Source organism: Actinoplanes sp. NPDC048796 (assembly GCF_040650035.1).
Classification (GTDB): Bacteria; Actinomycetota; Actinomycetes; order Mycobacteriales; family Micromonosporaceae; genus Actinoplanes.
On sequence record NZ_JBEZGO010000002.1, the window covers coordinates 285,195 to 397,856 of the forward strand.

Consider the following 112,662-nt stretch of genomic DNA (forward strand, 5'->3'; position numbering starts at 1 on the left):
CCGGCCAGGACGGCGACCGGCCAGGTCTGCTTCACTCCCCGCCTGCCGTCGATCACGGCCACCAGGACCAGGGGCACGACCACGGCGAGTACGGGCGTCTGGCGGCCCACCATCGCACCGAGCGTGTCGGTGTTGAGTCGCGGATCGTCGGCGGCGCCGGACGTCACCGTACCCAGCGTGGTGATCGGCGTGGCCAGGGCGCCGAAGGCGACCGGCGCCGTGTTGGCGATCAGCGCCACCGCCGCCGCCTTGATCGGCTTGAAGCCGAGCGCCATCAGCATCACCACGGTCACCGCGACCGGCGTGCCGAATCCGGCCAGCGCCTCGAGCAGCGCCCCGAAGCAGAACGCCACGATCACGGCCTGGATCCGCATGTCGGGGCTGACCCGTTCCATCGAGCGGCGCAGCACGTCGAAGTGGCCACTGGCCACGGTCAGGTTGTAGACCCAGATGGCGTTGATGACGATCCACAGGATGGGGAAGAAGCCGAACGCCGCGCCCTCGCCGGCCGACAGCAGCGCCTGGCCGACCGGCATCGCGTAGATCGCGACGGCGACCACGAGCGCCACCACCAGCGAGATCAGCCCGGCCAGCCAGGCTCTCATGCGCAGCGCGCCGAGCAGGACGAACAGGGTCAACAGGGGCAGGGCCGCGAAGATCGCGGAGATCGCGACGGAATCGGACACGGGGTCGGTGACGATCCGGAACGTCTCATCCATGGCTCACCATCCAGAGTTATCGATATTCCCTGGTTGAACCGCCATGGTCGCCGAATCGACGCCGAAGCGCACCTCGGGATTAAGGAAATGCGGTATCACGTCGAAAAGAAGGAACATGATCGACGCTTGGCTGGACGATGAGGTGCCCCGCCTCAACCGCGCCATCCTCGACGGCGACGCCCCGCCCGGGCTGCTCGCGGAGCAGACCCGCGAGGTCCTGCTCCCGCATCTGCCGGCCGTCTGCCGGCTGGACCAGCTCGAGGCGCAACGGCTCGTCGTCCGGCTCGGCTTCGTCGGCGCCTCGCTGTCGCGGCACTACCAGGAGTGGACGCCGCACGGGCGGCACCATCCGGAACGGGCCTTCGACGGGCTGCTGGCCGGCACCGACGAGATGCCGTTCCGGGACTACTTCGCGGCCCTGGCCACCCACACCGGGCACGGGCACTACGGCCGGGACAGCTACGCCTCCCTCGTCCGCTGGAACGTGGGCACCCTCCAGGTGCATCGCGGCGACGAGTGCCTGGCCGAACTGCCGGGGGTCTTCGACGACGGGCGGATCCGCAGCTACACCGGGACGGCCAGCGAGCAGCGGTTCTTCCTGCTGGTCAAGCAGGGCGAGGTGCTGGAACTCGCGGTCAACGACGTCCTCGATCCGCTGACCCGCGACGGGGCCGGGCTCACCTGCGAGGACGCCGTCGGCCGGGTACGGCTGGCGACCGAACTGCTGACCGCCCTGCGCCAGTTGTTCCTCGACTTCGCGGCCCTGCCGCCGGAGAGGAGCATGCCGCCGGAGTTCTTCATGGACGTGTTCCGGCAGTTCGCGGTGCACTGGACCGAGGACGACATCCCGCCCAGCGGCGCCCTCGACCCGGAGGCACTCAAGCGCGACTTCCTGCTCGGCATCGCGATCCCCGACTACGACCGGCACGTACGCCGGATCTACCCGGCACTGCTCGACGGCGAACGGGCCGCGCTCGACGGCCTGATGACCCAGCCGACCCTGCCCGAGCGGCTGCTCGACGCGATCGACGTGGCGGTGGACGACCTGGCCGTGGCCGAGCCGGCCGACCTCGACCGGCTGCTCGGCCGGCATCCGGCCCTGATCGACTGGTACCGGCTGCTGACCGAGCACGCCCGGGCCGCCGGCGCCCACCTGATGTTGAGCAAGAAGTTCCTGTTCAAGCCGCAGCGGCAGCGCGACGCGAACGGGCTCGGCGACCGGCCGCTGGTCTCCAACCGCAGCGGGACGACCGGGATGAACGAGTCGTTCCTGGAACGGCTCACCCGGGCCCGGCAGGACCACCTGCTGGCCGGCCTGCAAAAAGCCATAAAAGGCCCCCGGGTCCCGTCGTCGCGGGTAGCGTCGGTTTCCGTCGCGCAGGTGGGATGAAAGAGGGCGGGATGAGCACTCGGCCCGTGGTCGAGGTGGGCCCCGAACAGCTCATGGCCCTGATCGACCACACCTCGGCCGTGATCTACATGCGCGACGCCGAGGGACGCTACCTCCTGGTCAACCGGGAGTACGAGCGGCTGTTCCGGTTGCGCCGCGAGGACATCGTGGGCCTCACCGACCACGACCTCTTCCCGCCGCCGCTGGCCGACGAGTTCCGCCGCAACGACCTCGAGGCGTTCGCCCGCGGCGAGCCCGTGCAGGTGGAGGAGCAGGCGCCCGGCGACGACGGCCTGCATACGTACGTCACGGTGAAGTTTCCCCTGGCCGACGGCGACGGCAAGGCGTACGCGGTCTGCGGCATCTCGACCGACATCACCGACCGCAAGCGGGCCGAGGAGGAGGTGCGCCTGCTCAACGAGGAGCTCGAGCAGCGGGTCGAGCAGCGCACCGCCCAGCTCGAGGCGTCGACCCGGGAGCTGGACGCGTTCGCGTACTCGGTCTCGCACGATCTGCGCGCGCCGCTGCGCTCCCTGGAGGGCTTCAGTCAGGTGCTGCTGGAGGACTACGCCGGTGTGCTCGACGCCGAGGGCCAGCGCTACCTGTCGCGCATCCAGGCCAACGCCGAGCGCATGGCCCAGATGATCGACGACCTGCTGCACCTGTCCCGCGCCACCCGCAGCGAACTGCGCCGCGAGCGTACGGACCTGAGCGCGCTGGCCCGCGAGATCGCCGAGGAGCTGCACGCCTCCGACCCGCTGCGCACTGTCACCTTCGACATCCCCGACGGGCTCGAGGCGCTCGGCGATCCGCACCTGATCCGGCTCGTGCTGCAGAACCTGCTCGGCAACGCCTACAAATTCACGTCGTACGAGCCGGAGCCGCGCATCACGCTGTCGTGCACCCTGAAGGACGACGTCGCCGTCTTCACCATCCGCGACAACGGTGCCGGCTTCGAGATGCGGCACGCACACAAGATGTTCGACCCGTTCCAGCGGCTGCACGCGCAGAGCGAGTTCGAGGGCACCGGCATCGGCCTGGCCATCGTGCACCGCATCGTCACCCGCCACGGCGGCCAGATCTGCGCCTCGGGCGAGCCGGGCGAGGGCGCGGCCTTCTCGTTCAGCCTCTCCCCCGCGCCGGACGGATGGACGATCCGATGATCCACGTGCTGGTCGTCGACGACAGCGAGGACGACGCCATGCTCGTCGCCCGCGGCCTGCGCAAGGCCGGGCTGACCGTCACCACCACCCGCGCCGAGACCGCGGAAGGTGTCGCGGAGGCGCTGGCCGGGCAGACCCCGGACGTCGTCATCTGCGACTACAACATGCCCGGGGTACGCGCCGAGGACGTGCTCGATCAGGTCCGCGAGCACGACCCGGATGTCCCGTTCCTGCTGGTGTCGGGGCAGATCGGCGAGGAGACGGCGGCCTCGCTGATGCGGGCCGGCGCCCGCGACTTCGTTCTCAAGGACCGGCTGGCCCGGCTCGCGCCGGCGGTGCAGCGGGAGCTGACCGAGGCCGCCGAGCGCCGCCAGCACCGCCACGCCGAGGCCGCCCTGCGCGAGAGCGAGGAACGGTTCCGGCTGCTGGCCGAGCACGCGCACGACATCATCTTCCGGTTCCGCCTGCACCCGGCGCCGGCCATGGAATACCTCAGCCCGGCCATCGAGCCGATCACCGGCCACCCACCGGAGGACTTCTACGCCGACCCGGCGCTCATCTTCCGGCTGGTCGACCCCGAGGACCGGCCCGCGCTGGAACAGTCGTGGCGCTCGGCCCAGCCCGGCACGCTGACCATGCGCTGGCACTGCCGCGACGGCCGGGTGGCCTGGGTCGAACAGCGGGCCAGCGCGGTCACCGACGCCGACGGGCAGCCCCTCGCGGTCGAGGGCATCATGCGTGACATCAGCAAGCGGGTGCGGGCCGAGCAGGAACGCGCCGAGATGGAACAGCAGCTGCGCCAGGCCGAACGGCTCGACTCGCTCGGCCAGCTCGCCGGCGGCATCGCACACGACTTCAACAACATCCTGGCCGTGATCTCCGGGTACGCCGCGATCCTCTCCGAGGAACTGGGCCCCGACCATCCGCTGCACGCCGACTCGCAGGCGATCGAGCAGGCGGCGGCGCGCGGCAGCGGCCTGACCCGGCAACTGCTGATCTTCAGCCGCCTCGAGCCGTCGCGCCTGGAGACGCTCGACCTCAACGCGGTCGCCACCGACATGCAGCGCCTGCTCGGCCGCACGCTGGGCGAGGACATCGAGCTGCGGACGACGCTCTCGCTCGACCTGCCGCCGATCACCATGGACCGCAGCAAGCTGGAACAGGTCATGATGAACGCGGTGATGAACTCGCGCGCGGCCATGCCGTCGGGTGGCCGGCTCACCATCGCGACCGGCCTCGACCGCGACACCGGCCACGTCTGCCTCACCATCACCGACACCGGCAGCGGCATGCCGCCCGAGGTGGCGGCCCGGGCGTTCGAGCCGTTCTTCACCACGAAGGGCCGGGGCAAAGGCACCGGCTTGGGTCTGGCGACGGCGTACGGCGTGGTGGCGGACGCCGGGGGCACGATCGGCCTGGAGTCGGCGCCGGGCGAGGGCACGACGGTACGGGTCTGCCTGCCACCGGCCGAGGTGACGGCGCCGGCGGCCACGCTGATCTCCCGCCCGGCCGCGGCCTCCGGCCAGGGCCGCAGCATCCTGGTGGTCGAGGACGAGGACGGCGTACGGGACATCGTCTGCCGCATCCTGCGCAAGGCCGGGTACGAGGTGCACGCGGCGGGCGATCCGCTGGAGGCGCTCCGCATGTGCCGCGAGGACGACCTGAGCTTCGACGCCCTGCTCAGCGACGTCATCATGCCCGGGATGTCGGGCACCCAGCTGGCCGCGGAACTGCGCCGCACCCGGCCCGACCTGCCGGTGCTGTTCATGTCGGGCTACACCAGCGGCCCGGCCCCGGGTGGCCAGGAGTTGCCGGCCGACGCGCCACTGCTGCACAAGCCGTTCCAGACCGAACATCTCATCGGCGCCCTGCACCAGCTTCTGCCACGCTGAGTCCACCCGCCCGACACCTGCGCCGCCTAGCGTCGCCGGTGATGAGCCGACTCGCCGAATACCTGCTGCTGTTCTACGGCGTCGCCGGCCTGTACATCGCGCTGGACGTCCCCGGCGGCCCGATTCCGGTGCTGCTACTGGCGGCCGCACTAGTGATCATCTACATGCGACGGTCCTCCTTACCGCTGCTGCGAGCGTCCGCTCTACGCGGGGCCTTGCCCGGCATCGTCGGTTTGTGGAGCGCGGTATCGATATTCGCGCTCATCGCGGTTGCCCTGTTCGACCCAGGCAATCTACTCATTCTGCCGCGCGAAGACCCTTGGCTCTGGCTCGCGATCTGCGTCGGCTATCCGCTGCTCTCGGTCTATCCGCAGGAGCTGCTTTACCGCGGTTTCCTCATGCACAGGTATCCCTATGGCGCCGCCGCCAGCGCTGTCGCTTTCGGCTTCGTCCATCTGCTGTTCGGCAACGTGCTCGCGGTCGTCGCCACCCTCGCCGGCGGATGGCTGTTCGCCCGGCGTTACCAGCGGACCGGGTCGCTGCTGGTGGTCTCGGTCGAGCACGCGCTGTACGGCATCACCATCTTCACGATCGGCCTGGGGCGGTTCTTTTATCACGGCGCCTGAGATCGGTGACCGGCCAGGGCTTTGCTATGACCGCCAAAGTAATCGGCCCCGCACGCCTGCTGACTGTCCGCCCGGTCGATCCGACCGCCCGCGCCGGCCGTTCGACTGATGGCGGCCGGGTCAGCCGCCCATCGACGCCCCGATGCCGTTGCCGGTGGCCAGGAAAATGGTTGCGGGAAGCCTGCCCGACGGTGGGCGCGGGTTCTCGGCCGTGGTGGGGTCGGTGGAGCGGAAGCGGGCCGGGGTCCAGTTGTCCTCCTGCCAGCTGTTGCGAGTCTCGGTCGAGCCCGGGGCCAGGCCGGCGGGCTCGATTCGGTTGTCCACAGCCGCGTTTGTCCGTAGCACCGCGGGACCTCCGGGGAGGGCGAAGCCGGAACCGCCGTTGTCGTAGGCGGTGTTGTTGGTCAAGGTCAGGCCGCTGACCGGGCCGGCGTCGTCGGTGAAGCCGTGGTTGGCGTTGGTCCAGGCCGCGTTGTGGCGCAGCCGGTGTGGGGCTCCGCCGGTGAGGACGAAGCCGTTGCCGCCGTTGTCGTAGGACCAGTTGTATTCGACGGTCACCGGGCCGGCGAAATTCAGGTCCAGGCCGGACCGGGCGTTGCCGGCGAAGCGGTTGCCGCGGACGCGGTTGTCGTCGCCGTCGCCGGCCATGAAGCCCAGGCCGATGCCCCCGCCGCCGGTGAAGTCGCTGTCCAAAACCTGGTTGCCGGTGGTGCCGGGGTCGCGCAGGAGCAGGCCCGATCGGGCGTTGTTCCGCATGATCAGGTGCCGGAAGACGGTCGAGCGGCACGACGAGCACACGTACGCGTGACCGGCTGAGTTGATCACCGAGAGGCCCTGCACGGTCCAGTTCGCCGTTCGTTGCGTGACGGCCCATTCGGAGGCGGGGAGTGACGAGGCGTCGATCACGGGCTGTTCGTCGCGGTAGTTGCTCACCGTGACGCCGGTGGCGGTCGACGAGATCGTGACGCCGGAGGAGAGGCGATAGGTTCCCCCGCGCAGGGCGATCGTCTGCCAGGTCCGCACGGCCGAGACGGCTTTGTGAATTGAGGCGTACGGATGGGCGAATGACCCGTCGCCGGAGTCCGATCCGTTCGGCGCCACGAAGACGTCGGCCCGCTGCACGCCGAGGCCCGCGATCGGCAGCGCGGAGGCCACGGCGGCGGGAGAGGCGGTTGGCGTACGGCCGCGGACCGCCGCGCCCGGCGCGGAAGGGCGCACCGCCACGGGAGGCGGGGCGACAGCCGCCGGCGGCGGAGCCGGCAAGGGAGTCTCGTACACCGCGTAGGCGAACCCGCCCCCGGCCACCGCCGCCGCGGCCGCCGCGGCAGCCGCGAATTTAGGAAGTGCGGAAGCCTTGGCGGTTCCCGAAAGCGCTGCAGGGGTCAGCAGCGCGGAGGCCACCCCCGCCGGGACCGGGAGGGCGGCGATGCCCAACAGCAGCTCCTCCGGGGCGAGCAGCCCGTGCCGGCTCAGGGTGCAGCGAGGGCAGTCCCGCACGTGGCGCATGAGCCGCTTGCGCCACAACGGGTCGGCGATGCCGTTCCACCGGCGGACCTGGTCCTGCAATGTGGGGCAGCGTGGCCGTGACCGCAGTGCCCGCACCACTGAGCGGGCCGCGTCGAGTTGGGCCTTCATCCGCTGGACGCGGACGGCCGCGTGTTTGGGCCGCACCTGAAGGGCCGCCGCCAGCTCCGATCGGGTCAGCTCGCCGGCCGCCTCCTGCCACCACAGGCTCAGCAGGCGCCGGTCGCCCTCGTCGAGCCAGCGGGCCGCCTCGATCAGTTCGCGGCGCTGCTCGGCCACGACGAGCTCGGCCGTTGTGCGTTCGGCGAAGTCGGCCGCCGGGTCGGGCACGTCGAACGTGAGGGGGAGGCGTGGCGCCGACTTCTTGGCGCGCAGGTGCATCTGGATCTGCCGGTACGCGATCGCGATCAGCCACGACCGGAACCGGGCCGGCTCGCGCAGCGACGGCAGCCCGCGGATGGCGCGCAACATCGTGTCCTGCACCAGGTCGTCGACGTCGGGGTGACCGTCCAGTGCCCGCCCGATGATGTTGTAGATCAGCGGCAGGTGCTCGGCGATCAGTGCGTCGCGGGCCGCTGTGGATCCGGCCTGGGCGTCACGGACCAGCGAGAGCGCGATCCGACTTCGAGTCATCACGCCTCCCGTCCCAGACATCGAAGATCGTCAAAGCAAAGACTGGCACGCCGGATGACGAGCGGCCAACAAAGAACGCCGCCGGATTTTTGTTGTCGTACAGCCGCAGCCACATCTACCAGGGTGCAACCGAATGGGAGCGCTCCCGGAAAGTGAGAGGACCATCGTGAGACGTCTCGTCGTGGCCGCCCTGGCCGTCGCCGTCCCCACCGCCGCGATCCTCTGCGGCGCCCTGCCCGCGGCGGCCGCCCCGCCTGCCACGGGCGGCATCTATCAGCTCAAGGTCACCAAGAGCGCCCAGTGCGTCGACGTTCCGGGCGCGTCCACCGCGAACGGCGCCCTGCTCCAGCAGTGGGGCTGCACGACCGGCGCCGCCTGGCAACAGTTCAAGCTCGTCGCGGCGGGCAGCAACTATCTGCTCCAGAACGTCAGCAGCGGCAAATGCGTCGACGTCCCCGGCGCGGCCACGACGAGCGTGCAACTCCAGCAGTGGGGCTGCGCCGGCGGACAGGCCAACCAGCAGTGGCGCCTGAACCCCAGCGGCACTGACACGTTCCAGATCATCAACGTGGGCAGCGGCCTCTGCATGAGCGACAAGGATGCTTCCACGGCCAGTGGCGCGGCGATCATCCAGGAGACGTGCACCGCGAACAGCAACAAGCAGTGGAGCTTCATCCAAGATCAAGCGGCCACGGTGGCGAAGGACGGCACGGGTCAGTACACGACTGTGCAGGCCGCGATCGACGCCGTTCCGGCCGGCAACACGACCCGCCGCGTGATCACCATCAAGGCCGGCACGTATCGCGAGATCGTCACCGTCCCCTCCAACAAGCCCTACGTCACGCTGCAAGGGCTGGGTGGCAGCGCCGGCCAGACGGTGATCGTCAACAACCACAGCAATGCCGGCGGATACGGCACCTCGGGCAGCGCGACCGCCTTTCTCGACGGCCACGATTTCGCCGCCGGCAATCTGACCTTCGCCAACGATTACGGCGAGGGCAGCCAAGCGGTGGCGGTCAATCTCAACGCCGACCGGTCCGTCTTCACCAACGTGCGCTTCCTCGGCAACCAGGACACGTTCCTGGTCAACAACAACCGGTCGTACGTCAAGAATTCGTACGTCGAGGGCACCGTCGACTTCATTTTCGGCGGCGCCACGACGGTGTTCCACGGCAGCACGATTCACGAGAAGCGCACCAGCGGCGGCCCGATCACCGCGGCCAGCACCGATGCCGCCAAGACGTACGGCCTCCTGTTCCATCAGTGCACGATCACCGGCGCGGCCAGCAATGTGACCCAGCTCGGCCGCCCGTGGCGCCCGAACGCACAGGTGCTGTACCGCGAGTCGAACCTCAGCACCACCATCAAGAACGCGCAGCCCTGGACCGACATGTCCGGCAACGTCTGGCAGAACGCGCGCTTCCTCGAATACAAGAATACCGGCTCCGGCGCGACCGTCAACAGCAACCGGCCGCAGCTCAGTGACGCGCAGGCCGCGAATTACACCCCGCAGAAATACCTGGCCGGCTCCGACGGCTGGAACCCGGTCGGTTGAGAAGGAGCAGAATGATGAAAAAGCCGATTTGGTACGCTGCGGCGCTCGCCCCCGCGTTGATCATCGTCGCCACGAGCGCGCTCCCGTCGGAAGCCGCCGCCCTCCCCGCGACCGGTGGCACCTATCAGCTGAAGGTCGCCAAGAGCGGCAAGTGCGTCGACGTGCCCGGTGCGTCCAGCGCGAACGGCGCCCTGCTCCAGCAGTGGGGCTGCACGACCGGCGCCGCCTGGCAGCAATTCAAGCTCGTCGCGGCGGGCAGCAATTATTTGCTCCAGAACGTCAGCAGCGGCAAATGTATCGACGTTCCCGGGGCGAGCGCGACAAGCGGCGTACAACTGCAGCAATGGGGTTGTGCCTCGGGCCAGTGCACCGCCAACAGCAACAGACAATGGGCCTTCGAGCCGATCGGCGGCGGCCGGACGTGGCCGTCCACACCGGACGGCTTCGCCTCCACCGGCGGCGGCACCACGGGCGGCGCGGCAGGACCGACAGTCACCGTCAGCACCATGGCCGACCTGCAGAAGTACGTCACGGCCGGCACCCCGTACGTCATCCGGGTCAATGGGACCATCACGATCACGCCGAAGGGCACCGAACTCAAGGTGCAGTCGAACAAGACGATCGTGGGCGTCGGCACGAGCGGTCACATCGTCGGCGGCGGCTTCTTCCTCGGTACGGGCGTACGCAACGTCATCATCCGCAACCTCACGATCCGTGACACCGCGATGCCCGACGACGACCCCGATGACAAGGTGTACGACTACGACGGCATCCAGATGGACACGGCCGACCACGTCTGGATCGACCACAACACCATCACGCGGATGAACGACGGCTCCATCGACAGCCGCAAGGACACCAGTTACCTGACCGTGTCGTGGAACGTGCTGTCCAGCAACAACAAGGCGTTCGGCATCGGCTGGACCGACAACGTGACCGCGCGGATGACGATCCACCACAACTGGATCCACGACACCAATCAGCGCAATCCCAGCGTCGACAACGTCGCCCTGGCCCACCTCTACAACAACTACCTGCAGAACATCACGTCGTACGGAAACCTCTCCCGCGGCGCCACCAAGCTCGTGCTGGAGAACAGCTACTTCGACAATGTGAAGAACCCGTACTACAACGACACATCCGCCGCCCAGCTCAAGCAGAGTGGCAGCATCGTCGTGAACAGTTCCGGCAAGCAGCAGACGAACGGCTCCGCCTTCACGCCCAGCGCCTACTACCCGTACTCACCCGACCCGGCAGCCGACGTCCCGAGCCTCCTCAAGACCTACGCCGGCCCTCAGGCCACCATCGGCCAGTGACCCTCACCGGTCCAGTGACCCTCACCGGTCCAGTGCCTCGAAACCCCGGGGCTTCGATCCGGTGACCAGATGAAGGCCTCCAACGGTGTAGTGGAGCTGCCAAGACGCCACACACAGGCTTGGAGGCCTTCATGCCCCGGCGGCTTGACGCTCACCGGGCACGAGCGGCGCTCTCCCCGGCACCGGCGGCCCCGGTGCTTGACGCACCCTCGGCCGTACCGCCTGGGGCGTACGTCCGCTCTCGCTGGGAGCACGGCTTCCGGCCCGCTCGCAGAATCGGACACCTGACGGCAAGAGGGCTAGCCCGTGACTCGGACTAACCCTCTGACCTGGACTTACTATGGGGTGATCGACGGGACTTGAACCCGCGACCCCCGGGACCACAACCCGGTGCTCTACCAGCTGAGCTACGACCACCATCGCGCACGGGAGCGTTCCCCGTGGTGCCGAGCAATCATAGCCGAATCCCCACGGGGCTCGTCGAGCGGGTTACCGGGCACGCCCGGGTGACACCTCTTACAGCTCGGCGGCGATCGACTTCGCGGTCTCCACGTCCGGGCCGGGCAGCGGGACGAAGATCGTACGGCGGTAGTACTCGAGCTCTCGAATGCTCTCGCGGATGTCGGCGAGCGCCCGGTGGGCGAGGCCCTTGGCCGGCTGGCCGAAGTACACCCGCGGGTACCAGCGGCGGCACAGCTCCTTGATCGAGGAGACGTCGATCATGCGGTAGTGCAGGAAGTCGTCGAGCGCCGGCATGTCGCGGGCCAGGAAGCCGCGGTCGGTCGCGATCGAATTGCCGCAGAGGGGCGCTGTGCGGGGATTCGGAACGAATTGGCGTACGTACGCGAGTACGGCCTCCTCGGCCTCCGCCATCGTGATCGCCGACGCCCGTACCTCTTCGGTCAGCCCCGACTTGGCATGCATGTCCCGGACCACCGGCGGCATCGCGTCGAGCGCCGCGTCGTCGGCGTGAATGACCAGGTCGACGCCGTCGCCGAGCACGTTGAGGTCGGGATCGGTGACCAGGGCCGCCACCTCGATGAGCTTGTCCTTGCCCAGATCGAGGCCGGTCATCTCACAATCGATCCACACCAGAAGATCCGCCACCCGCACAGCGTACGCCGCAACCCCCCGAACCGCTGCGGCGCGTTTCCCAGCCACCCGTCCGGGCACGACCGGCACGAATGTCCGCTTTCAGGCGATGACTTCCCACATATCACTAGTTGGGGCTAAACTGGTCTTAACGGACGAAGCCCCCCTTCGGTTACTCCGTTCCCCCGGTAAAGGGCCTTCCGCGTCGGCAGCGCGGAGGGCCCTTTCGGGTGTACGACGAAGGCCGCCCCGTCATCGGAGCGGCCTTCGTCGTACGGGACAAGCAGGTCAGTCCTCGCCGGAAGAGCGCCGGCGGCGAGTCGACTCCGTACCCTCGACGGTCTGCTCGGCCGGGGTGGCGGTGGTGCGACGGCGGCGACGCTGCCCCGAGGCGGCAAGCAGCTCGGCGGCCTCCTTCTGGTAGGCGGCCAGCCATCCGGTCGGGGTGCCGCTCCCGGCGGGAATGGCGCCGGTGCTGGTCCGCACCGGAACATCAGGCTGCCGAACCGGCTTGACCTGCGCCTGCCTAGGTTTTGCGGGCTTGGCCGGCGCCTGCTTGGGCTTGGCGGTTTTCGCCGGCTTGGCCTCCCCCGCCGCGCTCTTCGCCGGAGTGGCCGCCTTGGCCGCGGTCCTGGCCGTCTTGGCGGCCCGCGCCGTCTTGCCGCTCGTGGCCGGCGTGGCATCCTCGACGTCCGCAGCCATCGACGGTTCGGGTTCCGGCACGCTCGCCCGTACGGCCCGGCTCCGAGAGGCCCGCGCGGAAGCAGGCCGGCTCGCCGCACCGCGCCGCTCGGCACCCGACCCGGCCGCCCGGCCGCCGACCTCGCCGTTCCCGCCCTCCTCAGCGGCTGCCGCCGCACTCGCGGCCACGCTGCCCGCCGCGCGCGCAGCCACACCCTTCGCAGCCACGCCCTCCACGGCCTGCGCAGCCACGCCCTCCGCAGCTCGCGCAGCCACACCCTCCGAAGCCCGCGCAGCCACACCCTCCGAAGCCCGCGCAGCCACGCTCTCCGCAGCCCGCGCGGCCACACCCTCCGAAGCCCGCGCAGCCACGCTCTCCGCAGCCCGCGCAGCCACGCTCTCCGCAGCCCGCCGCCAGGCAACCGGCGCGGGCCGACCGGACCCGTTCCCCGGCAGGCGCCCGGCGAACGTCGAGGTCAGCCCGCCTTCGATCCGCCCCTGCGCCTGCGCCAGCAGCCCACCCTCAGCCGGCCGCCGGCCCGAGGACCGCGGCTTCGCTTCCTCAGCGTCACCCGACAGCTCACCTTCAGCCGACCCCGCGACAGGCTCAGCACCCGACTCAGGGATCGAAGCCACACCCGGCTCAGCGGCCGAGCCGGACGCCGACTCCGCCACCTGCGCGTTGACCGGCTCTTTGACCGGCCCGTCGGCCAGCCCGTTGACCGGCTCTTTGACCAGCTCTCTGACCGGCCCGTTGGCCGGCTCGGCACCCGGCATCCCGGCCGGCCCAGCCAACCCAGAGATCGGCACTCCCGCCGACTCGGAGTCCCGCGCCCCCGCCGAGCCGGAGATCGGCGCCGCGACCGGCCGGCTGGCCGGCTCGGCGATCGGCCTCACAACCGGCTCAGCCGACTCGGAGATCGGCGCCTTGGCCGGCTCGGCGATCGGCGTCCCGGACGGCTCGGAGCTCGGTGCGGCGGTCGGATCGGTCACCGGCTCAGCGATCGGGGTCGCTGCGACCGGCTTGATCTGCTCGGCGAGCCGTTCCTCAACCGGCCCGGCGGGCAGCACACCCTCATCAGAAGGAGAGGGAGAGGGACGCGTGGGTGAAGGAACGATCGGCCGCGACGGTACGGGCGGCCGGGGCACCGAGGGCCGCGGTGGAGCCGGAGCTGTGGTCCCGGTCGGCCGCACACCGCTGAAGACATTCGACTGAGACGCCGCAGAGAGATCGCCGTTGGCCCCGCTTTCAGCACCCGCCGCGTCAGCCTCTACGCGCTCACCATTCGCCGGCGGCTCGGCGGAGACAGGAACCGAACCCGCGATGTCGCTCTTCGCGAGCGGCGGGAAAACCGGCACCGGGCCCTGGCTCTCGCCGACGGCCTCGGTGCCGGCCTCCACGGTCGGCCGGCCCCCACTGGCGGATGGGGTGGCCGACTCCGAGTAACGCTTGGTGGACCGTTCCCGCGTCGTCGCGGCGGCCGGCTCGATGTCGCGAGCCGTCCCGCCGGCGCCGCCGGACCCAGTCGTTCCGGGCTCCCCGCCGAAGCTCTCCGCTTCCGCGCCATCACCCGAAGTCGTCACCTTCCCCAGCGCAGCCGGGTCAACCGCAACGACCGGTTCAAGATGTACGGCCGAATCGCCCCGAACGCCAGAATCGACGCCCTCTCGGCGATCAACATCACTGCCGTGGTGAGCCCCGCCACCGGCCGGCAAGCCGCCAGCGGACGCGGAGTTCGCCGGCGCTTCGCGCTTGAGCGAGCGAGCCCCACCAGCGGAAGAAGCCACACTCTGCTTCACAGCCGACATGGCCTCATCATCCGATCCCGCCGCCACAAACCCGACCGGCGAAGGCACCGGCGAGGGCCGCCCTTGGACGGAGGCGCTGCCGATCGCGGAGGGACTGCCACTCGCGGAGGGACTGCCACTCGCGGAGACACCGCCGGCCACGGAGACACTGCCGCCCAGGGAAGGACCACCGCTCGCGGAAGCGCTACCGCTCAAGGAAGGACGGCCGCTCGCGGAAGGACGGCTGCTCACGGAAGGACGGCTGCTCGCGGAAGGACGGTTGCTCGCGGCAGGATCGCCGTTCAGGGAGGGATCGCCGTTCAGGGAGGGATCGCCGTTCGGGGAGGGATCGCCGTTCGGGGAGGGATCGCCGTTCGGGGAGGGATGGCTCTTCGGCGGGGATTGGCGGCCGACGCGCGGTGGCTGGGATCGGCGAGGGCCAGTTGCGGTCCAGTCGGTGGCCTTCGGGCCGGTGACTACTGAGACTCGCTGGCCCGCCATGCGCGGGTCACGCTGCGCGTCGGGGCGGGCGGAACTAGTGGCGAGGTCACGGTCGGCGACGGCCGCCGCGTTCGCCGGCGATGCCCCAGTGACTTCCGGATCAGGCGCATCGGCGCGGAAGGCACGCGCGTCCGCGGCGCCGGCGGCATAGGCGGCCGCCACGGCGTCGACGGAGATCGGTGCATCCGACGTCGATTCGACCGAACCCGCACCCGTGGGCGCGACGGCTGACGCCGACGGCGCGGGGCTGGTCGAGGTGGCCGGGCTGCCGGTACCGGCTTCGGCCAGGTTCCGGGTGGGGCGCGGGGAAGGCTTGGTGCCGGCGGCGCGACGAGGCGGCGCAGCCGAACGCGGGCCAGAATCCGACGTCGACCGTGAGGTGGACAGTTCCGGCCCGGCGCCCTCACCCGGCTCGGCGCCCACCAGTTCGGCCCCTGCGGCCAGCTCGGCGTCGGCAGCCGGTCCGGCGTCAGCAGTCGACCCGGCGTCGGTGATCCGCCCGGCGTCGGCAGTCGACCCGGCGTCGGTGATCCGCCCGGCGTCAGCAGCCGGCCCGGCGTCGGTGATCCGCCCGGCGTCAGCAGCCGGCCCGGCGGTGGTAGCCCGCTCGGCGTCAGCAGCCGGCCCGGCGGTGGTAGCCCGCTCGGCGTCGGTGCTCGGCTCGGCGCTAAGGGTGCCGGGCGAGGTGTGGGTCGCTGGAGACGCAGTGGAAAGGTCGGCGCTGGTCATCAAACGGGAACCGGCTGGTTCCGGATTGGTGAGGGCTGCGGTTTCCGGGGCCGAGGCCGGGTCGGAAGGGGCGCTCTGCGCGGCGGCGGCTCGGCGGCGGGCCGCTTCGGCTACCCGGGCTGCCGCCTGGGCTTCGGCTTCGCGGGCTCGGGCGGGGGCCGTTTCGGCTACCCAGGCTCCGACGGCGGACGCCCGGAACATCGGGATGTCGGTGGGGGTGGTCGTGTGGCGGCGGGGTCCCCGTTCGGGGCGGCCGCCGAACAGCGGGTCGGGTGTCGCCGGCGGGTCGCCCAGGGGGAGCGAGATCGGGCCGGCGGCGGAGTGTGCGCCGATGAAGCTCAGCGGCTCGCCCGGGGCGGGGGTCCGCTGGCTGTTCGGGCGTGGGGCCCGCGCGGGGATCGCCGTGGCGGCCGCGTACTCCGCGGCGGAGGGCGGTTCGGCCGGCTGCCGGCCCTGCGGCGCCGACCCAGGCCCCGCCGGCGCCCAAGCGGAGACCGCCGAAGCCGAGGCGGAAACCGCCGAACCCGGGACCGCGGAAGCCGAGGCGGAAACCGCCGAAGCTGAAGCCGGGACCGTGGAAGCTGAAGCCGGAACCGCGGAAGCTGAAGCCGGAACCGCGGAAGCTGAAGCCGGAACCGCGGAAGCTGAAGCCGGAACCGCCGAAGCTGAAGCCGGAACCGCCGAAGCTGAAGCCGGAACCGCCGAAGCTGAAGCGGGGACCATCGAAGCCGAAGCAACGCCCGCCGGGGCCGAAGCAGGAGCCGCCGAAGCTGAAGCGGGGACCGAGCCCGTGGCGGAAGGCGGCGCCTGGCCTGGAGTGCGAGCATCGGTGGCTACGGCCCCAGCCGGACCACCGCCGATCGCGGCGCCTCCGGAGGGGTCAGTACCGCTGTTCGAGGGGGCGGCGACCTCACGCCCCCGCGTCTCCGCACCGGGGATCGCAGCGACCACCGCCGGGGAAACCGGCGAAGGGGAAACAGCGGACGGGAGGGCCGAAAGCGCCATGACCGGCTCACCCGACGGCGGCCAGTCGGGCGCCGGGGGCAGAGCCGCGGGACGCCGCTTCTGTGCGTCCGCCAGCGTTCGCGGGCGGTGGGCGCCGGGACGGGGGGCGGCCAGCGCCGCCGTGGGCATCGGTGCGCCGATCGCGGCCATCAGGGCCGGGACCTGGCTGGGCTCCACCACGTAGACGATCTCGCGGCGGCGGGTGGGCCAGGCCAGGGTGATCAGGCCGGTCATCAGCAGGAGGGTGCCCATGGTGAGCAGGCCCCACGTGCTCGAGTTAAGCCAGCCGGGGCGGAGTTCGGCCGTCGCCGTCAACTGGAGGCCGGGGCGGGCCGCCGGTGACATCACGACCAGGCTGTACGGGCCTCCTGTCACCTCCCCGGGAGTCCAGGACACCTGGCCCAGGCCGCTTCTGGTCCAGAAGTCGTTGCGGTTCGGGGGCGTGGCCGGCGCCGTACGGCCGCGGTTGAAGTTCGTCGCCACCGGCAGGGCTCCCGTGCCGATGTCGACCGTGCGGATCACCGAGAACGGCACGCCGCTCAGGTAGCGCTGGACCTCGGCCGTGGGGGCCAGTCCGATGAAGGCCGGGCCGCCCTGGGTGTCGGCTCGCAGGCGCAGCTGGGTGTCGCCGACCCGGGTGAAGGAGGCGTCGGCGCGCAGCAGGCGGTCGACGTCCGGGACCACGAAGGCGTAGCCGGGTGTGGACAGCCGTTGCAGTTCGCCGCTGAAGGCGCCGCCGGGGTCGCGGTGTTGCATGGCGGCCCAGAGGCCGGCGCCGGCGAGCAGCGACGGCAGGCCGATGGCCAGCAGCAGCATCCCGAGGATGGTGCGGAACACCCGCATCAGCTTCTCCCCCTGTATCAGCACTAACTGCGCCGACCATACAGAGCCAAATACCCCTAAAGTGGTCAAACAGCCGCGAATCACTAGCACGAAAAAGCCCGGCCCCCGGCAAAAGCGGGAACCGGGCCGGAAAAAATCAGTTGATGGTGGCCGTGGTGGTCAGCGTCGACTGGTCGATGTCGCTGGTGCGGGCCGTGATCTTGAAAGTCCACTCGCCGGGCTGGGGCAGGGCGATGTCGCCGACCGCGTGGAAGTCGGTGATCCGCAGCAGCGGGATCTCGATGCCCTCGATGCCCTTCGACGGGAGCGCCGCCGTCGCCTTCCACTCGACAACCGTCAGCGGCTTGTTGTCGGGCGTGAAGGCGTACAGGTGAATCGAATTGTTGCCGACCTGGGCCGGGAAGATGTCGATCTGGACGGCCATCTTCGGGTCGGTCAGGGTCTTCGTCACCGTCGTGTTCGTGTCGGCCGACGAGGCCGCCTCGGCCGTGCGCGGCGGCGAGATCTGCACCAGGGCCGACGTGACGCCGAGGATCACCGCGGTGATGGCGAGCTCGGCGATGACGATCTTCCGCAGGCCGCGCGGTTCAGCCTCGGCCGATTTCGACCGTACGAGGCGACGGGACCACCACGCCACACCGAGCACCACTGCCGCGAGCGCCACCTTGACCAGGATCAATTGGCCGTACGTGCTGTCGACCAGCCCCTTGAGCGACGCCACCTCGATCAGCGCCTGCACGACGCCCGCGATGATCAGCGCGCTCACCGCTGTCGCCGCCCAGCGGGACCAGATCGGCAGGATCGCCCCGAGCTCCCGCTCGTCCGCCCGCGGCAGCAGGAACGCGACGAGCATGACCAGCCCGCCGAGCCAGACCGCCATGGCGGCCAGGTGGATGGCGTCGACCACCACCGACACGCCGGCCACCGGGGAGGCGGTCGGGTGGCCGGTCAGCGGCCAGGTCGCCAGCGCGGCCACGCCCAGCACGCCGAGCAGGGCGAGGTCGGCCTTGGACTCGTTGCCCCGGCCGCGCAGCAGTGGCCGGAGCAGCAGGGCGGCCGCGCAGATGACGCCGAGGCGGACCAGCATGACCGCGCCGAAGGTGCTGCCGAGCACGTCGCGCAGGTCGCCGACGCGCACGTCGAAGAGCGTGGAGCCGGTCGAGTACGGCGCCTGGAGCCAGAGCGCCATCAATGTGCTCGCGGTGATCAGCCCGACGCCGGTCCAGATGAGCCGGGCCGGCCCGCGGCGGCTGAGCCGGTGCGGCCAGAGCAGCGCCAGCACCAGCACCGGGCCGACGAGGAGCACCAATCCCGCGTACCCGAGGTATTTGCCGACCGGGATGAGAGCCCGTACGACCGAATTGACCTTGGTTTCGTCGACAGTGGCCGAGGGCGGCGTCGAGGCGGCGCCGACGGAGAAGGTGATGCTGCCGCCGACCGGGTGGCTGTCGGCCGAGATGACGCGGTAACTGACGAGGTACGTGCCCCGGCCGCCGCCCGAGCGCAGCGGGATCGTCACCGTGCCGCCGTCGACGGTCGGCTCGCCCTGGTCGGCCCGGCTGCTGTCCGGCGCCAGCACCTGGATCTTGCCGGAGAGCAGCTGGACGGACTCGCTGAAGGTGAGCGTCACCTTGTTCGGCGCGTCGGGCACGATCGTGCCGTTTGCGGGATCGCTGTTGACCAGGGCCGCGTGCGCGCTCGCGGGCGCGGCCGGCCCCAGCAGGACCGCGAAGAACCCGACCAGCAGACCGGCTAGAGCCCCGTACACGCGCATGCGCCGCCGATTAGTCACCCCGACATGCTGCCCGATCTCAACCTGAACGCCCACTGGCGGGTGGGAGGAGACATCGAAAGACTCCTTTCCGCGTACGATGACCGCCATGGACGGCCTGGAGGAGACGACCGAGCTTGCCCGCGCCGGCGATCCCGCCGCCCAGGCGGCGTTCGTCCGGGCCACCCAGGCCGAGGTGTGGCGGTTCTGCGCGGCCCTGGTCGACCCGGGCGCCGCCGACGACCTCACCCAGGAGACGTTCCTGCGGGCGTTCAAGGCCCTCAAGGCGTTCGAGGGCCGCTCCAGCGTCCGCACCTGGCTGCTCGGCATCGCCCGCCGCACCTGCGCCGACCACCTGCGCGCGGTCGTGCGCCGGCGCCGGCTCGACGTGCGGCTGGCCGCGCAGGCGTGGACCGATCAGCCGTCGCCCGATCCGGCCCACCGGCTGACCACCGCCGACCTTCTGGGCCGGCTCAGTGACGAGCGCCGCACCGCGTTCGTGCTCACACAGGTCCTTGGACTCTCCTACGCCGAAGCCGCGCAGGTGGAGGATGTTCCGGTGGGCACGATCCGCTCCCGGGTGGCCCGGGCGCGGGACGAGCTCGTGACCGCTGTGGCCGAGGCTCGCGCCGTCTAGTCAGCTTTTTCCCAGCGGAACCCCAGCAAAATGGGGGGAACCGGCGGGACAGTGGCATCGACTAAGTGGGGTGACCATGGACTTGAAGCAGCGGCCGTCCCGGCTGACGGCAGCCTGGCCCTGGATCTCCACCCTCGCGCGGCTCGGCCTGGCGGCGGTCTTCCTGATCTCCGGTGGACTCAAGGTGACCGACCTGGCCGCCTCGGGGCGCGCCGTGAACGCGTACGACCTGATGTCGTGGGAGACCGCCAAGGTGGTCGGCGCCGTGCAGCCGTTCCTGGAGATCGCGCTGGGCCTGCTGTTGTTGATCGGCATCGCCACCCGGCTGAGCGCGGCCATCGCGGCCGTCCTGCTGGTGATCTTCATCGGGGGCATCGTCTCGGCCTGGGCGCGAGGGCTGCAGATCGACTGTGGTTGCTTCAGCAAGGGCGGGGAGCTGACCGGCGGGCGGACCGCGGAATACGGACTGGACATCCTGCGTGACGTGGGCTTCCTCGTCCTGGCCGGAATCCTGCTGTGGAAACCGCGGACGAAGTTTTCGCTCGACGGCCTGTTGTTGGGGGAGAGATGAGCAAGGGCGACAGAGACCGGAAGAGCGCGCAGGCGCGCAAGATCGTCGAGGCGCAGAAGGCGGCCGAGAGACGCCGCAAGGTCACCATCTGGACGACCGTGGCGGTCGTGGCGGTGCTGGTGATCGCCGGCGGCATCGGCTGGGGCGTACTGGCCAACCAGAACAAGAAGACCGATGCCTCCCAGGTGACCACGCCGAGCGTGGCGGTCGACGACGGCACGGCCTTCGCGGTCGGGACGGGCCCGGTCACCGTCGACCTGTACGAGGACTTCATGTGCCCGATCTGCAACTCGTTCGAGCAGCAGACCGGCCCCACGATCAAGCAGATGGTCACCGACAAGCGGGTGACCGTTCGCTACCACCCGGTGGCGATCCTCGACGACGCGTCGAACGGCACCAAGTACTCGACCCGGTCCGGCGGGGCGGCGGCCGCCGCCGCCGTGGACGGCAAGTTCACCGAGTACCACGACGTGCTCTACGCCAACCAGCCCGAGGAGGGCAGCTCCGGCCTCACCGACGCCAAGCTGATCGAGCTGGGCAAGTCGGTCGGTCTCGGGTCGAGCTTCGAGACCGCGGTGAACGACAAGACGTACGACAACTGGATGACCAAGGTGACCGACACGTTCGCCTCGCGCGGCTACAACGGCACGCCGACGATCGTGGTGAACGGCAAGCAGGTCGAGGGGCCGAACAAGACGCTGCCCACGACGGCCGTGTTCGAGCAGGCTGTGCAGGCCGCCGAGGGGTGATCCGCCAAGCGATGATCATGGCCGGCGTCCTGATGTTCGTGGCGCCGGCCACGCCCGCGTTCGCGCACGCCGGCGACACGCCCGACGCGACGGCGTACCGGACCGCGATCACCGGGATCAGCACGCCGGAGAAGGGCTTGACGGTCCGTACGGTCGAGGCCGGCGCCCGGCTCGAGCTGAGCAACGAGACCGGTCACTCGGTCGAGGTGCTGGGCTATTCCGGCGAGCCCTACCTCGACGTCCGGCCCGACGGCACGTACCAGAACACGAGCTCCCCGGCCGCGTACCTCAACGAGACCGTCACCGGCGACACGCCCGTACCCGCGTACGCCGACCCGACCTCGGCCCCCACCTGGCGCAAGATCTCCTCCTCGACCACCGTGCGCTGGCACGATCAGCGCACCCACTGGCTCAGCCCCGGTCTGCCGCCGCAGGCGCGGGCCGATCCCTCGCGCGCCCATCGCCTGCGCGACTGGGTGGTGCCGCTGCGCGAGCAGGTCCGCCCGTTCGAGCTGCGCGGCACCCTCGACTGGGAGCCGCCGCCACGCGCCTGGCTGTGGTGGCTCGGCGCCGGCCTCGCCGGCCTGGTCACGGTGGCCCTGGCTCGCCGCTGGTCCGGCTCGGTGCGGCCGCTCGCGCTGGTCGCGGGTTTGAGCCCTCTGCTGTACGCCGTGACGACCGCCCTCGACGGCGGAAGCCCGTCGCCCGTCCTGGTGCTGGCCGGGCTCATCGGGGTGGCCGCCGCCTACCGGCATCCGCCCTTCTTCCTGGCGCTGGCCGGGGCGGTGGTGGCGCTGTTCGGCGGCTTCAATTCGGTGGGCGTGTTCGACGCGGCGGTGCTGCCGGCGGCCGGTCCCGCCGTCGTCACCCGCGCGGCCGTCGCCCTGGCCATCGGGGTGGGCGCCGGGCTGGCCCTGACCGGCGTGCTGCGGCTGCGCGCCGCCCTGCCGGCCGCGCAACCCGGCCGGACTATCGTCGCAGCATGACTGACCGACTCTCCGCCGGCGACGCCGCCCCCGAGTTCTCGCTGCCCACCGACAACGGCGACCGGCTGACCCTGTCCGACCTGCGCGGGCGCAAGGTCATCCTGTACGTCTACCCGGCCGCCATGACGCCGGGCTGCACGACCCAGGCGTGCGACTTCCGCGACTCGCTGGGCTCGCTGCAGGCCGCCGGTTACGAGGTCGTCGGCATCTCGCCCGACGCTCCGGCCAAGCTGGCCAAGTTCCGCGAGCGCGACGCCATCACTTTCCCGCTGGTCAGCGACGAGGACAAGAGCGTTCTGACCGCGTACGGCGCGTTCGGCGAGAAGATGAACTACGGCAAGAAGGTCATGGGCGTGATCCGCTCCACGTTCGTGATCGACGAGGACGGCAAGATCGAGCGCGCGCTCTACAACGTCAAGGCCACCGGCCACGTCGCCAAGCTCCGCCGCGATCTCGCAATCGACTGACAAATACTTCAGTCCTGCAGGTTCCTGCCGATTCTTGAGGGCGACCGGCCAGAGGTCCCCTGTCCCACGGCGGCTGTCACGCGGCTTTGATTCGCGAGGCGGCCGCCGTGCTGTATCCGGCGACCGGCCGAAAGCCCAGCCCCCGGTAGAGGCGACCCGGCACGGGGTAGGCGTCGTCGCCGCGCGGATGAACGACGGCCCGGGTCGCGCCGGCCTCGCGCATCGCGTGCAGGCAGGCCAGGCTGACCGCGGCCCCCAGCCCACGGCGGGCATGATCCGGGTGGGTGCCGACCGGCTCCAGCTCACCGACCCGGTTGACCTCGTCGAGCCAGCCGAGCGCGAACGCCACCAGATCGCCGCCCGGCCCTTCCACTACAAGATCCAGTTCCGTCCGGTACGGCCATGAGCCCATCACGTCCCGATATCGCTCAGTGGTGACGCGTGACTCACCGCTCAACGCGACCGCCGGAACCAGGAGCTCACCGATCCGCGCGGGCTGCCAGGCCGCGCGATGCACGGCGGCCCGGGCGCCGGCTTCCTCCTCGCCGCGCACCGTCCGTACCGAATAGCCGCTGGGAAGTTTCGGCGTCTCGAGATCGTCGAGCTCGCGGACGCAGTGCCGAAAGAGCGGCGCCGGACCATCGTCACGGACCGTGACAGTGAGCGGGTCGGCCCAGGCCAGAACCTCATCGGCCAGCCCGTCCTCGGCGTGGAAGTCGAGATGGCCGTCGCCGTCGACCCGTCCCCAGGCGCGAACCTCGCCGTCGCCGTCCTCCCAGAGCGCGACCCGCCATGAGTTCAGCCCGGAGTTCCACTGCCAGGCCAGGTCACCGATGTGCCACTGAGCGCCCGGCGCCCACCCCCGCTGCACGGCCCGCTGCATTCTGATCAGATCGTCCGGCCCGCCGAAGTCGCGTCGTCGCATGCGCCAGTGTCTACCCGAGATCGCCGGACCCGGCTCCCTCACACCCACTGACCAGGAGTTGTTCATGTCGGCGACTCTTCAAGATCACTAATGGTGGCCAGACTGCATGGCGTGTTTTTGTACAGCTCACGCGTCCTGGTGACCCTGGCCGTGGCCGGGATCGCGGTGGCCGCGCCGTCCCCGGCCGCGGCCCACCCCTTCGGTGATCCGCAGACGGTGTCCATCTCGTTCGACGAGCAGCAGCCCGCGGTCGTCCACGTGAAGTGGCGGGTCGGCGGCCCGGACGATCTGACCCTGCTCGGCGTGGAGCTGGGACTCCTGCCCCCGGAGCGGAGGAAGGCCGACGGCAACGTCGACTACCGCTACACCGACCCGGGCGTCGTGGGCGCGTCGTCGAAGTTCGCCGACTACTTCCTGCGGCAGATCGCGGTCACCGACGGTACGCGCGAGTGCGCCGGCCAGGTCCGGCAGCCGATCGAGGCGCTGGCGCTCAAGGGCGCCACGGCGTCGTTCACCTGCCCGTCCCCGGTGACGTCGGCGACGGTCGCGGTGCGCATGCTGACCGACCTCAACCCGGCCTACCGCACGCTGGCGACCGGCCCCGAGGGCCAGCGGTACGCCTACGAGGACGGCAACGACACCCACTCGTGGACGCTGGTGGGCGCTCACCCGGACAACAGCGCCTTCACCCAGCTGGCGGCGGTCCTCGGCGCCGTCCTGGTCATCATCGCGACCGCGCTCGTCCTCCTGAAGCGCCGCCGCCGGGCGGTGCCCGCATGATCGACGCTTCCGTCCTGTCCGACCGGATGCAGGACCTCATCCACACGCCGGGCGTGACACCGCTGGCGTTCCTCATCGCCTTCCTGGCCGGCGCCGGTCACGCGGTAGCCCCCGGCCACGGCAAAACCTTGGCCGCCGCCTACCTGGCCGGCTCGAAGGGCCGCATCCGCGACGCCGCCTGGCTCGGCGGTTCCGTGGCGGCCATGCACACGTTCTCGGTCCTGGTCATCGGCATAGCCTGGACCTTCTTGTCACTCTCCGATTTCGTACGCATGGAGCAGCTGACCACCTGGCTACAGGTAGCCGCCGGCGCCCTGATCGTGGCCACCGGCATCTGGATGCTGCGCCGCCATCTCCGCGGCCACCACCATCATCATCATGGCCACTCCCACTCCCACTCCCACTCCCACTCCCCCTCCCCCTCTCAGGGCCACTCCCACTCCCCCTCCCTCTCCCCCTCCGAGGGCCACTCCCACGACCTCTCGCAGGACCACTCCGCCGGCACTCCTCATGGCCTTGACCACGGCCACTCCGCGGACACTCCTCAAGACCATTCCCACAGCCATGATCATTCCCGGCGCCCCGGACTGCTGCTGCTGGGCATTTCGGGCGGCCTGACTCCCTCCCCCGCGGCTTTCCTGGTGCTGGCCACCGGCCTGTTCCTGGGCCGCGCCGGCTTCGCCCTGCTCCTGGTACTGACCTTCGGCGCCGGCATGGCCGTGGTCCTCTTCGGCGTAGGCGTGCTCGCGGTAGCCGGCAGCTCCCTGATCACCCGCAGCTCACGCTCGTTCGCCCTGCTGACTAGGGCCACCAGGGTGACCCCGATCCTGGCCGCCGCCGGCATCACCCTCTTCGGAGCCGGCCTGGTGACCATCGCCGCCGTCCACCTGACAACCGTGGCCTGAACGGCCCCGACCCGCCCCTTCGACCTCGCCCCTTCGACCCCGCCCCGGCGACCATCGCCGCAGTCCACTTTGACACCGTGGCCTGAACGGCCCGGCCTTGCCCTCCTCGACCCCGCCCCGGTGACCATGTCCGCCGTCCACCAGGCCTCTTCCGCGCGGGCTCGGTGACCATCGCCGCCGCCCCTCTGCTTCAGGGGCGGGCGAGGGCCCCGTACAGGAAAAGATCGACCAGCTCGGCCGCCGGAAGGTCGGGCCCCCGGCCGCGCCCGGTGATGACACCGAGAAAGGCGTCGGTCACCGCCTCGGCGGAAAGGCGCAGGCTGTCCCGGTCAGGTTCAACAAGCTCCAGTACGGCCTGCCGGGTAGCCGCCTGCGCCTCCTCACGCGAGGCCGAAAGGGCACGCAGCCCGCCGTCGCCCGAGCTTGAACGGCGGTCGCGGGCGTCCGGAGCGGACCGGTCGGCGTCGCCCGAGGCTAGAGGACGCGCATGCGCGCCCGCCCGGCCAGCGTCGCCCGAGAGTGGACGGCGGTCATGGGTGCCCGAAGCGGCCAGGTCGGTGGCGGCCGAGAGTGGACGGCGGTCATGGATGCTCGAAGCGGCCGGATCGGTGGCGGCCGAGATCGGACGGCGGTCATGGGTGCCCGAAGCGGCCGGATCGGTGGCGGCCGCGATTGGACGGCGGTCGGGCGCGTCTGAAGCCGGTTGGTCGGTGTTGCGGGGGCGGGGGCGGCGGTTGGGCATGCCGGAGGCGCGCAGGGCGCCGATCACCGCGCCGATGCGGCCGCCGTGGGCGTCCAGGGCTTCGACGGCGTCGATGAGGCGGTCGGCCAACGGCTGGTCGAGGGGGATGGCGTGGAGCTGGGACAGGACGTTGGCGGGGTCCAGCGCCCGCAGAATGCAGGCCTCGAGCAGGGCTTCCTTGTCGTCGAAGACGCGGAAGATCGTGGCCTCGCCGATGCCCGCGGCGCGGGCGATCTGGGCCGTGGTCACGGCGGCCCCGTGCTCGGCCACCAAGGGCAGAGCGGCGTTGACGATCGCCTCGCGGCGCTGTTCGGGTGTCATGCCCGGCGCTCGGCGCCGAGCCGAAGGCTGCGTAGTCATAACCGCCACGGTACGGAGTGAGTACTCACTCCGTCAATGGAACACCGGGGCCCGGAAGTCCGGCCGGACCGTCTAGAATCACTTCAACGCGCTGGTCCGGTAGCCCGGGCCGGCCGAGCGGGAGTGGCGTAATAGGCAGCCGCGCGGGTTTTAGGTGCCCGTGCCCGAAAGGGCGTGGGGGTTCAAGTCCCCCCTTCCGCACCATCGCTTGACCCTATAGTCAGATCATCTTTATATTGCGCGGCATGGCGAAGGCTATGCGGGAACCCACCTTCTGGATCCTGACCGCGCTCGCGCAGCAGGCCCGGCACGGCTACGGGATCATCCAGTCGGCCGCCGCGCTCTCCGAAGGACAGGTCAAGTTGCAGGCGGGCACGCTGTACGCGGCTCTGGACCGGCTGCACGCCGAAGGCCTCATCGAGGTCGACCACGACGAGAAGGTGGACGGCCGCGACCGCCGCTACTACCGCCTCACCGCGGGCGGGGTCGCCGCGCTGGACGCCGAGGTCGCACGCCTGGCCCAGAACGTTCGCACCGCGGGGCGCCAGCTGGCCGCCCGCCCCGGTCGCGGCGACGCCGCCATCAATCCCGACCTCGGCCCGGCCACCGCATGAGGCGCGACCACTCCCAGCAACTCGGGGCTCGCTACCGGGTACTTCTTCGCGCCTATCCGAAAGGGCGGCGCCGGGAGGAGCTGCTCGACACGCTTCTCGAGGGGGCGCCGGCGGATCGGCGGCGGCCCAGCGGGCGGGAGGTGGTCAATCTTCTGCGGCACGGGCTGCGGGCCCGCCTCGGCCGGCCGGGCAGCAAAGGCGTGGTTGCGGTCGCCGTCCTGGTCGCTCTGATCGGCGGCTTTGCCGGCGCGGCGGGCACCGCGCGGGTGGCCTGGGAGTTAGCGCCTGAGTATCCGAGCGGGGCCGCTCTGGACGCCATCGCGGCGACGGTCTTCCCCGGGGTGCGGGCGAACGCCGAACCGGATCGGGGCGGGCTCTTCACCGACGTGTCCGAGCGGGGCACCGCCGACGTGCTTCTGTGGGGGCACACCGAGGACTTCGGCTTCTCCGGAGTGACCATCTACCCGGACAAATGGTTCATACCCGGCGACTATCGGTTGTGGACCGTCGAAGCTCAGGAGCGCCTGGTCAAGGAGGGCTGGCAGGTGGGCGACGCCGAGATCACCGGACCGACCTGGACCGCCACCGGCGAGATCGATGACACCGGGCGTACCTTCAGCGCCACCCGGGACGGGCTGGCGATCAAGGTGGAGTCCATGACCGACGTCGTCGACACACCGGCCGGGTCGTTCTACGTCACCGCGCGGCTCGACCGGCTCGTGCCCGGCTTCGTCGGGCCGGCCGGCGCGCTGGGTCTGGTGGCCGGGGCGCTGATCGGCTGGCTGGTGGCCGGCTGGGCGAGCCGGCGCACCGAGTTCGCGCGGGCGGCGCCCCGGGCGGTCACGCTTCTCTCGTCAGTGGTCGCGCTCGTGCTGCTGCTTCCGCAGGCGCTGGTCGGGCTGGCCGCGCTGATCTCCGAAATGCTCTCGAACGGTCCGCCGATCCGGCCATTCTGGTCACTGAGCTTGACGTACGGGTATGGCTGCACCCTGGCGGGCATCGTCGCCTTCGCCGTCGCTCTCCTGGCCGCCGTCCTCGCCCGCCACCCGGCAGAGGACCCCACAGCCGAAACGCCGTAACGGCCGCGCCCCGAGGACGCGGCACGCCTCACCGGCGGCCGGCCGCGCCTGAAGAACCCGCATCCGCGTGGTACCTCGTCGCGCAGGCCGCAAGAGCGTCGGCGGCGCACCGGAAGACCCGCGCGAAGCCGCCGGCAGCGTACCCGTGACGCGACGCCAACCGGAGAAGCTGGACGAGGACGCCGCCAGGAGGAACTACGGCACGACGCCGCCCGAGTACCCGCACGAGGTCAGCGGCAGCAGAACCCGCGCTACGACGCCGGCAGCAGGAGGGCCGGGGCGAGGACGCCGGCGGCAGGAGGGCCGGGCGAGGGCGCCGGCGGACGGGGACGGCGGACGGCAAGAAGACGTGAAGGGCGAGACTGAGCGCACACGTTCGTACGGCCGGGAAGCCCCGATGATGTGGGTATGGGAATTGAGTTCGTCGTGGATCCGGCGCTTACCGAGGATCTGAAAGAGCGGGCGGTTGCCCTCTGGGTGGACGTCACCAACGCCGGCGGGGCCGTGGGCTTTGTCGCGCCGGTCGAGGCCGGCGCCGTGTGGCCGGTGGCCGAGGCGGCGTTTCAGGCGGTGGCGGACGGCTACGACCGACTGCTCGTCGGGAGGGACGGGGATGAGCTGGTGGCGCTGCTCTTCGTCGTCGACAACCGGTTTGCACTGAAGAGCCACTGGCGGGTGCTCAAGCGGGTCATGGTGGCGCCGAAGAGCCAGGGCAAGGGGTACGGGGCCGCGCTCATGCGGGAAGCCGAGGCGCTCGGGCGGCGGATGGGGCTGGACGCCCTCCAGGTCACCGTGCGCGGCGGCCTGGGCATCGAGCGGTTCTATCGGGGGCTCGGCTACCGCGAGGTGGGCCGGATCCCGGGCGCTCTGCGGCTGGCGCCCGGGGACGATCGCGACGAGACGTACATGTGGCTCGACCTCTAGGTCAGCCGCACTTCGAGGCCGTGCCGGCGGCCAGGTCGACGGCGGCCGGCGCCGGCGGGGCCGGCGGGGCCGTCGTGGCTTCGGTGGTGGCGACGGGCGTCGACTCGAGCAGCGGCGCCGCCGATGAAGGAGCGGGCGGCTTCGGCGCGGCGGACGACGGCTTGACCTTCGTAGCGGCCGGGGCCTTCTTCTTCTTGGCGGCCGGGCTTGAGGCGGTGACCTTCTTGGCGACGCCGCCGGCCAGCTTGAGGCCGGTCCTCTGGGTCTGGCCCTCGGCCAGCTTGATGTCGGGGAGCGTCACCGAGTTGCCGTAGATGTCGGTGACCTTGACCTTGAAGGGGCCTTTGCCGGCGCCGCTCGGCAGCGTCCAGTAGTTGAAGTCCTCGTGGGTCGCCGCCTTGAACGTGCCGCCCGAGCCGGCGATTTTGACCGAGGCCAGCTGGTTCGAGTGGTTGTCGATGAGCACGCTCAGCCAGTACTGCGACGAGCCTTCCTTCACCCGTACGGACAGCGAGCCCGGCACGGTCGCGTTCGGCACCGTCTTGTACGTGATCGGGATGATGCCGTCCGACTGGACGCCGATCTTCTTGAACGCCGTGAGGCTCAGGTCGAGGTGGCCGGCCGGGCACTCCGGGCACGAGTCGATCACCTTGACCCGGGTCGAGCCCTTGGGGCCGGTGACGTCGATGTACGTGCCGCAGGCCGCGCCCTCCGAGTACTGGTTGTGCTGTCCCAGCGCCACGAAGAGGTCGTCGGCCGGCGCCGACGGGAACGAGCAGTTACCCAGCGTCCCGTCCAGGGAGAAGTAGGTCGCCTTGCCCTTGCTCGCGGTCGTGGACGGCGGGGCCGCGCAGGCGGCGCCGCTGTTCTGGAAAACAAGGGTCAGGCCCAGGACGGCGGCGAGGACGGCGGCGCCTCCGGCGGCGAGCCAGCGGGGCGTCAGCAGGCGAAATCTTCCGGTCACGCCGTCCGACCCTGCACGCTCGCCGGGGCGGCGGCAACTTTCCTAAGACACTCCTAAGACTCGCCTCACCCGTTAGGTCCGAGTACGTCGACCGGATCGCCCACCTTAATCGACACACCGGACATGTCGGGAATGAGGTTGATAGCAAAGAGTAATCCGTCGTCGAAGCGGCGATGCTCGGCGAGCATCCGCAGCGGCTCCCGGCCCTTCTCCCCCGTCTCCTGATCGATGGTCGTCACCAGGCAGCGCGCGCACGCCTTGGCCGCCCGGAACGTCGCGTCGCCGACCCGCAGCCGCTGACCCAGCCAGGAATCCTCGGCCCAGGCCGGCGCGCCCCCGACGACCAGGTTGGGCCGGAACCGCGTCATCGGAACCGGCTCGTGAGCAGCGGACGAGAGCCAGTCGTTGAGCGCGGCCAGCGACCCCTCGTTCGCCAGCAGCATCGGGAAGCCGTCGGCGAAGCTGACCCGGTCGTCCGGCTGGGCGTGCGACTCCAGCGCCCGCCCCCGCGTGTCCTGCTGCCACACCAGCCGGGCGTCGCGTCCGAGAAAGCGGCTGCTCCACTCCTTCTCGGCGACGCGGCCGGGCACCGCTTGCTTGCGCCGGAACACCCGTACACCCTCGATCGGCCCGTCTTTCGGCTCGTCGATGTCGAGGTCGGGCCGGCCGGGCGCGCTCAGCACCAGACCGCCCGGGCGGTGACGAACGCGCAGCTGGGTGAGGCGAGGGGTGTCGCGCTGGGTGATGCCGACGCCGTCCGGATCGACCATCAGCCAGCGGCGGTCGCCGGCCAGACCCCACGGCTCCACCTCCGCCACGTCGTGCTCGATCCGGTGACAACCCTTGACGGGGTACGAATAAAGGGCCGTGATGCGCATGCCGGCCAGCCTTTCACGCGCGCCTAAGAGGCCCCCCAGCAGCGGGTGTAAAGCTCCGGGATGCGGAACATCGAACGGGCGCCGTCGCCGTTGTCGCGGACCACCCGCTCGAGGAAGCCGAGCCGTTCCAAAAGGCGTACCTGCTCGCTGACCGGCCCTTCCGCGGGCTCGAAGAGCCCTTCGACCTCGCCCAGGCTGAACAGTGTGCGTTTGCCGGCCCGGCAGTTCAGCACGAACGACGACGCCACCTTGAAGTCGTTCACCACCTCGGAGAAGCTGAGCTCCGACACCTCGGTCATGGCCCGGGCGACCGCCGCCGCCGAGAACAGCGGCAGAGTGCTCACGGTGTCGCGGGGCCGGGCCGAGTATTCGCGCGCCAGGTGAAGGAGCAGAACCGCCAGGCGCGGCGAAACGTCACCATTCCCATTGCGTACGGAATCAGAAAGCCACCGGTCGATCGGACGGCCCTCGACCGTGGCCGGGAAGAGCACGCTCAGCGCCGGACGGGTCTCGAACCCGCCGGCCGGCAGCCGCAGCCGCTCGGCCACCCAGCCCAGCGGCTCGTTGGCCAGCACCCGGCGTACCAGCACCTGAAGCCAGTCGTCCTCGGTCCAGTCCAGCACCAGCCGGCGCGAGACCAGTTTGTTCTTCTCCTGGATGTCGTAGAGCTCGAAGAGGTCGGTGCGGAGGAAGACGACCAGGTCGAGCCCGTCGAGCAGGCTGATCCGCCCCTCCACCTGAAGCAGCCCCTGCACGACGGCTTCCTGGCGCGCCCGGTCGTACTTGAAAAGCTCGTCGATCCGGTCGAAGAGCACCACCGCCCGGCGCTTCTCGGCCCGCAGGATCTTGTCGGTGACGTTCAGGAAGGCCTCGACGTCGACCGTGCTGGTGCTGGGCGCGCTGCCCGCCGGCAGCTCGGCCTCCAGGTTGACCGGGCCGACGGCGAAGCGCAGGGTGGTGCCGCCGAACGGGCGGGCCATGGCCCGCAGGGCCCGCTTGGTGCGGCCGATCGCCCGGCTGGGCAGGCCCACGGCCGTACGCAATTCCGCGCCTTCCTGAAGCAGCTTGCGGGGCGCGTCCTCGGGCAGGGCCGCCGCTACCACCGCGGCCACCACCACCAGCCAGGCCGCCCGCAGCGTGTCGGCGTCGTGGGTGGCCGGCCCGGCGATCCGCTGCAGGAGGTCGCTGGGGTTGGCCACCGGGAAGACCTCGACGCCCTCCTGACCGGCGGAAAGCTTGTGGAAGATCGCGCTCTTGCCGGCGCCGCGGTCGCCCACGACGATCGAGCGGCGCTGACTGAGGATCGACCCGACGTTCTGCCAGAGGACGAAGCTCTCCTCCAGCAGGTCGTCACGCTCGGCGTCCTCGGCGCCGAACCGCAGGTCGGCCAGCTCGAACGGGTGGCCGGCCAGCCGCCAGGCCAGATAGACGTCGCGGACCAGGTCGGGCAGGACCACTGTCGGGCCGGCGGCCGAGCCGGCCGGCCCGTTGAGGAAGAGCCGGACCGCGTCGTCCTCGAGGACACCCGACCGGGCGGCCAGCACGTCGAGGCGTTCGCTGCCGCCGGTCAGGGCGAGCCGGTCGAGCAGGGACCGGGTCTTGGCGGGGTCGGAGGTGCCGTCGACGACCCGCTCGATGATCCGCTCGATGTAGTCGCGGATCGACGCCTCGCCCGCGGCCTCCACCCCGTCCACGCCCTGGATCAGCCGGCGGAACAGCAGCGCCGCCTCGTCGCGGCTGAGCGGGGCCAGCGTGTACGCGGCGAACTGCTCCAGGCCCCCGGTCACCGGCGGCCGCGAGCCGATTACGAACTGCCAGCGTGGCAGCGCGCCGCTGAGCTCGGTGAGGGCCGACGCCGTACCGGCCGGGTCGACCGCCGCGTCGAGGCTGTCGAAGACCAGGACGGGCCGTTCCAGCTCCAGCTCGACGGCCCGTAACACCTCGATCGTCTCCGACACGGGCGGCGCCCCCGACGACGATCGCAGCGTCGGCGCCCCGACGGTCTCCAGCGCCCGGCTGCTCACCTCGGACGCCCGGCGCACTCCCGACAGGTCGACGTGGAAGACGGACCGGCCGCGCTGCCGCAGGTCGTCGCCGAGCATGCGCAACAGCACCGTCTTGCCCGATCCGTCGATGCCGAGCACCAGCACGCCCGCCGACCGGCCGTTCTCGATATCGGCCAGGATCTCGGTCAGTTCACGGCGGCGGATCGGCAGCGTGTCGGTCACCCTGCACACGGTAGCGGTGCCTTTCTATGAATTTGAGAGCAGACCGTCCCCGGCCGCGAGCCGGTCGAGCACGCGGGCCAGGGCGGTCCGGTCGGTGGCGCTGAGCGAGGCGATCAGCTCCTCGTCGAGAAGCGCCGCGACCTCGGTCGCCGCCTCGAGCAGGCGCGCGCCCTCGACGGTCAGGTGCACCTGCTGCTTGCGGCGATCGGCCGGGTCACGGACGCGGGCCACCGCCCCGCGCGTCTCCAGCTGGTCGACCAGCAGCACCACGAGGCTCGGGGCGACCCGCATGACCTGGGACAGCTCCCATTGCGACTCGGCACCCTTGAGGCGCAGCGCGCTGAGCACGGCCACGTGCTTGGGTTTGAGCCCGAGCTCGGCCAGCCGGGCCGCGAACTGCGCCTCCTGAGCGACCCCCAGCACCCCGAGCCGGAACGACACACTCCCCACCGGCGTGCGCGGCCTGTCACTTGCCATGGCGCCACCATAGTGGCCAAATATGATTCTCAATCTGAATGATTAATCGCCGCCATCCGGGCGTCGAGCGCCGCCACCCGCTCTCGGATCTTCGTCGTCGTAGTAGCCCTCTTCGCACCAGCCCACGACCTGCTCCCAAGAGGCGATCAGCCTGGTCGGCAGCGCGCCGCCGGACGCCGCGAGGAACCGCTCGACGAAGACGTCGTCCCCGATCACTGATCCATTGTGGCGTCCTTGACGTAGACGAGCGCGTCAATTTCCGGCAGATGGGCCGGGTCGAGCGGGGCGTAACCGAACCAGGGCGACTCGCGCATCTCCGCGTCGGCCGGCAGCTCTCGAGGATCGACCACGAAATGGCCGGGCGTCCGGTCGTACAGCAAGCCCTCGATGGTTGTGCCCGGCGGGGTTTCCACACCACGACGGCGGATCGTGCCGAGGGCGGTGGCCACGAAGGCATAACCCGGTCCCAGGCGGGTGGCCGCGATCGAGCCGGCGCTCCACCAATGCAGCAGCGGGCCGCCCAGGCGAATGCTGCTCCGGGCCCGCTGCAGATGACTGTTCTGCGCGAAAGCCATCACCGGCCCGTGCCGCTCGACGAGGGCGAGCAGATTGGCCGCCATCATTGTGGCCCGCTGGCCGAGCACCCGGGTCAACCGCGCCGGCGACGGATCGGCCATCCAATGGTGATAAAGCAGAAGGCCGATTGCCGTACGCCCGTACAACCGCCCCCGGTCCCTCTCCTCAGCCGACCCGGGCGTCTCCGCCTCGAACAGGGCGGCCATTTCATCGGCCAGCAACCGCAACTGCCGAGCCTCGGGCGTCCGGCCCACCGACCGCGAAGGATCCATCATCGCGTCCGGATCGGGCCACCGCTCGTCGTCGCCGATCAGACGGTCGAGCTCCGCCACGGTGCACGGCTTGTCGGCGAGAAGGCCGTGCAGCCCGAGCAGGGCCTCCCGCGGGCTCGCCCCACCGGTGATCTCCAGCGGCCCGTCGAAGCCCGCGAAGCGCACCCTCCCGGTCAACGGCCGATTGCGGTTGTACGCGTGCATCCAGCGCACAAGCTCACGATTCCCCGCCATCGTGCCGAACTCGTGGCTGAAGCCCCGCGCCATGACGTCGTCCAGCGTGCCGATCCCGTGCACGACATAGTCGTCGACGATCAGCCCCATCAGGCAGTCGCTCTCGATGGCGATCGCCTGGAACCCCTCCCGCTCGACGAGTTCCCGGAAGAGGTCGTTGCGCACGCGAAGCAGCGAGTCCTCGAAGTGGGTCGGCTCACCCAGAGCCAGCAGCCGCGGCCGCCCCGGCAACAGCGCCAAAATCTCAGCAATCATGCCTCTCAACAGTATCGTTGAACCGACGGTTGAAACTTGGCTCATGCCGAACCCTCGACACCCACGCCCGGTCGACCTGGCCCGCGAACACGGCTTGTCCACCCAGGCGATCCGCAACTACGAGGCTTCGGGCATCCTCCCACCGGCCGAACGCACGGAATCCGGCTATCGCGCCTACACGCAGCGGCACGCGGGGGCGTTGCGGGCCTTCCTCGCCCTGATCCCCGGCCACGGCCACCGCACCGCCGCCACGATCATGCAAACCCTCAACCGGGGTGCCACCGAGGAGGCCCTGCGCCTGATCGACGAGAGCCACTGCCAGCTCCTGGCGGACCGCCGCACCTTGCACGCCGTGGAGGCGGCGCTGCGCGACCTGAACCCGACCGAACCGTCGCGGGGCGACACCTTCGTCGGCCCCCTGTCCCGCCGGCTCGGCCTCCGCCCGGCCACCCTGCGCAAGTGGGAACGGGCCGGCCTGGTTCACCCCCGCCGAGACCCACAGACCGGCTACCGCGTCTACTCCCCCGCCGACATCCGCGACGCCCAGCTGATCCACCAGCTACGCCGAGGCGGCTACCTCCTGAACCAGATAGCCCCACTGATCACCCAGGTCCGCACGGCCGGCGGCGTCGAGCCCCTGGAGTCCACCCTGCACGACTGGCACACCCGCCTGACCGCCCGAGGCCGGGCGATGCTGGCGGGCGCCGCCGCCCTCGACGCCTATCTCACCGCCATCCCGGGGTAACGTCCCGGCATGGGACGGTTGGTAGCGATCAAAGCAGCTGCCCTCTTCGACGGGGTCTCCCCGGACCCGGTCCACGACCCGGTGCTGGTGCTGGACGGCCCGGCCATCGTCAGCGCCGGCCGGACGGCGGTCCCGCCGGACGCGGACGTGACCGACCTGCCCGGCGCCACCCTGCTTCCCGGATTGATAGACACCCACGTCCACCTCGCGTTCGACGCCGGCGCCGACCCGGTCGCCACCCTCGCCGCCCGGGACGACGACGCCGCGCTGGCCGCCATGACGAGCGCGGCCCGAGTCGCCGTCCGGGCCGGAATCACCACGGTGCGCGACCTCGGCGACCGCGACTACCTCTCCCTGCGCCTGCGCGACGTTCCCGGCCTGCCCACCATCGTCGCCGCCGGCCCACCGGTCACCACGCCGGCGGGGCACTGTCACTTCCTGGGCGGGGCGGTCGACCCGTCGCCCGCGGGACTGCGGGCGGCAGTGCGCGAGCGCGCCGACCGCGGCGTCGACATCGTGAAGGTGATGGCCAGCGGCGGCACCATGACGCCGGGCACACGCCAGGAGATCGCCCAGTTCACGACCGGCCAGCTGAGGGTGCTGGCCGACGAGGCGCACCGGCTCGGCCTGCCGGTGACTGCGCACGCCCACGGCACCGGCGCCATCCGGGCCGCCCTGGACGCCGGCGTGGACGGCATGGAACACGTCTCGTTCTGGAGCGCCGACGGCGTGGACGACCCGGGCGACCTGCTCGGGCGCATCGCCGCGAGCCGCGTGGCGGTGGGCGTCACCGCCGGCGTCGCCCCGATCCCCGGAGTGTCACCGCCGCCGGCGGTGATGATGCGAATGCCCCGCATCATCGCCAACACGAGGGCCATGTACGACGCCGGCGCCCGCCTGATCATCGGCACGGACGCCGGCATCGGCCGCCCGAAACCGCATGACGTGCTACGGCACGCGCTGGCCCAGACCTCGATGATCGGCCTGGACGCCGTAACGGCGCTGCGCCTGGCCACATCGGCCGCGGCCCAGGCGTGCGGCCTCGGCCACCGCAAGGGCCGCCTCGCCCCGGGCTTCGACGCCGACATCCTGGCCGTCCAGGGCAACCCACTGGACGACCTCAGCACCCTGCACCACACTCAGGCCGTCTTCACCCGCGGCACCCGAGTCCTGTAGAACAACCGCCTGAGTGTGACCGACAGCGATAGTCGTCACCGCCTCGGAGGCTTCAGCGTTGCCCGTGCCGGGGGTGTCGCCGCTGGTCGTTCGGCGAAGTGCTCATCTGCCCGCGACGGTGTCGGACATGATGGCGGATGGTGTCGAGAAACGCGGAACCTGCTTCGACGTTCGGATGACAGCGCCCCGGGCGGGGCCTCCGACGACCAGGAGCAACCGACATGATGCCGTACCTTTTCGGCCTCGAGCTGACCACGCCGCAGACCGGATTCCAGCAGCGCGAACGTGACCTCAGCATGGGCCGGCTCGCCGCCCGCCTGTCGTTCCGCCGCACCGCGAGGCTGCGGAAACAGCGGCCCTCGGCGCACTCCGGCGCCACCGACAGTGGCAACTGTTCAGATGGAGCGGGCAACCACGGGTAGCAGATGAGGGCGTCGTGAACGCGGAGGGCAGATCCGTACACGTGAGGTGACGGCTGCGGACCGCAGCTCGGTTGTCAGGCGAGCTCCTGCTTGAACCGCCAGGCGTCGGCGACGATGTCGGTCAGCTCGGTACGGGCCGGCCGCCAGCCCAGCACGGCGCGGGCGCGCTCCGAGGAGGCGACCTGCGCGACGATGTCGCCCGGTCGCCTCGGCTGTCGTTCGACCGGCACCGGGCGCCCGGTCACCTGCCGCACGGCCTCGATGACCTGCTGGTTGGAGAAGCCAGTGCCGTTGCCGAGGTTGAAGATGTGGTGCTCGCCGGCCCGCGCGTGTTCCAGGGCCAGCAAATGCGCGGCGGCCAGGTCGGCAACGTGCACGTAATCGCGCACACAGGTGCCGTCGACGGTGTCGTAGTCGTCGCCGTAGAGCGGCAGCGCCGGCCGTTCCCCCGCCGCCACCTGCAGCATGATCGGTATGAGGTGGGACTCTGGATCGTGGCGTTCCCCGCAGGACTCGCCGCCGGGCCGAAGCAGAGCTCCGGAGGCGTTGAAGTAGCGCAGAGAGGTGGCGGCGAGTCCGCGAGCGGCCGCGTATCCGGTGAGCAGAGCGTCGACTGCGGCCTTCGTCGCCGCGTACGGATTTTTCGGTGCGATCGCCGCCGTCTCGGCGATGGGCATCTCCTTGGTATCGCCGTAAACCGTACCGGTGGACGAGAAGATCAGCCTTGGCACGTCATGGACCCGCATCGCCTGGAGCAGTCGTAAAGTGCCGACAACGTTGTTCTCCCAGTAGCGCTCCGGCTCACGCACGCTTTCAGCCACCTCGATGAGGCCGGCGAAGTGCAGCACTCCATCGAACCGAGCCGAGCCCAGCACGGCGTCGGCCTCATCCTGCACCGCGCCCCGCACGAAGGTCGCCCCGGCCGGCACGGCCGACTCACGGCCTGACGACAGATCGTCGAGCACGGTCACCTGGTGGCCTGCCTCGAGAAGCAGGGTCGTGGTCGTCGAACCGATGTAGCCGGCTCCGCCGGTCACCAGAAAGCGCATGGCGGCGAATCTACGGGCAAGGTCGAAGTTGTCCCATAGCAAGCGCTGAGGTCGGACAGCGAGGCCCTGGCTTCTGAAAGTTTTTATGCATAGTCTGCGGTAGTGAATGGTGGCGTGCTCGACCTGTTGGCCGGGGCCCGGCTCACGCCCACGCAGCGGCGAATCGCGCACTGCCTGGTGGAGCGGGGTGGGGCGGCGGCCGCCCTGTCGTCGGCTGAGGTGGCTGAGCTGGCCGGGGTCAGTCAGCCTTCGGTCACGCGGTTTGCGATCGCGCTCGGGTTTCCGGGGTATCCGGCGCTGCGGCGCGCCCTACGGGATGTCGGTGGCGGGCCGGCCGATGACCTCCGTGAGGACAACGCCATCCAGCGAGCGATCACGGCTGAAGCCGAGCATCTCGGGCGGCTGAGGGAGCAGTTGGGCAGCCTGGACGCCGTACGGAAAGCGGCTGATCTGCTTGTCGCCAGTCGGCCGCTGCCGGTTCTGGGGCTCAGGGCGGCGGCCCCTTTGGCGGGATATTTCGGGTACTTCGCGAGCAAGGTGCACCCGGATGTGCGGGTGTGGGACACGGGCGGGACGTCGCTGCTCGACCGGCTCGATCAGGCCCGGGTGGCGGGTGCCGGTGCCATGCTGGCCTTGGTGTTGCCGCGCTATCCACGGGAGTCGCTCGAGGTCGTCAAAGAGGCCAAGGGCATGGGGTACGCGGTTGTCGCGATCACCGACTCGGCCGTCAGCCCGGTCGCCGAGGACGCCGAGGTCGTGTTGCCGGCCGCCGTGGGCACTCGCCTGGTGTTCGACCTGCACACGGGGCCGATGGCGATGGCGATGGTGGTGTTGCAGGCGATGTGTGACGCGGATCCGGAGCCGGTGCAGCGCCGGCTCGAGGAATTCGAGGCGGCCGCCACGCGGCGGCAACTGTTCCAGGGGTAGAGGGGAAGATCGATGACGGAGATCCGGGCGCCGCGCGGTACGGCGTACACCGCGAAGGGCTGGCCGCAAGAAGCCGCCAAGCGGATGTTGATGAACAACCTCGACCCCGACGTGGCCGAAAGGCCCGAAGACCTTGTGGTGTACGGCGGTACGGGGCGGGCGGCGCGGAACTGGCCCTCGTTCCACGCCATCGTGCGCGAGCTCGACGAGCTCAAGGACGACGAGACCCTGCTCGTGCAGTCGGGCAAGCCGGTCGGTGTCTTCCGCACCCACGAGTGGGCCCCGCGCGTGCTCATCGCCAACTCCAATCTCGTCGGCGACTGGGCGACCTGGCCCGAGTTCCGCCGCCTGGAGAAGCTGGGCCTGACCATGTACGGGCAGATGACCGCCGGCTCGTGGATCTACATCGGGACGCAGGGCATCCTCCAGGGCACGTACGAGACGTTCGCCGCGGTCGCCGCCAAGCGCTTCCAGGGCACCCTGGCCGGCACACTCACCCTGACCGCCGGCTGTGGCGGCATGGGCGGCGCCCAGCCCCTCGCCGTGACCATGAACGGCGGCGTCTGCCTGATCGTCGACGTTGATCGGTCACGGCTGGAGCGCCGGGTCCAGACGCGGTACCTGGACGAGATCGCCGACAACCTCGATGACGCGGTGAATCGCGCTCTAACCGCCAAGTCCGAAAAGCGCGCGGTCAGCATCGGCGTGGTCGGCAACGCCGCCGTCGTGTTTCCGGAGCTGCTGGTCAAGGGCGTCGACATCGACATCGTGACCGACCAGACGAGCGCCCACGATCCACTCAGCTACCTGCCGGTCGGCGTGGATCTTGAGGATGCGAAAGACTATGCCGCGGCCAAGCCCGAGGAGTTCACCGACCGGGCCCGCGCCAGCATGGCCCGGCACGTCGCCGCCATGGTCGGCTTCCAGGACGCCGGGGCCGAGGTCTTCGACTACGGCAACTCGATCCGCGGCGAAGCCAAACTGGGCGGCTACGAGCGCGCGTTCGACTTCCCGGGCTTCGTCCCCGCGTACATCCGCCCGCTCTTCGCCGAAGGCAAAGGCCCCTTCCGCTGGGCCGCCCTCTCCGGCGACCCGGCCGACATCCACAAGACCGACAAGGCGATCCTCGACCTCTTCCCCGAGAACGAGGCCCTGGCCCGCTGGATCCGGATGGCCGGCGAACGCGTCGCCTTCCAGGGCCTGCCCGCGCGGATCTGCTGGCTCGGCTACGGCGAGCGCGACGTCGCCGGCACCCGGTTCAACGACATGGTCGCCAGCGGTGAGCTCAGCGCCCCGATCGTCATCGGCCGGGATCATCTCGACTCCGGGTCGGTCGCCTCGCCGTACCGGGAGACCGAGTCCATGCTCGACGGTTCCGACGCGATCGCCGACTGGCCGCTGCTCAATGCGATGATCAACACGGCCAGCGGCGCGAGCTGGGTGTCGATCCACCACGGCGGCGGCGTCGGCATCGGCCGCTCGATCCACGCCGGTCAGGTGTGCGTGGCCGACGGCACCGCACTGGCCGGTCAGAAGATCGAGCGGGTGCTGACCAACGACCCCGGCATGGGCGTCATCCGGCACGTCGACGCCGGCTACGACTCGGACGCCGCCGACGGCGTCCACATCCCGATGCGACAGGACGACAAGTGAGCGCGACTTTCGCGGAGCTCTGGGCCGAGATCGCCCCGATCGGCCGGGTGGCCAACGGCTACGAGCGGTACGCCCTCGAAGAACCCGAACTGGTCCTGCGGGACTGGTTCCGCAACCAGGCGGCCCGGCGTGACATGCCGGTCACCGACGACGGCAACGGCAACCTGTTCGCCTGGTGGGGCGGGCAATGGGGGCACGACGCCGTACTGACCGGCTCGCACTTCGACTCGGTGCCGCACGGCGGCGGCTACGACGGGCCGCTCGGCATCGTCAGCGGCTTCCTGGCCGTCGACGAGCTGCGCCGCCGCGGCCACGTGCCGCGCCGCCCGATCGCCGTGGTCGCCTTCGTCGACGAGGAGGGCGGCCGCTTCGGGCTGCCCTGCCTCGGATCGCGCCTGCTCACCGGGGCCATCGAGCCGGAGACGGCGGCCGCGCTGACCGACCGCGAGGGCATCACGTTCGGCGAGGCGCTGGGCACCACCCCGGCCGGCCGGCTGCCCGGGCTGACCAGCCGGATCGGCGCGCTGATCGAGCTGCACATCGAGCAGGGCCGGGCCCTGGAGGTGCCGGTCGGCGTGGCCAGCGCCATCTGGCCGCACGGCCGCTGGCGGTTCGACTTCACCGGGCACGGCGACCACGCGGGCACGACCCGGATGGCCGACCGGCGCGACCCGATGCTGACCTTCGCCTACACGGTGCTGGCGGCGAACAAGGAGGCCCGGCTGTCCGGCGCGCACGCGACGGTGGCCCGGGTCGAGGTCGAGCCGAACGCCACCAACGCCATCCCGTCGCTGGTGCGCGGCTGGCTGGACGCGCGCGCGGCCGAGACGAACACGCTGGACGGCCTGGTCGAGGCCGTGATCAAGCGGGCCTACGACCGGGCGGCCCGCGACGGCGTCGAGGTGTCGGTGACGAACGAGTCGTTCAGCCAGGAGGTGTCCTTCGAGAAGTCGCTGGCCGCGCGCATCTCGGAGCTGCTGGGCCACGCGCCGATCCTGCCGACGGGCGCCGGCCACGACGCCGGCGTGCTGTCGGCGCACGTGCCGACGGCGATGCTCTTCGTGCGCAACCCGACCGGCGTCTCGCACTCGCCGGCCGAGCACGCCGAGGAGGCGGACTGCGTCGAGGGGATCCAGGCCCTGGCCCGGGTCCTGCTGGACCTGACATGACGGTCTATTTCGCCGCGCACGCCTGGCTCGGCGACCACCTCGCGCACGATGTCCACATCGAAGTCGCCGACGGCCGCTTCACCTCTTTGAGTTCCGGCAAATCGCCCGACGTCGTGCTGCCCGGACTCGTGGTGCCGGGCTTCGCCAACGCTCACTCGCACGCTTTTCATCGAGCCTTGCGAGGCCGTACGCACGGTGACGGCGGCAGCTTCTGGACCTGGCGCGACAAGATGTACGAGGTCGCGGCGCGCCTCGACCCGTCCTCGTACCTGGCGCTGGCCCGGGCCGTCTACGCCGAGATGGCGCTGGCCGGCATCACGGCCGTGGGCGAGTTCCACTATCTGCACCACGCTGCCGGCGGCGCCCGGTACGCCGACCCGAACGCCATGGGCCACGCGCTGATCACCGCCGCGGCCGAGGCCGGCATCCGGATCACTCTGCTCGACACGCTCTACCTCACGGCCGGCGTCGACGGCGCTCCCCTGCAAGGGGTGCAGCGCCGCTTCGGCGACGGCGACTTCGAGAGCTGGGCTTCGCGGGTGGCTGAGCTTTCCGGAGCCCCGCACGCCCTGGTCGGGGCGGCAGTCCATTCCGTACGAGCGGTGCCCGCCCCCGCGATCAGCGAGATGGCCACCTGGTCGTCCGGTCGTCCGGTCCATGTTCATCTCTCCGAACAACCGGCTGAGAACGAGCAGTGCCGGGCGGTCCACGGGTGCACGCCGACCGAGCTGCTGGACCGGCACGGGCTGCTCGGCGCGAACGTCACCGCGGTCCACGCCACCCACCTCACCGGACGCGACGTCAAGACGCTGGGCGGCAGCGGCACCGGAGTGTGCATGTGCCCCACCACCGAGCGGGACCTGGCCGACGGCATCGGCCCGGCCGGCGAGCTGGCCGCCCACGGCTGTCCGCTCAGCCTCGGCAGCGACGGCCACGCCGTGATCGACATGTTCGAGGAGATCCGCGGCCTGGAGATGAACGAGCGGGTGTCCCGGCTTCAGCGCGGCCGCTTCACCCCGGCCGGCCTGATGACCGCGGCCACCGCGCACACTTCCCTCGGCTGGGCCGACGCCGGCACCATCGCCGTCGGCAACCGGGCCGACCTGGTCTGCGTACGCCTCGACAGCGTCCGCACCGCCGGCACCGACCCGGCCCAGGCCCTCCTGGCCGCCACCGCCGCCGACATCACCCACGTGATCGCCGACGGCCGCCTGATCGTCGCCGACGGCCGCCACGTCACGATCGACGTCCCGCATGCCCTCAACACCGCGATCTCCGCCGTCCTACCCACCACCCGGCCTTCCTCCCCGCGCCCCGCCCGGCCTTCCTCCCTGCGCCCCTCCGCGGCCGCTCCGGCATCCGCCGCGCCCGGCTCAGCCCTACCCGAACCCGCCGCGCCCAGCTTCGCCGCGCCCGGCTTTGTCGCGCCCGAAGCGACCGCGCCCGAAGCGACCGCGACCCAAGCGACCGCGCCCGAAGCGGCCGCGGCCGAGCTCACCCCGCACGGCTCGGCCGCGCCGGAACCCGCCGCGCTCGAACCCGCGAGGCCCGCACCCGCCGCGCCCTCCTCCGGCGTGCCGTCCGGCGCGTCCACCGACGGCGGGACCGAGGGAGCCGAGTCGTGAGTCTGCTGATCGACAACATCGGGGAGCTTGTCACCAACGACGACGGGGACGGGATGCTCGGGCTTCGGCACGACGTCGCTCTGGTCGTCGACGGGGATCGCGTCGCCTGGATCGGGGCGCGCGAGCAGGCGCCGGCCGCCGACGAGCGGATCGACGCCGCCGGTGGGGCCGTTCTGCCGGGCTTCGTGGACAGTCACGCCCATCTGGTCTTCGCCGGGGACCGGGCCGCGGAGTTCGGCGCGCGGATGGCCGGCGAGCCGTACACCGGTGGCGGCATCCGGACGACAGTGGCCGCGACGAGGGCCGCGAGCGACGACGAGCTGCTGGCCAACGCGGCGCGGCTGGTCGCCGAGATGCGGCGGCAGGGCACCACGACCGTGGAGATCAAGAGCGGTTACGGGCTGAACGTGGCCGACGAGGCCCGTTCGCTGCGCCTGGCTCAGAACCTGACCGGCGAGACCACCTTCCTGGGCGCGCACGTCGTCCCGGCCGGGCACGACCCGGACGACTACGTCGCGCTGGTCAGCGGGGAGATGCTGGACGCCTGTGCCCCGTACAGCAAATGGGTCGATGTCTTCTGTGACCGCGGCGCCTTCGACGGTGACCAGGCGCGGGAGATCCTGACCGCCGGTATCAAGCGCGGCCTGCTGCCCCGCCTGCACGCGAACCAGCTGACCGCAGGGCCCGGTGTGCGACTCGCGGTCGAGCTGGGCGCCGCGAGCGCCGACCACTGCACGCACCTGAGCGACGCCGACGTGGCCGCCCTGGCCGGTTCCGCGACCGTCGCCACGCTGCTGCCCGGCGCCGAGTTCTCCACCCGGTCGCCGTATCCCGACGCGCGGCGGCTCATCGACGCCGGTGTCCGGGTCGCGCTGGCCACCGACTGCAACCCCGGATCGTCGTACACCAGCTCCATGCCCTTCTGTATCGCCCTGGCCGTCCGCGACATGCGGATGACCCCGGCCGAGGCGATCCACGCGGCGACCGCGGGCGGCGCGCACGCCCTGCGCCGCGACGACGTCGGCCGGCTGCGACCCGGCTCCAAGGCCGACCTGATGGTGCTCGACGCGCCGTCCCACCTGCACCTGGCCTACCGGCCCGGCGTACCCCTGATCAAGACCGTTCTGCACAACGGAGTGGCGCAATGACCGTCATCGTCCAGCCCACCGGCGTCACGCCGGCCGACGTCATCGCCGTGGCCCGCCACGACGCCCGCGTCGAGATCGCCCCCGAGACCGTCGCCGCGATGGAGACCAGCCGCGCGATCGTCGACCGGATCGAGGCGTCCGGCAAACCCGTCTACGGTGTGTCGACCGGCTTCGGCGCCCTGGCCAACACCCGGATCGAGCCGTCGCGCCGGGCCGAGCTCCAGCACGCGCTGATCCGCTCGCACGCGGCCGGTGTCGGCGCGCCCATGCCGCGCGAGGTCGTGCGGGCCATGATGTTGCTGCGCCTGCGGTCTCTGGCTCTGGGGCGTTCCGGTGTACGGCCGGTGCTCGCGCAGGGCCTGGCCGACCTGCTCAACCACGACATCACCCCGTGGGTGCCGGAGCACGGCTCGCTGGGCGCCTCGGGCGACCTGGCCCCGCTCGCCCACTGCGCGATCGTGCTGCTCGGCGAGGGCTGGGTGATCGGCAAGGACGGCGCCCGGCACTCGGCGGCCGAGGCGCTGCACGCGGCCGGCCTACGGCCGCTGGAGCTGGCCGCGAAGGAGGGCCTGGCCCTGATCAACGGCACCGACGGCATGCTCGGCATGCTGCTGCTGGCCATCGACGACGCGGCCCACCTGTTCACCATGGCCGACGTGACGGCGGCCCTGGCCATCGAGGCCATGCTCGGCTCGGAGCGCCCGTTCCTGCCCGAGCTGCACGAGATCCGCCCCCATCCGGGCCAGACGGCCTCGGCCGCCAACATCCTGCGCCTGCTCCAGAACTCGCCGATCATGGACTCGCACCGGGACGACCTGGCCCACGCGGTGCAGGACGCCTACTCGATGCGCTGCGCTCCCCAGGTCGCCGGCGCGGCCCGGGACACCCTCGATTTCGTGCGCCAGGTGGCCGCCCGCGAGCTCGTCTCGGTCGTCGACAACCCGGTGGTCCTCCCCGACGGCCGCGTCGAGTCGACCGGCAACTTCCACGGCGCCCCGCTCGGCTTCGCCGCCGACTTCCTGGCCATCGCCGCCGCCGAGGTGGGCGCGATCGCCGAACGCCGCGTCGACCGCCTGCTCGACGTGACCCGTTCCCGCGAGCTCCCGCCGTTCCTGTCCCCGGACGCCGGCGTCAACTCGGGCCTGATGATCGCCCAGTACACGGCGGCCGGCATCGTCGCCGAGAACCGCCGTCTGGCCGCCCCCGCCTCGGTCGATTCCCTGCCGACGAGCGGCATGCAGGAGGACCACGTCTCGATGGGCTGGGCCGCCACGAAGAAGCTCCGCACCGTCCTGGACAACCTGACGAGCCTGCTGGCGGTGGAATTGCTGTCGGCCGTACGGGGTCTGCAGCTGCGCCACCCGCTGACGCCTTCCCCGGCCGGCACGGCCGCCGTGGCCGCCCTGGCCCCCACCGCCGGCGCCCCCGGCCCCGACCTGTTCCTGGCCCCGGTCATGGAGGAGGCCCGCCGGATCGTCATGGACCGCGCCCTGCGAACCGAGATCGAGCGGAGCACCGGATCCCTGCTCTAGGTGGTGGTGTGGGGCCGCAACTTGAAGATCAGAATGCCGAGGTATTTGTTCATCCACTCCTGCTTGTGCGGGTAGCGGCGCGCGGCCTCCTCGGTGAGCCGGGGCTCGACGGTGGCCTCGATACAGAGTCCGGCCGCGCTGAACGTGTTGAGCAGGTCGGACATGGTGAAGGGGCGTTTGGTCAGGGCGATGTCCTTGTTCCAGCCGGTGCGGTAGGTGTAGTCGGCCCCGGAGAAGTACTCCTCGCCGAGCGTGGTCCCGTTCCGCTCGGTGCGTTCGACGGCGTACCGGATCGGCTGGGTCCTCGTCAGCAGGATGAAGCCGTCCCGGTTCAGCATCGCGCGCGCGGCCCGCAGCGTGCGCACCGGGTTCTCGGCATAACCGAAGGACTGCAGGAAAAGGACCCGGTCGAACGTACGCCCACGCAGTTGCGGCAGCGACTCCAGATGGGACAGGTCGCCCTGGATCAACTCAGCGCCGGCCGGTGGGTCCGAGACGAAGTTTCCCGCGATGTCCACCCCGGCCGACGCGACCGCGCCCGCGTGAACGAGCTCCGCCAGCTTGCCACCGTTGCCACAGCCCAGGTCGAGAATCGAGCGTCCCGTGACATCACCGAGGAGGTTCCGCTGGGCCGGCCACTCGACCAGCCGGTCCAGTGAATCTTCCCGAGCACGGGCGAGCTCGTAGTCCGCGGTGAGTTCCTGCCACGCGTGCCCCGCCGGCCGCCGATCGTCTGCCGTCATCTGCCGGAACCTCATTCCTCGATCTCGCCGGACCGGCTCATTCTGTCGGGGTCAGGGCGTCGATGAGGGCCTGGGTGAGCCACTGCTCGTACCGGGCCGGGCTCCAGCCACGGTCGACGACCAGCAGGTCGTACATCTCCGGTGAGATCAGAGCCCAGACCAGGTCGCGGCCGTGGTCGGTGGAGACGTCGGCGCGCAGACCGCCGGTGGCGGCGAGATGCTCGACGATGCCGGCCGCGCCGATGAGTCGTTCCCGCCCGGTTGTTTCCAGGAAGCCGGCCAGGTCGGGGTCGCCGCCCCGCGCGGCGGCCAGCAGCCGGGAGAGCAGCGGCCCGATGCGGGTGCCGATCGTCCGGGCCAGGGCGGCGTAGCGGGCCAGCTTCTCCTGCGGGGTGGCGGCGGCCAGGATCGCCTGGAATTCGGGGCGGTCCCGTATCGGCACCGGTTCGTCGTCGCCGGCCAGCGTGACGTCGTAGGTCTCCTTGAACAAGGCCGCTTTGGTCCGGAAGGCTTTCTGGACCGTCTCGGCGGACACGGCCGCGCGGGCGGCGACGTCGCGCATGGTGACCGCGTTCGGGCCGCGCGCGACGACCAGCTCCCGGGCGGCGTCGAGGATGGCGCGCCGGGTCAGGCGCGCCCGCTCGGCGCGCCGGCTGTTGTCGTATGCCCGACGATCGCTCATTGCCTACCACTCACTCGTATTCAATACCGTATGACAGTAACCGAATAGGAGGTACGCCATGACGACCGGCGACATCCACACCTGCGTCCGCTCCATGCAGCTGATGGCGTCCGGAGATCTCGACGAGTTGTCCGAGGTCGTTCACCCGGAGGCGGTCAACCGCGAGGCGCGCGACGAGCCGCCGGACTGCCGGGTCGCGGGACCGGCCGGCTTCGCCGCCACCGCACGATGGCTGCGGTCCGCCTTCGCCGATCTCACCTTCGAGGTGCACGAGGCGCTCGCCTCCGGCGACCTGGTCGTCGTGCACTGCACGATGTCCGGTCGGCAGGTGGGCCCCTTCGTCACCTACGACGAGCAGGGCCGAGTCGCCCAGGCGTTCCCGCCGACCGGACGCCGGATGGCGGTGACCCAGACGCACTGGCTCCGGATGCGCGACGGCCTCGTCGTCGAGCACTGGGCCAACCGCGACGATCTCGGTCAGGGCGTCCAACTGGGGTGGGTGCCACCGACACCGGTCTACCTGTGGCGGATGGCGCGCGCCCGGCGCCGAGCCGCCCGGGCGGCGTGATCACCGCAGCTCGGCTCGGGCTAGGCCGGGAGCTCCTTGGCGATGACCTTGGAAAGCTCGCGGAAAGCCTTGCCCCGGTGGCTGATCGCGTCCTTTTCGGCCGGGGTCAGTTCGGCGTTCGTCCTCGTCTGGCCGTCACCCAGGAAGATGGGGTCGTAGCCGAAGCCGCCCTCGCCGCGGCGGGCGCGGAGGATCTTGCCAGGCTGGCGGCCCTCGACCAGGTGCTCGCGGCCGTTCGGCAGGACCAGGGCGGCCGCGCAGACGAAGGCGCCGCCGCGCTGCTCGTCGGACACGTCGCTGATCTGGGCGAGCAGCAGGTCGAGGTTGGCGTTGTCGTCGCCGTGCACGCCGGACCAGCGGGCGCTGAAGACACCGGGCATGCCGTTGAGCGCGTCGACAGCGATGCCCGAGTCGTCGGCCACCGTGGGCAGCCCGGTGCGCTTCGCGCCCTCACGGGCCTTGATCAGCGCGTTCTCGCCGAAGGTGAGGCCGGTCTCGGGAACGTCGGGGTAGCCCTCGAAGTCGGCCAGGCCGACCAGCTGGACACGGTTGGTGCCCAGCGACTGGTCGAGGATGCGCTGAAGCTCCACGAGCTTCTTCTTGTTCGCCGTGGCGAGCAGCAGCCGGGCGCTCACGAGGCGAGCGCTTTCTGCTGGGCCGCGGCCAGATCGGCGCAGCCGGCCAGGGCCAGGTCGAGCAGGGCGTCCATCTGGTCGCGCCGGAACACGCCGTTCTCCCCCGTGCCCTGCACCTCGACGAAGTCGCCGTCGCCGGTGGCGACCACGTTCATGTCGACCTCGGCCGCGACGTCCTCGAGATACATCAGGTCGAGGCGGGGCTCGCCGTCGATGATGCCGACACTGACCGCCTGGATGGAGCGGTGCATCACGTTCTCCACCTTGCCGGCCAGGGACTTGCGGCCGGCCAGCCAGGTGACCGCGTCGTGCAGAGCCACGTACGCCCCCGTGATCGCGGCCGTGCGGGTGCCGCCGTCGGCCTGCAGGACGTCGCAGTCGAGCACGATCGAATTCTCCCCGAGGGCCTTCAGGTCGATGCTGGCCCGCAGGCTACGACCGATCAGGCGGGAGATCTCGTGGGTACGCCCGCCGACCTTGCCCTTGAGGCTCTCGCGGTCGCCGCGCGTGTTCGTCGCGCGGGGCAGCATCGCGTACTCCGCGGTGACCCAGCCCAGGCCGGAGCCTTTGCGCCACCGGGGAACACCCTCGGTGACGCTGGCCGTGCAGAGCACCCGGGTGTCGCCGAACTCGACGAGCACCGACCCCTCGGGGTGAATGCTCCATTTACGGGTGAGAGTGACCGGTCGCAGCTGGTCGGCCGCTCGGCCGTCGGGTCGTGCCATGCCCAAACCTTATGCGCAGCGGGCCGGGCGCGCCTCAGCCGCCCCGGCTCCTGTGGATAACTCAGCCGAACCAGCCGGTGAAGGCTTGGTCGGGCCGGGGGATGGCCGGGCGCAGCACCGCCGCCGGCCGCTGCCGGACCGACGGCACACCGGCGACCGCGACGTCGGGCAGGGCGCCGTGCGCGCGCAGGAAACCGTCCACCGCCGCCTGCCAGCCGAAGTGCTCGGCGCGGGCGCGGGCCGCGGCTCGCCGCTCGGCTTCCGGGCGCTCCAGCAGCGTGCGTACCCCGTTGGCGAAGGCCTCGGCCGTGCCCGGAACCGCGACACCGGCGTCGCCGACCACCTCAGGGAGCGCGCTCGACTCGTTGACCACGACCGGCGTGCCGCAGGCGAGCGCCTCGAGGGCGGCCAGGCCGAACGTCTCGACCGGCCCGGGGGCCACCACCACGTCGGCGCTGGCGAGCAGGGCGGCCATCGTCGCGCGGTCGCTGATGTGGCCGGCGAAGCGCACCGGCAGGCGCGCCGCGCGATAGGCCAGGGCGGCCCGCCGTACGCCGTCTCCGGCCACCGCGAGCACGGCCGGCACCTTGTCGTTGCGCAGCACCGCCAGCGCGTCCACGGCCAGCTCGGGCTTCTTCACGCCGGACAGCCGGCTGCAGAAGGCGACCAGCGTCTCGCCGGGCCGGGCGTAGCGGGCGCGGACCGTCTCGTCGGCGCGGCCGGGGTGGAAGGCGTCGAGGTCGACCCCGAGCGGCACCTCGATCAGGTTCGGCGCGCCGATCCGGCGGAACTCGGCCGCGGCGAACGAGGTGGTGCAGACGATCTGGTCGAAGAACTCGGAGGTACGCAGGTTGTACTTGTCGGCCAGCTGTTCGCGTTTGGGCATGCCCCAGACGCCGAGCAGGCCGGCCAGGCTCTCGTGCGACACCATGATCGAGCCGACACCGCGCTGCCGGGCCCAGCTGCCGGTCCAGCGCAGCGTGGTGCGGTCGGAGACCTCGATGCGGTCGGGCTCGAGGTCGTCGAGGAGCTTGGCCAGCTCGCGGCGGCCGGTCATGACCCGGTAGCCGCCGGTACGCGGCAGGGGGGCGCTGGGCAGCGTGATGACGCGGCCCTGACTGGTCATCTTGTCGGAGCGCTCGCGGCCCGGCACGATCAGCACGGCCTCGTGGCCGGCGAGCTGATAGCCCTCACCGAGGTTCCGGAGTGCGGTCCGCAGGCCACCCGTATGAGGGGTCACGAAGTTGGCCAGGCGAACGATGCGCATGCAACAACTCCAAGATCACGATCCGCTGGTGCTTCAGTCCCCCGGCTCAGAGATCGTAACGGGCACCTGGGCGCACGACCTCAACCGGTCCCGCAAATGCGGCCACGGCGGCATCCACAATAGATGCCTCCGAGACCCACGCGGGCACCAGATGGGTCAGCAACAGCCGGCCGACGTCCGCCTTGGTCGCCGCCTCACCCGCCTCGCGGCCGGTCAGGTGCAGGCCGGGAGGGTTGTCGACCCCGTCGGCGTAAGAAGCCTCACACAGAAAAAGATCTGCGCCGGCGGCGAGTCGCAGCAGCGGTTCGCACGGCGCCGTGTCCGAAGAGTAGGCGAGCACGCGCCCTCCGTGCTCGATGCGCACCCCGTACGTCTCCACCGGATGGTTGACCCGGTCGACGGTGACCGAGAACGGGCCGATCGGGAAAGTGCCGGGCTGCAGACCGTAGAACGTGTACACGTCGTCGATCGCCTCGTTCTCCTGGCTGTACGCCGAGGAGATCCGCTCGGCCGCGCCGAGCGGCGCGTAGACCGGCACCGGCGGCAGCGCCCCGGACGGGTCGTAGCGGCGCACCACGATGTACGTACAGGCGTCCAGGACGTGATCGCAGTGCAGATGTGTCAGGACGATGGCGTCGATCTTGTTCATGTCCGAGTAGCGCTGAAGAGCGGAGAGCGAACCCGAGCCGAAATCGATCAGCAGCCGGAAGCCCTCAGCCTCGACGAGGTAGGCGGAACAAGCCGACTCGGGGCCGGGAAAACTGCCGGCACAGCCGAGAACGGTCAGTCGCATGCGGGTCCCTCTGGCTCACACTGGGTCTTACACGCCCCGCCCGACCGGTCCGTGCTGGAGTCGTCAGACCAGTCAATCACGGAGCGAAGCGTACGCCGGGAGCTGCGCACCATGTAAACGTCTGATCGATTTGTCGCTAAATCGACAACGTACATCACACCGCCCGTGACCTCGGCCATTAACGCCATTCCCGTTACGTCCGGTGAGTCGTTCGCGTTGCACGAAGTGACGACTTCAACGGACGGAACAGGCGGAGGCAACACGTGACCACGGCCGAGAGGAGCCGCCCCACGCAGACCGAGGCGGCGGAGATCATGCCGTTCGGTGGCTGGGAGATTACACCGGCTCCGACCGGATTCGGGGACAACGAAACACTCTTTCGTTTTCCGGCACCGGATGATCCCGCGCCGGGCACCGCGCGATTGCTGATTCTGTCCCTGTACGCGACGGCACTGGGCCTGGCGGGCATCGGAGTGGGCGTGCGCGCATTCGTCACGGTGCTGGGCGGTGCCGATTTCTGGTACATGCCGGTGCTGACCCTTTTCGGACTGATCAGCGTCGGACTGGCGGTGGGCTCGTTCCTTTCGATCCACCGCCCGGTCCTCCCATGGCTGCTTCTTCTGGGCGCCACGGGACCACTCGCGATCGACGTGCTGATCGCCGCGCTGTATTAGGCCCAGAGCTGCCCGTCGAGGGCTTCTTCGGCGTCGTTCAGCGTGCCGCCGTAGGCGCCGGTCGACAGATATTTCCAGCCGCCGTCGCAGATCACGAAGGCGACGTCGGCCCGCTTGCCGTTCTTGACCGCGTCGTGGGCCACCGCCAGCGCCGCGTGCAGGATGGCGCCGCTGGAGAAGCCGGCGAAGATGCCCTCGACCTCGACGAGCTGACGGGTACGCAGCACGGCGTCGCGGGTGCCGACCGAGAAGCGGCGGTCGAGCACCGACGCGTCGTACAGCTCCGGCACGTAGCCCTCGTCGATGTTGCGCAGGCCGTACACCAGCTCGCCGTAGCGCGGCTCGGCCGCGACGATCTGGATGCCCTCGACCTTCTCCTTGAGGAACCGGCCGGTGCCCATCAGCGTGCCCGTGGTGCCCAGCCCGGCCACGAAGTGGGTGATCGTGGGCAGGTCCTGCAGCAGCTCGGGACCGGTGGTCTCGTAGTGGGCGCGGGCGTTGGCCGGGTTGCCGTACTGGAACAGCATCTTCCAGTCCGGGTGCTCGGCCGCGATCTGCTTGGCCGTGGCCACGGCCTGGTTCGAGCCGCCGGCGGCCGGCGAGAAGATGATCTCCGCGCCGTACATCCGCAGCAGCTGGACCCGCTCGGCCGACACGTTCTCGGGCATCACGCAGACCAGCCGGTAGCCCCGGAGCTTGGCCACCATGGCCAGCGCGATGCCGGTGTTGCCGCTGGTGGGCTCGAGGATCGTGTCGCCCGGGCGCAGGTGGCCGGACTCCTCGGCATCGCGCACCATGTACAGCGCCGGGCGGTCCTTGATGCTGCCGGTCGGGTTGTGGTCCTCGAGCTTGGCCCAAAGCCGCACCGGCGGCGCCCCCTCGGGCACCGCCGGTGACAGGCGGGGCAGGCCGACCAGCGGCGTGCCCCCGAGCGCGTCGAGGAGGCTCTCATAGCGAGCCATGACGACTACCTTCCGAGCAGCGCGGCGGCCGCGGCGAAGCCCAGGGCGCCACCGGCCACGGCCGGCAGGATGGTGATCGAGTCACCGTCGCTGAGCTTGGCGTCGAGCGCGCCCAGGAAGCGGACGTCCTCGTCATTGACGTAGATGTTGACGAACCGGTGCAGGTTGCCCTCGCCGGTGATCAGGCGGCCCTTGAGGCCGTTGTGCTTGGCGTCCAGGTCGTCGATCAGCTCGGTGAGGGTCGAGCCGGCACCCTCGACGGTCTTGGCGCCACCGGTGTAGCTGCGCAGGATGGTCGGAACGCGGACTTCGATAGCCATGACGGTGAATGCTCCAAAAGGAAGAACGAACTGAGGGCAGGGTCTTCACGTACGAATGTCGTCAGCGACACTCGTAGAAGACCGACACCGGGCTCTGCCCGAACATGTACGACTGCACAGCGCTCGCCATCACGCGTCTACCGTCGCATCCACGATGTTGATCTCTTCCTCGGTCACCACGCCGTCCACTATGCGGAACGACCGGATCTCCTCCGAGTCCGGCTCGCGGGTGGAGACGAGAAGATAATGCGCACCGGGCTCGCCGGCGAAGGAGATGTCCGTCCGCGACGGATAGGCCTCGGTCGCCGTGTGCGAGTGGTAGATGACCACCGGCTCCTCGTCGTTGTCGTCCATCTCGCGCCAGACGCGCAGCTGCTCCATGGAGTCGAACTCGTAGAACGTCATCGAGCGGGCCGCGTTGTCCATCGGGATGAGCCGCGCCGGCCGGTCGCTGCCGATCGGACCGGCGACCACGCCGCAGGCCTCGTCCGGGTGGTCCCGGCGGGCATGGGCGACGATCGCGTCGACGATCGCGCTGTCGATGGTCAGCACGTCGTTCACATTACCGTGAGATTTCGCCGCCCCGAGCGTGGCGGGGCTCACTCTATCTCCGGCAGCGCGTTCAGCAGCGACTCCTGGAGGTAGCCCAGGTACGCGTACACGCTGAGCTGGAAGACACGGCTGGAGCCGGGGTCGCGGACGACGGCCGTTTCCAGCTCCTCGCTCAGATCGGTGTCGGCCCTGATGTCGAGCCGGGTCCCCATGGCCAGCCGCGCGTCGTTGATGGCGCGCAGCCAGGCCTCGGCGGCCTCACCGTCGAGGCGTACCTCTCCCTCGCCCTCGTCGGGCAGAGCCGCGAGAATCGCGCCGGCCTGATCGATCTTGCCGGTTTTGAGTTCGCCCTCGGTGTAGAGGCGGAACTCGGCCGAATCGTCCGGACGGTCCGGATAGATATCGGGGAACAGGCGCGAGACCACGGGGTCGCCGTGATCCATGCCGTCGGTCAGCAGACCGACCACCTCACCGGCGACCTTGCGCAAGACGCGCACCTCGTCGACCGCGAACGTGGCCACACACTGGCTGCCGTTGCGTCGGAACATCTGCCCTCTCCCGCGGTGTTCAGGACCGGTCGACCGTGGCCCAGAGGCCGTAACCGTGCAACTGGTTGGCGTCCATCTCCATGCGCTCGCGCGCACCGATGCTCACCACCGCCTTGCCTTTCGTGTGCACGTCAAGCATCAGAGCTTCGGCCTTTTCCTTGCTGTAACCGAAGAGCTTCTGAAAAACCCAGGTCACGTACGACATGAGGTTGACCGGATCGTCCCAGACGATGGTCACCCACGGCCGGTCGTCTTCCGGTGCTTCTTGGATCTCCGGCGTCTCGACGGGAGCAACCTGAGGCAACGCCATGCCCCCCATGTTGCCACCGGTTTTGCCGCATCGGTGAACCGGAACGCCGAACCGCAGGTCAGCGGGCAGTTCGTAAGGGGCCGTCCGGCGCAATAGGGTGGGTGTGTGAACTCCTTCGCCCCCGCGCTGCTCACCGATCAGTACGAGCTGACCATGGTCAGCGCCGCGCTCAAGGACGGCACCGCCGACCGGCCGTGCGTCTTCGAGGTCTTCGCGCGGCGACTGCCGGGCGGGCGGCGGTACGGCGTGGTCGCCGGCACCGGCCGCCTGGTCGAGCTGATCCGCGACTTCCGCTTCAGCGAGGCCGAGGTCGGCTTCCTGCGCGAGGCGGGCATCGTCGACGAGACCACGGCCGAGTGGCTGCGGAGCTACCGCTTCAGCGGCGACATCGACGGGTACGCGGAGGGCGAGCTCTTCTTCCCCGGCTCGCCGATCATGACCGTCTCCGGCACGTTCGCCGAGTGCGTGGTCCTCGAGACGCTCATCCTGTCGGTGCTCAACCACGACTCGGCCATCGCCTCGGCGGCCGCCCGCATGGTCACGGCGGCCCGGGGCCGGCCGATCATCGAGATGGGTTCCCGGCGTACGCACGAGGACAGCGCCGTGGCGGCGGCCCGCGCGGCCTACCTGGCCGGTTTCGCCTCGACGTCCAACCTCGCGGCCGGCGCCCGGTACGGCATCCCGACCACCGGCACCTCGGCCCACGCGTTCACCCTGCTGCACGACGACGAGCCGGCGGCGTTCGCCTCACAGGTTGCCGCCCTCGGCAAGAACACCACGCTGCTGGTCGACACGTACGACATCGCCCAGGGCATCCGCAACGCGATCGCGGTGGCCGGCCCCGACCTGCGGGCGGTCCGGATCGACTCGGGCGACCTGTCGGTGCTCGCGCAGCACTCCCGCGAGCTCCTCGACTCGCTGGGCGCCACCGAGACCAAGATCGTCGTCTCGGGCGACATGGACGAGTACGCGATCGCCGCCCTGGCCGCCGAGCCGGTCGACATGTACGGCGCCGGCACGGCGGTGGTCACCGGCTCCGGCGCGCCGACCGCGGGCCTGGTCTACAAGCTGGTCGAGGTCGAGGGCCGCCCGGTGGTCAAGCGCTCGGAGAACAAGGCGACCGTCGGCGGCCGCAAGACCGCGGTCCGGCGGCACAAGCCGACCGGCACGGCCACCGAAGAGATCATCGTGTCCCAGGGTGTGCCCGATCATGCCCCGAACGACCGGCTTCTCCAGCGCCCGATCGTCGCCGCCGGCGAGATCGTCGAGCAGCCGGCGTTGCGGGAATCCCGTGAACATCTGCGGCAGTGCCTGATCTCGATACCGTGGGAGGGTCTGAAGCTGTCGGCCGGCGACCCGGCCATTCCGGTCACCATCGTGGGGGTCCCGTGACACGCGCGCTGATCATCGTCGACGTCCAGAACGATTTCTGCGAGGGCGGCTCGCTCGCCGTCGGCGGCGGCGCCGCCGTGGCCAAGGGCATCTCGCTGGTGCTGCGCAAGGCGGGCGCCCGGTGGGACCACGTGGTCGCCACCAAGGACTGGCACATCGACCCCGGCAACCACTTCAGCGACCACCCCGACTACCACGACACCTGGCCGGCACACTGCGTGGTCGGCTCGGACGGCGCCGAGTTCCACCCGGAACTGAGCACCGACCGCATCGAGGCGGTCTTCCACAAGGGCGAACACAAGGCGGCGTACTCCGGCTTCGAGGGGCACACCGAGACCGGGGAGACCCTGGCCGACTGGCTGCGCTCACGCGGCGTCACCGAGGTCGAGCTCGTCGGCATCGCCACCGACCATTGCGTACGGGCGACCGCGCTCGACGCCAAGGCGGAGGGCTTCGACACGACTGTGCTGCTCGAACTGACCGCCGGCGTCGCCGAGGGCACCACGGCGTCGGCCCTGGAAGAGATGCGTTCGGCGCGGATTGAGACGACGGGCACACCGGTCGTCTCGGCGTGATTGTCGTACCCCCGGGGCAGTATGTGTCCCGGAGGTCAGGACCCACATGCTGCTCAAGCCTTACCGCGAGACGCTCGCCCTGCCCGGCATCAAGTCGTTGCTGGCGGTGGCGACCCTCGCGCGCATTCCCATCGCCGCCGGCGCCGTCACCCTCACCCTGCACGTGGTCAACGACCTGGGGCGGGGCTACGGCGCGGCCGGCCTGATCGGCGCCGCCTTCACGATCGGCGGCTCGGTCGGCGCCCCGGTGATGGGTCGGCTCATCGACCGGCGCGGCCTGCGGCTGGTCCTGGTGCTGACCACTGTCGCCGAGGTCCTGTTCTGGACGCTGGCCCAGGCCGTGCCGTTCCCGGTGCTGCTGGTCATCGCGGTGATCGGCGGCTTCCTGGCGCTGCCGGCGTTCTCGGTGGCCCGCCAGGCGATCGCGGCGATGACACCGGAGTCCCAGCGGCTGCCGGCCTTCGCCCTCGACTCGATCACCACCGAGCTGAGCTTCATGACCGGCCCCGCCCTGGGCGTGCTGATCGCCACGAGCGCCGGCGCCCGCTGGGCGATGCTGGCCATCGGCGCCGGCATCCTGGTCTCCGGCGTCGGCCTGTGGCTGCTCAACCCACCGGTCCGGGCCGCACACGAGGCGTCGATCGGCTCCGGCGCGCGGGTACCCCGCCGCAGCTGGCTGACCCCGCGCTTCGTCGCCATCCTGGCCATCACCTCGGCCGCCACCCTGGTGCTGGCCGGCACCGACGTGGCGGTGGTGGCCGTCCTGCGCGAGAACGGCGAACTGGGCTACGCCGGCCTGGTGATGACGCTGTGGGCGTTCTTCTCCCTGCTGGGCGGTTTCGCCTACGGCACGATCCGCCGTGGCCTGCCCCCGATCGCCCTGCTGACCCCGATGGCGGTGGCCACGGCGGTGGTCAGCCTGGGCTCCTCCCACTGGTGGCTGCTGGCCCTGCTCCTGCTGCCGGCCGGCGCCCTGTGCGCTCCTCTGATCACCTCCAGCGCCGACGCGGTGAGCCGTATGACCCCCGCCGCCGCCCGAGGCGAGGCCATGGGTTTGCACAACTCAGCCCTCACGGTCGGCGTAGCCTGCGGCGGCCCGTTGGCCGGCCTGGCCGCCGACACTCTCTCCCCACCGTGGGGCTTCGTCGCCGTCGGCGGCCTGGGCGTCCTGATCGCCCTCCTGGTCCTCCCGGCCGAGCTCCGCCACCGCCGCACGCCCTCTTCGACCGCCACCATCCCCCAGCAGGACACCCCCACCCCTCCCGCAGCCGATCCGGCCCTCGGCGACCTCCCCGACACCCTCGCCTCGGGCTACGCCGGCCCGGCCGACGACCTCCGCACCCCCTCCACCCGCCCCTGATCACCCTCCCTCGCCCCGCCTGCCGACCCCACCAAGCCCCGTCGCCGCATCCCTGACCGTTCACCCTCACCGCGCCGTGCCGCGCCGCCGCGCGGCCCGCCGCCTCGCCGTGCCGCCGCGCCGCCCACCGTCCCGCCCGCCGCCGTGCCGCGCCGCCCGTCCGCCGCCGCCGTGCCGCGCCGCCCCGCACCATGCCGCGCCGCCCGCACCGCACCGCACCGTGCCGTGCCGCCCACCGCACCGTGCCGTCCCGCCCGCCGCCCGCTGCCGCGCCGCCCGCCGCACGGTGCGGTGCCGTGCCGCCGCCGCACCGCACCGTGCCGCCCGCCATCCCGCCCGCCGCCGCGCCATGCCGCGCCGCCCCGTCCGTCGCCGCCCGCTGCCCGCTGCCCGCTGCCCGCTGCCGCCCCGTCCGACGCCGCCCGCCGCCCGCCGCCCGCTGCCCGCTGCCCGCCGCCCGCCGCCCGCCGCCCGCTGCCCGCCGCCCGCTGCCCGCTGCCCGCCGCCCGCTGCCCGCCGGACGCCCTTCGGCGCGATCGGCGGCGTAGCCGACGAGGCTGTAGTGGCGTGAGTCACCAAAGACGCGTGAGAGATTTTCTTATACGGTCCTGAGTTGTACATACGTACAAGTCGGGAGTGTCGTCGTGCCGTACCTCTTCCTGCTGCTCGCCATCTCCTCCGAGGTCGCCGCGACCAGCATGCTCAAGACGACCGACGGCTTCACCCGGCTCTGGCCGACGCTGGCCTGCCTGTCCGGCTACGCGTTCTCGTTCCTGATGCTCGCCCTGACCGTCCGCGACCTGCCGGTAGGCATCGTCTACGCCGTCTGGTCAGCCGTCGGCACAGCCGCCATCGTCGCCATCGGCGCGGCGTTCCTCGGCGAGCCCCTGACAGTGCCCAAAGTGATCGGCGTGAGCCTGATCATCGCCGGCGTCGTCATCGTCAACCTGAGCGGTGCCCATTGACCGCCCCGCCAGCCAACGGCGCGAACTCGAGCCCGGCCGGGGCTCGGCGGCGAACGCAGCGGGCCCGGGATCCCGAAGCTCGTCGGCGCACGCTCGCGACGGCAGCCCTGGAGGTCATCGCCGAGGTGGGGATCGGGCGGACCACTCACCGCGCCGTGGCCGCGCGGGCCGGGCTTCCGCTCGGGTCGACCACCTACTACTTCCCGACCTTGGACGATCTGATCGCGGCCGGGCTTCAGAAAGCCGCCGCTGACCTGCAGCGCGATCTCGACCTGTGGGGCGCGCGCCTGCGCGGGGCCGAGGACCTGCCGAACGCGCTGGCCGAACTCATCGCCGACTATCTCGCCGATCGTCAGCGGGCCCAGATCGAGTGCGAGCTGTACGTGGCCGCGGGCCGCGATGCCGCGCTGCGGCCGCTCGCTCTGGCCTGGCTGAACGGGCTGCGGGAGATCCTTGAGCCCCATCTGGGCGGGGCCGCCGCCAGTGACCTGATCGCCCTGGTCGACGGGGTCATGCTGCAGGCTCTGATCACCGGGCGGGACGTCGACACCCGAGCCCTCAGCGCCACCATCCGACGCCTGGCCGCCACCTAGGGATCAGTCGGTGGGCAGGACCAGGAAGTCGGTGACGAAACTGGTGATCTCGCCGCCGGCGGCGAGGCCCACGTAGGTCGGATAGACGCCGTCGCCCCAGCCGGTGCTGACCGAGATGACGTTGGCTCCGGTGGGCTGGTCGGTGACGCCGCCCAGCGCGCTCGGCGGCGGCGGAAGCTCGTCGGCGATGAAGACCCGCTCGTAGTCGTCGTACGTCCAGTCGCGCAGCGCCCGCACCGCCACCTCGTCGGCCAGTGCGCCGGCGCCCGCCTCGACCTTATAGCCGAAGAAACCGTCGTCCGGCAGGTCCGCCGTGTCCTGGCCGGGGATCAGCGCCATCTCCCACCGGACCGCCGGCCGGTCGTCGATCACGAGCTCCAGCGCCGCCGTACGCGTCTGGGGAAGCCCTCGCTCCGGCCTGATCATCGCCACCCATGCCCGCAACGCATAGATCCCGGGCGTGACCCCGGTGGTGAACGGCTCGGCATCCTCCACGCCGAGCAGAGGGTCGCACCCGACGACCCGGCCGCTCGGGAGGACGACGTTTTCCAAGGTCTGGGTTCCCATGACGTACGCCGAACCGCCGCCCCGGAAAGAAGCCCCCTCCACCAGGAGCGCGGAAAGATCCGGCAGGTAGCTCATGCCCCCTTCTCCCACACCGGCACCGGCGCCAGACCGGCCTCCGCCCGCGCCCGATCGGTGAGCTCCTGCACGAGCGCGGTCTTGGCCGCCGCATAGTCACCGGGATGGACCCCGGCCGCCGCCAGCTCCTTCTTGAACCGCCCGTAGCGCTCCGCCTCGGACGGATGCCTCCGCAGATAGTCCCGCAGGAGCCGCTGATTGCGCGTGGGCCAGGAGTCGGCGGTGACCACGTGCAGGAGGTGACTGCGGGCCGGGCCGTCGAATCGGACGTAGAGCAGCCGGTCGGTCATCCCGTTGTCGTGCGGCCGGTATCCGAGTTCCGCCAGCTTCCCCGCCCGCGAACCGACAGGTTCCAGCCGTGGCGCGGCGGCCATGAGGTCGATGGTCGGCTTGGCCGCCATCCCGGGTACGGAAGTCGACCCGATGTGCTCGATCTCGGTGACCACCCCAGCCAGCACCGGCCGCAGCTCCGCGATCGCGGCCGCCGCCTGCCCCGGCCACCCCGGGTCGTAGTCAACGATCACCGTGCCATCGTCCCTCACACCCGCACGCGCGGGACAGCGCGAAGAGGGGGTGGGTGGAAGGCGGAGTAGCTTGGGGCGCCGCTGATGGTCAGTTCGGGCGGGCGTAGCAGGGGACGTACTCCTGGCCGGTCAGGGACTGGATGGCGGCCATCAGGGTGTCGGTGAGGCGGCGGATGTCGGTGGGGGTTTCGGCGAGTACCGGGATCGGTGGGCCGAACGTGACGCTGACCGGGTGGCGGCGAGGGAGGCGGCGGCCCGGTGGCCGTAGGTGGCCGGTGCCGCGGATGCCGACCGGGATGATCGGTACGCCGGCCTGCTGGGCCAGGCGGACCGCGCCGGTGCGGCCGCGGTAGAGGCGGCCGTCCGGGGAGCGGGTCCCCTCCGGGAAGATCGCCACCAGGCCACCTTCCTTCAGTACGGGGATGGCGCCGTCGAAGGCGGTCAGCACCGCGCGCCCGCCGCCGCGCTCCACCGGGATCGCGCCCATGCCGGTGACCACTCGGCGGGTCAGGCCGCCGCGGGGGCCGCTGCCCCGGAAGTACTCGGCTTTGGCCCAGAAGGCGATGTGCCGGGGCGTGAGCACCCCCAGGAACACCTGGTCGCCGATCGAAAGGTGGTTGGGGGCCAGGATCGCGCCGCCGGTCGCGGGGAGATGGTCGAGCCCGCCGACCGTGGGGCGCCAGGTCGCCCGGAGATATCCGCCGAGCGCGCGGTGGGCCAGTGCGTAGAGGGGTGGGGCACCGTTCATGTCGTCGCCTCCGGAGCCGGGCCGAGGTGGGCGGTGAGAGCGGCCTCGAGCAGCGCCCCGGGATCGGTCGCGCCGGTGGCCAGCGTGAGGCTTCCCCAGTTCCACAGCTCGGCGAGGCCGTGCAGGCTGGCCCACAGCGCCCCCGCCACGATCTCCGGTGGCGACGACGACGGGGGCGCGGCCTGGGCGACGAGATCGGTGAGCAGTCGGAAGAGTGGCAGGCTCTTTTCCCGTAAGCGCAGGTGGCCGCTCTCGAGGATGTCGTGGCGGAACATCAGCTCGTAGCGGCCGCGCCGCTCGACGGCGAAGTCGAGGTAGACGCGGGCCAGCACGCCGAGGCGGGCGCGCGGGGCGGCCGGGCCGGTGGCCAGGGCGGCCTCGGCCCGCGCGGCCAGGTCGGTGAAGCCCTCGCGGGCGATCGCCGACAGCAGCTCGAGGTGGGTCGGGAAGTGCCGGCGGGGCGCGCCGTGCGACACCCCGGCCCGGCGGGCGATCTCGCGCAGCGACAGGGCGCCCAGGCCCTCGCTGTCCAGCAGCTCACCACCGACCTCGACGAGCCGCGCCCGCAAATCCATAGACACTGTCTACCAGAGCGGCGTAGACAGTGTCTACGCCTGGGCATGAAAAAGCCCGCCTCCACGGGCGGGCTTCTTCAATCAGTGCTTCTTGTTGTCTGTGTCCTCGTTGTAGGTGGCTCCCCCGTCTGACTCCTTGGTCAGCGGACGGGCCCCACCCTCGGGCGGACCGGCGATCGACTGCTCGCCGGCGGCCAGCTCCGGGAACTTCGCGTCGAAGGCCGGACGCTCGGAGCGGATCCGCGGCATGCGGTCGAAGTTCCGCAGCGGCGGCGGCGACGAGGTGGCCCACTCCAGCGAGTTGCCGTGACCCCACGGGTCGTCCACGGTGACCAGCTGGCCGACCTTGTAGGACTTCCAGCAGTTGTAGATGAACGGCAGCGTGGACAGACCCAGCACGAACGACCCGATGGTCGAGAACGTGTTCAGGAAGGTGAACCCGTCCGACGGCAGGTAGTCCGCGTACCGCCGCGGCATGCCCTCGGTGCCCAGCCAGTGCTGGACCAGGAAGGTGCCGTGGAAGCCCAGGAAGGTCAGCCAGAAGTGGACCTTGCCGAGGCGGTCGTCCAGCATCCGCCCGAACATCTTCGGGAACCAGAAGTAGATGCCGGAGAACACCGCGAACACGATCGTGCCGAAGAGCACGTAGTGGAAGTGCGCGATCACGAAGTACGAGTCGGAGACGTGGAAGTCGATCGGCGGGGAGGCCAGCAGCACGCCGGACAGGCCACCGAAGAGGAACGTCACCAGGAAGCCGATCGCGAACATCATCGGCGTCTCGAAGCTGATCTGGCCCCGCCACATCGTGCCGATCCACACGAAGAACTTCATGCCGGTCGGTACGGCGATGAGGAAGCTCAGGAAGCTGAAGAACGGCAGCAGAACCTGGCCGGTGACGAACATGTGGTGCGCCCACACCGACATCGACAGCGCCGCGATCAGCAGCGTCGCCGCCACCAGGCCCTTGTAGCCGAAGACCGGCTTGCGGCTGAAGACCGGGATGACCTCGGTGATGATGCCGAAGAACGGCAGCGCCACGATGTACACCTCGGGGTGGCCGAAGAACCAGAACAGGTGCTGCCAGAGCATGGGCCCGCCGGTCTGCACGTCGAAGACGTGCGCACCGAGGACACGGTCGGCGGCCAGCGCGAACAGCGCGGCGGCCAGGAACGGGAAGACCATGATGACCAGCAGGCTGGTGACCAGGATGTTCCACGTCATGATCGGCATGCGGAACATGGTCATGCCGGGCGCGCGCAGGGTCAGGATCGTGGTGATCAGGTTGACACCACCGAGGATGGTGCCCAGGCCGGACAGGGCCAGGCCGACCACCCACATGTTGCCGCCGATGCCCGGCGAGTGCAGCGAGTCGCTCAGCGGCGTGTAGGCGAACCAGCCGAAGTCGGCCGCGCCTCCCGGCGTGATGAACCCGCTGATCGTGATGGTGCCGCCGAACAGGTAGAGCCAGTAGGCGAACGCGTTCAGACGCGGGAAGGCCACATCGGGCGCACCGATCTGGATCGGCACCACGAAGTTGGCGAACGCGAACACGATCGGCGTCGCGAAGAACAGCAGCATGATCGTGCCGTGCATCGTGAACAGCTGGTTGTACTGCTCGGGCGAGAGCAACTGCATGCCCGGGCGAGCCAGCTCGGTACGCATCAGCAGCGCCATCAGGCCGCCGAGCATGTAGAACACGAAGGCCGTGATCATGTACATGATCCCGATCTGCTTCGCATCCGTCGTGCGCAGGATCCGGGCGAATGCCGAACCCTTGACCTGCCGCCGGACCGGGTATGGCCGGGTCACGATCGGCTTAGGCGCAACGGTCGTCACGAATAGCCTCCGTTGTCTCGTACGTCCCACTCAGTGCGCCCATAGTGAAAGGCGTACCTCGCAGGCAGAATAGTCCCCCACTGACCTCCCGCGGGCGCGGGGTGACCAAAGAGGTCTTCTAGATCAGGCGGGCGATACCAGCGGGCGGTAGTGGTCGGTGAAGATCCGCAGGCCGCGCCTGCGCAGCATCGGATCACGCAGCGCGGGCGGGACATCGCGGGTCCGGTCGCGCTCGCGGGTGCGGTCACGCACCGACTCACACCGGGGACGGCGTCGATTTTCGTACGCCGTGAGGGCGGTCGCGACGTCACCGGAGGAAGCGCGAAGCTCCTCGCCGAGCACGACCGCGTCCTCGAACGACATGGCCGCGCCCTGAGCGAGCGTCGGGGCGGTGGCGTGCGCCGCGTCACCGACGAGCAGGACAGGGCCACGTGACCAGCTTGGCAGAACAACCTCGTCGGTGCGGGCGACCTGGATCTTTTCGATGGCGTCGAGAATGGCCGGCACCGGGCCGCCGAACGTGCCGAACAGCTCCCGCAGGTGGGCCTTGGGGTCCTCCGGGTTGGGCGAGTCGGGCGCGGTCTCGTCGGCGTAGCAGTAGATCTTGCGGCCGCCCATCGGCATGGCGACGAACGAGGACCGGCGCCCGAGCAGGGCGGTCCAGTCGCTCAGCGGCGGGCCGCCGGTGACCACCGAGCGGTAGACGATCTGCCCGGTGGGGTCGGCCGCGGCGCCCAGCCCGGCCTTGGCCCGGATCGTCGAGCGCCGGCCGTCGGCCCCGACGACCAGGTCGTACTCCGCGACGCTGCCGTCTCCGAACTCGACCTTGGCGGTCCCGTCGAAGATCTCCAGGTCGCGCACGGCCGTGTCGTACCGCACCTCGCCGCCGACGCCGGTGAGCAGCACCTGCTGGAGGTCGGCCCGCGACAGCGCCCGCGACTCGCCCACGCCGGCCCAGAGCCCGGCCACGTCCATCTCGAACAGCTCGCGGCCGCGGGCGTCGAGGAAGACCTGCCGGAAGATCAGATCGCCCAGCGGCCTCAGCGGCGCGTCCAGCCCCAGCTGGCGCAGGGCACGCGAGGCGTTGCCGGGAAGATAGATGCCGGCGCCGGGCAGCATGGTCGCCGGCAGTTCCTCCACCACGTCCGGCCGGAAGCCGGCCAGCCGCAGGGCCCGAGCGGCGGCGAGCCCGGCGATTCCGGCGCCCACCACGAGGATGCGCAACGTCATCGCAGCACTGCCTCCCACCGGTCGGACACGCGTTGGAGCCAAGACACTACCCCGCGCCACGGATGGGGGGAAACCCGCGATCATCGACGCGTCCGAATTGTTGGTCAGGCTCGCCATGCCGCCAACCCTGGCACAGGCGTATGACAAATGACATCGGTGTATTTTCGGTCACCGCGGGAAAAAATAAGGGCATGACGGATCGCCTGGCGGAGTACCGGAACAAGCGGGACGCCCGGCGCACGCCGGAGCCCATCCCGCGGCAGGCCGGACGGAGCACGAAGGACGCGAACCGCTTCGTCATCCAGCAGCATCACGCGCGCAGCCTGCATTGGGACGTCCGGCTCGAGCGCGACGGCGTGCTGGTCTCCTTCGCCGTACCCCGTGGCCTGCCCAAGGAGCAGGCCCGCAACAACCTGGCCAAGCACACCGAGGACCACCCGCTGGAATACCTGGCCTTCTCCGGCGAGATCCCGGCCGGCGAGTACGGCGGCGGCCGGATGACCATCTTCGACCAGGGCACGTACGAGGCCGACAAGTGGCGCGACGACGAGATAGGTGTGACCTTTCACGGCGACCGCACGAACGGGCGGTACGTCTTCTTCCAGACCGGCGGCAACGACTGGATGGTCCGCCGGATGGACCCGCCCGAGCCCGGCTGGGAGTCCATGCCGGACGAGGTGGAGCCGATGCTGCCGGTTCCGGCGGCCACGCTGCCGTCCGACGACGCCGACTGGGGCTACGAACTCGCGTGGGGCGGCCGGCGCGTCCAGGTGTACGTCTCCGGGGGACGCGTACGGCTGATGGCCGACACCGACGTGACCAGCTGGTATCCGGAGATCAGGGGTCTCGGCCCGGCGCTGGCGCCGGTCGAGGCCGTCCTCGACGGCGAGATCGTGGCGTTCGACGGCCCGCGCCCCTCCCCCGACCTGCTGGCCCGGCGCAAAGCGCCGAAGGACTCGGCGGCGGCGAGGCGGGCGGCGGAGCGGACGCCGGTGCATTTATTGGTGTACGACCTTCTGTGGCTCGACGGGCACAGCACGCTCGAGCTCGTGCGGTACGCGGAACGTCGCGAACTGCTGGAGGGCCTGTCGATCGCCGGCGACCACTGGCAGACGCCGCCCTACTTCCCCGGCGGCGGCGAGTTCGCGCTGGAGACGGCCCGCGCCCAGGGCCTGGACGGGATCGTCGCCAAGCGGCTCGACTCGCCGTACCTCCCGGGCCGGCGAAGCCGTCTCTGGCTTTCCGTTATCGCGCGCTGATCGGCCCGTCTCCCTGTCGTGTCGAACACGACGATCCCCCAGCCGCCCCGGCGTCACCGGCGCCGGCCCGGCCGCACCGTCATCGCCCTCGGCGCCGGCGTGGCCGTGGTCGCGGTCGCCGTCTCCGTGGCCGCGATCTCGCTCACCAACCGCGGCACCACGTCACTTGTAGCGGCCGCGCCTTCCTCTTCACCAGCGCCGTCCCCCACGACCCACCGGCCGACGTCCGCCTTCCCAGCCGCGTCGGCCCCCGCCCCCGCGTCGGCGTCGGCGTCGGCGTCGGCGTCGGCCAATCCCGCCGCGACGACCCCGTCGGCGCCCACGAAGCAGCAGCAGGCCCCGGCCAAGCCCGGCTGGATCAACGTCGACCCCGCGGTCTGGCAGGCGCAGGTCGACGCGTACCGCAATCGCAAGATCGATCCTGTCCCGGCCGGCGTCGGGAACCTGCCCGAGTTCCGCGCCGACTGCCAGTACAGCCACCGGCTGCCCGACGACCCGATCGTCCTGCCCGGCCTGCGCGGCGCCTCACACATGCACTCGTTCGTGGGCAACAAGGCGGTCGACGCCGACACGACCGCCGGCGACCTGCAGAAGTTCACGGCCACCACATGCAAGCCGGTGCAGGACCATTCGGCGTACTGGGTGCCGACCCTGTACGACAACGCGACGAACAAGCCCGTCGAGACGACCGGCTTCCGGGTGTACTACCGCTCGCTGCGCGACAGCTCCGAGGGCGTGATGCCGCTCCCCAACGGCCTGCGCATGGTGGCCGGCGACGCCAAGAAGAAGGTGCCCACCCCGCGCGGCGCCCAGGGCCAGTTCTACTGCGCCTTCTACGGCCCCGGCGACCTGGACGGCATCGCCCGCAGCACCAACGGCAACTGGCCGATCTGCGGCGGCGACGCCACCCTGCACTTCATGCTCCAGTTCCCCGACTGCTGGGACGGCGAGCACCTGGACAGCCCCAACCACAGGGACCACGTCACCTTCGGCACCGGCCAGGGCTGCCCGTCCACCCACCCGGTCCGCATCCCGGCCATAACCTTCGACATCCAGTACGGCGTCAAGGGCACCCCCGCCGGCTACTACCTCTCCTCCGACAAGGACGTGAAGAGCGCTTCCTCCATGCACGGCGACGCTTTCGTCATGTGGGACCAGGACGCCATGAACAAGCGCACCAAGAACTGCATCCTCCAACGCCGCACCTGCGACAACTTCGGCTACCTCGACTGAGGTCTCGCACTCGGCGTCCGTGAACCGGGTGCGAACAGGGGGTTCCCTTCAGGCGGAGGGCCGGTGACCCGATAGGGGTTTACCGGCGTCTGGAGCGGAAAGGTCTTCTGATTAGATGCACCCCGACCACCCCTGCCAGCACCTGTGACTGAGATGTCTGCCGAACTCTGGAACTCCGCCGCCGGCGTCCTCGAGACGAACTGGGCCGGCGATCACATGGTCCCCTCCCGCCGCCTCTACCCCCACCAGTGGAGCTGGGACGCCGCCTTCATCGCGGTCGGTCTGGCCTACGTCAACCCCACCCGTGCCTGGCGGGATCTGCGCAGCCTGTTCGAGGCTCAGTGGCCGGACGGGCGGGTGCCGCACATCGTCTTCGACCCAGCCATGGCCGAGGCCGACTACTTCCCGGGGCCGGCTTTCTGGGGGGTTCCCGCGTACGGCTCCCGGCCCGCTCACGGCAGCACCGGCATCGTCCAGCCGCCGCTGCACGCGGTCGCGGCGTGGGAGGTCTACCGGCGGGCCGCCGCGCACGGCGCCGCCGCCTCGCAGCAGGCCCGGGCCGAGCTGGAGTGGCTCTATCCGCGGCTGGTCGCCCAGCAGGAGTACCTGACCGACCGCCGTGATCTCGGCGGGGGCGGCCTGGCCAGCATCGTGCATTCGTGGGAGTCGGGGCTGGACAACAGCCCGGCCTGGGACGACGCGATGGCCAACGTGCCGGCCGACCTGTCGCTGCTCAACGTCTACCGCCGCCGGGACCTGGCCGTGTCGGACGCCTCGCACCGGCCCACCGACACCGACTACGCGCGATATGTGGGCCTGGTGCTCAGCTACCGGGCCGCCGACTATTCGGACACCGATCTGCTGGCGCGGCACGCTTTCGCGGTCGAGTGCCCGTCGTTCAACGCCATTCTCGGCGCCGCCGAGCTGTCCCTGGCCCAGATCGCCGGGGTTCTCGGGCACACCGGCGCGGCCGGCGCGCACCGGGAGCGGGCCCAGCGGATCACCTCGGCCATCGTGTCGCGGCTGTGGAACCCGGACACCGGCATGTTCCACGCGCGGGACACGCACACCGGCAAGCTGACCCCGGCCCGCTGTGTCAGCGGTCTGGTGCCGCTGATGCTCCCGGATCTGCCCGCCGGCCAGGTGGAGGGCGTGCTCGCGGCCATGCGCTCGGAGCGGTTCGGCCTGCCGGTGACGAGCTACGACCGTACGGCCGCGGATTTTGACGTCTTGCGGTATTGGCGCGGCCCGGTCTGGATCAACGTGAACTGGCTGCTGCGCCGGGGTCTGCTCGTGCACGGCCGCCGGGACGAGGCGGAGGATCTGCGCGCCGCCATGGTGCGGCTCGTGCACCGCAACGGCCACTTCGAGTACTTCCACCCGGAGACGGGCGAGGGCCTGGGGGCGCCCTGTTTCAGCTGGACGGCCGCCCTGGCCCTCGACCTGCTCGCCGACCGTTCCGTACCGGCGTACGCGAAAGCGGCTTAGAACAAGACGACCGAGCGGAGCACGCCGCCGGTGTGCATCTTCTTGAACGCGGCCTCGACGTCGCCCAAGCCGATCTCCTCGGTCACGAAGGCGTCCAGGTCGAGCCGTCCCTGCAGGTAGAGCTCGGTGAGCATGGGGAAGTCCCGGCTGGGCAGGCAGTCGCCGTACCAGCTGGACTTCAGCGCGCCGCCACGGCCGAAGACCTCGAGCAACGGCAGTTCGATCTTCATGTCCGGGGTCGGCACGCCGACCAGGACCACGGTGCCGGCCAGGTCGCGGGCATAAAAGGCGGTCTCGTACGTCTCGGGACGCCCGACCGCCTCGATCACCACGTCGGCGCCGAAGCCGCCGGTCAGTTCCTTCACCGCCTCGACCACGTCGGTGCCGCGGGCGTTGATGGTGTGGGTGGCGCCGAAGCCCTTGGCCCACTCCAGTTTCTGCTCGTCGGTGTCGATCGCGATGATCGTGGTGGCGCCGGCCAGCGCCGCACCGGCCACCGCGCCGTCGCCGACCCCGCCGCAGCCGATCACGGCGACCGAGTCGCCGCGGGTGACGCCGCCCGTGTTCACGGCCGCGCCGATGCCGGCCATCACACCGCAGCCGAGCAGGCCGACCGCCGCCGGACGCGCCCGCGGGTCGACCTTTGTGCACTGTCCGGCCGCGACCAGCGTCTTCTCCACGAACGCGCCGATGCCCAGGGCCGGTGAGAGTTCGGTGCCGTCGGTGAGGGTCATCTTCTGGGTGGCGTTGTGGGTGGCGAAGCAGTACCACGGCTTGCCCTTGCGGCAGGCCCGGCACTGGCCGCAGACGGCACGCCAGTTGAGCACCACGAAGTCGCCCGGGGCGACCTCGGTGACGCCGGCGCCGACCGACTCGACCACTCCCGCCGCCTCGTGGCCGAGCAGGAACGGGAAGTCGTCGTTGATACCGCCCTCGCGATAGTGCAGATCTGTGTGGCAGACGCCGCACGCCTGGATTTTGACCACTGCCTCGCCCGGTCCCGGGTCGGGAATGACGATGGTGGTCAACTCGACCGGAGCACCTTTGCCTCGGGCGATGACGCCCTGCACTCGCTGACTCATCGCCCCAGCGTAGGACGGGCCGCGCCGGACGTCAGCGGCTCGTCGAGCAATGCGGCGGCGACCTTGGCCAGTTGCCGCACCTGCGTCGGGGTCAGACGATCGAAAACCAATTGTTGTACGGCCTCGACGTGCCCCGGCGCGGTCTCGGCGACCTTCGCGTATCCCTCGTCGGTGAGCACCGCGATCTGGACGCGGCCGTCGTCGGGGTCGCGCTCGCGGTGAACCCAGCCCTGCCCTTCGAGGCGGGCCACGACGTGCGACAGGCGGGAGAGGGAGGCGCTGACCGACTTGGCCAGGCGGCTCATGGCGAGCCGGCGGCCGGGCTGCTCGGACAGGTAGACCAGCACGATGTAACCCATGTGGGTGAGGCCGGCGTCGCGCTGAAGCTGGGCCTCGAGCGCCGCGGGAACTCTGATCAGCACCTCGACGAAGCGGCGCCACGTCTGCTGCTGCTCGTCGCTCAACCATCGCGGCGCGGGCTCTGTCATGCAGAGAGGTTAGTAGCGCGACGCGCTCAGGTCACGATCCGGGTCAATACATCGACGCTCGGCTCTGGCTTGGGTACGCTGCGCGGATACTTTGCTCTCACCGGCACGATGCCGGGACCGGCTGGCTGGGGGGCCACGGCCGGTCCCGGTGTCGTGTTACTTCTGCGGCGGCTCGTCCTTGCCCTGCTCCTCGAGGCGGTCCGCCTCCTCCTTCGTCTTGTGCACCGCGCCGTCGGCGTGCTCCGGCGGGCCGTAGACGGTGTAGAGGACCAGCGGGTTCGGGCCGGTGTTGAGGAAGTTGTGCTTGTGACCGGCCGGGACCACGACAAGGTCGCCCTGGGCGACGTTGCGGGTCTGCCCCGAGACGATGGCCTTGCCGGTGCCGCTGACGAAGGTGAGGATCTGGTCCACCTCGTGGACCTCCTCGCCGATCTCGCCGTCCGGCGGAATCGTCATGATGACCAGCTGCGTGTGCTTACCGGTCCACAGGACCCGGCGGAAGTCCGGGCTCTTCTCGGCTACGGTGGCGATCGTGAAGTGCTCCATGAGGGCCATGTACCCCGCTCAGGGCGTAGGCAATCGGCCTTCCACGACCGGCGCGGGCCGGCCGATCAGATAGCCCTGCACGTAATCGACGCCGAGCTCGCGGAGCAGGCGCAGGGTCGGCTCGTCCTGCACGAACTCGGCCACCGTGTGGATCCCGTACGCCTGGCAGACCTGGACCAACGCGCGTACCAGAACCTGGTCCTGGGGATTCTCCACCAGATCGACCACGTACTCACCGTCGATCTTCACGAGGTCGATGGGGAAGATCCGCAGGTAGCGGAACGACGCGTAGCCGGAGCCGAAGTCGTCGAGGGCGAGCTCGCAGCCGAGGTCGCGGATCCGGTCGGCGAAGCGGCGGGCCTCGCTCAGGTTGCCGATCAGCGCGGTCTCGGTGATCTCGAAGGTGAGCTGTTCGGGCTTGACCCGGTACTGCTGGATGAGCCGTTCGACCTCGTCGGTGAGCCGCGGATCGCCGACCGAGCGGCCGGACAGGTTGATCTGCAGGCAGGTCGAGGGCTGCTCGGCGGCGAGCTGCATGGCCCGCTCGACCACCCACAGGTCGATGTCGAAGACCGCGTCGAGACGTTCGGCCGTGTCCAGCACCTGGATCGGCGACTGCGGGCCGTCCGCCTCGTCGAGGACCCGTAGCAGCAGCTCGTGCCGGGTCACCGTGTTGGTCTGCAGGTCGAGGATGGGCTGGGCGTAGAGGGTGAACCGGTCGGTGTCGAGGGCGTCGGCGACCCGGCTGCGGTAGTTGCCCTGCCGGTCGCGGGCCGGCACCGGATGGGCCACGTGGGTGAGCGGCCGGTCGGCGTCGCGCGACTGCCGCCACGCCTGCTCGGCGTCGATCAGCAGCTCGTGGCTGCCCGCGTCACCGTCCGGGGTGAACCGGACCAGGCCGCCCCACGCCTCGGCCCGCAGCCAGGTGTCGGTGAGCACGAAGGTCTGTGAGCGCAGCGCCTGCACCAGCAGCTCGGCCTCGCGCCGGGCCATCGGCCACGACGTGCCGGCCAGCAGCAGCGCGATCTCGTTGGGGCCGACCCGGCCGAGCAGCGCGCCCTCCTGCACGACGCCCTCCAGCACGCGGGCGGCCCGGTGCAGGAGATCGGCGTTGCGCTCGGGGCGGCTTCCGCTTTCCGGTTGTACGCGGATGACCAGCACCGCTCCGCCGCCCCGGCGCAGCGCCCGGTCGATCTCGTCCGCGAAGCGGGCGCGGGTGAGCAGGCCGGTCGCCGGGTCGGGCTCGATCAGCGAGTCCTGCACGGTCTCGCCCCGGCGGGCCAGGCGGGCCATCTCGCGGCGGGCCCGTTCCCGGGCCGAGACATCGGTCACCGTGCAGCGGATGCCGCGGACCGTGCCGTCGGGGCTCTTCACCGGTTCGATGCCGCAGTCGACGTCGAACCAGCCGCCGTCGGAGCGCATGAGGCGCAGGGTGGTGCGCACGGTCGTACCGCTGGTCCAGGCCGAGGTGATCGCACCGAGAGCCCGCGCGTGGTCGTCGCGGTGCACATAGCGCACAAGGACCTTGCGGCTGACCTCGTCCTGCGCCGGCGGGTGGCCGAGCATCGCCCGCAGCGCGGCCGACCAGACGATGCGGTCGCCGTTGGCCGTGTACGAGAACCAGGCCGAACGCGGGTCGTCGTCGGCGGGCGGGCGCTGTTCCGGAAGCCTCGGCGGGGCATGCCGGTGCTCATCCGGTGCCACCATCGCGCCCGCCACCTCCCCCGGCGTCTCCCGAACCCCCTGACTATTACGACCCGTCACGGGGTCGAGATAACAGGGGACGCCCGCCCAAATGTTTTGCGCGGCTTGCCAACAAAATCACGAGCTGCTGGTTCTCGCCCGATCAGAGTAGGGAATTAGCCGATCGGTTGACCACTGCGCTGAGTGATTATCGCGGGCGAAGACCGTCGATTCCATGACAGACAGTCACTACGTGTGCCGATCGTGGAACCTACCGCGATTCCTACCCGTCCGAGCCGACTGGCATGCACGCTACGCGCTTCGAGGGATGCACCGCGTAACTAGATCCGTTAAGGATGGATATGGTGGCCCTCGAGGGTTGTTCGCGACCTACCTCGAGCCCCGATCAGCCGCCGGCTCCGCACCCGGCGCTCCACCGTCGCGAACAACCCTCGATCGGAACCTAGTGAGCAAGTGAGGCAGAGGCAGGGCATGGGCATCATTCGGAACATGCAGCGGGTGCACGCCACGCAGGCGGCGGCCGAGCATCGCGCCAACACCGCCGCGGCGCAGCAGCGCGACCTGATCCGGCGCAATGCCGACCTGGCCATCGCGGCCGCGCAGCAGGCCGCCTCCGACACCGACCGGCAGCGGGAACGCCGCCGGCTCTACATCGAGGCGCGCAACGCCGACGCCGCCGCGGCCAACGCCGAGATCCGGGCCCGGCTCAGCGACCTGGACCGGCTGCTGCTCTCCACGCTGGACGTCGACGACCACATCGACCTCGAGATCTTCAAGAAGCCCGTGGTCGTGCCGCCGTTCGACCCGGGACCGCTCGGCCGGCCGGCGCCGGAGCCCCGCTGGGACAGCTTCGTGCCGCCACCCCAGCGCGGCGTCGGCAAGATCCTGGGCGGCGACCGGGTGCGCCAGCAGCAGACGGCCAGTGCCCGGCGTGCGTACGAGGACGCGCGGGCCCGGTGGGCCGAGGCCGAACAGCGGCGCCGGCGGCAGTTGCAGGCCCGGCGCCGGCAGTACGAGGAGACCGTCCGCAAGCACCAGGAGCAGATGGCCGCCTACAACGCCGAAGTGGACCGGTTCGCGACGGCGGTGGCCGGCGCCGACCCGGCGTCGGTGGTCGAGTACTTCGCGATGGTGCTGGGCAACTCGGTCTACCCGGACGACTTCCCGCAGCACTTCCGCCTGGCCTACCTGCCGAAGCAGAAGCACCTGCTGATCGAGTACCACCTGCCGCCGATCGAGGTGGTGCCGATCGTCAAGGAGTACCGCTACGACCGCACCCGCGACGACTTGACCGCCGTCCCCCGTGACGAGGGCGAGATCCGCAGCCGGTACGTGGAGGTGATCGCCCGGGTCACCCTGCGCACGATCCACGAGATCATCGAGGCCGACCGGGGCGGCCTGGTCCAGCAGGTGTCGTTCAACGGCATCGTGGACAGCATCGACAAGCGCACCGGCCAGTTCGTCCGGCCGTGCCTGGTCTCGCTGAAAACGGACCGGGAGACGTTCGCCGCGATCAAGTTGCGCCGGGTCGACCCGGTGGCCTGCGTGAAACACCTGGAGGGCGCGCTGTCGCCCAGCCCCGACGAGCTGGCCGGCATCTCCCCGAAAATCGACTTCGACCGCGACGCCGACCGCGACTTCACCGAGGAGTTCAACGTCCTGGCCGAGATCGACGAACGGCCGAACCTGGTCACCCTGCCCGACGCGGCCTGGGAACAGCAGCTGGCCGACCTGTTCGGCGTGATGGGCCTGCAGATGGGCACGCCCACCCGGACGGGCGCCGGCACTCGCTGGCTCTGCACCGACCCCCGCCCGATCTTCGGCGGCCCGGTGGTCATCTTCGCGACCCGCGGCCCGGCCGCCGGCTCGGCCGCGGTGCACGCCCTGGCCGGGGCGGTGAGCGCGGCCGGCGCCACCAAGGGCATCCTGGTCTCGCTGGGCGGCATCGAGCCCGAGGCGTACGAGGCCCTGGCCGGCCGCCCCCTGGAACTGATCGACGGCCCGGCCCTGGTCACCCTCCTGTCGAACTACTGCCGGGTGAAGGCCCGCATCGAACTGACCGAAACCGTCACAGCGTGAGTGACCCGACCCGGTGCGGCCCCGGCCGCGACACCATCCGGTAGCTCCCACCGAGTCGGCGGTCCGGCCCTCGCGGCATATCCCGGCGAGCGGCGGGTACAGCGAGGCCATGGTGTTCCGCCGCCGCTGGGCCCTCGTGCGAGGGCTACGGATCCACGACGTCGCGGCGGAGGACGCTCCCGGCACCCCGGTCGTCTTCGTGCACGGCCTCGCCGTCTCGCACCGCTACCTCATGCCCACCGCGCGAGCCCTCGCGCCCCGGCATCCCGTCGTGGTACCGGACCTGCCCGGCTTCGGCCACAGCGACAAGCCGGCCCACGCGTACGACGTAGGCGAGCACGCCGACCACCTGGCCGCCTGGCTGAAGGCCCGCGACCTGGGCCCGGTGGCCCTGGTCGGCCACTCCTTCGGCGCCGAGGTGGCCGCGCGGCTCGCCGCCGACCACCCCGGCCTGGTCACCGGCCTGGTCCTGGCCGGCCCGACGACAGACCCACGCGCCCGCAGCCGCCGCGCCCTGATCGGCCGCTGGCTGCTGGACACGCTGGTCGAGGCCCCGTGGCAGGCCCCGATCCTGGCCCACGACGTCGCCGACGCCAAGCCTTGGCGCGTCCTGGCCACGGTCGGCCACTCGGTCCGCAACGAGGTCGAGAAGGACCTGCTCCGCCTACCCGTGTCCCCGCTGGTCCTGGGCGGCTCCCTGGACACGGTGGCTCCCCTGACCTGGCGCACCGCCGTAGCCGAGATGACCGCCGGCACATCGGTGACCATCCCCGGCGCCGCCCACAACGCCCTGACCACCTCCCCGCGCCGCGCCGCCACAGCCATCGCCGCCTACCTGTCCCAGCACTGACCGGCCCACGCGCGCACCCCCAGCACCCGGCCCGCCAACTCACCGTCGGCCGGACCCGCGCCGCCGGTGGAGCGGGTCGTCAGCAGATCGCGCGGATCAGGCGGGCCAGGGCATCCTCGTCGGCGGGATCGGCGGGATCGCTGGGCTCGTACTCGGTGATTCCCAGGCCGGCGAGCGGGAAGCGGTCGGTCAAGGCCCGAACCGCCGTGGCCAGCTGGCGCGGGGTGACGCCGTCCGGGGCCGGGCGGCCGACCGATGAGAAGGTGGACGGGTCGAGCACGTCCAGGTCGATGTGGACGTAGACGGCCCGCGCTCCGGCGGCCGCGACCACCGCGGGCAGGTCGTCGAGGGCCGCCATCGCCACGGAGTTGTCGGAAATGTACTCCCTTTCCGATGGGTCCAGGGCTCGCACTCCGGCCAGCACCACCTGCGACGGCCGCAGGGTCCGCCGGGGTTTCAGGTCGGCCGGGCCCTCGCCGAGCAGAGTGCGCAGCACCATCCCGTGGAACGCGCCCGACGTCGACGACTCGGGCGTGTTGAGGTCGCCGTGGGCGTCGAACCACACCACCACGAGCCCGTCGCCGTGCCTTTCCAGCGCCGCCTCGATCGGCGCCAGCTCGACCCCGCAGTCGCCACCCGCCGTGATCATTGGCGGGTCGGTGACCGCGGCCCGGATCGCCGCCAGGTTGTCCGCCAGGGAGCCGGCCACCGGCACCCGGACCCGCCGGTGGCCCGGGATCATCCGGGCCAGCGCGGCCGCCCCCTCGGCCAGCCGGGCCGCGGTCGGCGAGCCGGAGCCCTGCCACTGTCCCACTTCGAGGACCGTGCGGCGCGGCGGCGGCACGATGCCGAGCTCGTCGGCACGCTGCCACACCGGGCTCATCGCCGCCTCCGGTTCGCGGGCGTAGATGCTGCCCCGGATACGCACGAAGACGCAGTTGCCGACCCGCTCCAGCACCGCTTGCCGGCGCATGTCGCTCTCCCACTGTTCCGGCCCGTGGTAGGCGTCCCCGTCGCACTCGATCGCCAGGCGGCGGCCGTCCGGGGCGTTCAGCACGAAGTCGATGCGGTAGGCCCCGATCCGGAACTGCGGGATGGGCCGGAACCCGCGCGCCAGCAGCCGCTTGAGCACGTCGCGTTCGAAGTCGCTCTCGCAGCGTCCGGCCAGGTCGGCCGCTTCCTCGGCCGGTGTCAGATTGAGCGCGTACGACAGGAGCAGCCCCCGCGCGTCGTCGGCGAGCAGCGACCCCGGCCGTACCGAATGGAAGATCCACAACTGGTCGCGGGCCCGGGACGCGGCGACGTTGATCCGGCGGTGGTACTCCCGCTTGGTGAAGGCCGCGATCCGCGGGTCGTTGTCGGAGACCACCATGGACACCAGCACCACGTCGCGTTCGTCGCCCTGGAACGTGTACGCGTCGCCGACCCGCAATCGCCGCGCCTGGATCTCGTCCTCGCCGATCTCCGCGCGCAGCCGGCTCAGCAGGTAGGTCGCCTGGCCACTCGTGCTCAGCAGTGAGATCACGCCGAGCGTGCGTCCCGCGTACGCCGGGTCCCGCACGATCGCCGCCACCTGGTCGACCAGCGCCCCTGCCTCGGACATGTTGACGTCGCCGAAGCCGGACAGCGGCTGCCGTACCCCGTCGGGCAGGAAGACCGTGCGGATCGGGGCCAGCGACGGGCGGTCCGCCCGCAGCGGCATGATCTTGCCGTCGTAGTAGTGGCGGGACGAGAACTCGATGATCTGCGGTACGCAGCGGAAGTGCTCGGTGAGCAGGATCCGCTCCGGCGAGCGCCGCACCGCGTGGTCGTAGAGCGACGACTCCGGGTCGAAATGCTCGGCCGACGGCACGTCGCCGAGATGGCTGTGGATCAGGCCGCCGACCGTGCCCACGAAGCCCAGTTGCGGCCCGATCTGCTGGTCGTCGCCGACCACGACGGCCCGCTCGGCCAGCGACAGCACCGGCAGCGCGAACAGGTCGGCCTGCGACGCCTCGTCGACGATCACCACGTCGAACCGGGCGCCGCCGGCGAACTGCTCGATGGCGCGGTCGACCGACATGACCCAGACCGGCACGGCGTCGACCGCCTGCTCCATGGCCCGCTGCGCGTGCGCCTGCCAGGCCGCCGCCGTACGCCCGGTCCCCTTGCCGATCTTGCGGAGGGCGGTCGTCCAGTCGGCCAGGGCCGCCCGCCGCCGGTCGTCCAGGCTGCGCGACACCTCGAGCCAGGCCGACGCCACCACCAGCTCGGCCGTCCGCCGCCGGATCTTCTCGCGGGCGCTCTCCACCCGCTTGGCCAGCACGGCCGGGTCGACGCTGCCGATCACCTCGTCGAACCAGGTCTGCGCCCGCCGCCACTGCCAGGCGTCCAGGCAGGCCTGGCCGGAGACCGCCGGCACCCGGCCGGCCTCGATGGACGCCGCCCACAGGGGCGCCGCCGGCCGGAGCCGGTCGCGCAACACGGCGTACGTCTCGGCCTCGGGCCGCAACGCCGCCAACCGGCGCACCTCGGCCAGCTCCGCGTCCCAGCCCTCCAGCGTCACCCACGCCTCGGCGAGCGGTTTCCACGGCGTGACCCGCTCGGCGATCTCCCGGCGTCGCCGGTCGAGCGCGTCCATCTCGGCCACCGCGCCCGCCGCGTCGAGCAGTTCCGCGACCTCGGCCAGCCGCGCCGAATCGAGTTCGAGCTCCCGCTGGGGCACGAGCCGGCCCAGGCGCTCGGCCAGCACCGGCCAGTGGCGCACGTCCCAGTCCAGCGACTGCCCGGCCTCGGCCAGCAGCGATCCCGCCCAGATCTCCGGGTCGCCGGCCGGGGCCGGGATCGCCAGCCGGCCGATCCACTCCGTCCACAGGCCACCGAGCCGCTGCCGGGCCCGCTGCCGCCGGACCCACGCGACCGCCACGTCGACGTCCTCGACGGTGCGCAGGGGCTCGCCGTCGACCCGGACCTCGTCGGCCAGCCGGTAGAGCCCGGCCTGGAGCAGCCGGCTCAGGCCTCGGCCGCCCGCGAACCGCTGCCGGATCTCGTCGAGCTGGGCCAGCAGCCTTTTCGGCTCGGCCGCCCACGGTCCGGGCACGGTCACCGGGTGGCCGGCCAGCGTGCGGGTGAGCGTGGCCAGCTCGGCGAGCAGCGCCTCGGTCGCGCCGACGTGATCGGCCCAGACCGTGCGCCAGTGCGGGTCGTTGAGCAGGCGCCCCAGCCGGTCGGTCCAGGAGCCCTCACGGCGGCGCAGCCACGTCAGCGCGTTGTGCAGGCCGGAGCGTACGGCGGCGAGGTCCTCACCCCGTACGGACTGAAGGTCGAGACCGGCCGACGCCAAGCGCGACACGCGCTCGGCGAGCGAGTCCCGCGACGCCCGCGCCGAGGCCGCCTCGGCGGCCTCGGGAAGGTCACTCACCACGGGCAGAGGCCGCAACGCCGCCCGCCGATCCGCGGGCGAGACACGCGCGGCCGTTTCCAGCAGCGCCTGGAACTCGGCGCCGTCCAGCGGCGGCGGCTCGCCGACCGGATCGGGGATGCCGCTGCGGGTGGCGGCCCGTTCCCGCAGCCAGGCGCCCACCTCGACCGGGGTGAGCGGGGCGCCGTCGATCGGGTACGTGACGGCCTCGTTCTCGGCGATCGCCCGCAGGCCGCCGAGGGCCGTGGCCAGCTCACGCTCGGCCTCCTCGAGCAGCCTGGTCAGCCGCTCGACCCGGCGCGCCTCGGCGTCGCGGTCCAGGGTGGCAGCCCGGTCGGCCAGCTCACGGGCGGCCAGCTGGAGCTGGACGAGCTGATCGGTGGTGCGCCCGAGCACGGCCAGGCAGAGCGCCCGAATCTCCTCGGGAAGGCCGTCCCGGAGCACCCGCAGCGGGTCCTCCTTCTGCGCCACGACGAGCACCCGCTTGCCGTTGGCCATCAGGTGGCAGATCAGGTTGCGGATGGTGTGGGTCTTGCCCGTGCCGGGCGGGCCCTGGACGGCGACGTTGCGATGCTGGGCCAGGCGGCGGGCGATCGACTCCTGCGCCTCGTTGGTGGGCAACGGCATGAGCAGGCGCTCGCCGACCCGGTGCCAGCTGTCCGGCTGGTCGTCGGGCATCCGCAGCTTGCTCGGCTCATGGGCCACGATGGCGGCCAGCGCCCCCACACTCGCGGTGTCGCCGGCCAGCAACCGGTTGCGCAGGTTTTCCAGGAAGCCGCGCAGGAGCCGCTGCTTGGGGCGCGCGAACAGGACCCCGACGTCGCTGACATGCGGCTGGTCGGTCTCCTCGGAGGTGATCAGGCGGTCGTAGCCGAGGCGGCCCAGCGCCCGTTCGAACAGCTCGCGCCGCTCCAGGTCGTTCCAGAGATCGACCTCGAGCGTGCCGGCCGGCCCGGCCAGGCCGAGGAGCTGGCCCAGGTAGCGCTCGTCGAGGCCGGCCAGGGCGTCGGTCTGCAGGCGGGCGGGCCCGGCGGGCGACACGGTGACCAGGGAGCGGTCGGGCTCGTACTCGATCAGCACCGGCGTGGCGACCAGCGGGTAGCGGACCCGCTCGCCGTTGACGACGGTCTCGAGCAGGCCGTGCCCCCAGACCAGCTCGGTGGTGGCCGCTGTCATGTCGATCTGGTGCATCAGGTCGAACAGCCGCCGGTGCAGCGCGCGGGTCTTCTCGGCCTCGGCCGTCGCCTCCGCCCAGGGCCGCCAGACCTGGTCACGCCAGGTCTCGAAGTCGTCGCCGGCCTCCTGGACGGGGGTCGGCTCCTCGCCGGCCGTGACGTCGCCACGGAGACGCCGGCGCAGGGCCGCCGGCACCGCGACGGGCGGCGGCAGCGGCGGCAGGCCGACGCGCAACCACGACGTGTCGTCCCCGGCCGGGCCGGCCTGGCAGGCCGGATGATCGGGCAGGGCGTCGAGACGGAACGCGTCGGCGGGCACCACCCGCGCGGGCCGATCCATCTGGGCGCGGACGGCGAGCAGATAGTCGGCGACCGCGACGGCCCTGTCCCGGATCGTCGTGGGCGACTCGAGCTGCTCGGACATCCTCCGAAGTCTAGGACGCCCGGGCCCGCGCGCCCCCTGAGCGCGCCCACAACCGCTACTGTGACCACCGCTGATCTTGGAGTGGAGCGTGGCACCGTGAATGACCCTCATGACAACCCCTCTCCGGAAGACCCCTCTACTAACAAGACGCCTTCGGACGAGCCGTCCGCTTACAACGGGCCGCAGATTCCCCGGCATCCCGTGCCGCCGGGCTACGGGCCCCTCCCGGGCCAGCAGCCGCCGCCGGCCTATAACCCGCCGCCCGCCTACAACCCGCCGCCGGCCTGGACCAAGGGCGCCCGGGCCGCCTACCACGCCGGCCCGTACGACCCGCTCGTCAGCGGCGACTACAGCGGCTGGTGGCAGCGCGGCATCGCCCTGGTGCGCACGCTGTGGAAGCCGATGGCGCTGGTGCAGCTCACGCTCAACGGCCCGCTGCTGGTCCTGGGCGGCCTCGCCGCCGTACCGGTCACCTTCAACGGGCTCTCCGACGACGGGTGGATCGACGACCCGGCCGTCGTCCTGCCCGTCGCCATCCCGATCGTGCTGATCGCGGTCCTGGCCAGCCTGGTCGTCCAGCTGGCCACGGTGGAGATCGCCCTGCAGCACGTGACCGGCCGCCCGGTCTCCGTGGGCGCCGCCCTGCTGACCGGCCTGCGCCGGCTGCTCGCGTTCATCGGGTGGGGCATCCCGGCCGGGCTTCTCATCGCGCTCGGCGCGATCGCCTGCCTGCTCCCCGGCCTGTACGTCGCGGCCGCGATGATCACGCTGCCGGTGCTCGTGCTGGTGGAACGCGGCGGCATCATCGGCCGCGCCTTCAACCTCTTCCACGCCGACTTCGGCGCCTCGGCGGGCCGGGTCGCCACCATCTTCGCCGTGCAGTTCGCGCTCGGCGGGGCCGAGGGCGTCGTCGGCATCGTCGCCGGGCTCGATCCGACCGGGGTGACCAGCATCGCGGTGTCGGTCCTGTTCGCGATCGCCAGTGGCGTCTTCCTCGCGCCGTTCCTGCTCACCACGTACGCCGACCAGCGCGCCCGCCTCGAGCCGTTCACGACGGCCCAGCTCGTGTCCTAGGCCTCTTCAGGGTCGCGGCCGACAGCGGACCGGCCGCCGTCCACCGGGATGATCGCGCCGCTGATGAAGGCGGCCTGATCGGAGAGGAGGAACGCCACCGCGTCGGCGACCTCCTCGGGGCGGCCCATCCGGCCGAGCGGCCGCAGCAGGCGGATCTCGCCGTCGAACGCCTCCCGCCCCTGATCGGACAGACCGGCCAGATAGGACGCCGACCTCTCGGTGGCTATCGATCCCAGGGCCAGGGCGTTCACCCGTACGCCGGAAGGACCGTAATCGACCGCGAGCGCACGCGTCAGTCCCTCGACGGCGGCCTTGGCCGTCGCGTACGCGAAAGCGCCCCGCACCGGGCGTTGTCCCTGATGGGACGAGATGTTGACGATGGCGCCACCGTCGCCGCGGGCCAGGAAGGCGCGCAGCGCGGCCGCGCAGCCGGTCAGCACCGGATCGACGTTACGGGCGATCAGCGCGCTCATCTCGGCCGCCGGCGTCTCGTGCAGCCAGGCGCCGGCGAAGATCGGCACGATCCCGGTGTCGCCGGTGGCCCAGCTCAGCGCCCCCGCTTCGAACTCGGACCGCGACGGTTGCTACGGCCGATGCCGGCGTCCACCTAGCTCATGGCCCCTTCACATAGAGAGAGCGCCCGATGGGCGCTCTCTCCGACGACTCAGGGGAACTGCATGCGACGTGGGCGGGGGATGACGGGGGGAGGAAGGGGCAGGTCGTCGAGGTGGCTCCAGTTGAGCGAGCCGTTGTCGGTCGACTTGACCTCGCCGAGGCAGGCCCGGAGCAGACCCAGGTTGGGCGCGCCCGCGTACCCCGCGATGATCACCTCGGGTTTCGGCTCGATGGTCGCGATCGCCGCGCAGATCTTGGCGACCTCGCGCTCGTCGACCGCGTCGAGCGGCAGCGGCGGCTCGGCCTGGGAGCGCCGCCACGGCGGGCCGAACCGGCGGAGAAGCTCGCGGGCCAACCGGCCGAAGGACCGGCCGACCGCCGCGTCGCGCATCGAGTCGCGGGCCGACTGCCCGTAGCACCACGGCACCACCACGTGCCCGTTGAGAACCACCAGCTGGTACACCGATTTCGGTACGCTGATGATCTCGGCGCCGGGAAGCGTGCCCAGGAAGAGCACCAATTCCTCGTACGGGAGCGGCCACCGCGGATTGGCGAGCACTCGTTCCGTAGTCTGCGTCATGGCGGGGTGCGCGTGAACCTCGCGATCGATCGCGGTGCTCAATGCCTCCGGCACCCGGGTCCACAGCTCGCCGGCAACCTTGTCGCCGAACTGTTCGACCACCCACTCGCTCGGACCGACCAGAACGTCTGGGCGCATTCGTTACCACCACCGTCCGTGTCGCTGGCGTTACTGCTGGCTAGAAGAGTTCCACTTCCGGTGATCGACTGGAAGGGTTCCCTTTGCTTGATCCCAGAAACGCCCGTGAATGAAATCGGGAGCGACGATCAAAAGGTTGCTACGGCGACGGAGCAGCAGGTCGGGACCTTGCGAAACATGCAACTTGCACGGCGAACCGCACGTGCAAGTTGCATGTCGGCTTCGCAATTCGACCAAGTGCGACCAGTGAATCACCCGGATATTTCAAAGCCGTGACCAGCGGGCAAACTTCCACCCACCTGCGATGCCAGATCAGCACCGGCATTTTGTGAACGCTCCCAATTCATCTTTCTCGATCATCTGCCCACCGGACCCGCCCGACAGCCAGGGCACTAGACGATCCCCGACCGCCGCGCTGTCAGATTTTTGTCAGTGCCAGCTTCGTGGAAGCGTCCGAAACCTAAGACACTTGCCCGGTGACATCGCACCCCGCCCTGAGCCCGGCCGCCGAGGCCGCCCTCGTCATCGACGCCGTGCTGCGTGACCTGCGTGAGGGCGATCATCGTGGCGTCGTGGTCGACTCGCCGCCCGGCGCCGGCAAATCCACCCTCGTGGTGCGGGCGGCCGGCGAGCTGGCCGCGTCCGGCGAACCCCTGATGATCGTGGCCCAGACCAACGAACAAGTCGACGACCTCATCGCCCGGCTCGGCGCCCGGTCGCCCGAGGTCGAGGTCGGCCGGCTCTCCGCCGTCGACTACGAGCCGAGCGAGCGGGTCCGCGACCATCCCCGCTGCCGCGTCGGGGCCAAGGTCGCCGAGCTCGGCACCCCGGCCGTCACCATCGGCACGGCCGCGAAATGGGCGACCGTCACCGAGGGCTCCTGGCCCTGGGCCATCGTCGACGAGGCCTACCAGATGCGGTCCGACGCCCTGCTGCGCGTCGCCCCCCGCTTCGTCCGCGCCCTGTTCGTCGGCGATCCCGGACAGCTCGACCCGTTCTCCACAGTGGAAACCGACCGATGGACCGGCCTGTCCTGGGACCCGATGCTGAGCGCCGTCAACGTGCTCCTGCGCCACAACCCCGACCTGCCGGTCCACCGCCTGCCGGTCTCCTGGCGCCTGCCCTACACGGCCGCGCCGGTCGTGGCCGAGGCCTTCTACCCGTTCACCGGCTTCCGCTCCGGCACCGGTCCCGGCGAGCGCCGGCTGAGCTTCACCTCGCCGCCGGGCGACCCGCTCGACGAGGTGCTCGACCGGGCCGCCGAGACCGGCTGGGGCCTGCACGAGCTGCCCGCCCGCTTCACCGTCCGTACCGACGCCGAGGCCGCCTCCGCCTGCGCCACGCTCGCCGTCCGGGCCCTGGCCCGGCAGGCCGTCGCCTCCTCCGAGTCGGGCACGGCCCCCCTGACCGCCGACCGGATCGCCATCGGCGCCGCCCACCGCGACCAGGTCGCGGTCATCCGGTCACTGCTGCCGCCCGAGGCCGCCGGCATCACGGTCGACACGGCCAACCGGCTCCAGGGCCGGGAGTACGACCTGACCGTCGTCCTGCACCCGCTCTCCGGCCGGCAGGACGCGACCGCGTTCCACCTGGAGTCGGGCCGGTTGTGCGTGCTGACCTCACGTCACCGGCACGCCTGCGTCGTGGTGGCCCGCGAGGGGATCGCCGAACTGCTCGACGCGCATCCGTCGACCGAGCCGGTGCACCTCAACGTGCCTGTCAAGTTCCCCGACGGCTGGGAGGCGAATCAGGCTATTCTCGCCTATTTGCATCGAGCAGTGTCACTTAGCCGACAAAGGTAGTTACCTTAAGTGAATGGCGGTATTCACGACGGCGGGGTCCACGCGGGACGGTGTCTACCGGCCCATCCTGCGCCCGCGCCGAGGCGAGCTGGCGGCGCTCACCCACTTGACGGCCGACGACGCGGCCCGGGTCATGCCGATTCTCGAACTCGACGACAGCCCCGGCATCGTGGCGCTGCTCCGTGAGCTGCCCCCGCGTACCGGCGTGGTCGCGATCGACTCGAGTGACATGCCCTCGCTCGATCTCGCCGAGGCGCTGGCCGGCCTCGGCGTGGCCATGCTGCCGGTACTGCGGGCCCACGAGAGCCGCCGCCGGCTGATCGCCCACGGCCTGGCCGCCCGGATGCACCTGGGCCGGGCCGTCCTCAGGCTCCAGCCGCACGTCGACGCGGCCAACCCGGCCCAGGCCGACGAGGTCACCGGCCGTGTTCTGCGCTTCGCGGGCCTGGCGGCCGAGGAGGTCGACCTGCTCATCGACCTGGCCGAGACGGCCTGCGTGTCCCACGCCGACAAGGTCGAGGAGCAGTGCCGCCGGGTGCTGCGGTGGGCGCGCTCGATGCCGTGGCGCTCGGTCAGCGTCGCCTCCGGCGCGATGCCCGCCAACCTGGACGATCTGCCCACCGACCGCCCGGTCACGGTGGGCCGCCTCGACGCCCGCGTGTGGCAACGCCTGGCCGAACCCGGCGTGGGCTACTCCGATTACGGCGTCACCTCCCCCGTTCGCCGCCGGGGCGTCCAGCGCCATCGCCAGCTCCCGACCCTGCGCTACACCGACGACCGGGACTGGTGGATCTACCGCTGGTCCCGCCGCGGCGGCCGCAGCGACGACCGCTGCCACGATCTCTGCCGCACGCTCGTCGCCTCCCCGCACTGGCCCACCCTCGGCGCCCGTTTCTCCTGGGGCGACGCCGAACTGGCCCGCCGAGCCCGCACGGCCCGCGGTGGTGGCAGCTCGGCCAGCTGGATGTCCTGGAGCACAAGCCATCACATTGCCCACGTACTTCAAAACCTTCATTAGGTACGGAACAGCGAACAGCACCGCCGCCACCAGCCGGCTGACGTCGTGGTCACCCTCCCTGCCGCCGCTGCCGGGCTGTCCTGCAACGAAAGCTCCAACCCTATGCTCGTCCCGTGGACGCTCTCATCCTCCGCTGGTACGAGCGCCGCGCCGGCTCCGCCGACGTGGTCGACCGGTGGCTGCGCGCCGCCCGCGCGCACCTGCCCGCCGCCGTGCCCCGCCGCTTCGGCGAGAGCGAGCCCCTGCGCGGCCGGCTCGACCGCGACGGCGAGGACGCCCTGCGCCAGGCGTACGCGACGGCCGACCCCCTGCTGTTCCTGGCCGGCGCCCCGCCCGTCTATCACGCCACGCTCGCCACCGCCGGCCGCGGCCCGGTCCTGGCGCACACCATGACCGCCGCCCTCGATCCGGAGGACCCGCGGGTGCGCGGGTTCTCCCTGGCCATGACCCACCCCGACACGATCTACGTGTCAGCGTCGACGGCCACCATGGAACTCGACGGTGACACCCTTTACGGCCAGGACGGACGCCGGGCCGAGCCCTATCTGGCGCCGCTCGGTGACTGGCTCGGCCTGCCGCCGGATCCGCCCCTCTGGTGCTGGTTCGGCCCCGCCTACGCCCGCCGGCTCCGCCGCCACCTCGAGGGCGAGCACATCGCCGGAGGGCTGCTCCACACGCCCCGGCCGGGCGGCAGCTGGGTGCCCGGCCAATGGCAAGCGAAGCTCACCGAGATCGACCCGGTCCGCCGCCACGCACCCCGCATGCCGCGCGGCCTGCGGCGCTCCGTGCTGCGCCAGGCGTTCGGCGGCCTCCGGTCCTGACGGGGCCGATTTTGTCGTACGCTTGTTCTAATGTTGCTGACAGCCGCGTTGGCCTACGCCCGGCACGGGATACCCGTCCTGCCGGTGCACACGGCTGGCCCGGACGGCTGTTCCTGCGACAGGGGGATCCGATGCGAGCGACCCGGCAAACACCCTCACCTGCGTCACGGCCTGACCGAGGCGACGACCGACCCACGCCTGATCGACCTCTGGTGGCATCGCTGGCCCGAGGCGAACGTGGGCTTGCGCACCGGAGTCGTGATGGATGTGGCCGACGTCGACTCCGAGCAGGGCTGGCACGGCTTGTGTCATGTGCTCGGCGGCTCCTTGCCCGCGGGCCCGCTGGTCCGCACGGGCAGCGGCGGCTGGCATTTCTGGTTCCACCCGACCGGCTTCGGCAACCGGGTGCACCTGCTGCCCGGCCTCGACTGGCGCGGCTCCGGCGGCTATGTGGTGGCCCCACCCTCCCGGCATGTGAGCGGCGGCGACTACCGCTGGGTGCACCGCCCGGGCCACGACCTGCCGAGCGGCCCGCCGGCCCTGCGCGAGCTCATCGAGGGTCCGTCTCCGCCGGACCGTCCGCCCCGCGGCCCGATCGCCCACCCCGGCCGCTACGCGCGGGCCGCGCTGACCGCCGAGACCGACCGGGTGGCGCGGGCCCCGATCGGCGCGCGCAACGACACCCTCAACCGCGCTGCCTTCGCCCTGGGCCGCTTCGTCGGCGCCGGGCTGCTCGACGCGGCCGAGGTGACCCGCGAGCTCGAAACGGCCGCCCGCTTCGCCGGGCTGGGCCGCGCCGAGACCCGCGCCACGATCCGTTCGGGCATGACCGCCGGCCGGCGCAGTCCGTTCGCCCCCGACCCGGGCCGCCGCGTGGCGTGATCGCCGCATAACCCCAAAGATGGGGTGATGACCGACGTGACTACAGCCGGGGTCCCGGCATGACCGACCGACGCCCGCTCAAGCCCTACGACGTCGAGATCTCGTTGCCGGTGGGGCGCGACCAGGCCTGGGAGGCCGTGACCCGGCCCGAGGTGCTGCGCCAGTGGTTCGGATGGGACTACGACGGCCTCGACGCGGAGATCCGCCAGATCTTCATCGACGAGGCCACCCTGTGGGCCCCGGAGCGGATGGGCTGGGCCGACGGCTCCTCTTTGGAGGTCGACGGCACCGATGACCAGTCCCGCGTCCGCGTGTCCCGAGAGGGCACCGGCCCGGCCGGCGAGGAGGTGTACGACGCGATCGAGGAGGGCTGGCGCGCGTTCCTGACCCAGCTCGCTTTCCTGCTGCGCGAACGCCCGACCGGCCGCCGCCGCACCATCTACTTGACCGGCGAGACCACAGGCCACCAGGCCCTGACCCTGTCACCCGGCGACTGGCAGCACTTCGGCCCCCGAGTCGCCTCCACCATCGACCCCGACGGCCACCTGGTCGTGGTGGCCGGCCACCTGCCCTTGCACGCCCCGTCCGCAGCCCGCTTCGAGGTGACCATCTCCACCTTCGGCCTCGACGACCCCACTTTCGAATCCACCCGCGAAACCTGGGCCAAGCGCTGGGCCCCCTTAGCCGCCGACGCCAACCTGACCACCGCCGAAAACCCAGCCCCAACCCCCTGACACCCACCCCACAAAGCCCACCCACCGCCGACCTCACCACCGCCAGATCGACCCACCGCCGGCCGCCCACCACCACCACCACCACCACCGGCCGCGCTCCACCTCGGGGCCGCGAGCCACCACGGGCCGGGATCCACCACGGGGGCCGCGATCCACCACGGAGGACCGGGATCCACCACGGACCGGGATCCACCACGGCGCCGCGATCCACCACCGAGCCGGGACCCACCACGGTGCCGCGATCCACCACCGAGCCGGGACCCACCACGGCGCCGCGATCCACCACGGGGGGGCTGCGATCCACCACGCGGGGCCGCGATGACCGCCGGCCGCGATCACCGCCGGGCCGGCCCTGCGCAGGCGCGGAGGCTGCACCGAGTCCGCCGCGCCCAGCCCGCGCAACGCCCGACGCCCAGCCCGCGCAATGCCCGATACCCAGCCCGCGCAATGCCCGATGCCCAGCCCGCGCAACGCCCGGCGCCCAGCCCGCCTGGCCCGCACCAACGCGGGCTCTGGGTTGGGCAGGCGCCGGCGCGAGCTGGGCGGCGGCGCCGGCCCGGAAGGGCGAAACTCGGCGGCGATCACGGGCAAGAACACGATGAAGCCGGCGCCATCGGAGCCGGGGCAATTCCGGCCGTCCACTGTGTTCCTCGGGTGCGGGCTACCGGCGTACTCCTAAAGAAGCCTGGCCAATAGGAGAGCGATGTCGTCGTCTCGACGATGGACGGTTTTGATGATTTTTGTGCAGATTTCCTCGAGGGATCGAGTAGGCGCGCCGTGCAGGACTGCGCGGAGGCGTTCTATGCCCTCGTCGATGAGATGGGCGGGATCCTCGACCAGGCCGTCGGTGTAGAGGAGCAGGGTGGAACCGGCCGGTACCCGGCGGTGATGGGTGGCGCGCGGGTCGCGAGGGAGCAGGCCCAGCAGCGGCTCCGGTGTCTCCCACCAGATCTCCACCTCGCCGTCGGGGCGCAGCAGCAGCGGTGGGGGATGGCCGGCGTTGGCGAACGTGATCAGATAGTCGTCGCCCTCGCGGCGCAGGCGGGCCAGGACGGCGGTGGCGGCGGCGGGTACGCGCAGGCCGTGCAGGGCCCGGTCGAGCTGGGCGAGCAGCGGGCCCGGGGCGTCGTCGCGGCCGTACGCGTCGCCGCGTACCAGGTTGCGGACCTGGCCCATGGTGGCGGCGGCCTCGATGTCGTGGCCGGAGACGTCGCCGACGGCGAGCATCAGGCTGCCGTCGGGCTGGGCGAAGGCGTCGTACCAGTCACCGCCGACCTCGGCTCCGGCCTGGGCGGGTAGATAGCGGCCGTGCAGCTCGACACCGTCCACGGTGGGCAGATCGGGCAGCATGCTTTGCTGAAGGACCTCGGCGACGTGCCGTTGGTGACCGTAGAGCCGGCTGTTGTCGACGGCCATGCCGGCCCGGCGGCCCACCTCGGCCGCGGTCTGCTCGGCGGCGCCGGTGAACGGGGCTGTGCCGTTGGCCAGCAGGACGAGACCGAGCAGGCGTTTGGTCACGGGTGCGGTGATCGGCACGACCAGCACGGAAGAGCTGCCCAGCTCGGCGGCGACCCCCGCGAGCTCCGGAGCCTGGCGGCGCAGCAGATCGCCGCCGGTGTCGTCGCGCCGGATCGGCCGGCCGGTGCGCTGGACGGACCGGAGCAGAGGCTTGAGATCGGCGCGGCGGGCCTGGGCGGTCAGCGTCGAGGCCAATTCGCCGTACGCCGGGTCGCGATGAGCCGCGGACATGTGCCGGATCGCGCCGGACGGGTCGGCCAGCGCGATGAAACACCAGTCGGCCAGGCGCCCGGCGACGAGGTGGCCGAGCTTGGTCAGCGCGGCGTCGATGTCCATGGTCTCGGCGAGCGCGTCGGTCAGCTCCCCGAGCAGAATGAGCTGGTCGTGCGCCGACTCGGCATGCCGTCGCGCCTCGTCGGCGATCTCCCGCGCGATGCGCAGGCGCAGCTCCGACGAGCAGACCTCACCCAGCTCAACCAGGAGCGCGATCTCGCTGGGCGTCCACTTCCGCGCCTCCCGGTCCATCACCGCCAGCGTGCCGAGCACCAGCCCGTCCGAGTCGGTGAGCGGCACCCCCGCGTAGGCAACAGCTCCCAGATCTCGAATGGACAGATTGTCCCGCATGCGGGGATCATCCCGTACGTCCGGAACGATGAGCGGTTCTCCCGCCGCCACCACATGCCGGCTGAACGAATGCTCAAGCCCCATCTCCCGCGCCCCCGCAAACGGCGCGGGCAGCCCCACCTGCCCCGGAAGATACTGCCGATCCCCGGTAACCACCGTCACCACAGCAACCGGCGCGTCGACAAGCCGCTCGACGATAGCCGCAATCCGGTCAAATGCCGGATCGGCCCCCGAGCCAAGCCCCAGCCGCGACACCGCTCGCAGCCGCGCGGGCGCACCGATCACTTCGTTCGGCGCACCCGCGGCCAAATCTTCGCGCAGCACCATTCGCTCCCGAACAATGACCGCCGCTCGCTAGCAGGTCGGACCTGCCAGGCTACCGGGGCTACGCCCACATCAACGACCCTCGCCCCCCTCCTGCCACATCCCGCGCCATCCCCCATCCCACCCACCGCCACCCAGCCCACCCTCACACCCGTCGCCATCGCCTGACGCCCTTCACACCTCGCACCCTTACGCTCGGCGCCCTCACGCTCGGCGCCCTCACGCCCACCCCTTCACGCCCGGACCCTTCACGCCCGACCCCCTTCTCACCGGCGCCTTGGCAGCAGTGCCCGCGCAGCAGTGCCCGCGCAGCAAGCGTCCTGGCATCGCACGAGATCACGCCGTTCCTGACCCTCGCCCGCGCCGTCGCGCCGCATCTGTGTCAGTGCCAGCGCCGACGCCTTCCTGTGGCGTCGGCCAATCTGCGTTTGCGTCTGCCGGTGACCATGCCGATCAGCGCGTGTTGAGCCGTGCCCCCGTTGACCGGCCTTGCTGTCGAGCGGCGTTGTGGTCGCGCTGGCATGTGTCCCGTCGCACCGACCCGCGCCTCACCAATCCGCACCTCACCTCACCGACCCGCACCTCACGGTCCGCACCGTAGGAGTCCGCACCTCAGGAGTCCGCACCTCAGGAGTCCGCACCGTAGGAGTCCGCACCGTAGGAGTCCGCACCTCAGGAGTCCGCACCGTAGGAGGGCCGCACTCCGAAGCGCCGCACCCCGAAGCGCCACACCCCAGAGCGCCACACCCCGAAGCGCCGCACCCCGAAGCGCCACACCCCAGGGGCCCGCGCCTCACCGATCCGTGTTTTGAGGATGAGCTCGCCGACTGCCTGCGGTCGGTTCTGGTCTTGGGCGAGGACTGCGACGTCGAGAACGCGCGGACGGCCGCCGCGTCTCGAGTCAGGCGGGGCGTAAGTCTTCGAGCGCCCTCTCCAGGTTGCGGCACACCCGCTCGAAGTCGACCCTGTCCTTGGTGGAGTAGAGCTCGACCGCCCGGTCCCGATGATCGGCCCGGAGCGTGTAGACCGGGCTGGCCAGCCGCACGAGGAACACCGCGGCCAGGACGGCCACGAGGACGACCGGCAGGCCGCTGACGGCGCCCATGGCCCAGCCGGCGGCGAGGCCGGCCACGATCACCGCGACGGCGGCGGACAGCAGCATGGCGAAGCGGGGGCCGCGCCGCCGTACGCGCATGATGTTACGGAGATCGTTGAGGTCGTACGCCGAGCCGTCGGGGGAATGCGTCACGAAGTGACTTTCGGTCACCGTCCCGGCCGGTCCGCGATAGTAGACCGTCATGAATTCGCCGAGCCCGACATCGTCGTGGAGCACACAGCGTCACCTTATCGACGCCGTTCCATGATCGACAGCGTCCGGGCAGGGCGTGTTACGCGGATGTTACAGCGTCGGGGTCGAAGGCCGCCGGCGGTCCGCCGTGGGTCCACGGAGTGTCGGCCGGGTCGGGGAAGGCCGCGCCCGGGCGGTACGCCTCGCTCAAGGTCGTCAGCAGGATCCGCTCCCCCACCGCCGGCACGCTGCCCGGCTCGGCGACCAGCTTGCGCCCCATCCCGCCGGACAGCTCCAGCAGCACGTCGCACCCGTCCGCCGTCGGCGTCACCGACACGACCTTCGCCTTCTGCGACGGGCGGGCCGGCGATGTCAGGCCGGCTCCGGCCTCGACCCGTACCGGCTCGGTCGTCGCCACCATGATCCGCGGCCGCAGGACGGGACGTTTGCCGGTGTCGTCGACGCGGTCCGGGTTGGCCAAGGTCACCACGCCCGCGAAGGCGGCGCCGGTCAGGCGGTGTTCGGCCATGATCAGCGGGTCGTCGAAGGCGCGCTGCACCGCGTAGCGGGCGGCCGCGTTCTCCAGCCGCTGGAGCCGGGACGCGGCGGCCACCGCCCCGTCGCGGCGGGGCTGCGGGGCACCGCCGGAGGCCAGGTGCTCGACGAACGCCGAGTACGTGTCCCGGTCGCTGTCCCACCGGCTGCCCACCCGGGCCCCGGCCGGCAGCGCCCGCAGCAGGTCCAGCGAACGCCACATCCGTTCCCACGTCGGCGTCAGCAGGTCGCGCAGCACGTCCTCGAGTTGCGGCGACGACTCGGCGATCAGCGGCGCCAGCACCTTGTTGTCGAACTCGGGATCGGTGGCCGGTCCCGCGACCGGCCCGTTCTCGGCTTCCCGGGCGGCCGCGGCTCCCGCCGTGATCCAGGCGAACAGCGACCCCAGCTGGGCGTCCTCGGCCGCGCTCTGCCCCGTCGTCCAGTGCATGGCGAGCGCCTGCACTGTGTTGGCCAGCAACACCGACCCGGGCATTTCGGCCGCCGAGGCGAGGAAGGTCAGCCACTGCCCGAGCAGCGGGACCGCCGCCGGCACCGGGTAGTCGCCGTCCGTACGCCGAAAGCGGGTCGAACGCCCGAGCAGCTTGAGGAAGTCGGCGCCGGCCGGGTTCGGCACCCAGACCTGCGGCGCGTCGACGTAGCGGTAGCGCACGTCGCGCCCCCGGTCGACCGCCACCGCCTCGGTCTCGGTGGCGAACGACTCCAGGTAGGGCAGCAGCTCACCGGCGAGCGCGGCGGTGAACGCGAACCGCTCGTCCCGGTTGCGGGGCTGGGAGACGACCAGCAGGCGCGGCTTCTCGACCGAGGTGCCGATCATCGCGGCCAGCGGGGCGTTGGCCTCGCCCGCCATCGCGAGCGGGATCAGCACCAGCGGATCGTCGCTCACGTGCAGGTGGCGGACGGTGGCGATGGGCTGCGCCTTCCCGGCCGCGAAGGCCTGGGCCCGGGCGAGCGCGACGAGCGTACTCACGCGGAAAGGGCTTCGTTGCGCAGCCGGGCCGCCGCGGCCAGCAGGGCCGCCGCCTCGGTCTGCTCCGGCGTCGGCAGCACCGTGCCGGCGGCCAGCCCGAGCGCCTCGTCGACCGTCGCCACCCCGCCCAGGGCGTCGCGCACCGGACGGCCCAGCGCGGCCGTCGAGCCGGTCGCCTCGTGCCGGCAGTAGACCGACAGCTCGCAGGTCGACAGGCATTCCGGGGCGTACCGCGCGTCCACCGCGGCCAGCGACTCGAGCAGCGCCGGCACCGGCTGGGCCACGTCGAAGGTCACCGACGGGGGCAGTTCGTCGATCAGCGACGACACCGACGCGAGCCGGGAGAGCTGCCGTTTGAGAGTCGACAATTGCTTGCGTACGTCAAGAACGACAGCCGCCGGCTGAAGCGAGAAGTTCTCCGGGCACACGAGAACGACCTCGTGGCTGACCCGGTCGTCGCCGAGCAACTGGCGCAGCGCGAGCACGTAGACCGCGGCCTGGACGGCGGCCGACGACACGGCGGCGCTGTCCGCCTGCCCGTCGACGATGGCGAACGACTTGATCTCGACGACCTGCAGCACGTCGCCCCGCTGGGCGGCGATCAGGTCGGGCTCGAGGAAGACCGTCTGGCCGGCCACCGAGAGGGTCAGCAGCGGATGATCGAGCAGCCCGCCGTCACCGTCGGCGAGCACGGCCCGCGTCCGCGTGTGCCGGGCGGTCAGCGTGTCGTCGCTGTCCTCGCCCAGGTCCTCGTAGCGGCCGTCCGGAAACGAAAGTACCGACCGCAACAGCGCGCAGTCGTCGGCCTTGAGCATCGCCTCGAACGCGTTACCGCGCGCCAGCGCGAACCGTGACTGCCCGAAGCTGCCCGGGAAGCCGATCGTCTCGGCCAGCCGCGGCTTGTCGACGCCGGCCGCGTCGAGCACGGCCCGGCGGGTGCAGCCCGGGTTGCCGGTCAGCGCGGCGATCGTCCGCGCGTTGTGCCGCTTGCGCGGCCCGGAGCCCCGCAGTTGATCTACTCGACTCACTCGCGTCCTCGCTGGTGGGGAACGGCCGGAAGACCGTACAGCAATTGATCGGCATCGAGGGACGCGGCGCGCGCGAGAGCCGCCGCGCGCACCGGTTCCTCGGCCGCCTGGGCCGCGCACAGCGACTCCAGCGCCTCCCGGGCCGCCTCCGCGAGATCAACCGATTCGGGCCCATGGGGTACGTCCCGGGCCAGCTCTCGCAGCAGCCGATGCTCGGCGGGACCGGCCGACGCTTTCATCCCGGCGAACTCGGCCACCCGGATGATCATCGCCAGGGCGGACGTCCGGCGGGCCACCGGCGTCATGAGCCGGCGCTCGAGCGGCCAGTCGGCCAGCGCGATCAGACCCGGCACCGCCGTGAGGTCGGCGTCGAGCGCCGCGCACAGCCCCGCATCCCGGTCACGCACGAGGGCCGCGAGGGCCGGCACCGACAGGTCGCCGTCGAACAGGGCGGCGTGCACCCGCACCACGAGCCGGGCCGGCGCCGGCGCGCCGAGCAGCAGGAGCGCGTGCCGCGCCTGCTCACCGGCGGCGGGAAGCGTGATCGGGATCTTCATGCCGTATCTCTTCGGGTCGAAGGGTAGATCTTCGTACAAGCATCGGCACCTTGCGGACGGATCATCACCTTTCACTCCCGATAGCGATTAACTTCCGCATATCGGACTACCGGCCCGGTCCGCGCTACGTTCGGACTATGCCTAAGGCCATCTGGAACGACGAAGTTATCGCCGAGAGCGACGACACCGTGGTTGTCGAGGGACATCACTACTTCCCCCGCGCGTCTCTGCGCGAGGACGTACTGACCCCCTCGGACACCCACACCGTCTGCCCCTGGAAGGGCAAGGCGTCCTATTACACGCTCACGGCCGACGGTCACACCACCCCCGACGCCGTCTTCTTCTACCCCGAACCCAAGCCCGACGCCAAGGCCGTCCGCGACCGCGTCGCCTTCTGGAAGGACGTCCGCGTCGAGGCGTGACCGGCCCGGGGCCCGCCCTCGGTCACACGATCCGCGGGTGGGCCTCCTCGATAGCGGTCACTTCCAGGTAGTCCAGCATGTCCCGCTGCTCCTCCTCATCGAGGGCGCCGAACGCCTCGTAGGCGACCTCCCGTGAGTGCGCGGTCTCGGCGGCCAGCAGCGCGATGATGCCCGACCAGGCGAGTGACACCCGGTCGAACAGCCGCGCGCGGCGCAGCGAGGTCAGCCGGGTCAGCATCGCGACCTTGGTCGCCGCGTCGTCGTCCAACGCGATCCGGTCGGAGAGCTCGAACAGCGCCTTGCCCCGGTACGGGTGCTCGGACTCGACCATGCGGGCGAGTTCCGCGTTCGACATCTGGTCGACAGCGGGCGCCGGGCCTCGTTGCGGGAGCGCGGGCTTGTCACCGGGCACGACTGTCACGACCACTCTCGTATCCGTTGCCGGGCGCCTGGTGCGGCAGCGACGGCGTGTTCTGGAAGGTGGGGAAGGGCGGCGCCGCGGGCATCACCGGAGCGGGCGGCTCGTCGTCGTCCGCCGGGAAGTTCTGGGTGTAGCTGTCCAACAGGGCCTTACCGTCCTCGGTGTCGGCGCCGACCGTCTCGTCGACGGCGGCGGTCACCCGATCGGCCAGCGCGGCCTGCGCCCGGCGCATCGTCCGCAGGATCTCCGACGAGAGCGCCGCGCCGCTGAGCTGCCGCATCCGGTCGTCGAGCCGCAGACCGGTCAGGACGCCGGGCCCGGCGACCGTGACCGTGACGACCCCGTCGTCGTCCGTGGCGGTCGCACTGAGCGTCGCCAGGCGCTCCGCGATATTTCCACTCGGCACAGTTTGTCCTCCGTTGCCGACATTCGTGCTGTTGGCGTTCTATGAGATCACGGTGACGCAACGTCGCGCCGCACACCCCTACCCCGCCCGCCGGGCCATCACTCGACCTGGCGACCACCGTAACCTCCACGCAACACATCGACCTCAGCTGCTCGCACCGATGGGTTACATGACTTCGCTCAAGTCCTCACCCGGTCGGCCGATGGGGCGGCCATGGTTCGTTCCGGCAAGGCTGTGAACAGGGTGCGGCGCGGTGTCGACGACGCCCTGATCTTCGCGTCGCTCATGGCGCTCGCCTGGCCGCTGCTCTTCGAGCGGCTGACCGACGAGAACGCGAGCGTGGCCGGCTGGATCCTCCCCCTCGTGGGAGTGGTGCTGGCCGGCGCGGCGGTGGCGCGGCTGGCCGACGCCTGGCCGCTGGTGCAGTACGCGCCGGTCGCGGCGGCCGTCGTCACCGCGGCGGTGCAGCACGGCCGGCTCGGCGGCGCCGATCCGGAGCTGACCTGGCTGATCATCATCGTGGCCGGCATCATCCTCATCCGGCAGTTCCTCGGTTCACACACGAACGAGGGACTCATGCGCGACCTCACCAAGCAGCGCGCCATCCTGGCCCGCCAGGCGTTCCGCGACCCGCTGACCCAGCTCGGCAACCGGGCCATGTTCATGGACCACGCCACCGACGCGCTGGCCGACGACGACCAGACGATGACCGCCGTCGTCCTGTTCGACCTCGACGGGTTCAAGGGCGTCAACGACACGTACGGCCACGCGGCCGGCGACGAGCTGCTCAAGGTCACCGCCGAACGGCTGAACGCGAACGTGCGGGCCAACGACACCGTGTCGAGGCTCGGCGGCGACGAGTTCGTGGTGCTGCTCCCCCGGCTGGTCGACGACACCATCGCCGACACGGTGGCCGGCCGGATCCTGCGCGACCTGGAACAGCCGCTGGAGATCGGTGAGGTGGTGCTGACCATCCGGGCCAGCGCCGGCATCGCCATCACCAAGGGCGGCGAACACGACGTCGACACCCTGCTGCGCGAGGCCGACGAAGCTCTCTATCAGGCGAAAGAAGACGGCAAAGGGGTCGTACGACGGTTCGACCCGGCCCGCTTCGCCGAGATGGAGCAGCGCCGCCGCGACGAGGCCGATCTGCGCCGGGCGTTCCTGGACGGCCAGTTCGAGGTCTTCTACCAGCCGATCGTCGACCTGGACGGCGAGCACACGGTCGGCGTCGAGGCCCTGGTCCGCTGGCAGCACCCGAACCGTGGCCTGCTGCCGCCGGGCGCCTTCCTCGAGCTGGCCGAGACGATGGGCATGATGCCCAAGCTGGGCCTGTGGATCCTGCGCGAGGCCTGCCTGCGCGCCGTCGAGTGGCAGCGCCAGAACCCCGGCTTCGAGCTGAACGTCAACCTGTCGGCCTCGCAGCTGGCCAACCCGGACCTGACCGACGAGATCCGCGCGGTGATCGAGGAGACCGGCATCCCGTCCGAACTGCTCGTGCTGGAGCTGACCGAGTCGGTCGCGCTGACCGACCTCAAGGAGTCGGCCCGCGTCCTGGCCTCGCTCAAGACCCTCGGAGTGCGGATCGCCCTGGACGACTTCGGCACCGGCTTCTCGTCGCTGAGCCACCTGGGCGCCCTGCCGGTCGACGTAGTGAAGATCGACAAGTCGTTCGTGCAGGCCATGCACGAGAACTCCGGTGGCGGTTCGGTGGCCGAAGCGGTCCTGCAGATCGCCCGCACCTTCAACCTGTCACCGGTGGCCGAGGGCGTCGAGGACCGGGAGCAGGCCGATCGCCTGCGCGAGCTGGACTGCGTGCACGCGCAGGGCTACCACTTCGCCCGCCCGATGCCGGCGGCCGAGCTCACCGGCCTGCTGACCAGGCAGAGCGCCCTCCAACAGAGCTAGGGCCACCCGGCCACCGTCCGGCCGGGTGGCCCGCCCCTACGCCTGGGCGGGCTCGACGGCCAGGCCGATCCCGGGCGCTACCGGCTTGAGGCGCTTGCCGGCGAACAGCATCAGGCTGAGCACGCTGGCCAGCACGGCCAGCGCCCCGGCGCCGTACCAGGCCCAGGTGTAGGCGCCGAGCTGGTCGCGGACCAGGCCGGCGGCGGTGGCGGCGGCCGCCGCGCCGAACTGGTGCGAGGCGAAGACCCAGCCGAAGACGACGGCGCCGCGGTCGCCGAAGTACTCCCGGCACAGCGTCACCGTCGGCGGGACGGTCGCCACCCAGTCCAGCCCGTAGAAGAGGATGAACAGCACCATGCTCGGATGTGCGGTCGCCGCGAACAGCGACGGCAGCACCAGCAGCGACATCCCGCGCAGGAAGTAGTAGCCGCCGAGCAGGATCCGGCTGTCCACCCGGTCGGTCAGCCAGCCGGACAGGATCGTGCCGACGATGTCGAACAGGCCGACCAGCGCCAGCAGGCTCGCGGCCGTGGTCTCGGCCATGCCGTGATCGTGGGCGGCCGGGATGAAATGGGTGCCGACCAGCCCGTTGGTGGTGGCGCCGCAGATCGCGAAGCCACCCGCGAGCAGCCAGAACGGCCGGGTGCGGGCGGCGTCGCGCAGCGCCCGCAGCGCGATCCGGGCCGCGCCCTGCGGGGCGATCGGCTTCGGCTGTTCGTACTCGCCGCCCAGCGGGCCGAGTCCCAGCTCGGCCGGATGGTCGCGTAGACGCCACCAGACCAGCGGCACGACCAGCAACGCGGCCCCGGTGACGGTCAGCGCGGCGACCCGCCAGCCGTGGTTCTCGGTGATCGAGGCGAGCAGCGGCAGGAAGACCAGGTTGCCGGCCGCGCCGCCGGCGGTGAGGACGCCGGTGACCAGGCCACGGTGCTTGACGAACCAGCGGCCGGTGATGGTGGCGACGAAGCCGAGGGCCATCGAGCCGGTGCCCAGGCCGACGAGCACGCCCCAGAGCAGCACGAGCTGCCAGCTCGTACGCATGAAGACGGTGAGGCCGGAACCGGCCGCGACCAGCACCAGCGCGGCCATGATCACGCGCCGGACGCCGAAGCGCTCCATCAGGGCGGCCGCGAACGGGGCGGTCAGGCCGTACAGCAGAAGGTTCACCGAGACGGCGGCCGAGATCGTGCCGAGGGACCAGCCGAACTCGTCGTGCAGCGGGCGGAGCATCACGGAGGGAGTGGCCCGGAAGCCGGCGGCGCCGACGAGCGCGACGAAGGCCACCACGGCGACGAACCAGGCCGGATGAATGCGGGTCTTGAGCACGTACACAGTCTGCGAATCTCCACCCGCCCGGACGAGTGGCCGAGAGGCCATCATGCGCAAGAATCGGGCCATGCCGCACAGCCGCCACGTTGTCGCCGTCCTCGTGCTCGACGGCCTCGTCCCCTTCGATCTGGGAACTGCCACCCAGGTGTTCCGCGCCGCTCGCGACGCCGACCTGCGCCGGCACTACAAGACGGTGGTCTGCGGTCCAGGGCCCGTACGCAGTTCGGCGGGCTTCACCGTGACCCCAGATCATGATTTGTCGGTTCTGGAAACCGCCGAGACGATCGTCGTGCCCGGCGTTGATGCCGGGACCACCGTGACGGATGGGACACTTCGCGACGATGTGCGCGAGGCCCTGCTAGCCGCAGCCGCGCGCGGCGCCCGGATTGTCTCGATCTGCACGGGGGCGACGGTTCTCGCGGCCGCGGGCCTGCTCGACGGCCGGCCGGCCGCGACCCACTGGGGCTGGGGTGAGACGGTGGCCGAGCTCTACCCCCAGGTGCACTGGAACCTCGACGTCCTGTTCGTCGACGACGGTGACGTCCTCACGTCGGCCGGCGTCGGGGCCGGAGTCGACCTCTGCCTGCACATCGTCCGGAGCGACTTCGGCGCCGAGGTGGCCAACCGCGCCGCCCGCCGCTGCGTCCTGCCACCCTGGCGCGAGGGCGGCCAGGCCCAGTACATCGAGCGCCCGGTCCCCCCGGCCACCGACACCGGCACCGCGCCCACCCGGGCCTGGACCCTCGACCGCCTGGCCGAGCCGGTCAGCCTCGAGGAGATGGCCGCCCACGCCAGCATGAGCGTGCGCACCTTCACCCGGCGCTTCCGCGAGGAGACCGGCACCAGCCCGCGGCAGTGGCTGCTCCAGCAGCGGGTCACCCACGCTCAAATGTTGCTCGAGTCGACCGATCTGGGCGTCGAGACCGTCGCCCGCCGCTCCGGCCTGGGCAGCGCGACCGCCCTGCGGCAGCACTTCCAGCAGGCGATCGGGGTGGCGCCCACCGCGTATCGGCGAACCTTCCGGCAACCGGTGCCAACCGGGTCCTAACCGGGCGCGGCTCAGCTAGGTCCGCGTACGTCCGATGGACAGAGGCAAGCACCGATAGCCGATGCAAAGGACGTCATGGACCAGACCTTCCGCCCGCTGCTGGACGCGCTCAAGCAGATCGGGATCGATCCGCGCGCCGTCGACGCGGCCGCCGAGGAGGCCCAGCGCAGCGGCCGTTCCGTCCGCGCCGTCCTGATCAACGACAACGTCGTCACCGAGGACCAGCTCACCACCGCGGCCGCCGCCGCCTTCGGCATCAACACGGTCGACCTGGTCAGCTTCACCCCCGACCCGGCCGCGCTCAAGCGCATCCCGCTGCCGGTCGTGCTCCGCCACCGCGTGATCGGCCTGTCGATGTCCGACGGCGAGCTCGTGGTCGGCGTGACCGACCCGGGCGACGTGGTCGCGCTGGACGACGTCCGGGCCGCCACCGGCATGACCGTACGCCCGGCCGTGGTCGCCCGCAGCGAGGTCCGCCGGATCATCGAGCGCCTTCAGCGCGAGGCCAGCGACCTGGGCGAGATGGTCGATCAGGAGGACGACCAGTCGGCGATGGCGGCCCAGGCCACCAGCGCCGACGACGCCCCGATCGTGCGGTACGTGAACAGCCTGATCGAGCAGGCGGTCATGAACCGCGCCTCCGACCTGCACCTCGAGCCGACCGAGGACGACATGCGGGTGCGCTACCGCATCGACGGCGTGCTGCACGAGGTCGACGTCGTGCCGCGCGGCGTCATGGCCGCGCTCACCTCCCGCATCAAGATCATGTCGGGGGTCGACATCACCGAGCGGCGGGTTCCGCAGAACGGCCGCATCACGGCGCTGATCCGCGACCGGACGGTCGACCTGCGTACCGCCACGCTGCCCACCGTCTGGGGCGAGAAGATCGTGCTGCGGGTGCTCGACACCGGCGGCATCGACCTCGACATGAGCAAGCTGGGCTTCACCCAGCACAACCTCGACCGTTTCGCCGGCTCGTTCACCAAGCCGCACGGCATGGTGCTGGTCACCGGGCCGACCGGTTCCGGCAAGTCGACCACCCTGTACGCCACCCTGGGCCGGATCAGCAAGCCCGAGGTCAACGTGATCACCGTCGAGGACCCGGTCGAGTACCGCCTGCGCGGGGTCAACCAGGTGCAGGTGAACGCGAAGGCCGGCCTGACCTTCGCGGCGGTGCTGCCGGCCATCCTGCGCTCCGACCCGGACGTGGTCCTGATCGGCGAGATCCGGGACGCGGCCACCGCGCAGATCGCGGTGGAGGCGTCGCTCACCGGTCACCTCGTGCTCTCGACCCTGCACACCAACGACGCGCCGGGCGCGGTCACCCGCCTGACCGAGATGGGCATCGAGCCCTTCCTGGTCGGCTCGTCGCTGGACTGCGTGCTGGCCCAGCGGCTGGCGCGGCGGCTCTGCGACTGGTGCAAGGAGGCCTACAAGCCGACCGAGCAGGAACTCCTCGGCGCCCGCTGGCCGTTCGAGGATCTGGCGGTGCCGGAGGTGCTGTACGCGCCGAAGGGCTGCCGCAACTGCGCCAACACCGGTTACCGGGGCCGCATCGCCGTGCACGAGGTGATGCCGATCAGCCCGGAGATCGAGTCGCTCACGATCCGCCGCGCCTCGGCCAACGAGATCCGCGAGGTCGCTCTCTACCAGGGGATGTACGAGCTGCGGGCGGACGGCCTGGCCAAGGCGGCCGGCGGCCTGACCTCCGTACGGGAAGTCTCTCGGGTGGCCGTTTAGCTTATCCGGTTTTTGAGTGCTTCACCCGAATAGCCGCAAAGAGCCCCTCAACCGGCCACCAGGCGTGCCGAATACAGATGGCGCCACCGACGAAAAGGATGCCGCAGCAGATGTCCACGACCCAGCAGGTGCCCCAGCAGGTGGCGCCCTTCGAGCCGGCCGCGCCCGCGCCGGGCGACCTGGCCGTGCTCAACCAGATGCTCGTCACCCTGGTCGAGTCCCGCGGCTCCGACCTGCATCTGACCGTCGGCAGCCCGCCGATGATCCGGGTCAACGGCTCGCTCCGGCCGCTGCAGGGATACGGCAACCTCAACTCCGCCGACACCGCCCTGCTGGCCCGCGCCTCGATCACCGGCGAGCAGTGGAGCGAGTTCCAGCAGAAGCAGGAGCTGGACTTCGCGCACAGCATCGCCGGCGTCTCCCGGTTCCGCGGCAACCTCTACGTGCAGCGCAACTCGTGCGGCGCGGTCTTCCGGGCCATCCCGCACGAGATCAAGCCGCTCGACGAGCTCGGCATGCCCGACTCGGTGGCCCGCTTCGCCCACCTGCCGCGCGGCCTCGTGCTGGTCACCGGCCCGACCGGCTCGGGCAAGACGACCACGCTGGCCTCGATCCTCGACCTGATCAACCGCAGCCGCGCGGCACACATCATCACCATCGAGGACCCGATCGAGTTCCTGCACCCGCACAAGCGCAGCGTGGTCAACCAGCGCGAGGTCGGCTCGGACACCGAGGACTTCTCGAGCGCGCTCAAGCACGCCCTGCGGCAGGACCCGGACGTCATCCTGGTCGGCGAGCTCCGCGACCTGGAGACGACGGCCACCGCGCTGACCGCGGCCGAGACCGGTCACCTGGTGCTGGCCACCCTGCACACGCAGAGCGCCACCCAGACGATCGACCGCGTCATCGACATCTTCCCGCCGCACCAGCAGCTGCAGATCCGCGCCCAACTGGCCGCCTCGCTGCAGGGTGTGGTCACCCAGGCGCTGGCGCCGCGGGCCGACAACAAGGGCCGCGTGGTGATCGCCGAGATCCTGACCGCGACCCCGGCCATCCGCAGCCTCATCCGTGAGGGCAAGTCGCACCAGATCCCCTCGTTCATGCAGGCCGGCGCCGGTGACGGCATGCTCGCCTTCGACCAGCACCTGGCCGAGAAGGTCCGCGAGCAGACCGTGAGCATGGCGACCGCTCTCGAGCTCTGCCACTCCTCGGAAGAGCTCAAACGGCTCGTGGGACGGATGTGATCACATGCCGGTCACCAAGGTCTACCGCTACAGCAGCGTCGACGCCGCCGGGCACCGGGGCAAGGGCACCGTCGAGGCGCCCAACGAGGCCGCCGCCGGTCACCTGCTCCGCCAGCGCGGCGAGACGCCGCTCGAGCTGAGCGAGGCGGGCAAGGGCCTCGACCGGGAGCTCAAGATCCCGGGTCTCGGTGGCCGGGTCAAGCTCCGGGACCTGGCGCTGTTCGCCCGCCAGTTCGCCACGATGACCTCGTCCGGCATGTCGCTGCTGCGGTCGCTGGCGATCCTCGAGGAGCAGACCGCGGCGCCGGCGCTGAAGAAGGCGATCGGCGAGCTGCGGGCCGAGGTATCGGCCGGCGCCTCGCTGTCCGGCGCGATGGCCAAGCACGACCGGGTCTTCCCCCGCCTGATGGTCGCCATGATCCGGGCCGGTGAGACCGGCGGCATGATCGACCAGGCGCTCGAGCAGGTCGCGAACAGCCTGGAGAAGGACACCGCGCTCCGCGGCAAGATCAAGAGCGCGCTGACCTATCCGGCCATCGTGCTGTCGTTCACCTTCATCCTGATCGCCGCGGTGCTGATCTTCATCGTGCCGATCTTCGAGAACATGTTCGCCAGCCTCGGCGGCGAACTGCCGGCGCCCACCCAATTCCTGGTCACAGCCAGCCACAACATGGTGTGGATCGGGCCGCTCGTGATCATCGCGGGCGTCGCCGCCTCGGTCACCTACAAGCAGCAGATGCGCACCAGCGCCGACTTCCGCCTGAAGGTCGACCAGCTCAAGGTGCGGATGCCGGTCTTCGGGCCGCTGCTGCGCAAACTCGCGATGAGCCGCTTCTCCCGCAACCTGGGCCTGCTGCTCAACGTGGGCGTGCCGGTGATGCAGGCGCTGACCGTGGTCGGCGAGACCACCGGCAACGAGGTCATCAACCGCGCCATGAAGGACGTGCAGAACGCCGTCCGGGACGGCAACACCATGTCCTCGGCGCTGCGCAACCACCCGATCTTCCCGGCCATGGTCACACAGATGATCGAAGTCGGCGAAGAAAGCGGTCAAATCAGTCAGATGCTCGACAAGGTTGCCGATTTCTACGACAGGGAGGTCGACAGCGCCGCCGAATCCCTGACCGCATCGATCGAACCGATCATGGTCCTGGTCATGGGCACCGTGGTCGGCTCGATGGTGATCTGTCTCTACCTCCCGATGTTCAGCATCGGCCAGCAGATCCAGACAAATTGACGGACCCCGCCGTCACTCCCTGACCCCACATCGCCATGGAGGCACCCCCTATGCAGGACGTCATCAACCGGCTGCGCAACAAGAAGGACGACGAAGGCTTCACGCTCATCGAGCTGCTGGTCGTCGTGGTCATCATCGGCATCCTGGTCGCGATCGCCGTGCCGGTCTACCTGAACTACCGCAAGGGTGCGGCGGACAAGGCGGCGCAGTCCGACGTCCGGGCGGCGGTGAGCCAGGTCGAGCAGTTCTACACCGACAACAGCAACTCGTACCCGACGGCCAATTACACGAGCAAGACCACCAGCTTCCCGGTCGCCAACACCGCCGCCGCAAGCGGAAGTACGACCCCTGCGACGACCGGTACGCCCGCCTTGATCAACCTCTCCGACGGCACCACGCTGACCTACCTCGCGACCGGCACCGACCCGAACAACAAGGGCGCCTCGTACAAGATCTGCGCGACCAACAGCGGCGGCAGCGGCAAGGTCTACGCCTACGACAGCACGGTCGGCGGCTCGGTGAAGGCGCTGACCGGAGCGAACACGAACGTCGCCACCTGCGGCACTACCACCACCACCCCCTGATCCCGGCACACCAGCTCATGAGAGGAGGGCGACGACGATGCTGCTCTTGGTCATCGTGGTGGCCCTCCTCGGCCTGGCCGTCGGCTCGTTCCTCAACGTGGTCATCTACCGGGTGCCACGTGACGAGTCGCTGATCCACCCGCGGTCGCACTGCCCGGCCTGCGGCACCGAGGTCCGCAACCGGCACAACATCCCCGTGCTGGGCTGGCTGGTGCTGCGCGGGCGGTGCGCCGACTGCGAATCGCCGATCAGCCCCCGCTATCCCCTCGTCGAGACGCTGACCGCCGTCCTGTTCGTGGCGGTGGCGGCCAAGTTCGGCCTCACCTGGGAACTCCCGGCGTACCTCTATCTCGCGGCGATCGCGATCGCCCTCGCCGTGATCGACCTCGACGTGATGCGCCTGCCCGACAAGATCGTGCTTCCGTCGTACGCGGTGGCCCTGGTTCTGATCGCGCCCGCCGTGATCGCCCACCACAGCTGGGCCCAGGCCGGTCGCGGCCTGGTCGCGGCGGCCGTCCTCTACCTCGTCTACTTCCTGCTGGCCGCGCTGCCCAGCGGCATGGGCGGCGGCGACGTGAAACTCGCCCCGCTGCTCGGGTTCTACCTCGGCTGGCTGGGGTGGAGCGCGGTGCTGATCGGCGCGTTCGCCGCCTTCCTGCTCGGCGGCGTGGTCGGCGCCGCGCTCATGGCGACGCGCCGGGCCGGCCGCAAGTCCCGGATCCCCTTCGGGCCGTACATGCTCGCCGGCGCCTTTCTCGCGGTCTTCGCGGCGGCGCCGATCGCCGACTGGTACTCCTCCCTCCTCGTACCCTCCGCCTGAAAGGACTCTGATGGCAGGCGCACCGCCGATCGGGCTGGACATCGGCTCGTCCTCGATCCGGGCCGTCGAGGTCCGCCGCGGCAAGGACGACTACTCGCTGAGCAACTTCGGCCAGGTGCCGCTGCCACCGGGCGCGGTCAACGGCGGCGTGGTGCAGGACCCGATGATGGTCACCTCGGCCATCAAGCAGCTCTGGGCGGCCTGCAAGTTCGGCTCCAAGAACGTCAGCATCGCGGTGACCAGCCCACAGCTCGTGGTCCGGGAGATGAGCCTGCAGAACCTGCCGCCCAAGGAGATGAAGCTGGCGCTGCCGTTCCAGGTCAAGGACGCGCTGCCGCTGGCCGTCGAACGTTCGCTGCTGGACTTCTACCCGCTCGAGGTGCCGGGCGACAACCCGACCGTGCGCGGGCTGCTGATCGCCATGCCCAAGGACGCGGTGCTGAGCTCGGTGGCCGCCGTCGAGAAGGCCGGCCTGCACGTCAAGGCGGTCGACCTGGCCTCGTTCGCGATGCTGCGCGCCGCCTCCCGGCTCGACACCCAGGTCGAGGCGATCGTCGACGTCGGGTACGACGTGACCAGCGTGATCGTGCACGCCGACGGCGAGCCGCTGATCGTACGGACCGTGCCCCGCGGCGGCCAGGAGATCACCGACGCCATGGCCAGCCGGCTCGGCGTGCCGCCCGGCGAGGCCGAGATGCTCAAGTGCCGCTTCGGCCTGCACGGCGACGGCAACCCGGAGACGGTCGAGGCGGCCGCCGAGGCGGTCCGCCCGCTCGTCAACGAGCTGCGGAGCTCGTTCACCTATCTCGCCTCGGGCGAGCGCCAGAAACAGGTCACCCGGCTCGCGCTCTGCGGGGGCAGCGCGCTGATGCCGGGCCTCGCCGAGCACTTGCAGGACCAGCTGCGCATCACCGTGATGTACGCGGACAGCGCCAGCCGCCTGCGGGACACGCGTAAGGGCCGCGAACGCGGCTTCGACAGTTTCGTGCCGTCGGCCGCCGTGTCGATCGGCCTGACCCTGGGAGCGGCAGCCTGATGGCGACATCGACGACGACCCTCATGCCGATCGACCCGGCCGTCTCGCCCGAGCAGGCCGCGCGGATCCTGCCGATCCGCGCGAACCTGCTGCCGGGCGAGCTCATGGCCGGCCGCAACGCCCGCCGGACGAGATTCCTGCTGATCGGCGCCGTGATCCTCGTGATCGGCGTGCTCGTGGCCTGGTACGCCTACGCCCACCAGCAGCACGACGAGGCGCAGAGCAACCTCGACACCGCCAACGAGATGGTCCTGCAGGCGACCGGGAGCAAGAAGAAGTTCGCCAAGGTCACCGGGCTCATGAACGACCAGACGCGGGTCCAGGGTGAGCTCAAGTCCCTGCTGGCGAGCGACACTCCCTGGACGACCGACTTCGGCTACATCCGCGCCGACGCGACCGCCGCCGGCGTCACTCTGACCGAGCTCAGCGGCGCGCTGTCGGAGTCGTCGGCCGATTCCGCGACCCCGACCGTCGGGACGATCACCGTGAGCGGGTCCGGTCCGGAGAAGAGGAACATCGCCTCCTTCATCGAGAAACTCGCCGACCGGGACGAACTGACGCGGCCGTACGCGTCGTCGGTGTCGTACGACACGAGCGACAAGAACTTCAAGTTCGCCCTGACGGTCGACCTCACCGCCCAGGCCCTCTGCGGCCGCTTCACCACCACCTGCGGAACGGGGAACTGATGGACGCGCGGCGCGCGAACCAGGTCTGGCTGGCCGGCGGGATCGCCGCCATCGTCCTGCTCGTCCTGGGCACGTGGTTCCTGCTGATCTCGCCCAAGCTCTCGGACACCGACGCGGTGCAGGCCGAGGCGGACGACGTCAACATCCAGCTGCTGCGCCTCAACAAGGAGGTGGCCCAGCTGGCCGCGCAGGACAAGAAGAGGGCCACCTACCAGGCGTCGGTGAACGAGCTCGCCGACAACCTGCCGGAGAGCTACGCCGAGCCCGACTTCCTGCGCATGCTGCAGACCGTGGGCGCCGCCACGAACGTGGCGGTCAGCAACTTCACCGCGGGCGACCCGGCCGCGGCGAAGACCGTGACGACGGCCGTGGAGGTGCCCGTCACGCTCACCGCGACGGGCACCCAGTCCAACATCGACCGGTTCCTCGACCGGCTGCAGGACGTGCAGGACCGCGCGGTGCTGGTCACCTCGGTCGGCCTCTCCACCGAGGACGGCGCGATGACCGCCAACATCAACCTGACCGCCTTCTGCACGACCACGAAGATCGACGACAGCGAGGGCAAACCGGCCGGCAGCGACGCCTGCAAGGCCGGCAGCTGATCTTCACGGCGGGTACAACGGGTGAACTCGGTGGGTAGGCGGAACACCCCACTGTCACCCTGAGTACCCTGCCCGTATGTCTTACGCGGTCCCGCCGACCCGCACCGCCGCTGTCGTCCGCCAGCTGCGCAACGAGATAGTCACCGGCGAGCTGTCCCCGGGCACCCTGATCAAGGACGCTGAGCTGGCGCAGCGCCTGGGCGTGAGCATCACCCCGGTGCGCGAGGCGATCGCCCAGCTCTCGGTCGAGGGCCTGATCGACATCGCGCCCAACCGCACCCGCCACGTCACCCGGGTCACCCAGAAGAACGCACTAGAGCTGATCGACGTGATGAGCGTGCTCGCCTGCGCGGGCTTCGAGTGGGGCGTCGACAACCTCACCGCCACCCACGTCGAGCTGATGCGCCAGCGGCAGCGGGAGTTCGTCGAGGCACTGCGCGGCAGCAACGTGCTCGCGGCCAGCGCGGCCGGCGCCGACTTCAGCAGCATCGTCATCCTGGCCAGCGGCAACCGCGAACTCCAGTCCATGGTGGACCTGGTCGTGGCCCGGACGATGCGCATCCTGGCCATGACCGCCGAGAGCGACATCTGGAGCACGTGGATCGAGGGCCACGACGACATCCTGCGCCTGCTGGACGCCGGCGACGCCCAGGGCGCCCTGACCCGGTACCGCGATCTCTTCGCCGAATACCGGTCCCGGGTCGAGCGCGAGCTGTTCGACTAACTCCGGAAAACCTCGGCCGCCGCCGTCGTCCGTACGGCGAAATGGGTCATGCCCCACCGCCGCTCGATCTCGGCCAGCTTGGCCGAGATCTCGCCCTTGGTGCCGAAGAAGGCGTACGGCCCGGCGATCAGGTCGCTCTCTTCGACCTCGGCCTCCTTGGCGTACGCGGCGTAACCCGCCCCGCCGTCGTCGGTGATCTCGAAGCGCTGGACGAGCGCCTCGGTCGGCGTGTCACCGCAGAGCTCCACCTGAGCGTCGATCTCGGCGGTACTCCAGCGTGCCTCGTGCGTGTGACCGTCGGCGAGGGTGCGGCCCAGCCCCGACAGGCCGATCCGGTCGGCGTTCCTGGCGGCCCAGCGCAGCAGCCGGGTGTTGCCACCACCGATCAGCAGCGGCACCTTCGCCTGCACCGGGCGCGGCTTGTCCAGACCGTCGCCGGCCAGCAGCCGCGTGGTCGCCTCGGCCACCGCGATGCAGTGGTCGATCCGGCCGCGTACATCGGGCCTGGTCTTGCCGATCGCCTCCCACTCGGACGGCGTGTGCCCGGCGCCCAGGCCCAGGAACGCCCGGCCACCCGAGACGACGTCGAGGGTCGCCACATCGGAGGCGAGCAGGATCGGCTCGCGGACACCCGCGTTCGACACGTACGACCCCAGCCGCAGCCGTGAGGTGACCGCCGCGGCCGCCGCGAGGGCCACGAACGGCGACGCGCACGCGCCGGGATGGTCGGCCACGGTGAGCGCGTCGAAGCCGAGCCGCTCGGCCTCCCGCGCGAGGTCCAGCCATGCGGCGGCGGTGGTGGGCTGTGCCTGAAGGGAGAAGGTCGCCATCGCCTCACGCTGCCCTCCGGCCGCGGCCGCGGGAAAGACTTTTTCGCGATCGGCGAAGGCGCTACCGGTCTGCAACCCGGTTCTCCCTGGAGGTCACCCCGACGCGGCCGATGGGGCGGGTGTCCGAGCAGAAAGGCCTCCCCCGATGCCTCAGCCCCAGAACCTCATCCTCATCGCCGAGGACGACAGCGACATCCGTGACCTGCTCACGGTGACGCTGGAGTCGGCCGGCTTCCGCACCGTCGCCGCCAAGGACGGCAACACGGCGGCGCGGATCCTCAAGGTCGCCCGCCCGGCCGGCCTCGTCACGGACGTCCGCATGCCCGCGCTCAACGGAATGGAGCTGACCCAGATAGCCCGGCTCGACCCCGCGAGCCGCGACACCGCGATCCTCATGATCTCGGCCAACACGCACGCACACGACATCGACGCGGGCCTCGGCGCCGGAGCCGACCGCTACCTGCCCAAGCCGCTCTCGCCCCAACGGGTCGTCGCCGAACTGCGCGACCTTCTTGAAGGGAAACAGCCATGACCGCGCTTCTCGACCGCCCCACGGACACCGACGCGTTCGCCCGGGCCATGTCCTCCCGGCCGTTCTCCATGCCGGTGGCGCCCAGCATCCTCATCGCGGACGACGACGACGAGGTCCGCGACGTGATCGAGTACCGCCTGCAGGTGGCCGGATTCCGTACGCTCACCGCCGACAACGGCCGCTCGGCGCTGACCCTGGCCGTCGAGCGCCGCCCGCAGGTGATCATCCTGGACGTCACGATGCCCCAGCTCGACGGCCTCGCGGTCTGCACCGAGCTGCACAACTCGGCCGCCACGGCTGAGATCCCGGTCCTGATGATCAGTGGCCACGCCGAGCCGGCCCGCCTGCTCGCCGCCGGCGCCGACGACTTCCTGCCCAAGCCGTTCAGCTCCCGCGAGATGATGCGCCGCGTGAACTGGCTCCTGCTCTCGAGCTAAGTTGTCGCCCCAGTCAAGTTGAGTTACTTTTCGCTCATGGAGCCTGACGTAGTGGAAGAACCCGAAGAGATCGTGGAGCCGGCCACCCCGGTGGCCGGCCTGATCCGGCTGGAGTCGTCGGACGACGCCGGCGCGTGCTCCCCGGACGGATGGTGCGACTGATGACCGGCAGCGTGTTCGGCCGGGCGGCCGAGCCCATCCTGATCGACATCTGGAGCGACGTCGTCTGCCCGTTCTGCTACCTCGGCCACGCGGTCCTCGCCGAGGCCGTCGAGCAGCACCCGCACGGCTCCGCGGTGCGGATCCGCTACCACAGCTTCCAGCTGAACCCCGGCTTCGCGCCCGGTGAGGCCGTCCTGGCCGACGACTACCTGGCCCAGAGCCACGGCATGCCGAAGGCGCAGATCGAGGCCTCGCACGCCCAGCTCGCCTCCCGCGGCGCCGCCGCCGGCCTCGACTACCAGTTCGCCAAGGCGCAGATGGTGAACACCCTCGACGCGCACCGCGTGATCCACCTGGCCAAGGCACACGGTCAGGAGAGCGCCATGGTCGAGCGCCTGTTCCGCGCCGAGTTCACCGAAGGCCTCAACCTGGCCGACCACGGCATCCTGGCCGACCTGGCGGCCGAGCTGGGCCTCGACCGCGCCGAGGCGGTGCAGACCTTGGCGAACAAGGGCTACGAGAAGGACATCCGCGCCGACCTGTCCCGCGCCCGCGAGCTGGGCATCAGCGGCGTCCCGTTCTTCGTCTTCGACAACAAGCGGGCCGTCTCCGGCGCCCAGCCCGTCGAGCTGTTCCGCCGCGCCCTCGACCTGGCCTGGGAAGACCGGCAGACTCAGCCGGCATGACCCGCTTGCGCGCCGACGCGAGACGCAACGTCGAGG

107 protein-coding genes, 2 tRNA genes and 2 pseudogenes (2 of these 111 running past the window's edge) are annotated in these 112,662 nt (G+C 71.0%); 63 read left to right on the top strand and 48 right to left on the bottom strand.

Features of this window, described 5'->3' with window-relative positions; translation table 11 throughout:
- Positions 1 to 719, bottom strand: partial view of an L-lactate permease gene (locus AB0C26_RS09550; protein WP_360244385.1) — the 5' portion only. It extends 937 nt beyond the left edge of the window; only the first 719 of its 1,656 coding nucleotides appear in the window; the start codon lies at positions 717 to 719; its stop codon lies off the left edge, out of view.
- A 115-nt stretch (positions 720 to 834) separates the two neighbouring features.
- Here AB0C26_RS09550 and AB0C26_RS09555 point away from each other — a divergent pair, with 115 nt between their 5' ends.
- The 4 genes from AB0C26_RS09555 to AB0C26_RS09570 are packed head-to-tail and all read left to right on the top strand — an operon-like array spanning position 835 to position 5,790.
- Positions 835 to 2,109, top strand: coding sequence for a hypothetical protein (locus AB0C26_RS09555; protein ID WP_360244388.1), 1,275 nt, complete (start codon positions 835 to 837; stop codon positions 2,107 to 2,109).
- Between the two features lie 11 nt (positions 2,110 to 2,120).
- Positions 2,121 to 3,272 (top strand): ATP-binding protein, encoded by a 1,152-nt coding sequence (locus AB0C26_RS09560; protein WP_360244391.1) that lies wholly within the window; start codon positions 2,121 to 2,123, stop codon positions 3,270 to 3,272.
- Positions 3,269 to 5,164, top strand: coding sequence for a response regulator (locus tag AB0C26_RS09565; protein ID WP_360244394.1), 1,896 nt, complete (start codon positions 3,269 to 3,271; stop codon positions 5,162 to 5,164). The genes AB0C26_RS09560 and AB0C26_RS09565 overlap by 4 nt, the downstream gene beginning before the upstream one ends.
- Before the next feature lie 41 nt (positions 5,165 to 5,205).
- Positions 5,206 to 5,790 (top strand): CPBP family intramembrane glutamic endopeptidase, encoded by a 585-nt coding sequence (locus AB0C26_RS09570; protein WP_360244397.1) that lies wholly within the window; start codon positions 5,206 to 5,208, stop codon positions 5,788 to 5,790.
- Positions 5,791 to 5,910: 120 nt separating this feature from the next.
- Here the strand turns inward: AB0C26_RS09570 and AB0C26_RS09575 are convergent, their stop codons facing one another.
- Complete coding sequence (locus tag AB0C26_RS09575; RefSeq protein WP_360244400.1) at positions 5,911 to 7,947, bottom strand: sigma-70 family RNA polymerase sigma factor; 2,037 nt, start codon at positions 7,945 to 7,947, stop codon at positions 5,911 to 5,913.
- A 166-nt stretch (positions 7,948 to 8,113) separates the two neighbouring features.
- Between AB0C26_RS09575 and AB0C26_RS09580 the strand changes: the two genes are divergently transcribed.
- Both AB0C26_RS09580 and AB0C26_RS09585 read left to right on the top strand, forming a co-directional pair.
- The gene (locus AB0C26_RS09580) at positions 8,114 to 9,502 is read left to right on the top strand and encodes a pectinesterase family protein (protein ID WP_360244403.1); all 1,389 of its coding nucleotides are present in this window, start codon (positions 8,114 to 8,116) and stop codon (positions 9,500 to 9,502) included.
- Positions 9,503 to 9,516: 14 nt separating this feature from the next.
- Positions 9,517 to 10,818 (top strand): RICIN domain-containing protein, encoded by a 1,302-nt coding sequence (locus AB0C26_RS09585; protein ID WP_360244406.1) that lies wholly within the window; start codon positions 9,517 to 9,519, stop codon positions 10,816 to 10,818.
- 341 nt (positions 10,819 to 11,159) lie between these two features.
- Here AB0C26_RS09585 and AB0C26_RS09590 read toward each other — a convergent pair.
- The 3 genes from AB0C26_RS09590 to AB0C26_RS09600 all read right to left on the bottom strand — a co-directional run bounded on the left by AB0C26_RS09590 (position 11,160) and on the right by AB0C26_RS09600 (position 15,609).
- Positions 11,160 to 11,235: transfer RNA gene (locus AB0C26_RS09590), tRNA-His, on the bottom strand.
- A 99-nt stretch (positions 11,236 to 11,334) separates the two neighbouring features.
- Positions 11,335 to 11,931 (bottom strand): oligoribonuclease, encoded by a 597-nt coding sequence (orn, locus tag AB0C26_RS09595; RefSeq protein ID WP_360244409.1) that lies wholly within the window; start codon positions 11,929 to 11,931, stop codon positions 11,335 to 11,337.
- A 267-nt stretch (positions 11,932 to 12,198) separates the two neighbouring features.
- Complete coding sequence (locus tag AB0C26_RS09600; protein WP_360244412.1) at positions 12,199 to 15,609, bottom strand: hypothetical protein; 3,411 nt, start codon at positions 15,607 to 15,609, stop codon at positions 12,199 to 12,201.
- A gap of 331 nt (positions 15,610 to 15,940) precedes the next feature.
- Here AB0C26_RS09600 and AB0C26_RS09605 point away from each other — a divergent pair, with 331 nt between their 5' ends.
- Positions 15,941 to 16,798: a hypothetical protein gene (locus tag AB0C26_RS09605; protein ID WP_360244415.1), complete on the top strand. Its 858-nt coding sequence runs from the start codon at positions 15,941 to 15,943 to the stop codon at positions 16,796 to 16,798.
- A 69-nt stretch (positions 16,799 to 16,867) separates the two neighbouring features.
- Entirely contained in the window at positions 16,868 to 17,161 is a 294-nt protein-coding gene (locus tag AB0C26_RS09610; RefSeq protein WP_360244418.1) for a hypothetical protein, read from the top strand.
- Positions 17,162 to 17,593: 432 nt separating this feature from the next.
- On the opposite strand, the gene AB0C26_RS09615 is transcribed toward AB0C26_RS09610, so the two are convergent.
- Positions 17,594 to 19,231, bottom strand: a complete 1,638-nt coding sequence (locus AB0C26_RS09615; protein WP_360246496.1) for a copper resistance protein CopC — start codon at positions 19,229 to 19,231, stop codon at positions 17,594 to 17,596.
- 106 nt (positions 19,232 to 19,337) lie between these two features.
- Here AB0C26_RS09615 and AB0C26_RS09620 point away from each other — a divergent pair, with 106 nt between their 5' ends.
- From AB0C26_RS09620 to bcp, 5 genes are all read left to right on the top strand, one after another.
- Complete coding sequence (locus AB0C26_RS09620; RefSeq protein WP_360244421.1) at positions 19,338 to 19,865, top strand: sigma-70 family RNA polymerase sigma factor; 528 nt, start codon at positions 19,338 to 19,340, stop codon at positions 19,863 to 19,865.
- Positions 19,866 to 19,941: 76 nt separating this feature from the next.
- Positions 19,942 to 20,436 (top strand): MauE/DoxX family redox-associated membrane protein, encoded by a 495-nt coding sequence (locus tag AB0C26_RS09625; RefSeq protein ID WP_360244424.1) that lies wholly within the window; start codon positions 19,942 to 19,944, stop codon positions 20,434 to 20,436.
- The gene (locus AB0C26_RS09630) at positions 20,433 to 21,185 is read left to right on the top strand and encodes a DsbA family protein (protein ID WP_360244427.1); all 753 of its coding nucleotides are present in this window, start codon (positions 20,433 to 20,435) and stop codon (positions 21,183 to 21,185) included. The genes AB0C26_RS09625 and AB0C26_RS09630 overlap by 4 nt, the downstream gene beginning before the upstream one ends.
- Complete coding sequence (locus AB0C26_RS09635; protein ID WP_360244430.1) at positions 21,182 to 22,171, top strand: hypothetical protein; 990 nt, start codon at positions 21,182 to 21,184, stop codon at positions 22,169 to 22,171. Before AB0C26_RS09630 ends, AB0C26_RS09635 begins: the two co-directional genes overlap by 4 nt.
- A complete protein-coding gene (gene bcp / locus AB0C26_RS09640) occupies positions 22,168 to 22,638 on the top strand; it encodes a thioredoxin-dependent thiol peroxidase (protein ID WP_360244433.1) in 471 nt (156 codons plus the stop codon). Before AB0C26_RS09635 ends, bcp begins: the two co-directional genes overlap by 4 nt.
- A 76-nt stretch (positions 22,639 to 22,714) precedes the next feature.
- Here bcp and AB0C26_RS09645 read toward each other — a convergent pair whose 3' ends face one another.
- Complete coding sequence (locus tag AB0C26_RS09645) at positions 22,715 to 23,563, bottom strand: GNAT family N-acetyltransferase (RefSeq protein ID WP_360244436.1); 849 nt, start codon at positions 23,561 to 23,563, stop codon at positions 22,715 to 22,717.
- A 111-nt stretch (positions 23,564 to 23,674) separates the two neighbouring features.
- Here AB0C26_RS09645 and AB0C26_RS09650 point away from each other — a divergent pair, with 111 nt between their 5' ends.
- Positions 23,675 to 24,343, top strand: coding sequence for a hypothetical protein (locus AB0C26_RS09650; protein WP_360244439.1), 669 nt, complete (start codon positions 23,675 to 23,677; stop codon positions 24,341 to 24,343).
- Positions 24,340 to 25,248 carry a cobalt transporter gene (locus tag AB0C26_RS09655; RefSeq protein WP_360244442.1) on the top strand — a complete coding sequence of 303 codons (909 nt, stop codon included), beginning with the start codon at positions 24,340 to 24,342 and terminating at the stop codon, positions 25,246 to 25,248. The genes AB0C26_RS09650 and AB0C26_RS09655 overlap by 4 nt, the downstream gene beginning before the upstream one ends.
- Before the next feature lie 190 nt (positions 25,249 to 25,438).
- Here the strand turns inward: AB0C26_RS09655 and AB0C26_RS09660 are convergent, their stop codons facing one another.
- Positions 25,439 to 26,350: a TetR family transcriptional regulator gene (locus AB0C26_RS09660; RefSeq protein ID WP_360244446.1), complete on the bottom strand. Its 912-nt coding sequence runs from the start codon at positions 26,348 to 26,350 to the stop codon at positions 25,439 to 25,441.
- 117 nt (positions 26,351 to 26,467) lie between these two features.
- Between AB0C26_RS09660 and AB0C26_RS09665 the strand changes: the two genes are divergently transcribed.
- The 4 genes from AB0C26_RS09665 (at position 26,468) to AB0C26_RS09680 (ending at position 28,967) form a co-directional block, all read left to right on the top strand.
- Positions 26,468 to 26,554: transfer RNA gene (locus tag AB0C26_RS09665), tRNA-Leu, on the top strand.
- 41 nt (positions 26,555 to 26,595) lie between these two features.
- Complete coding sequence (locus tag AB0C26_RS09670; protein WP_360244449.1) at positions 26,596 to 26,964, top strand: PadR family transcriptional regulator; 369 nt, start codon at positions 26,596 to 26,598, stop codon at positions 26,962 to 26,964.
- Positions 26,961 to 28,043 carry a hypothetical protein gene (locus AB0C26_RS09675; protein ID WP_360244452.1) on the top strand — a complete coding sequence of 361 codons (1,083 nt, stop codon included), beginning with the start codon at positions 26,961 to 26,963 and terminating at the stop codon, positions 28,041 to 28,043. Before AB0C26_RS09670 ends, AB0C26_RS09675 begins: the two co-directional genes overlap by 4 nt.
- 408 nt (positions 28,044 to 28,451) lie before the next feature.
- Entirely contained in the window at positions 28,452 to 28,967 is a 516-nt protein-coding gene (locus tag AB0C26_RS09680; RefSeq protein WP_360244455.1) for a GNAT family N-acetyltransferase, read from the top strand.
- 1 nt (position 28,968) lies between these two features.
- Here AB0C26_RS09680 and AB0C26_RS09685 read toward each other — a convergent pair whose 3' ends face one another.
- The 6 genes from AB0C26_RS09685 to AB0C26_RS09710 all read right to left on the bottom strand — a co-directional run bounded on the left by AB0C26_RS09685 (position 28,969) and on the right by AB0C26_RS09710 (position 34,851).
- Entirely contained in the window at positions 28,969 to 29,931 is a 963-nt protein-coding gene (locus AB0C26_RS09685) for an expansin EXLX1 family cellulose-binding protein (RefSeq protein WP_360244458.1), read from the bottom strand.
- 65 nt (positions 29,932 to 29,996) lie between these two features.
- A complete protein-coding gene (locus tag AB0C26_RS09690; RefSeq protein WP_360244461.1) occupies positions 29,997 to 30,809 on the bottom strand; it encodes an MOSC N-terminal beta barrel domain-containing protein in 813 nt (270 codons plus the stop codon).
- Between the two features lie 23 nt (positions 30,810 to 30,832).
- The gene (locus AB0C26_RS09695) at positions 30,833 to 33,037 is read right to left on the bottom strand and encodes a P-loop ATPase, Sll1717 family (RefSeq protein ID WP_360244464.1); all 2,205 of its coding nucleotides are present in this window, start codon (positions 33,035 to 33,037) and stop codon (positions 30,833 to 30,835) included.
- A 24-nt stretch (positions 33,038 to 33,061) separates the two neighbouring features.
- Positions 33,062 to 33,514, bottom strand: coding sequence for a MarR family transcriptional regulator (locus AB0C26_RS09700; RefSeq protein WP_360244467.1), 453 nt, complete (start codon positions 33,512 to 33,514; stop codon positions 33,062 to 33,064).
- Positions 33,515 to 33,556: 42 nt separating this feature from the next.
- Positions 33,557 to 33,730 carry a hypothetical protein gene (locus AB0C26_RS09705; RefSeq protein WP_360244470.1) on the bottom strand — a complete coding sequence of 58 codons (174 nt, stop codon included), beginning with the start codon at positions 33,728 to 33,730 and terminating at the stop codon, positions 33,557 to 33,559.
- On the bottom strand, positions 33,727 to 34,851 hold the full coding sequence (locus AB0C26_RS09710; protein ID WP_360244473.1) for an erythromycin esterase family protein: 1,125 nt from the start codon (positions 34,849 to 34,851) through the stop codon (positions 33,727 to 33,729). Before AB0C26_RS09710 ends, AB0C26_RS09705 begins: the two co-directional genes overlap by 4 nt.
- Before the next feature lie 43 nt (positions 34,852 to 34,894).
- On the opposite strand from AB0C26_RS09710, the gene AB0C26_RS09715 reads away from it, so the two are divergent.
- From AB0C26_RS09715 to AB0C26_RS09725, 3 genes are all read left to right on the top strand, one after another.
- Positions 34,895 to 35,596 (top strand): TioE family transcriptional regulator, encoded by a 702-nt coding sequence (locus tag AB0C26_RS09715; RefSeq protein ID WP_360244476.1) that lies wholly within the window; start codon positions 34,895 to 34,897, stop codon positions 35,594 to 35,596.
- A 9-nt stretch (positions 35,597 to 35,605) separates the two neighbouring features.
- On the top strand, positions 35,606 to 36,772 hold the full coding sequence (locus tag AB0C26_RS09720; RefSeq protein WP_360244479.1) for an amidohydrolase family protein: 1,167 nt from the start codon (positions 35,606 to 35,608) through the stop codon (positions 36,770 to 36,772).
- A gap of 221 nt (positions 36,773 to 36,993) precedes the next feature.
- Positions 36,994 to 37,194, top strand: coding sequence for a hypothetical protein (locus AB0C26_RS09725; protein ID WP_360244482.1), 201 nt, complete (start codon positions 36,994 to 36,996; stop codon positions 37,192 to 37,194).
- 74 nt (positions 37,195 to 37,268) lie between these two features.
- Here AB0C26_RS09725 and galE read toward each other — a convergent pair whose 3' ends face one another.
- Complete coding sequence (gene galE / locus AB0C26_RS09730; RefSeq protein WP_360246498.1) at positions 37,269 to 38,243, bottom strand: UDP-glucose 4-epimerase GalE; 975 nt, start codon at positions 38,241 to 38,243, stop codon at positions 37,269 to 37,271.
- A gap of 114 nt (positions 38,244 to 38,357) precedes the next feature.
- Here galE and AB0C26_RS09735 point away from each other — a divergent pair, with 114 nt between their 5' ends.
- The 6 genes and pseudogenes from AB0C26_RS09735 (at position 38,358) to hutH (ending at position 46,297) form a co-directional block, all read left to right on the top strand.
- A complete protein-coding gene (locus AB0C26_RS09735; RefSeq protein ID WP_360244485.1) occupies positions 38,358 to 39,170 on the top strand; it encodes a MurR/RpiR family transcriptional regulator in 813 nt (270 codons plus the stop codon).
- A gap of 12 nt (positions 39,171 to 39,182) precedes the next feature.
- Positions 39,183 to 40,823, top strand: a complete 1,641-nt coding sequence (hutU, locus tag AB0C26_RS09740; protein ID WP_360244488.1) for a urocanate hydratase — start codon at positions 39,183 to 39,185, stop codon at positions 40,821 to 40,823.
- On the top strand, positions 40,820 to 41,992 hold the full coding sequence (locus AB0C26_RS09745) for an allantoate amidohydrolase (RefSeq protein WP_360244491.1): 1,173 nt from the start codon (positions 40,820 to 40,822) through the stop codon (positions 41,990 to 41,992). The genes hutU and AB0C26_RS09745 overlap by 4 nt, the downstream gene beginning before the upstream one ends.
- Positions 41,989 to 43,275, top strand: a pseudogene (locus tag AB0C26_RS09750) (formimidoylglutamate deiminase); the annotation flags it as partial. The gene AB0C26_RS09745 and the pseudogene AB0C26_RS09750, both read left to right, overlap by 4 nt.
- A gap of 395 nt (positions 43,276 to 43,670) precedes the next feature.
- Positions 43,671 to 44,765 (top strand): imidazolonepropionase, encoded by a 1,095-nt coding sequence (gene hutI / locus AB0C26_RS09755; RefSeq protein WP_360246500.1) that lies wholly within the window; start codon positions 43,671 to 43,673, stop codon positions 44,763 to 44,765.
- Entirely contained in the window at positions 44,762 to 46,297 is a 1,536-nt protein-coding gene (gene hutH / locus AB0C26_RS09760; protein WP_360244494.1) for a histidine ammonia-lyase, read from the top strand. Before hutI ends, hutH begins: the two co-directional genes overlap by 4 nt.
- Here hutH and AB0C26_RS09765 read toward each other — a convergent pair.
- Both AB0C26_RS09765 and AB0C26_RS09770 read right to left on the bottom strand, forming a co-directional pair.
- Positions 46,294 to 47,040 (bottom strand): class I SAM-dependent methyltransferase, encoded by a 747-nt coding sequence (locus AB0C26_RS09765; protein ID WP_360244497.1) that lies wholly within the window; start codon positions 47,038 to 47,040, stop codon positions 46,294 to 46,296. The genes hutH and AB0C26_RS09765 overlap by 4 nt on opposite strands.
- A gap of 37 nt (positions 47,041 to 47,077) precedes the next feature.
- A complete protein-coding gene (locus tag AB0C26_RS09770; RefSeq protein ID WP_360244500.1) occupies positions 47,078 to 47,722 on the bottom strand; it encodes a helix-turn-helix domain-containing protein in 645 nt (214 codons plus the stop codon).
- Positions 47,723 to 47,780: 58 nt separating this feature from the next.
- On the opposite strand from AB0C26_RS09770, the gene AB0C26_RS09775 reads away from it, so the two are divergent.
- Positions 47,781 to 48,290, top strand: coding sequence for an ester cyclase (locus tag AB0C26_RS09775; protein ID WP_360244503.1), 510 nt, complete (start codon positions 47,781 to 47,783; stop codon positions 48,288 to 48,290).
- Positions 48,291 to 48,310: 20 nt separating this feature from the next.
- Here the strand turns inward: AB0C26_RS09775 and rdgB are convergent, their stop codons facing one another.
- The 4 genes from rdgB to AB0C26_RS09795 all read right to left on the bottom strand — a co-directional run bounded on the left by rdgB (position 48,311) and on the right by AB0C26_RS09795 (position 51,710).
- The gene (gene rdgB, locus AB0C26_RS09780) at positions 48,311 to 48,925 is read right to left on the bottom strand and encodes an RdgB/HAM1 family non-canonical purine NTP pyrophosphatase (RefSeq protein ID WP_360244506.1); all 615 of its coding nucleotides are present in this window, start codon (positions 48,923 to 48,925) and stop codon (positions 48,311 to 48,313) included.
- Positions 48,922 to 49,650: a ribonuclease PH gene (gene rph, locus AB0C26_RS09785; RefSeq protein ID WP_360244508.1), complete on the bottom strand. Its 729-nt coding sequence runs from the start codon at positions 49,648 to 49,650 to the stop codon at positions 48,922 to 48,924. The genes rdgB and rph overlap by 4 nt, the downstream gene beginning before the upstream one ends.
- Positions 49,651 to 49,711: 61 nt before the next feature.
- Positions 49,712 to 50,917 carry a glycosyltransferase gene (locus AB0C26_RS09790; protein ID WP_360244510.1) on the bottom strand — a complete coding sequence of 402 codons (1,206 nt, stop codon included), beginning with the start codon at positions 50,915 to 50,917 and terminating at the stop codon, positions 49,712 to 49,714.
- A gap of 46 nt (positions 50,918 to 50,963) precedes the next feature.
- Positions 50,964 to 51,710, bottom strand: coding sequence for an MBL fold metallo-hydrolase (locus AB0C26_RS09795; protein WP_360244513.1), 747 nt, complete (start codon positions 51,708 to 51,710; stop codon positions 50,964 to 50,966).
- A 263-nt stretch (positions 51,711 to 51,973) separates the two neighbouring features.
- Between AB0C26_RS09795 and AB0C26_RS09800 the strand changes: the two genes are divergently transcribed.
- Positions 51,974 to 52,384: a hypothetical protein gene (locus tag AB0C26_RS09800; protein ID WP_360244516.1), complete on the top strand. Its 411-nt coding sequence runs from the start codon at positions 51,974 to 51,976 to the stop codon at positions 52,382 to 52,384.
- Here the strand turns inward: AB0C26_RS09800 and AB0C26_RS09805 are convergent.
- From AB0C26_RS09805 to clpS, 5 genes and pseudogenes are all read right to left on the bottom strand, one after another.
- Positions 52,381 to 53,346 carry a cysteine synthase gene (locus AB0C26_RS09805; RefSeq protein ID WP_360244519.1) on the bottom strand — a complete coding sequence of 322 codons (966 nt, stop codon included), beginning with the start codon at positions 53,344 to 53,346 and terminating at the stop codon, positions 52,381 to 52,383. The two genes, AB0C26_RS09800 and AB0C26_RS09805, sit on opposite strands and share 4 nt — an antisense overlap.
- A gap of 5 nt (positions 53,347 to 53,351) precedes the next feature.
- Positions 53,352 to 53,666: a MoaD family protein gene (locus tag AB0C26_RS09810; protein ID WP_360244522.1), complete on the bottom strand. Its 315-nt coding sequence runs from the start codon at positions 53,664 to 53,666 to the stop codon at positions 53,352 to 53,354.
- Positions 53,667 to 53,727: 61 nt separating this feature from the next.
- Positions 53,728 to 54,218 (bottom strand): annotated as a pseudogene (locus tag AB0C26_RS09815) (M67 family metallopeptidase).
- Positions 54,219 to 54,265: 47 nt separating this feature from the next.
- Positions 54,266 to 54,766 (bottom strand): DUF2017 domain-containing protein, encoded by a 501-nt coding sequence (locus AB0C26_RS09820; protein WP_360244525.1) that lies wholly within the window; start codon positions 54,764 to 54,766, stop codon positions 54,266 to 54,268.
- Positions 54,767 to 54,785: 19 nt separating this feature from the next.
- Entirely contained in the window at positions 54,786 to 55,076 is a 291-nt protein-coding gene (clpS, locus tag AB0C26_RS09825; RefSeq protein WP_097319498.1) for an ATP-dependent Clp protease adapter ClpS, read from the bottom strand.
- 105 nt (positions 55,077 to 55,181) lie between these two features.
- Here clpS and AB0C26_RS09830 point away from each other — a divergent pair, with 105 nt between their 5' ends.
- The 5 genes from AB0C26_RS09830 to AB0C26_RS09850 all read left to right on the top strand — a co-directional run bounded on the left by AB0C26_RS09830 (position 55,182) and on the right by AB0C26_RS09850 (position 59,961).
- Positions 55,182 to 56,468 carry a nicotinate phosphoribosyltransferase gene (locus AB0C26_RS09830; RefSeq protein ID WP_360244528.1) on the top strand — a complete coding sequence of 429 codons (1,287 nt, stop codon included), beginning with the start codon at positions 55,182 to 55,184 and terminating at the stop codon, positions 56,466 to 56,468.
- Positions 56,465 to 57,043, top strand: a complete 579-nt coding sequence (locus AB0C26_RS09835) for a nicotinamidase (protein WP_360244531.1) — start codon at positions 56,465 to 56,467, stop codon at positions 57,041 to 57,043. Before AB0C26_RS09830 ends, AB0C26_RS09835 begins: the two co-directional genes overlap by 4 nt.
- A 46-nt stretch (positions 57,044 to 57,089) precedes the next feature.
- Complete coding sequence (locus tag AB0C26_RS09840; protein ID WP_360244534.1) at positions 57,090 to 58,403, top strand: MFS transporter; 1,314 nt, start codon at positions 57,090 to 57,092, stop codon at positions 58,401 to 58,403.
- Positions 58,404 to 59,047: 644 nt separating this feature from the next.
- Complete coding sequence (locus tag AB0C26_RS09845) at positions 59,048 to 59,368, top strand: multidrug efflux SMR transporter (RefSeq protein WP_360244537.1); 321 nt, start codon at positions 59,048 to 59,050, stop codon at positions 59,366 to 59,368.
- Positions 59,365 to 59,961 carry a TetR family transcriptional regulator gene (locus AB0C26_RS09850; protein ID WP_360244540.1) on the top strand — a complete coding sequence of 199 codons (597 nt, stop codon included), beginning with the start codon at positions 59,365 to 59,367 and terminating at the stop codon, positions 59,959 to 59,961. Before AB0C26_RS09845 ends, AB0C26_RS09850 begins: the two co-directional genes overlap by 4 nt.
- Before the next feature lie 3 nt (positions 59,962 to 59,964).
- On the opposite strand, the gene AB0C26_RS09855 is transcribed toward AB0C26_RS09850, so the two are convergent.
- The 6 genes from AB0C26_RS09855 to AB0C26_RS09880 form a co-directional block, all read right to left on the bottom strand.
- A complete protein-coding gene (locus AB0C26_RS09855; protein ID WP_360244543.1) occupies positions 59,965 to 60,603 on the bottom strand; it encodes a DUF4241 domain-containing protein in 639 nt (212 codons plus the stop codon).
- A complete protein-coding gene (locus AB0C26_RS09860) occupies positions 60,600 to 61,127 on the bottom strand; it encodes a GrpB family protein (protein ID WP_360244546.1) in 528 nt (175 codons plus the stop codon). The genes AB0C26_RS09855 and AB0C26_RS09860 overlap by 4 nt, the downstream gene beginning before the upstream one ends.
- 88 nt (positions 61,128 to 61,215) lie before the next feature.
- The gene (locus tag AB0C26_RS09865; RefSeq protein ID WP_360244549.1) at positions 61,216 to 61,875 is read right to left on the bottom strand and encodes a lysophospholipid acyltransferase family protein; all 660 of its coding nucleotides are present in this window, start codon (positions 61,873 to 61,875) and stop codon (positions 61,216 to 61,218) included.
- Positions 61,872 to 62,450 carry a TetR/AcrR family transcriptional regulator gene (locus tag AB0C26_RS09870; protein ID WP_360244552.1) on the bottom strand — a complete coding sequence of 193 codons (579 nt, stop codon included), beginning with the start codon at positions 62,448 to 62,450 and terminating at the stop codon, positions 61,872 to 61,874. Before AB0C26_RS09870 ends, AB0C26_RS09865 begins: the two co-directional genes overlap by 4 nt.
- Before the next feature lie 81 nt (positions 62,451 to 62,531).
- Complete coding sequence (ctaD, locus tag AB0C26_RS09875; protein ID WP_360244555.1) at positions 62,532 to 64,286, bottom strand: cytochrome c oxidase subunit I; 1,755 nt, start codon at positions 64,284 to 64,286, stop codon at positions 62,532 to 62,534.
- Positions 64,287 to 64,409: 123 nt separating this feature from the next.
- Positions 64,410 to 65,516: an FAD-dependent monooxygenase gene (locus tag AB0C26_RS09880; protein ID WP_360244558.1), complete on the bottom strand. Its 1,107-nt coding sequence runs from the start codon at positions 65,514 to 65,516 to the stop codon at positions 64,410 to 64,412.
- A gap of 191 nt (positions 65,517 to 65,707) precedes the next feature.
- Here AB0C26_RS09880 and AB0C26_RS09885 point away from each other — a divergent pair, with 191 nt between their 5' ends.
- From AB0C26_RS09885 to AB0C26_RS09895, 3 genes are all read left to right on the top strand, one after another.
- Positions 65,708 to 66,775 carry a DNA polymerase ligase N-terminal domain-containing protein gene (locus tag AB0C26_RS09885; RefSeq protein ID WP_360244561.1) on the top strand — a complete coding sequence of 356 codons (1,068 nt, stop codon included), beginning with the start codon at positions 65,708 to 65,710 and terminating at the stop codon, positions 66,773 to 66,775.
- A gap of 18 nt (positions 66,776 to 66,793) precedes the next feature.
- Positions 66,794 to 68,008, top strand: coding sequence for a DUF1996 domain-containing protein (locus AB0C26_RS09890; protein ID WP_360244564.1), 1,215 nt, complete (start codon positions 66,794 to 66,796; stop codon positions 68,006 to 68,008).
- 153 nt (positions 68,009 to 68,161) lie between these two features.
- Positions 68,162 to 69,496, top strand: a complete 1,335-nt coding sequence (locus AB0C26_RS09895; RefSeq protein ID WP_360246502.1) for a trehalase family glycosidase — start codon at positions 68,162 to 68,164, stop codon at positions 69,494 to 69,496.
- On the opposite strand, the gene AB0C26_RS09900 is transcribed toward AB0C26_RS09895, so the two are convergent.
- From AB0C26_RS09900 to AB0C26_RS09915, 4 genes are all read right to left on the bottom strand, one after another.
- Positions 69,493 to 70,578, bottom strand: a complete 1,086-nt coding sequence (locus tag AB0C26_RS09900; protein ID WP_360244567.1) for an S-(hydroxymethyl)mycothiol dehydrogenase — start codon at positions 70,576 to 70,578, stop codon at positions 69,493 to 69,495. The two genes, AB0C26_RS09895 and AB0C26_RS09900, sit on opposite strands and share 4 nt — an antisense overlap.
- Entirely contained in the window at positions 70,575 to 71,066 is a 492-nt protein-coding gene (locus tag AB0C26_RS09905; protein ID WP_360244570.1) for a MarR family transcriptional regulator, read from the bottom strand. The genes AB0C26_RS09900 and AB0C26_RS09905 overlap by 4 nt, the downstream gene beginning before the upstream one ends.
- 156 nt (positions 71,067 to 71,222) lie before the next feature.
- Positions 71,223 to 71,612, bottom strand: a complete 390-nt coding sequence (locus tag AB0C26_RS09910) for a cupin domain-containing protein (RefSeq protein WP_360244573.1) — start codon at positions 71,610 to 71,612, stop codon at positions 71,223 to 71,225.
- Positions 71,613 to 71,630: 18 nt separating this feature from the next.
- Positions 71,631 to 73,319 carry a sensor domain-containing phosphodiesterase gene (locus AB0C26_RS09915; protein ID WP_360244576.1) on the bottom strand — a complete coding sequence of 563 codons (1,689 nt, stop codon included), beginning with the start codon at positions 73,317 to 73,319 and terminating at the stop codon, positions 71,631 to 71,633.
- Between the two features lie 468 nt (positions 73,320 to 73,787).
- On the opposite strand from AB0C26_RS09915, the gene AB0C26_RS09920 reads away from it, so the two are divergent.
- Together AB0C26_RS09920 and AB0C26_RS09925 are read left to right on the top strand one after the other, a co-directional pair.
- Positions 73,788 to 75,395: a restriction endonuclease gene (locus tag AB0C26_RS09920; RefSeq protein WP_360244579.1), complete on the top strand. Its 1,608-nt coding sequence runs from the start codon at positions 73,788 to 73,790 to the stop codon at positions 75,393 to 75,395.
- A gap of 109 nt (positions 75,396 to 75,504) precedes the next feature.
- Positions 75,505 to 76,245 carry an alpha/beta fold hydrolase gene (locus AB0C26_RS09925; RefSeq protein ID WP_360244582.1) on the top strand — a complete coding sequence of 247 codons (741 nt, stop codon included), beginning with the start codon at positions 75,505 to 75,507 and terminating at the stop codon, positions 76,243 to 76,245.
- Between the two features lie 79 nt (positions 76,246 to 76,324).
- On the opposite strand, the gene AB0C26_RS09930 is transcribed toward AB0C26_RS09925, so the two are convergent.
- On the bottom strand, positions 76,325 to 81,244 hold the full coding sequence (locus AB0C26_RS09930; RefSeq protein ID WP_360244585.1) for an arginase family protein: 4,920 nt from the start codon (positions 81,242 to 81,244) through the stop codon (positions 76,325 to 76,327).
- Positions 81,245 to 81,340: 96 nt separating this feature from the next.
- Here AB0C26_RS09930 and AB0C26_RS09935 point away from each other — a divergent pair, with 96 nt between their 5' ends.
- Positions 81,341 to 82,318 (top strand): hypothetical protein, encoded by a 978-nt coding sequence (locus tag AB0C26_RS09935; RefSeq protein WP_360244588.1) that lies wholly within the window; start codon positions 81,341 to 81,343, stop codon positions 82,316 to 82,318.
- On the opposite strand, the gene AB0C26_RS09940 is transcribed toward AB0C26_RS09935, so the two are convergent.
- Both AB0C26_RS09940 and AB0C26_RS09945 read right to left on the bottom strand, forming a co-directional pair.
- Positions 82,315 to 82,839: an SDR family oxidoreductase gene (locus tag AB0C26_RS09940; protein WP_360244591.1), complete on the bottom strand. Its 525-nt coding sequence runs from the start codon at positions 82,837 to 82,839 to the stop codon at positions 82,315 to 82,317. The genes AB0C26_RS09935 and AB0C26_RS09940 overlap by 4 nt on opposite strands.
- A 143-nt stretch (positions 82,840 to 82,982) precedes the next feature.
- Complete coding sequence (locus tag AB0C26_RS09945; RefSeq protein WP_360244594.1) at positions 82,983 to 83,651, bottom strand: hypothetical protein; 669 nt, start codon at positions 83,649 to 83,651, stop codon at positions 82,983 to 82,985.
- Between the two features lie 476 nt (positions 83,652 to 84,127).
- Here AB0C26_RS09945 and AB0C26_RS09950 point away from each other — a divergent pair, with 476 nt between their 5' ends.
- The 5 genes from AB0C26_RS09950 to AB0C26_RS09970 all read left to right on the top strand — a co-directional run bounded on the left by AB0C26_RS09950 (position 84,128) and on the right by AB0C26_RS09970 (position 88,908).
- The gene (locus AB0C26_RS09950; protein ID WP_360244597.1) at positions 84,128 to 85,453 is read left to right on the top strand and encodes an AAA family ATPase; all 1,326 of its coding nucleotides are present in this window, start codon (positions 84,128 to 84,130) and stop codon (positions 85,451 to 85,453) included.
- Positions 85,454 to 85,466: 13 nt separating this feature from the next.
- Positions 85,467 to 86,471, top strand: a complete 1,005-nt coding sequence (locus tag AB0C26_RS09955) for a beta family protein (protein WP_360244600.1) — start codon at positions 85,467 to 85,469, stop codon at positions 86,469 to 86,471.
- 113 nt (positions 86,472 to 86,584) lie between these two features.
- A complete protein-coding gene (locus AB0C26_RS09960) occupies positions 86,585 to 87,292 on the top strand; it encodes a hypothetical protein (RefSeq protein WP_360244603.1) in 708 nt (235 codons plus the stop codon).
- A gap of 30 nt (positions 87,293 to 87,322) precedes the next feature.
- On the top strand, positions 87,323 to 88,174 hold the full coding sequence (locus tag AB0C26_RS09965; RefSeq protein WP_360244606.1) for a bifunctional DNA primase/polymerase: 852 nt from the start codon (positions 87,323 to 87,325) through the stop codon (positions 88,172 to 88,174).
- Positions 88,175 to 88,233: 59 nt separating this feature from the next.
- Positions 88,234 to 88,908 (top strand): activator of HSP90 ATPase, encoded by a 675-nt coding sequence (locus AB0C26_RS09970; protein ID WP_360244609.1) that lies wholly within the window; start codon positions 88,234 to 88,236, stop codon positions 88,906 to 88,908.
- 675 nt (positions 88,909 to 89,583) lie between these two features.
- On the opposite strand, the gene AB0C26_RS09975 is transcribed toward AB0C26_RS09970, so the two are convergent.
- The 5 genes from AB0C26_RS09975 to AB0C26_RS09995 form a co-directional block, all read right to left on the bottom strand.
- Positions 89,584 to 91,377 (bottom strand): SpoIIE family protein phosphatase, encoded by a 1,794-nt coding sequence (locus AB0C26_RS09975; RefSeq protein ID WP_360244612.1) that lies wholly within the window; start codon positions 91,375 to 91,377, stop codon positions 89,584 to 89,586.
- Between the two features lie 898 nt (positions 91,378 to 92,275).
- Complete coding sequence (locus AB0C26_RS09980) at positions 92,276 to 92,707, bottom strand: DUF6232 family protein (RefSeq protein ID WP_360244615.1); 432 nt, start codon at positions 92,705 to 92,707, stop codon at positions 92,276 to 92,278.
- A 55-nt stretch (positions 92,708 to 92,762) separates the two neighbouring features.
- On the bottom strand, positions 92,763 to 94,187 hold the full coding sequence (locus tag AB0C26_RS09985) for a hypothetical protein (RefSeq protein WP_360244618.1): 1,425 nt from the start codon (positions 94,185 to 94,187) through the stop codon (positions 92,763 to 92,765).
- A complete protein-coding gene (locus AB0C26_RS09990) occupies positions 94,184 to 95,215 on the bottom strand; it encodes a hypothetical protein (RefSeq protein ID WP_360244621.1) in 1,032 nt (343 codons plus the stop codon). Before AB0C26_RS09990 ends, AB0C26_RS09985 begins: the two co-directional genes overlap by 4 nt.
- Complete coding sequence (locus AB0C26_RS09995) at positions 95,212 to 95,772, bottom strand: hypothetical protein (protein WP_360244624.1); 561 nt, start codon at positions 95,770 to 95,772, stop codon at positions 95,212 to 95,214. Before AB0C26_RS09995 ends, AB0C26_RS09990 begins: the two co-directional genes overlap by 4 nt.
- Positions 95,773 to 95,909: 137 nt before the next feature.
- On the opposite strand from AB0C26_RS09995, the gene AB0C26_RS10000 reads away from it, so the two are divergent.
- Positions 95,910 to 96,194 (top strand): DUF427 domain-containing protein, encoded by a 285-nt coding sequence (locus AB0C26_RS10000; protein WP_097319443.1) that lies wholly within the window; start codon positions 95,910 to 95,912, stop codon positions 96,192 to 96,194.
- Positions 96,195 to 96,216: 22 nt separating this feature from the next.
- Here AB0C26_RS10000 and AB0C26_RS10005 read toward each other — a convergent pair whose 3' ends face one another.
- Positions 96,217 to 96,615 (bottom strand): hypothetical protein, encoded by a 399-nt coding sequence (locus AB0C26_RS10005; RefSeq protein WP_360244627.1) that lies wholly within the window; start codon positions 96,613 to 96,615, stop codon positions 96,217 to 96,219.
- Positions 96,596 to 97,021: a YbaB/EbfC family nucleoid-associated protein gene (locus AB0C26_RS10010; RefSeq protein WP_360244630.1), complete on the bottom strand. Its 426-nt coding sequence runs from the start codon at positions 97,019 to 97,021 to the stop codon at positions 96,596 to 96,598. The genes AB0C26_RS10005 and AB0C26_RS10010 overlap by 20 nt, the downstream gene beginning before the upstream one ends.
- A gap of 243 nt (positions 97,022 to 97,264) precedes the next feature.
- Between AB0C26_RS10010 and AB0C26_RS10015 the strand changes: the two genes are divergently transcribed.
- The gene (locus tag AB0C26_RS10015; RefSeq protein ID WP_360244633.1) at positions 97,265 to 98,929 is read left to right on the top strand and encodes an EAL domain-containing protein; all 1,665 of its coding nucleotides are present in this window, start codon (positions 97,265 to 97,267) and stop codon (positions 98,927 to 98,929) included.
- Between the two features lie 36 nt (positions 98,930 to 98,965).
- Here AB0C26_RS10015 and AB0C26_RS10020 read toward each other — a convergent pair whose 3' ends face one another.
- Complete coding sequence (locus AB0C26_RS10020; protein ID WP_360244636.1) at positions 98,966 to 100,255, bottom strand: MFS transporter; 1,290 nt, start codon at positions 100,253 to 100,255, stop codon at positions 98,966 to 98,968.
- Positions 100,256 to 100,307: 52 nt separating this feature from the next.
- Here AB0C26_RS10020 and AB0C26_RS10025 point away from each other — a divergent pair, with 52 nt between their 5' ends.
- The 10 genes from AB0C26_RS10025 (at position 100,308) to AB0C26_RS10070 (ending at position 109,979) form a co-directional block, all read left to right on the top strand.
- Entirely contained in the window at positions 100,308 to 101,306 is a 999-nt protein-coding gene (locus tag AB0C26_RS10025) for a helix-turn-helix domain-containing protein (protein WP_360244639.1), read from the top strand.
- 75 nt (positions 101,307 to 101,381) lie between these two features.
- Entirely contained in the window at positions 101,382 to 103,046 is a 1,665-nt protein-coding gene (locus tag AB0C26_RS10030; RefSeq protein WP_360244642.1) for an ATPase, T2SS/T4P/T4SS family, read from the top strand.
- Between the two features lie 110 nt (positions 103,047 to 103,156).
- The gene (locus AB0C26_RS10035) at positions 103,157 to 104,290 is read left to right on the top strand and encodes a type IV pilus twitching motility protein PilT (protein WP_360244645.1); all 1,134 of its coding nucleotides are present in this window, start codon (positions 103,157 to 103,159) and stop codon (positions 104,288 to 104,290) included.
- 4 nt (positions 104,291 to 104,294) lie between these two features.
- Positions 104,295 to 105,527 (top strand): type II secretion system F family protein, encoded by a 1,233-nt coding sequence (locus tag AB0C26_RS10040; protein WP_360244648.1) that lies wholly within the window; start codon positions 104,295 to 104,297, stop codon positions 105,525 to 105,527.
- Positions 105,528 to 105,577: 50 nt separating this feature from the next.
- Positions 105,578 to 106,111, top strand: coding sequence for a type II secretion system protein (locus AB0C26_RS10045; protein WP_360244651.1), 534 nt, complete (start codon positions 105,578 to 105,580; stop codon positions 106,109 to 106,111).
- A 37-nt stretch (positions 106,112 to 106,148) separates the two neighbouring features.
- Positions 106,149 to 106,931, top strand: a complete 783-nt coding sequence (locus AB0C26_RS10050; RefSeq protein ID WP_360244654.1) for a prepilin peptidase — start codon at positions 106,149 to 106,151, stop codon at positions 106,929 to 106,931.
- A gap of 10 nt (positions 106,932 to 106,941) precedes the next feature.
- Positions 106,942 to 107,967 carry a type IV pilus assembly protein PilM gene (pilM, locus tag AB0C26_RS10055; protein ID WP_360244657.1) on the top strand — a complete coding sequence of 342 codons (1,026 nt, stop codon included), beginning with the start codon at positions 106,942 to 106,944 and terminating at the stop codon, positions 107,965 to 107,967.
- Positions 107,967 to 108,653, top strand: a complete 687-nt coding sequence (locus AB0C26_RS10060; RefSeq protein ID WP_360244660.1) for a hypothetical protein — start codon at positions 107,967 to 107,969, stop codon at positions 108,651 to 108,653. The genes pilM and AB0C26_RS10060 overlap by 1 nt, the downstream gene beginning before the upstream one ends.
- Complete coding sequence (pilO, locus tag AB0C26_RS10065; RefSeq protein WP_360244663.1) at positions 108,653 to 109,255, top strand: type 4a pilus biogenesis protein PilO; 603 nt, start codon at positions 108,653 to 108,655, stop codon at positions 109,253 to 109,255. Before AB0C26_RS10060 ends, pilO begins: the two co-directional genes overlap by 1 nt.
- 76 nt (positions 109,256 to 109,331) lie before the next feature.
- Positions 109,332 to 109,979, top strand: coding sequence for a GntR family transcriptional regulator (locus AB0C26_RS10070; RefSeq protein ID WP_360244666.1), 648 nt, complete (start codon positions 109,332 to 109,334; stop codon positions 109,977 to 109,979).
- Here the strand turns inward: AB0C26_RS10070 and AB0C26_RS10075 are convergent.
- Positions 109,976 to 110,809, bottom strand: coding sequence for an LLM class flavin-dependent oxidoreductase (locus tag AB0C26_RS10075; RefSeq protein ID WP_360244669.1), 834 nt, complete (start codon positions 110,807 to 110,809; stop codon positions 109,976 to 109,978). The two genes, AB0C26_RS10070 and AB0C26_RS10075, sit on opposite strands and share 4 nt — an antisense overlap.
- A gap of 145 nt (positions 110,810 to 110,954) precedes the next feature.
- Here AB0C26_RS10075 and AB0C26_RS10080 point away from each other — a divergent pair, with 145 nt between their 5' ends.
- The 5 genes in view from AB0C26_RS10080 to AB0C26_RS10100 are tightly spaced (at most 36 nt apart) and all read left to right on the top strand, a layout consistent with a single transcriptional unit that may run on beyond the window.
- Positions 110,955 to 111,341: a response regulator gene (locus AB0C26_RS10080; protein WP_360244672.1), complete on the top strand. Its 387-nt coding sequence runs from the start codon at positions 110,955 to 110,957 to the stop codon at positions 111,339 to 111,341.
- The gene (locus AB0C26_RS10085; protein WP_360244675.1) at positions 111,338 to 111,778 is read left to right on the top strand and encodes a response regulator; all 441 of its coding nucleotides are present in this window, start codon (positions 111,338 to 111,340) and stop codon (positions 111,776 to 111,778) included. Before AB0C26_RS10080 ends, AB0C26_RS10085 begins: the two co-directional genes overlap by 4 nt.
- Positions 111,779 to 111,814: 36 nt before the next feature.
- Positions 111,815 to 111,940, top strand: a complete 126-nt coding sequence (locus AB0C26_RS10090; RefSeq protein WP_360244678.1) for a hypothetical protein — start codon at positions 111,815 to 111,817, stop codon at positions 111,938 to 111,940.
- Complete coding sequence (locus tag AB0C26_RS10095; RefSeq protein ID WP_360244681.1) at positions 111,940 to 112,626, top strand: DsbA family oxidoreductase; 687 nt, start codon at positions 111,940 to 111,942, stop codon at positions 112,624 to 112,626. The genes AB0C26_RS10090 and AB0C26_RS10095 overlap by 1 nt, the downstream gene beginning before the upstream one ends.
- On the top strand, positions 112,623 to 112,662 hold the beginning of the coding sequence (locus AB0C26_RS10100; RefSeq protein WP_360244684.1) for a helix-turn-helix domain-containing protein. The gene runs 527 nt beyond the window's last position; 40 of the gene's 567 nt are visible here — the first part of the coding sequence; the start codon lies at positions 112,623 to 112,625; its stop codon lies off the right edge, out of view. The genes AB0C26_RS10095 and AB0C26_RS10100 overlap by 4 nt, the downstream gene beginning before the upstream one ends.

Coding starts and splice junctions, on each gene's coding strand:
- rph (WP_360244508.1), bottom strand. CDS start 49,650: ATGGCACGACCCGACGGCCGAGCGGCCGACCAGCTGCGACCGGTCACT.
- AB0C26_RS09775 (WP_360244503.1), top strand. CDS start 47,781: ATGACGACCGGCGACATCCACACCTGCGTCCGCTCCATGCAGCTGATG.
- AB0C26_RS09955 (WP_360244600.1), top strand. CDS start 85,467: ATGGCGGTATTCACGACGGCGGGGTCCACGCGGGACGGTGTCTACCGG.
- AB0C26_RS09975 (WP_360244612.1), bottom strand. CDS start 91,377: ATGGTGCTGCGCGAAGATTTGGCCGCGGGTGCGCCGAACGAAGTGATC.
- AB0C26_RS09555 (WP_360244388.1), top strand. CDS start 835: ATGATCGACGCTTGGCTGGACGATGAGGTGCCCCGCCTCAACCGCGCC.
- AB0C26_RS09820 (WP_360244525.1), bottom strand. CDS start 54,766: ATGTTCCGACGCAACGGCAGCCAGTGTGTGGCCACGTTCGCGGTCGAC.
- AB0C26_RS10035 (WP_360244645.1), top strand. CDS start 103,157: ATGTCCACGACCCAGCAGGTGCCCCAGCAGGTGGCGCCCTTCGAGCCG.
- AB0C26_RS09925 (WP_360244582.1), top strand. CDS start 75,505: ATGGTGTTCCGCCGCCGCTGGGCCCTCGTGCGAGGGCTACGGATCCAC.
- AB0C26_RS09880 (WP_360244558.1), bottom strand. CDS start 65,516: ATGACGTTGCGCATCCTCGTGGTGGGCGCCGGAATCGCCGGGCTCGCC.
- AB0C26_RS10070 (WP_360244666.1), top strand. CDS start 109,332: ATGTCTTACGCGGTCCCGCCGACCCGCACCGCCGCTGTCGTCCGCCAG.
- pilO (WP_360244663.1), top strand. CDS start 108,653: ATGGACGCGCGGCGCGCGAACCAGGTCTGGCTGGCCGGCGGGATCGCC.
- AB0C26_RS10000 (WP_097319443.1), top strand. CDS start 95,910: ATGCCTAAGGCCATCTGGAACGACGAAGTTATCGCCGAGAGCGACGAC.
- AB0C26_RS09900 (WP_360244567.1), bottom strand. CDS start 70,578: ATGAGTCAGCGAGTGCAGGGCGTCATCGCCCGAGGCAAAGGTGCTCCG.
- AB0C26_RS09690 (WP_360244461.1), bottom strand. CDS start 30,809: ATGCGCATCACGGCCCTTTATTCGTACCCCGTCAAGGGTTGTCACCGG.
- AB0C26_RS09840 (WP_360244534.1), top strand. CDS start 57,090: ATGCTGCTCAAGCCTTACCGCGAGACGCTCGCCCTGCCCGGCATCAAG.
- galE (WP_360246498.1), bottom strand. CDS start 38,243: ATGCGCTTTCTGGTGACCGGCGGAGCCGGCTACATCGGTTCGACGACC.
- AB0C26_RS09870 (WP_360244552.1), bottom strand. CDS start 62,450: ATGGATTTGCGGGCGCGGCTCGTCGAGGTCGGTGGTGAGCTGCTGGAC.
- AB0C26_RS09810 (WP_360244522.1), bottom strand. CDS start 53,666: ATGGCTATCGAAGTCCGCGTTCCGACCATCCTGCGCAGCTACACCGGT.
- AB0C26_RS09885 (WP_360244561.1), top strand. CDS start 65,708: ATGACGGATCGCCTGGCGGAGTACCGGAACAAGCGGGACGCCCGGCGC.
- AB0C26_RS09905 (WP_360244570.1), bottom strand. CDS start 71,066: ATGACAGAGCCCGCGCCGCGATGGTTGAGCGACGAGCAGCAGCAGACG.
- AB0C26_RS09915 (WP_360244576.1), bottom strand. CDS start 73,319: ATGGTGGCACCGGATGAGCACCGGCATGCCCCGCCGAGGCTTCCGGAA.
- AB0C26_RS09630 (WP_360244427.1), top strand. CDS start 20,433: ATGAGCAAGGGCGACAGAGACCGGAAGAGCGCGCAGGCGCGCAAGATC.
- AB0C26_RS10025 (WP_360244639.1), top strand. CDS start 100,308: ATGCGCAAGAATCGGGCCATGCCGCACAGCCGCCACGTTGTCGCCGTC.
- AB0C26_RS10030 (WP_360244642.1), top strand. CDS start 101,382: ATGGACCAGACCTTCCGCCCGCTGCTGGACGCGCTCAAGCAGATCGGG.
- AB0C26_RS09805 (WP_360244519.1), bottom strand. CDS start 53,346: ATGGCTCGCTATGAGAGCCTCCTCGACGCGCTCGGGGGCACGCCGCTG.
- AB0C26_RS10085 (WP_360244675.1), top strand. CDS start 111,338: ATGACCGCGCTTCTCGACCGCCCCACGGACACCGACGCGTTCGCCCGG.
- AB0C26_RS09895 (WP_360246502.1), top strand. CDS start 68,162: ATGTCTGCCGAACTCTGGAACTCCGCCGCCGGCGTCCTCGAGACGAAC.
- hutI (WP_360246500.1), top strand. CDS start 43,671: ATGCTCGGGCTTCGGCACGACGTCGCTCTGGTCGTCGACGGGGATCGC.
- bcp (WP_360244433.1), top strand. CDS start 22,168: ATGACTGACCGACTCTCCGCCGGCGACGCCGCCCCCGAGTTCTCGCTG.
- AB0C26_RS09795 (WP_360244513.1), bottom strand. CDS start 51,710: ATGCGACTGACCGTTCTCGGCTGTGCCGGCAGTTTTCCCGGCCCCGAG.
- AB0C26_RS09670 (WP_360244449.1), top strand. CDS start 26,596: ATGGCGAAGGCTATGCGGGAACCCACCTTCTGGATCCTGACCGCGCTC.
- AB0C26_RS10090 (WP_360244678.1), top strand. CDS start 111,815: ATGGAGCCTGACGTAGTGGAAGAACCCGAAGAGATCGTGGAGCCGGCC.
- AB0C26_RS09625 (WP_360244424.1), top strand. CDS start 19,942: ATGGACTTGAAGCAGCGGCCGTCCCGGCTGACGGCAGCCTGGCCCTGG.
- AB0C26_RS09655 (WP_360244442.1), top strand. CDS start 24,340: ATGATCGACGCTTCCGTCCTGTCCGACCGGATGCAGGACCTCATCCAC.
- AB0C26_RS09930 (WP_360244585.1), bottom strand. CDS start 81,244: ATGTCCGAGCAGCTCGAGTCGCCCACGACGATCCGGGACAGGGCCGTC.
- AB0C26_RS09855 (WP_360244543.1), bottom strand. CDS start 60,603: ATGAGCTACCTGCCGGATCTTTCCGCGCTCCTGGTGGAGGGGGCTTCT.
- AB0C26_RS09920 (WP_360244579.1), top strand. CDS start 73,788: ATGGGCATCATTCGGAACATGCAGCGGGTGCACGCCACGCAGGCGGCG.
- AB0C26_RS09660 (WP_360244446.1), bottom strand. CDS start 26,350: ATGACTACGCAGCCTTCGGCTCGGCGCCGAGCGCCGGGCATGACACCC.
- AB0C26_RS09715 (WP_360244476.1), top strand. CDS start 34,895: ATGCCGAACCCTCGACACCCACGCCCGGTCGACCTGGCCCGCGAACAC.
- AB0C26_RS10060 (WP_360244660.1), top strand. CDS start 107,967: ATGGCGACATCGACGACGACCCTCATGCCGATCGACCCGGCCGTCTCG.
- AB0C26_RS09605 (WP_360244415.1), top strand. CDS start 15,941: ATGAAGCTCAGCGGCTCGCCCGGGGCGGGGGTCCGCTGGCTGTTCGGG.
- AB0C26_RS09790 (WP_360244510.1), bottom strand. CDS start 50,917: ATGCGCATCGTTCGCCTGGCCAACTTCGTGACCCCTCATACGGGTGGC.
- AB0C26_RS09575 (WP_360244400.1), bottom strand. CDS start 7,947: ATGACTCGAAGTCGGATCGCGCTCTCGCTGGTCCGTGACGCCCAGGCC.
- hutH (WP_360244494.1), top strand. CDS start 44,762: ATGACCGTCATCGTCCAGCCCACCGGCGTCACGCCGGCCGACGTCATC.
- AB0C26_RS09970 (WP_360244609.1), top strand. CDS start 88,234: ATGACCGACCGACGCCCGCTCAAGCCCTACGACGTCGAGATCTCGTTG.
- AB0C26_RS09770 (WP_360244500.1), bottom strand. CDS start 47,722: ATGAGCGATCGTCGGGCATACGACAACAGCCGGCGCGCCGAGCGGGCG.
- AB0C26_RS09710 (WP_360244473.1), bottom strand. CDS start 34,851: ATGATTGCTGAGATTTTGGCGCTGTTGCCGGGGCGGCCGCGGCTGCTG.
- AB0C26_RS10095 (WP_360244681.1), top strand. CDS start 111,940: ATGACCGGCAGCGTGTTCGGCCGGGCGGCCGAGCCCATCCTGATCGAC.
- AB0C26_RS09570 (WP_360244397.1), top strand. CDS start 5,206: ATGAGCCGACTCGCCGAATACCTGCTGCTGTTCTACGGCGTCGCCGGC.
- AB0C26_RS09910 (WP_360244573.1), bottom strand. CDS start 71,612: ATGGAGCACTTCACGATCGCCACCGTAGCCGAGAAGAGCCCGGACTTC.
- AB0C26_RS09725 (WP_360244482.1), top strand. CDS start 36,994: ATGATGCCGTACCTTTTCGGCCTCGAGCTGACCACGCCGCAGACCGGA.
- AB0C26_RS09645 (WP_360244436.1), bottom strand. CDS start 23,563: ATGCGACGACGCGACTTCGGCGGGCCGGACGATCTGATCAGAATGCAG.
- clpS (WP_097319498.1), bottom strand. CDS start 55,076: ATGGCGTTGCCTCAGGTTGCTCCCGTCGAGACGCCGGAGATCCAAGAA.
- AB0C26_RS10045 (WP_360244651.1), top strand. CDS start 105,578: ATGCAGGACGTCATCAACCGGCTGCGCAACAAGAAGGACGACGAAGGC.
- AB0C26_RS09680 (WP_360244455.1), top strand. CDS start 28,452: ATGGGAATTGAGTTCGTCGTGGATCCGGCGCTTACCGAGGATCTGAAA.
- AB0C26_RS09700 (WP_360244467.1), bottom strand. CDS start 33,514: ATGGCAAGTGACAGGCCGCGCACGCCGGTGGGGAGTGTGTCGTTCCGG.
- AB0C26_RS09560 (WP_360244391.1), top strand. CDS start 2,121: ATGAGCACTCGGCCCGTGGTCGAGGTGGGCCCCGAACAGCTCATGGCC.
- AB0C26_RS09615 (WP_360246496.1), bottom strand. CDS start 19,231: ATGCGCGTGTACGGGGCTCTAGCCGGTCTGCTGGTCGGGTTCTTCGCG.
- AB0C26_RS09945 (WP_360244594.1), bottom strand. CDS start 83,651: ATGCGCCCAGACGTTCTGGTCGGTCCGAGCGAGTGGGTGGTCGAACAG.
- pilM (WP_360244657.1), top strand. CDS start 106,942: ATGGCAGGCGCACCGCCGATCGGGCTGGACATCGGCTCGTCCTCGATC.
- AB0C26_RS09620 (WP_360244421.1), top strand. CDS start 19,338: ATGGACGGCCTGGAGGAGACGACCGAGCTTGCCCGCGCCGGCGATCCC.
- AB0C26_RS09600 (WP_360244412.1), bottom strand. CDS start 15,609: ATGACCAGCGCCGACCTTTCCACTGCGTCTCCAGCGACCCACACCTCG.
- AB0C26_RS09965 (WP_360244606.1), top strand. CDS start 87,323: ATGTTGCTGACAGCCGCGTTGGCCTACGCCCGGCACGGGATACCCGTC.
- AB0C26_RS09585 (WP_360244406.1), top strand. CDS start 9,517: ATGAAAAAGCCGATTTGGTACGCTGCGGCGCTCGCCCCCGCGTTGATC.
- AB0C26_RS09720 (WP_360244479.1), top strand. CDS start 35,606: ATGGGACGGTTGGTAGCGATCAAAGCAGCTGCCCTCTTCGACGGGGTC.
- AB0C26_RS09865 (WP_360244549.1), bottom strand. CDS start 61,875: ATGAACGGTGCCCCACCCCTCTACGCACTGGCCCACCGCGCGCTCGGC.
- AB0C26_RS10075 (WP_360244669.1), bottom strand. CDS start 110,809: ATGGCGACCTTCTCCCTTCAGGCACAGCCCACCACCGCCGCCGCATGG.
- AB0C26_RS09995 (WP_360244624.1), bottom strand. CDS start 95,772: ATGAAGATCCCGATCACGCTTCCCGCCGCCGGTGAGCAGGCGCGGCAC.
- AB0C26_RS09565 (WP_360244394.1), top strand. CDS start 3,269: ATGATCCACGTGCTGGTCGTCGACGACAGCGAGGACGACGCCATGCTC.
- AB0C26_RS09765 (WP_360244497.1), bottom strand. CDS start 47,040: ATGACGGCAGACGATCGGCGGCCGGCGGGGCACGCGTGGCAGGAACTC.
- AB0C26_RS09675 (WP_360244452.1), top strand. CDS start 26,961: ATGAGGCGCGACCACTCCCAGCAACTCGGGGCTCGCTACCGGGTACTT.
- hutU (WP_360244488.1), top strand. CDS start 39,183: ATGACGGAGATCCGGGCGCCGCGCGGTACGGCGTACACCGCGAAGGGC.
- AB0C26_RS10080 (WP_360244672.1), top strand. CDS start 110,955: ATGCCTCAGCCCCAGAACCTCATCCTCATCGCCGAGGACGACAGCGAC.
- AB0C26_RS10050 (WP_360244654.1), top strand. CDS start 106,149: ATGCTGCTCTTGGTCATCGTGGTGGCCCTCCTCGGCCTGGCCGTCGGC.
- AB0C26_RS10040 (WP_360244648.1), top strand. CDS start 104,295: ATGCCGGTCACCAAGGTCTACCGCTACAGCAGCGTCGACGCCGCCGGG.